Origin of the sequence: Streptomyces kanasensis (genome assembly GCF_043077165.1) — a bacterium.
GTDB lineage: Bacteria > Actinomycetota > Actinomycetes > Streptomycetales > Streptomycetaceae > Streptomyces > Streptomyces changanensis.
Genome location: NZ_JBIBSF010000005.1, coordinates 285,604 through 400,946, shown reverse-complemented (window position 1 = coordinate 400,946; position 115,343 = coordinate 285,604). Strand labels below are relative to the sequence as shown.

93 protein-coding genes and 2 tRNA genes (1 of these 95 running past the window's edge) are annotated in these 115,343 nt (G+C 74.4%); 44 read left to right on the top strand and 51 right to left on the bottom strand.

Annotated elements, in window-relative coordinates; genetic code table 11:
* On the top strand, positions 1-884 hold the 3' end of the coding sequence (locus ACF053_RS15795; RefSeq protein WP_391954409.1) for a S41 family peptidase. The gene continues 2,383 nt to the left of window position 1, outside the view; only the last 884 of its 3,267 coding nucleotides appear in the window; its start codon lies off the left edge, out of view; the stop codon is at positions 882-884.
* 406 nt (positions 885-1,290) lie between these two features.
* Here ACF053_RS15795 and ACF053_RS15790 read toward each other — a convergent pair whose 3' ends face one another.
* The 4 genes from ACF053_RS15790 to ACF053_RS15775 all read right to left on the bottom strand — a co-directional run bounded on the left by ACF053_RS15790 (position 1,291) and on the right by ACF053_RS15775 (position 4,968).
* Positions 1,291-1,533: a hypothetical protein gene (locus tag ACF053_RS15790; RefSeq protein ID WP_391954408.1), complete on the bottom strand. Its 243-nt coding sequence runs from the start codon at positions 1,531-1,533 to the stop codon at positions 1,291-1,293.
* A gap of 92 nt (positions 1,534-1,625) precedes the next feature.
* Entirely contained in the window at positions 1,626-2,507 is an 882-nt protein-coding gene (locus ACF053_RS15785) for an SDR family oxidoreductase (RefSeq protein ID WP_391954407.1), read from the bottom strand.
* Positions 2,504-3,406: an alpha/beta fold hydrolase gene (locus ACF053_RS15780; RefSeq protein ID WP_391954518.1), complete on the bottom strand. Its 903-nt coding sequence runs from the start codon at positions 3,404-3,406 to the stop codon at positions 2,504-2,506. Before ACF053_RS15780 ends, ACF053_RS15785 begins: the two co-directional genes overlap by 4 nt.
* 17 nt (positions 3,407-3,423) lie before the next feature.
* Entirely contained in the window at positions 3,424-4,968 is a 1,545-nt protein-coding gene (locus ACF053_RS15775; RefSeq protein WP_391954406.1) for a flavin-containing monooxygenase, read from the bottom strand.
* A gap of 155 nt (positions 4,969-5,123) precedes the next feature.
* Here ACF053_RS15775 and ACF053_RS15770 point away from each other — a divergent pair, with 155 nt between their 5' ends.
* Positions 5,124-5,753: a MerR family transcriptional regulator gene (locus ACF053_RS15770; protein ID WP_391954517.1), complete on the top strand. Its 630-nt coding sequence runs from the start codon at positions 5,124-5,126 to the stop codon at positions 5,751-5,753.
* A gap of 178 nt (positions 5,754-5,931) precedes the next feature.
* On the opposite strand, the gene ACF053_RS15765 is transcribed toward ACF053_RS15770, so the two are convergent.
* The 4 genes from ACF053_RS15765 to ACF053_RS15750 form a co-directional block, all read right to left on the bottom strand.
* Positions 5,932-7,035, bottom strand: a complete 1,104-nt coding sequence (locus ACF053_RS15765; protein WP_391954405.1) for a DUF6528 family protein — start codon at positions 7,033-7,035, stop codon at positions 5,932-5,934.
* Positions 7,036-7,205: 170 nt separating this feature from the next.
* Positions 7,206-8,123 (bottom strand): helix-turn-helix transcriptional regulator, encoded by a 918-nt coding sequence (locus ACF053_RS15760; RefSeq protein WP_391954404.1) that lies wholly within the window; start codon positions 8,121-8,123, stop codon positions 7,206-7,208.
* 91 nt (positions 8,124-8,214) lie between these two features.
* Positions 8,215-8,487, bottom strand: coding sequence for a hypothetical protein (locus ACF053_RS15755; protein ID WP_391954403.1), 273 nt, complete (start codon positions 8,485-8,487; stop codon positions 8,215-8,217).
* Positions 8,488-8,834: 347 nt separating this feature from the next.
* A complete protein-coding gene (locus ACF053_RS15750) occupies positions 8,835-9,632 on the bottom strand; it encodes an exodeoxyribonuclease III (RefSeq protein WP_391954402.1) in 798 nt (265 codons plus the stop codon).
* A gap of 69 nt (positions 9,633-9,701) precedes the next feature.
* Between ACF053_RS15750 and ACF053_RS15745 the strand changes: the two genes are divergently transcribed.
* Together ACF053_RS15745 and ACF053_RS15740 are read left to right on the top strand one after the other, a co-directional pair.
* Entirely contained in the window at positions 9,702-10,187 is a 486-nt protein-coding gene (locus ACF053_RS15745) for a GNAT family N-acetyltransferase (protein WP_391954401.1), read from the top strand.
* A gap of 158 nt (positions 10,188-10,345) precedes the next feature.
* Complete coding sequence (locus ACF053_RS15740) at positions 10,346-11,359, top strand: trypsin-like serine peptidase (protein ID WP_391954400.1); 1,014 nt, start codon at positions 10,346-10,348, stop codon at positions 11,357-11,359.
* A gap of 392 nt (positions 11,360-11,751) precedes the next feature.
* On the opposite strand, the gene ACF053_RS15735 is transcribed toward ACF053_RS15740, so the two are convergent.
* The 3 genes from ACF053_RS15735 to ACF053_RS15725 all read right to left on the bottom strand — a co-directional run bounded on the left by ACF053_RS15735 (position 11,752) and on the right by ACF053_RS15725 (position 16,522).
* On the bottom strand, positions 11,752-13,629 hold the full coding sequence (locus ACF053_RS15735) for a ricin-type beta-trefoil lectin domain protein (RefSeq protein WP_391954399.1): 1,878 nt from the start codon (positions 13,627-13,629) through the stop codon (positions 11,752-11,754).
* Positions 13,630-13,869: 240 nt separating this feature from the next.
* Complete coding sequence (gene aspA, locus ACF053_RS15730; RefSeq protein ID WP_391954398.1) at positions 13,870-15,327, bottom strand: aspartate ammonia-lyase; 1,458 nt, start codon at positions 15,325-15,327, stop codon at positions 13,870-13,872.
* A 190-nt stretch (positions 15,328-15,517) separates the two neighbouring features.
* A complete protein-coding gene (locus tag ACF053_RS15725) occupies positions 15,518-16,522 on the bottom strand; it encodes an asparaginase (protein WP_391954397.1) in 1,005 nt (334 codons plus the stop codon).
* A gap of 140 nt (positions 16,523-16,662) precedes the next feature.
* Here ACF053_RS15725 and ACF053_RS15720 point away from each other — a divergent pair, with 140 nt between their 5' ends.
* The 3 genes from ACF053_RS15720 (at position 16,663) to ACF053_RS15710 (ending at position 22,064) form a co-directional block, all read left to right on the top strand.
* The gene (locus ACF053_RS15720) at positions 16,663-17,118 is read left to right on the top strand and encodes an Lrp/AsnC family transcriptional regulator (RefSeq protein WP_058941754.1); all 456 of its coding nucleotides are present in this window, start codon (positions 16,663-16,665) and stop codon (positions 17,116-17,118) included.
* Positions 17,119-18,147: 1,029 nt separating this feature from the next.
* Positions 18,148-21,657: an ALF repeat-containing protein gene (locus tag ACF053_RS15715; RefSeq protein WP_391954396.1), complete on the top strand. Its 3,510-nt coding sequence runs from the start codon at positions 18,148-18,150 to the stop codon at positions 21,655-21,657.
* The gene (locus tag ACF053_RS15710; RefSeq protein ID WP_391954395.1) at positions 21,654-22,064 is read left to right on the top strand and encodes a hypothetical protein; all 411 of its coding nucleotides are present in this window, start codon (positions 21,654-21,656) and stop codon (positions 22,062-22,064) included. The genes ACF053_RS15715 and ACF053_RS15710 overlap by 4 nt, the downstream gene beginning before the upstream one ends.
* Before the next feature lie 338 nt (positions 22,065-22,402).
* Here the strand turns inward: ACF053_RS15710 and ACF053_RS15705 are convergent.
* The 7 genes from ACF053_RS15705 to galU all read right to left on the bottom strand — a co-directional run bounded on the left by ACF053_RS15705 (position 22,403) and on the right by galU (position 27,687).
* Positions 22,403-22,476: transfer RNA gene (locus ACF053_RS15705), tRNA-Ala, on the bottom strand.
* An 84-nt stretch (positions 22,477-22,560) separates the two neighbouring features.
* A complete protein-coding gene (sepX, locus tag ACF053_RS15700) occupies positions 22,561-23,646 on the bottom strand; it encodes a divisome protein SepX/GlpR (protein ID WP_391954394.1) in 1,086 nt (361 codons plus the stop codon).
* Between the two features lie 140 nt (positions 23,647-23,786).
* Positions 23,787-24,410, bottom strand: a complete 624-nt coding sequence (locus ACF053_RS15695; protein WP_391954393.1) for a GNAT family N-acetyltransferase — start codon at positions 24,408-24,410, stop codon at positions 23,787-23,789.
* A complete protein-coding gene (locus ACF053_RS15690; protein ID WP_058941760.1) occupies positions 24,407-24,895 on the bottom strand; it encodes a MogA/MoaB family molybdenum cofactor biosynthesis protein in 489 nt (162 codons plus the stop codon). Before ACF053_RS15690 ends, ACF053_RS15695 begins: the two co-directional genes overlap by 4 nt.
* On the bottom strand, positions 24,892-25,371 hold the full coding sequence (moaC, locus tag ACF053_RS15685) for a cyclic pyranopterin monophosphate synthase MoaC (protein WP_391954392.1): 480 nt from the start codon (positions 25,369-25,371) through the stop codon (positions 24,892-24,894). Before moaC ends, ACF053_RS15690 begins: the two co-directional genes overlap by 4 nt.
* 91 nt (positions 25,372-25,462) lie before the next feature.
* A complete protein-coding gene (gene glp / locus ACF053_RS15680; RefSeq protein ID WP_391954391.1) occupies positions 25,463-26,779 on the bottom strand; it encodes a molybdotransferase-like divisome protein Glp in 1,317 nt (438 codons plus the stop codon).
* Positions 26,776-27,687: a UTP--glucose-1-phosphate uridylyltransferase GalU gene (gene galU / locus ACF053_RS15675; RefSeq protein WP_391954390.1), complete on the bottom strand. Its 912-nt coding sequence runs from the start codon at positions 27,685-27,687 to the stop codon at positions 26,776-26,778. Before galU ends, glp begins: the two co-directional genes overlap by 4 nt.
* Before the next feature lie 201 nt (positions 27,688-27,888).
* On the opposite strand from galU, the gene ACF053_RS15670 reads away from it, so the two are divergent.
* A complete protein-coding gene (locus ACF053_RS15670) occupies positions 27,889-28,467 on the top strand; it encodes a 5-formyltetrahydrofolate cyclo-ligase (protein WP_391954516.1) in 579 nt (192 codons plus the stop codon).
* On the opposite strand, the gene ACF053_RS15665 is transcribed toward ACF053_RS15670, so the two are convergent.
* A complete protein-coding gene (locus tag ACF053_RS15665) occupies positions 28,468-31,254 on the bottom strand; it encodes a penicillin acylase family protein (RefSeq protein ID WP_391954389.1) in 2,787 nt (928 codons plus the stop codon).
* Positions 31,255-31,939: 685 nt separating this feature from the next.
* Here ACF053_RS15665 and ACF053_RS15660 point away from each other — a divergent pair.
* The 6 genes from ACF053_RS15660 to mscL all read left to right on the top strand — a co-directional run bounded on the left by ACF053_RS15660 (position 31,940) and on the right by mscL (position 38,536).
* Complete coding sequence (locus tag ACF053_RS15660; protein WP_391954388.1) at positions 31,940-33,391, top strand: potassium/proton antiporter; 1,452 nt, start codon at positions 31,940-31,942, stop codon at positions 33,389-33,391.
* Positions 33,392-33,866: 475 nt separating this feature from the next.
* Positions 33,867-35,150 carry an MFS transporter gene (locus ACF053_RS15655; RefSeq protein WP_391954387.1) on the top strand — a complete coding sequence of 428 codons (1,284 nt, stop codon included), beginning with the start codon at positions 33,867-33,869 and terminating at the stop codon, positions 35,148-35,150.
* Between the two features lie 68 nt (positions 35,151-35,218).
* A complete protein-coding gene (locus ACF053_RS15650; RefSeq protein ID WP_391954386.1) occupies positions 35,219-35,566 on the top strand; it encodes an FmdB family zinc ribbon protein in 348 nt (115 codons plus the stop codon).
* Between the two features lie 251 nt (positions 35,567-35,817).
* Complete coding sequence (locus ACF053_RS15645; protein WP_391954385.1) at positions 35,818-36,654, top strand: S-methyl-5'-thioadenosine phosphorylase; 837 nt, start codon at positions 35,818-35,820, stop codon at positions 36,652-36,654.
* Positions 36,655-37,274: 620 nt separating this feature from the next.
* Complete coding sequence (locus ACF053_RS15640) at positions 37,275-37,910, top strand: RcpC/CpaB family pilus assembly protein (RefSeq protein ID WP_391954384.1); 636 nt, start codon at positions 37,275-37,277, stop codon at positions 37,908-37,910.
* Between the two features lie 134 nt (positions 37,911-38,044).
* Positions 38,045-38,536 carry a large conductance mechanosensitive channel protein MscL gene (gene mscL / locus ACF053_RS15635; protein WP_391954383.1) on the top strand — a complete coding sequence of 164 codons (492 nt, stop codon included), beginning with the start codon at positions 38,045-38,047 and terminating at the stop codon, positions 38,534-38,536.
* Between the two features lie 19 nt (positions 38,537-38,555).
* Here mscL and ACF053_RS15630 read toward each other — a convergent pair whose 3' ends face one another.
* A complete protein-coding gene (locus ACF053_RS15630; RefSeq protein WP_391954382.1) occupies positions 38,556-38,762 on the bottom strand; it encodes a hypothetical protein in 207 nt (68 codons plus the stop codon).
* A 95-nt stretch (positions 38,763-38,857) separates the two neighbouring features.
* On the opposite strand from ACF053_RS15630, the gene ACF053_RS15625 reads away from it, so the two are divergent.
* The 3 genes from ACF053_RS15625 to ACF053_RS15615 all read left to right on the top strand — a co-directional run bounded on the left by ACF053_RS15625 (position 38,858) and on the right by ACF053_RS15615 (position 42,495).
* The gene (locus tag ACF053_RS15625; RefSeq protein ID WP_391954381.1) at positions 38,858-40,066 is read left to right on the top strand and encodes a low temperature requirement protein A; all 1,209 of its coding nucleotides are present in this window, start codon (positions 38,858-38,860) and stop codon (positions 40,064-40,066) included.
* Between the two features lie 367 nt (positions 40,067-40,433).
* Positions 40,434-41,585, top strand: coding sequence for a P1 family peptidase (locus ACF053_RS15620; RefSeq protein WP_391954380.1), 1,152 nt, complete (start codon positions 40,434-40,436; stop codon positions 41,583-41,585).
* Positions 41,586-41,718: 133 nt separating this feature from the next.
* The gene (locus ACF053_RS15615; protein ID WP_391954379.1) at positions 41,719-42,495 is read left to right on the top strand and encodes a DUF6227 family protein; all 777 of its coding nucleotides are present in this window, start codon (positions 41,719-41,721) and stop codon (positions 42,493-42,495) included.
* 135 nt (positions 42,496-42,630) lie between these two features.
* On the opposite strand, the gene ACF053_RS15610 is transcribed toward ACF053_RS15615, so the two are convergent.
* The 4 genes from ACF053_RS15610 to ACF053_RS15595 all read right to left on the bottom strand — a co-directional run bounded on the left by ACF053_RS15610 (position 42,631) and on the right by ACF053_RS15595 (position 48,612).
* Positions 42,631-44,988 (bottom strand): fructose-specific PTS transporter subunit EIIC, encoded by a 2,358-nt coding sequence (locus ACF053_RS15610; protein ID WP_391954378.1) that lies wholly within the window; start codon positions 44,986-44,988, stop codon positions 42,631-42,633.
* Between the two features lie 24 nt (positions 44,989-45,012).
* Positions 45,013-45,951 carry a 1-phosphofructokinase gene (gene pfkB / locus ACF053_RS15605; protein ID WP_391954377.1) on the bottom strand — a complete coding sequence of 313 codons (939 nt, stop codon included), beginning with the start codon at positions 45,949-45,951 and terminating at the stop codon, positions 45,013-45,015.
* Positions 45,948-46,709, bottom strand: a complete 762-nt coding sequence (locus ACF053_RS15600) for a DeoR/GlpR family DNA-binding transcription regulator (protein WP_391954376.1) — start codon at positions 46,707-46,709, stop codon at positions 45,948-45,950. Before ACF053_RS15600 ends, pfkB begins: the two co-directional genes overlap by 4 nt.
* Before the next feature lie 352 nt (positions 46,710-47,061).
* On the bottom strand, positions 47,062-48,612 hold the full coding sequence (locus ACF053_RS15595) for an MFS transporter (protein WP_391954375.1): 1,551 nt from the start codon (positions 48,610-48,612) through the stop codon (positions 47,062-47,064).
* A 63-nt stretch (positions 48,613-48,675) separates the two neighbouring features.
* On the opposite strand from ACF053_RS15595, the gene ACF053_RS15590 reads away from it, so the two are divergent.
* Positions 48,676-49,722 (top strand): helix-turn-helix transcriptional regulator, encoded by a 1,047-nt coding sequence (locus ACF053_RS15590; RefSeq protein WP_391954374.1) that lies wholly within the window; start codon positions 48,676-48,678, stop codon positions 49,720-49,722.
* Positions 49,723-50,068: 346 nt separating this feature from the next.
* Here ACF053_RS15590 and ACF053_RS15585 read toward each other — a convergent pair whose 3' ends face one another.
* Positions 50,069-51,067: a sigma-70 family RNA polymerase sigma factor gene (locus tag ACF053_RS15585; protein WP_391954373.1), complete on the bottom strand. Its 999-nt coding sequence runs from the start codon at positions 51,065-51,067 to the stop codon at positions 50,069-50,071.
* A 735-nt stretch (positions 51,068-51,802) separates the two neighbouring features.
* Between ACF053_RS15585 and ACF053_RS15580 the strand changes: the two genes are divergently transcribed.
* Together ACF053_RS15580 and ACF053_RS15575 are read left to right on the top strand one after the other, a co-directional pair.
* Positions 51,803-52,870 carry a questin oxidase family protein gene (locus ACF053_RS15580; RefSeq protein ID WP_391954372.1) on the top strand — a complete coding sequence of 356 codons (1,068 nt, stop codon included), beginning with the start codon at positions 51,803-51,805 and terminating at the stop codon, positions 52,868-52,870.
* A gap of 294 nt (positions 52,871-53,164) precedes the next feature.
* The gene (locus ACF053_RS15575) at positions 53,165-54,031 is read left to right on the top strand and encodes a helix-turn-helix domain-containing protein (RefSeq protein ID WP_391954371.1); all 867 of its coding nucleotides are present in this window, start codon (positions 53,165-53,167) and stop codon (positions 54,029-54,031) included.
* Between the two features lie 116 nt (positions 54,032-54,147).
* Here the strand turns inward: ACF053_RS15575 and ACF053_RS15570 are convergent, their stop codons facing one another.
* Entirely contained in the window at positions 54,148-54,921 is a 774-nt protein-coding gene (locus ACF053_RS15570; protein WP_391954370.1) for a dioxygenase family protein, read from the bottom strand.
* Between the two features lie 163 nt (positions 54,922-55,084).
* Here ACF053_RS15570 and ACF053_RS15565 point away from each other — a divergent pair, with 163 nt between their 5' ends.
* Positions 55,085-55,645 (top strand): MarR family winged helix-turn-helix transcriptional regulator, encoded by a 561-nt coding sequence (locus ACF053_RS15565; RefSeq protein ID WP_391954369.1) that lies wholly within the window; start codon positions 55,085-55,087, stop codon positions 55,643-55,645.
* Between the two features lie 114 nt (positions 55,646-55,759).
* On the opposite strand, the gene ACF053_RS15560 is transcribed toward ACF053_RS15565, so the two are convergent.
* Both ACF053_RS15560 and ACF053_RS15555 read right to left on the bottom strand, forming a co-directional pair.
* Positions 55,760-57,298 (bottom strand): MFS transporter, encoded by a 1,539-nt coding sequence (locus tag ACF053_RS15560; protein ID WP_391954368.1) that lies wholly within the window; start codon positions 57,296-57,298, stop codon positions 55,760-55,762.
* A 316-nt stretch (positions 57,299-57,614) separates the two neighbouring features.
* Positions 57,615-58,379 (bottom strand): TetR/AcrR family transcriptional regulator, encoded by a 765-nt coding sequence (locus ACF053_RS15555; protein WP_391954515.1) that lies wholly within the window; start codon positions 58,377-58,379, stop codon positions 57,615-57,617.
* Between the two features lie 302 nt (positions 58,380-58,681).
* Here ACF053_RS15555 and ACF053_RS15550 point away from each other — a divergent pair, with 302 nt between their 5' ends.
* Positions 58,682-59,992 carry a M6 family metalloprotease domain-containing protein gene (locus ACF053_RS15550; RefSeq protein ID WP_391954367.1) on the top strand — a complete coding sequence of 437 codons (1,311 nt, stop codon included), beginning with the start codon at positions 58,682-58,684 and terminating at the stop codon, positions 59,990-59,992.
* 122 nt (positions 59,993-60,114) lie between these two features.
* Here the strand turns inward: ACF053_RS15550 and ACF053_RS15545 are convergent, their stop codons facing one another.
* The gene (locus ACF053_RS15545; RefSeq protein ID WP_391954366.1) at positions 60,115-61,890 is read right to left on the bottom strand and encodes a class I adenylate-forming enzyme family protein; all 1,776 of its coding nucleotides are present in this window, start codon (positions 61,888-61,890) and stop codon (positions 60,115-60,117) included.
* Positions 61,891-62,017: 127 nt separating this feature from the next.
* Between ACF053_RS15545 and ACF053_RS15540 the strand changes: the two genes are divergently transcribed.
* Positions 62,018-62,093, top strand: a tRNA-Arg gene (locus tag ACF053_RS15540).
* A 69-nt stretch (positions 62,094-62,162) separates the two neighbouring features.
* Positions 62,163-62,375, top strand: a complete 213-nt coding sequence (locus tag ACF053_RS15535; protein ID WP_391954365.1) for a DUF7660 family protein — start codon at positions 62,163-62,165, stop codon at positions 62,373-62,375.
* A gap of 33 nt (positions 62,376-62,408) precedes the next feature.
* On the opposite strand, the gene ACF053_RS15530 is transcribed toward ACF053_RS15535, so the two are convergent.
* From ACF053_RS15530 to ACF053_RS15520, 3 genes are all read right to left on the bottom strand, one after another.
* Positions 62,409-63,215 carry a hypothetical protein gene (locus ACF053_RS15530; RefSeq protein WP_391954364.1) on the bottom strand — a complete coding sequence of 269 codons (807 nt, stop codon included), beginning with the start codon at positions 63,213-63,215 and terminating at the stop codon, positions 62,409-62,411.
* 476 nt (positions 63,216-63,691) lie between these two features.
* Entirely contained in the window at positions 63,692-66,085 is a 2,394-nt protein-coding gene (locus ACF053_RS15525) for a non-reducing end alpha-L-arabinofuranosidase family hydrolase (RefSeq protein ID WP_391954363.1), read from the bottom strand.
* A 762-nt stretch (positions 66,086-66,847) separates the two neighbouring features.
* Positions 66,848-68,401 (bottom strand): sigma-70 family RNA polymerase sigma factor, encoded by a 1,554-nt coding sequence (locus ACF053_RS15520; RefSeq protein ID WP_391954362.1) that lies wholly within the window; start codon positions 68,399-68,401, stop codon positions 66,848-66,850.
* Between the two features lie 521 nt (positions 68,402-68,922).
* On the opposite strand from ACF053_RS15520, the gene ACF053_RS15515 reads away from it, so the two are divergent.
* The 3 genes from ACF053_RS15515 to ACF053_RS15505 all read left to right on the top strand — a co-directional run bounded on the left by ACF053_RS15515 (position 68,923) and on the right by ACF053_RS15505 (position 73,307).
* On the top strand, positions 68,923-71,547 hold the full coding sequence (locus ACF053_RS15515) for an RICIN domain-containing protein (RefSeq protein WP_391954361.1): 2,625 nt from the start codon (positions 68,923-68,925) through the stop codon (positions 71,545-71,547).
* A gap of 247 nt (positions 71,548-71,794) precedes the next feature.
* Complete coding sequence (locus ACF053_RS15510) at positions 71,795-73,033, top strand: MFS transporter (RefSeq protein WP_391954360.1); 1,239 nt, start codon at positions 71,795-71,797, stop codon at positions 73,031-73,033.
* Between the two features lie 49 nt (positions 73,034-73,082).
* A complete protein-coding gene (locus ACF053_RS15505) occupies positions 73,083-73,307 on the top strand; it encodes a cold-shock protein (RefSeq protein ID WP_391954359.1) in 225 nt (74 codons plus the stop codon).
* On the opposite strand, the gene ACF053_RS15500 is transcribed toward ACF053_RS15505, so the two are convergent.
* From ACF053_RS15500 to ACF053_RS15490, 3 genes are read right to left on the bottom strand one after another with little or no spacing between them, the layout of a single operon-like run.
* On the bottom strand, positions 73,282-73,533 hold the full coding sequence (locus ACF053_RS15500) for a hypothetical protein (RefSeq protein WP_391954358.1): 252 nt from the start codon (positions 73,531-73,533) through the stop codon (positions 73,282-73,284). The genes ACF053_RS15505 and ACF053_RS15500 overlap by 26 nt on opposite strands.
* Positions 73,530-73,694 (bottom strand): hypothetical protein, encoded by a 165-nt coding sequence (locus ACF053_RS15495; protein WP_391954357.1) that lies wholly within the window; start codon positions 73,692-73,694, stop codon positions 73,530-73,532. The genes ACF053_RS15500 and ACF053_RS15495 overlap by 4 nt, the downstream gene beginning before the upstream one ends.
* The gene (locus tag ACF053_RS15490; protein ID WP_391954356.1) at positions 73,691-73,963 is read right to left on the bottom strand and encodes a hypothetical protein; all 273 of its coding nucleotides are present in this window, start codon (positions 73,961-73,963) and stop codon (positions 73,691-73,693) included. Before ACF053_RS15490 ends, ACF053_RS15495 begins: the two co-directional genes overlap by 4 nt.
* 146 nt (positions 73,964-74,109) lie before the next feature.
* On the opposite strand from ACF053_RS15490, the gene ACF053_RS15485 reads away from it, so the two are divergent.
* Both ACF053_RS15485 and cyaB read left to right on the top strand, forming a co-directional pair.
* Entirely contained in the window at positions 74,110-74,961 is an 852-nt protein-coding gene (locus ACF053_RS15485) for a helix-turn-helix domain-containing protein (protein ID WP_391954355.1), read from the top strand.
* 16 nt (positions 74,962-74,977) lie between these two features.
* The gene (gene cyaB / locus ACF053_RS15480; RefSeq protein WP_391954354.1) at positions 74,978-75,532 is read left to right on the top strand and encodes a class IV adenylate cyclase; all 555 of its coding nucleotides are present in this window, start codon (positions 74,978-74,980) and stop codon (positions 75,530-75,532) included.
* 342 nt (positions 75,533-75,874) lie between these two features.
* On the opposite strand, the gene ACF053_RS15475 is transcribed toward cyaB, so the two are convergent.
* The 3 genes from ACF053_RS15475 to ACF053_RS15465 all read right to left on the bottom strand — a co-directional run bounded on the left by ACF053_RS15475 (position 75,875) and on the right by ACF053_RS15465 (position 81,993).
* Complete coding sequence (locus tag ACF053_RS15475) at positions 75,875-76,666, bottom strand: DUF4232 domain-containing protein (protein WP_391954353.1); 792 nt, start codon at positions 76,664-76,666, stop codon at positions 75,875-75,877.
* 690 nt (positions 76,667-77,356) lie between these two features.
* Positions 77,357-78,967, bottom strand: coding sequence for an MFS transporter (locus ACF053_RS15470; RefSeq protein ID WP_391954352.1), 1,611 nt, complete (start codon positions 78,965-78,967; stop codon positions 77,357-77,359).
* A gap of 449 nt (positions 78,968-79,416) precedes the next feature.
* Positions 79,417-81,993, bottom strand: coding sequence for a D-alanyl-D-alanine carboxypeptidase (locus ACF053_RS15465; protein WP_391954351.1), 2,577 nt, complete (start codon positions 81,991-81,993; stop codon positions 79,417-79,419).
* Positions 81,994-82,293: 300 nt separating this feature from the next.
* Between ACF053_RS15465 and ACF053_RS15460 the strand changes: the two genes are divergently transcribed.
* The 4 genes from ACF053_RS15460 to ACF053_RS15445 all read left to right on the top strand — a co-directional run bounded on the left by ACF053_RS15460 (position 82,294) and on the right by ACF053_RS15445 (position 86,884).
* A complete protein-coding gene (locus tag ACF053_RS15460) occupies positions 82,294-83,028 on the top strand; it encodes a GOLPH3/VPS74 family protein (protein WP_391954350.1) in 735 nt (244 codons plus the stop codon).
* A gap of 324 nt (positions 83,029-83,352) precedes the next feature.
* Positions 83,353-84,213, top strand: coding sequence for a helix-turn-helix domain-containing protein (locus ACF053_RS15455; RefSeq protein ID WP_391954349.1), 861 nt, complete (start codon positions 83,353-83,355; stop codon positions 84,211-84,213).
* A 308-nt stretch (positions 84,214-84,521) separates the two neighbouring features.
* Positions 84,522-84,722, top strand: a complete 201-nt coding sequence (locus tag ACF053_RS15450) for a DUF397 domain-containing protein (RefSeq protein ID WP_391954348.1) — start codon at positions 84,522-84,524, stop codon at positions 84,720-84,722.
* A 605-nt stretch (positions 84,723-85,327) separates the two neighbouring features.
* Complete coding sequence (locus tag ACF053_RS15445; RefSeq protein WP_391954347.1) at positions 85,328-86,884, top strand: sodium:solute symporter family protein; 1,557 nt, start codon at positions 85,328-85,330, stop codon at positions 86,882-86,884.
* Here the strand turns inward: ACF053_RS15445 and ACF053_RS15440 are convergent.
* On the bottom strand, positions 86,869-88,014 hold the full coding sequence (locus tag ACF053_RS15440; RefSeq protein WP_391954346.1) for an ADP-ribosylglycohydrolase family protein: 1,146 nt from the start codon (positions 88,012-88,014) through the stop codon (positions 86,869-86,871). The two genes, ACF053_RS15445 and ACF053_RS15440, sit on opposite strands and share 16 nt — an antisense overlap.
* Positions 88,015-88,182: 168 nt before the next feature.
* On the opposite strand from ACF053_RS15440, the gene ACF053_RS15435 reads away from it, so the two are divergent.
* From ACF053_RS15435 to ACF053_RS15425, 3 genes are read left to right on the top strand one after another with little or no spacing between them, the layout of a single operon-like run.
* Complete coding sequence (locus tag ACF053_RS15435; RefSeq protein ID WP_391954345.1) at positions 88,183-89,256, top strand: ABC transporter substrate-binding protein; 1,074 nt, start codon at positions 88,183-88,185, stop codon at positions 89,254-89,256.
* Entirely contained in the window at positions 89,256-90,392 is a 1,137-nt protein-coding gene (locus tag ACF053_RS15430; protein ID WP_391954344.1) for a FecCD family ABC transporter permease, read from the top strand. Before ACF053_RS15435 ends, ACF053_RS15430 begins: the two co-directional genes overlap by 1 nt.
* Positions 90,389-91,273, top strand: coding sequence for an ABC transporter ATP-binding protein (locus ACF053_RS15425; RefSeq protein WP_391954343.1), 885 nt, complete (start codon positions 90,389-90,391; stop codon positions 91,271-91,273). The genes ACF053_RS15430 and ACF053_RS15425 overlap by 4 nt, the downstream gene beginning before the upstream one ends.
* Positions 91,274-91,365: 92 nt before the next feature.
* On the opposite strand, the gene ACF053_RS15420 is transcribed toward ACF053_RS15425, so the two are convergent.
* A complete protein-coding gene (locus ACF053_RS15420) occupies positions 91,366-92,163 on the bottom strand; it encodes a helix-turn-helix domain-containing protein (protein ID WP_391954342.1) in 798 nt (265 codons plus the stop codon).
* A 530-nt stretch (positions 92,164-92,693) separates the two neighbouring features.
* Between ACF053_RS15420 and ACF053_RS15415 the strand changes: the two genes are divergently transcribed.
* The 5 genes from ACF053_RS15415 to ACF053_RS15395 all read left to right on the top strand — a co-directional run bounded on the left by ACF053_RS15415 (position 92,694) and on the right by ACF053_RS15395 (position 98,832).
* On the top strand, positions 92,694-93,365 hold the full coding sequence (locus tag ACF053_RS15415; protein ID WP_391954341.1) for an HAD family hydrolase: 672 nt from the start codon (positions 92,694-92,696) through the stop codon (positions 93,363-93,365).
* Positions 93,366-93,396: 31 nt separating this feature from the next.
* Positions 93,397-94,371, top strand: a complete 975-nt coding sequence (locus tag ACF053_RS15410; protein WP_058941798.1) for an L-tyrosine/L-tryptophan isonitrile synthase family protein — start codon at positions 93,397-93,399, stop codon at positions 94,369-94,371.
* Positions 94,368-95,165 carry a TauD/TfdA dioxygenase family protein gene (locus ACF053_RS15405; protein WP_391954340.1) on the top strand — a complete coding sequence of 266 codons (798 nt, stop codon included), beginning with the start codon at positions 94,368-94,370 and terminating at the stop codon, positions 95,163-95,165. Before ACF053_RS15410 ends, ACF053_RS15405 begins: the two co-directional genes overlap by 4 nt.
* Positions 95,166-95,205: 40 nt before the next feature.
* Complete coding sequence (locus ACF053_RS15400; protein WP_391954339.1) at positions 95,206-96,978, top strand: NAD(P)/FAD-dependent oxidoreductase; 1,773 nt, start codon at positions 95,206-95,208, stop codon at positions 96,976-96,978.
* Between the two features lie 351 nt (positions 96,979-97,329).
* Complete coding sequence (locus tag ACF053_RS15395; RefSeq protein WP_391954338.1) at positions 97,330-98,832, top strand: FAD-binding oxidoreductase; 1,503 nt, start codon at positions 97,330-97,332, stop codon at positions 98,830-98,832.
* Positions 98,833-99,028: 196 nt separating this feature from the next.
* Here ACF053_RS15395 and ACF053_RS15390 read toward each other — a convergent pair whose 3' ends face one another.
* Entirely contained in the window at positions 99,029-100,528 is a 1,500-nt protein-coding gene (locus ACF053_RS15390) for an MFS transporter (RefSeq protein ID WP_391954337.1), read from the bottom strand.
* Positions 100,529-100,922: 394 nt separating this feature from the next.
* On the opposite strand from ACF053_RS15390, the gene ACF053_RS15385 reads away from it, so the two are divergent.
* From ACF053_RS15385 to ACF053_RS15375, 3 genes are read left to right on the top strand one after another with little or no spacing between them, the layout of a single operon-like run.
* A complete protein-coding gene (locus tag ACF053_RS15385; protein ID WP_391954336.1) occupies positions 100,923-101,234 on the top strand; it encodes a hypothetical protein in 312 nt (103 codons plus the stop codon).
* Positions 101,231-103,576, top strand: coding sequence for a heavy metal translocating P-type ATPase (locus ACF053_RS15380; RefSeq protein ID WP_391954335.1), 2,346 nt, complete (start codon positions 101,231-101,233; stop codon positions 103,574-103,576). The genes ACF053_RS15385 and ACF053_RS15380 overlap by 4 nt, the downstream gene beginning before the upstream one ends.
* A complete protein-coding gene (locus tag ACF053_RS15375; RefSeq protein WP_391954334.1) occupies positions 103,573-104,073 on the top strand; it encodes a copper chaperone PCu(A)C in 501 nt (166 codons plus the stop codon). Before ACF053_RS15380 ends, ACF053_RS15375 begins: the two co-directional genes overlap by 4 nt.
* 63 nt (positions 104,074-104,136) lie before the next feature.
* On the opposite strand, the gene ACF053_RS15370 is transcribed toward ACF053_RS15375, so the two are convergent.
* The 10 genes from ACF053_RS15370 to ACF053_RS15325 form a co-directional block, all read right to left on the bottom strand.
* Entirely contained in the window at positions 104,137-105,090 is a 954-nt protein-coding gene (locus ACF053_RS15370; RefSeq protein WP_391954333.1) for an alpha/beta hydrolase, read from the bottom strand.
* A 57-nt stretch (positions 105,091-105,147) separates the two neighbouring features.
* Complete coding sequence (locus tag ACF053_RS15365) at positions 105,148-106,536, bottom strand: NDP-hexose 2,3-dehydratase family protein (protein ID WP_391954332.1); 1,389 nt, start codon at positions 106,534-106,536, stop codon at positions 105,148-105,150.
* The gene (locus ACF053_RS15360) at positions 106,533-107,555 is read right to left on the bottom strand and encodes an NAD-dependent epimerase/dehydratase family protein (protein WP_079047238.1); all 1,023 of its coding nucleotides are present in this window, start codon (positions 107,553-107,555) and stop codon (positions 106,533-106,535) included. Before ACF053_RS15360 ends, ACF053_RS15365 begins: the two co-directional genes overlap by 4 nt.
* On the bottom strand, positions 107,546-108,148 hold the full coding sequence (locus tag ACF053_RS15355) for a dTDP-4-dehydrorhamnose 3,5-epimerase family protein (RefSeq protein ID WP_391954331.1): 603 nt from the start codon (positions 108,146-108,148) through the stop codon (positions 107,546-107,548). The genes ACF053_RS15360 and ACF053_RS15355 overlap by 10 nt, the downstream gene beginning before the upstream one ends.
* Positions 108,149-108,180: 32 nt before the next feature.
* A complete protein-coding gene (locus ACF053_RS15350) occupies positions 108,181-109,302 on the bottom strand; it encodes a DegT/DnrJ/EryC1/StrS family aminotransferase (protein WP_391954330.1) in 1,122 nt (373 codons plus the stop codon).
* Between the two features lie 24 nt (positions 109,303-109,326).
* On the bottom strand, positions 109,327-110,304 hold the full coding sequence (rfbB, locus tag ACF053_RS15345; RefSeq protein WP_391954329.1) for a dTDP-glucose 4,6-dehydratase: 978 nt from the start codon (positions 110,302-110,304) through the stop codon (positions 109,327-109,329).
* Positions 110,301-111,209, bottom strand: a complete 909-nt coding sequence (gene rfbA, locus ACF053_RS15340; RefSeq protein WP_391954328.1) for a glucose-1-phosphate thymidylyltransferase RfbA — start codon at positions 111,207-111,209, stop codon at positions 110,301-110,303. The genes rfbB and rfbA overlap by 4 nt, the downstream gene beginning before the upstream one ends.
* Before the next feature lie 49 nt (positions 111,210-111,258).
* Positions 111,259-112,611 (bottom strand): cation:proton antiporter, encoded by a 1,353-nt coding sequence (locus ACF053_RS15335; RefSeq protein WP_391954327.1) that lies wholly within the window; start codon positions 112,609-112,611, stop codon positions 111,259-111,261.
* 136 nt (positions 112,612-112,747) lie between these two features.
* A complete protein-coding gene (locus ACF053_RS15330; protein ID WP_391954326.1) occupies positions 112,748-113,752 on the bottom strand; it encodes an L-tyrosine/L-tryptophan isonitrile synthase family protein in 1,005 nt (334 codons plus the stop codon).
* Between the two features lie 107 nt (positions 113,753-113,859).
* Positions 113,860-115,167, bottom strand: a complete 1,308-nt coding sequence (locus ACF053_RS15325) for a cytochrome P450 family protein (RefSeq protein ID WP_391954325.1) — start codon at positions 115,165-115,167, stop codon at positions 113,860-113,862.
* Positions 115,168-115,343 lie beyond the last annotated feature (176 nt).

The following is a 115,343-nucleotide window of genomic DNA, read 5'->3' as shown; positions in this document are numbered from 1 at the left end:
GCATCCGGGAGGGCGCGGTCCTCACGCACGTGGACGGCCGGCCGGTGGACCCGGTGGCGGGCCCGTACCCGCTGCTCGCCGCCGCGGGCGGGACGACGGTGGAGCTGACGTTCGCCCCGCCGGAGAGCGCCGACGGGGACGCCGGCGGCGGCCGGCCGCGACGCGTCGCCGTGGTGCCGCTCGTCGACGAGCGTCCGCTGCGCTACCAGGACTGGGTGGCCAAGCGGCGGGAGGTCGTGCGCGAACTCAGCGACGGCCGCTGCGGCTACCTGCACATCCCCGACATGGGCGGCTCCGGCTGGGCGCAGTTCAACCGCGACCTGCGCCTGGAGGTGTCGCGCCCGGCGCTCATCGTCGACGTGCGCGGCAACGCCGGCGGCCACATCAGCGAGCTGGTCGTCGAGAAGCTGACCCGCCGCATCCTGGGCTGGGACCTCACGCGCGACGCGCAGCCGGTCTCCTACGCGTCCAACTCGCCGCGCGGTCCGGTCGTCGCGCTCGCCGACGAGGCGACCTCCTCGGACGGCGACATGATCACGGCGGTGTTCAAGCTCCAGGGTCTCGGCCCGGTCATCGGCCAGCGCACCTGGGGCGGCGTCGTCGGCATGACGGGGCGGCACCGCCTGGGTGACGGCACGGTCATCACCGTGCCGATGAACGCGGCGTGGTTCGAGGCGTACGGCTGGGGCGTGGAGAACCACGGCGTGGAGCCGGACATCGAGGTCGAACGGACGCCGCTGGACTGGGCGGAGGGCCGCCACCGGCAGCTGGCGGACGCGGTCGAGGTGGCGCTGGGCCTGCTCGCCGAGCACCCGGCGTCCCGCCCCCCGGACTACTCGGCCGTCCCCGACCTCCGCCGCCCGGCGCTGCCGCCCCGGGAGTGAGCCCCGGTCCGCGCCGGTGCCCCGGCTCCTCCGCCGGGGCACGGCCGTGCCGTACGGACGCCCCGGCACGGCGAGTTCCGGAGCCCGGCGCGGAGTCCCCCACCGACGACGGCCGACGGCCGGCACCCCACCCGGCGACCACCGGGAAACGCCGGCCCCCGACCACCCCCGGCCACCACAAGCGGCACCCCACCCGCCCCCCGGCCTCAACCTCACGACGGCCGACGACGCCCACCCCACCCCGCGACCACCGACGAACGCCGCCCCCCGACCGCCCCCGGCCCACCGCAAGCGCCGTCCCGCCCACCGCCCCCGGCCGCAGCCCCCACCGGCCTCGGCGCACGTCAGGCACGCCGAACCCCCTCGGACAGGCAGCCCTGTCCGAGGGGGTCACGTCAGGCGTCGGTCAGACGTCCCTGCTCTGGTCGAGGCGGTCGCGCTCACGCGCGGCGCGCGACATGACGTCCGCGTCCATGTCGCGGTCCTCGGGACGGCCGCGCTGCGGCTGCTGCGGCTGCTGGGGCTGCTGGGGCTGCTTGCCCTTGCGCTGCATGCGCTCCTGCGCCTCGTCCTTCATGCCCTGCGCGCGCTGCTTGCCCTGCTGCTGCAGCTGCTCGGCCTTGTCCTTGAACTGGTCAGAGATGCCCATCCGGGTCTCACTCCTACGAGGTGGGGGGAACGGGGTCTTCATCGGCCCCGCGCCGCCCAGCCTGGCACGCCCGGTCACCCTGCGCATGTCGATCAGTCACGCTCCGCACGCGCCCGTTCGTCCGCGGCGCCACCCGCTCCGACGAGCCCGGTGGGGACGTGTCCGAGCCGGGGTCCGAAGCGGCGCATCTCCCGCGGCCCGACGGTGGCGATGAGGCCCGGCAGGTAGCCGCGTACGGACTGCATGCCGCGCAGCCACCACTGGGCGTAGACGTGGGGGGCCCGCCGCTCGATGCCGGCGACGATCCGGTCGACGGCCGGGCCGAGCGGGTAGGTGCGGTTCGCCGGCCAGGGCAGGCGGCGGCGCAGCTCCCGCATGACGTCGTCCTGGTCGGCGCCGCGGACCATGTCGGTGTCCGTCCAGGAGAGGTAGCCGACGCCGACGCGGACGCCGCGGTGGGCGACTTCGGCGCGCAGGCTGTGCGCGAACGCCTCGACGCCGGACTTCGACGCGCAGTACGCCGTCATCATCGGGGCGGGGGCGATCGCGGCGAGCGAGGCGATCTGGAGGAAGTAGCCGCGGCTCTCGGTGAGTACGGGGAGGAACGCGCGACCGGTGACCGCGCCGCCGACGAGGTTGACCTCGATGACGCGCCGCCAGGCGACGGGGTCGGAGTCGGCGAACGGGCCGCCCGCCGCGACGCCCGCGTTGGCGACGACGACGTCGACCTTGCCGAAGCGTTCCTTCACCTCCCACGCGACGCGCCCCATCGCCTCGTGGTCGGTGACGTCCGCGTGCCACCAGTCGCTCTCGGTGTGGAGGCGTTCGGACACCCGCATCAGCTCGTCGGGTTCGAGCCCGACGAGCGCGACCCGCGCGCCGCGTGCGGAGAGTTTGCGCGCCAGCAGCTCGCCGACACCGCGCGCGGCGCCGGTGACGACCGCGACCTGCCCTTCGAGGCTGGTCCTGCTCATACGGCTTCCTCTTCCCTGTGGTCGTCTCGGTCCCGCGGTCCGGGCGCGGGGGTGCCGAGGTGGGCGGCGGCCAGGCCGCGTATCCGCGCGGTGACCGCCTCGGGCGCCTCGATGGGGGTCATGTGGCCGACGCCGGGCAGTTCGTCGAGGCCGGCGCACCGCGGGAGGGCGGCGGCGAGGCGGCGGGCGTGGACGGCCGGGGTGAGCCGGTCGGCGGTGCCGACGAGGACGGCGGTGGGCACGTCCAGTCCGCGTACGCCGGCCTCCACGTCGAGCCCGGCGAGCACGTGCGACCAGGCGACGCGCACGGCACGCGGGCAGGCGTGCACGATGCGGGCGCACTCGGCGACGCGGGCGGGGTCCGCGCCGGGGCCCATGGTGGCGTACTTGAGGAGGGCCTTCGACGCGGCGGTGACCGGTCCGAGCGGGAGGCGGGCGCCCAGGACGAGCCCGGTGAGCCAGGTGCGCGGACGCCCGGGGCGCAGCGGCAGGACGCGGGACTCGGCTGTCAGCCGGGAGGCGCCGGTGCTGCACAGCAGGGCGGCGGCGGCGTGGGCGCGGAAGGCGGGGCGGCCGGCGGCGGCCATGAGGGTCATGCCGCCCATGGAGTGGCCGGCGAGGACGGCCTTCTCGCCGGGGGCGAGGGCGGCGGTCAGCACCGCCTCCAGGTCGTCGGCGAGGGCGCGTACGGAGTGGCCGTCCCGGGCCGCGGGGGCGGTCCGGCCGTGTCCGCGCTGGTCGTAGACGACGACCCGGTGGTCGGTGGAGAGGTCGCGCACCTGGGCGGCCCAGAAGGCGGTGGAGCAGGTCCAGCCGTGGGCGAGGACGACGGCGGGCGCGCCGTCCGGGCCGTGCACCTCGACGTGGAGGCGGTGGCCGTCGGCGGAGAGGGCGGTCATGGTCCGCGGGGCCGTGGTCACGCCGCCGCCCCCTCGCGGCCGGCGCCGGCGGTGCCGGGGGTGCCGGCGGTCTCGCGGGGTGCCCGCACGACCTCGTACTCGGCGAGGTCGACGCTCCGCGTGGCGCGCCGGAACTCGGCGGTCGTGCCCGGCCACAGGGTGGTGTTGCGGCCGTTGGCGTCGAGGTACCAGCTGTCGCAGCCGCCGGACTTCCACACGGTGCGTTCCATGCGGGCCTGCAGGCGGCGGTTCCAGGCGGCGACGGCGGACGGCCGGGGGGTCAGGGCGCGGCCCTCGCCGAGGAGGTCGAGCCGGTGGAGGAAGTCGGCCATGTAGTTCAGCTGCGACTCGATCATGAGGATCATCGAGGAGTTCCCCAGACCGGTGTTCGGGCCGATGATCGTCATCCAGTTGGGGAAGCCGGCCGCGGTGGCGCCGCGCAGCGACTCCATGCCGTCCTTCCACGCCTCGGCGAGGGTGAGGCCGTCGGCGCCGACGACCCGGTCGGCTATCGGCATGTCGGTGACGTGGAAGCCGGTGCCGAAGACGATCGCGTCGACCTCGGCCTCGGTGCCGTCGGCGCCGACGGCGACGCGGCCGCGCACCTCGGCGAGGCCCGCGGCGACGACGTCGACGTTCGGGCGGGCGAGCGCCGGATAGTAGTCGTTGGAGAGCAGGATCCGCTTGCAGCCGATGCGGTAGGACGGGGTCAGCTTGGCGCGCAGCGCCGGGTCCTTCACGGCGCGGTGCATGTTGGCCTTCGCGACCGACTCGACCAGGCCCAGTTCGCCGGGGCGCTTGGTGAAGGCGCTGACCTGGAGCTCGCGGATGCCCCACAGGATGCCGCGACGGGCCTGGCCGGTGAAGGGCAGCTGCCGGTGCATCCAGCGTTCGACGCCGGTGATGGGGCGGTCGACGCGCGGCATGACCCAGGCGGGGGTGCGCTGGAAGAGGGTGAGGCGGCCGACGCGCGGCTGGACGGCGGGGACGATCTGGATGGCGGAGGCGCCGGTGCCGACCATGGCGACGCGCTTGCCGGTGAGGTCGTAGTCGTGGTCCCAGCGGGCGGAGTGGAAGACGGTGCCGCCCTCCTCGCGGAACCGGTCGAGGCCGGGGAGGTCCGGGACCTTCGGGTCGGAGAGCGGGCCGGTCGCGGAGACGACCACGTCGGCGGTGAGGGTGCCGCGGGACGTCTCGATCTCCCAGCGCAGCGCGTCCGCGTCCCAGCGCATCAGCAGCACCTCGTGCCCGAGGCGCAGGTGCGGGCGGAGCCCGAAGGTCTCGGTGACGCGCTCCAGGTAGGCGCGGATGTGCGGCTGCCCGGAGAAGGTGCGGGGCCAGTCCGGGTTGGGGGCGAAGGAGAAGGAGTACAGGTGGGACGGCACGTCGCAGGCGCAGCCCGGGTAGCTGTTGTCCCGCCAGGTGCCGCCGACGGAGTCGGACCGCTCCAGGACGACGAAGTCGGTGATCCCCTCGCGGCGCAGCCGGACCGCGGCGCCGAGGCCGCCGAAGCCGGATCCGATCACCGCCACCCGTACGTGTTCGCGCGCGTGCTCGCTCATGCCGCCTCCCGAAGACTCTGCCAGCAATCACTGGCACTGTCCGGGAGGGTAGAACAGCTCACTACCGAGCGGTAGGGGTCCGGTCGGGAAAGTTACCCCGGGTACGTCATAGGCTGGCGCACGTGTCGAACGAGGGCGAGGACCGTGAGTACCGCATGGAGGAGCTGGCCGAGGCGGCCGGTATCACCCCTCGTACGCTGCGGTTCTACCGCGAACGCGGGCTGATCCCGCCGCCCCGCCGCGAGGGCCGCATCGCCTGGTACGGCCCGCACCACCTGGCCCGGCTGCGCACCGTCGCCGCCCTGCTGGAGCGCGGCCACACCCTCAACGGCATCGCGGACCTGGCGTCCGCGTTCGAGAGCGGCCGCGACGTGGGCGAGGTCCTGGGGCTCGGCGAGCCGACGGAGGAGGAGCCGGTGCGGCTCACCCCCGAGCAGCTGGCCGACCACTTCGGCGACCAGGTCACCGCGGAGAACTTCGCCGCCGCGCTCGACCTCGGCTACCTCGCGACGGACGGCGAGGAGATCGTCCACGTCAGCCGCCGCCTGCTGGAGGTGTCGTCCGCGCTGGTCGACGAGGGGGTGCCGCTGGCGGCGGTCCTCGCGGCGGCCCGCCGGGTGCGCCACCACGCCGACGCCCTGGCGGAGCTGTTCACCGACCTCCTGCACGCCCACGCCCGCGACGGGGACGTCGACCGGCTGCGCCCGCTCGCGAAGAGCGTCGTGGAGGCCGAGCTGTCGATGGCCCTGGACCGCCGCCTGCGGGCCCGCGGCGCGGAGGCGTGAGCCACGGACCCGGGCGCCGAGGCGCGACCCGGCGTGCGGGGCACGGACCCCGGGGCGCCGAGGCGCGACCCGGCGTGCGAACCGGGGCGGGGGTGGACCCGGGGCTCCGAGGCGCCGCGAACCGGGGCGCGGACCCGGGGCGTCGAGACGCGAACCGGGGCGTGGAGGCGAGCGCGGCTCAGGGCCTCCGGCCGGTCGGCAGCAGCCACCAGCGGGCCTTGTAGATCCCGCCGCCCGCCAACCGGTACGCCCCGGTCGACTCCCCCGCGCCTACCGGGCCCCCCGGCGGCCGTCCGAGGCCCCCCGGCGGTGGCACCGCCGGACCCGCCGGACCCTCCGGTGCCGCCGGACCCGGCCGGTGCACGGTGACGCCGGTCGTCCACCAGTCCTCGGCGAGCCCCGGCTCGGGCACGGTCGACAGGACCTGCCCGGTGAGCGGGTCGTCGCCGACGGCCTTCACCCGCGCGCGGCTCACCGCGGGGGCACCCGGGTAGTCCCGCACGAAGGCGCGGCGGCTCTTCACGTACTGGTACACCGCCGTCCCGGTGCTCACCCACAGCCGGTCCGGGTCGCGCGCCACCTGCCCGAGGTCGTGCCCGCCCGGCTCCGGCAGCCGTACCTCGTCCACCGGGCGCAGCCGAGGCCGCCCGCCGACGGTGCCGGCCCGCAGCGCCACCAGTCGGTCGCCGCCCAGCGCCCACAGGACGCCGCGCCGACCGTCCCACTGCAGGCCGTGCGCGTCGGGCAGCGCGAAGTCGGCGGAGGCGTCGCCGGGCGGCGGCGCGTACAGCCGGACGAGGCCGCCGGTGCTGCCCGCGACGGCGACGGAGCCGTCCGGCAGCAGCTCGGCGCTGTGCGGGTTGACGCGCAGGGTGCCCGGGGCGAGGGCGCGCGCCCAGTACCGGTCGCCGGAGGGGTACGCGACGACTGCGGCGAACCCGTACGACGCGGTCGTCAGCACGTACGTGCGCCCGCGCCACCGGCGGACCTTGGCCTCGTCGGGGTGGACCCAGCTCCGCTCCGGCGCGAGGTCGGCGTAGCGCGGGTCGCCGAGCGGCGTGAACGCCCACCGCTCGGCCGCCGGGCCCCACACCCGCCGCCGCCCGTCGAACACGACGAGCCGCCGCGTGGCCTGCTCGGTGACGATCACGTCGGGCGTACCGGACGGCACGCCCACCCCCGGCGGGACGCCAGGGGTGGGCCGGACGGCCGCGGGGACGGACGGGACGGCGGTGGCGACGGTGGCGAGCGCGACGAGCGCCGCGAGGCGGACGGCCAACATCCGCCCCACGCTGCCACCGGCCCGCCCCGAGACGGGGACGGCACGCCAGGAACGCCGCCGCCGGAGCGACGGACGGGCAGCCGCGCCCGACCCCGTGCCAGGCCCTGGCAGCGGCCCCCGGACAGCGGCACCGACAGCGCCGGGCGCCGACGGCAAGGACGCCGGCGAGGTCAGGCCGCGATGGCCAGGCGGCGCTGGATGGGCGGGACGTCCTCCTCGGTCGTCTCCGACGGCTCCAGGGCGAATGCCGCCTGCGGATGCTCCTGCACCAGACGGAGCCAGTCGCCGACCGTGGACCCCCGGGGCACGATCACGGTCTCGGCCGGGCCGAGCGGCGCGCGCGTGGACAGCACCGTGGCCGTGAACTGGTCGGTCGCCGTGACGAGGATGACGTCGTGCCCGAAGCTCGACACGCGCTCCATCACCCCGCGGGCCGGTTCGTCCGGGTCCGCGACCACGACGACGTGTGCGCCCTGCGCGTCCGTGGTGTGGGCGTAGCGCGCGAGGTACTCCAGGAAGCCGGGGACGTGCTTGCCGTGCAGCTCGGCGAGGACCCGGTCGCGACCGGTCTGGTAGCCGGGCGTCTCGGCGGCGGTGAAGCTCAGGGTGAAGGAGACGGCACCGGCCAGGGCGACGTCGATCTCCGCCATCTCCGCGCGCGTGGGGTAGACCGCGCCGTCGTCGAGCCCGCGGGCGGCGAGCCACGCGTTGACCTCGCTCCACAGCCAGGCCCGCGACCTACCCACGGTCCCCTCGGGCGCGGGGAACGGCTCGCTCCCCGCCCGGCGGTCGCCGGTGATCCACTGGCTGACGTTCTGCCGGGTGCGCCCCGTCCGCTCCGCGATCTCGTGCACGCCCACGAGGTCGCGGTCCAGCCGGCGCACGCGCAGGTGGGGCACGACGGCGCGGGCGGCGGACACGGCGGTCAGCGCCGCCTCGACGGCCGAGCCGCCGGAGCCGGTGATGCTCAGGAGGTCCACGCCACCGGCCCGGGCCAACAGCGCGTCGCACCGCTCCAGCAGGGCGTCGACGGCGGCCTGGTCGTCCACGTCCGCGCCGGAGACGACAAAGGTGAAGTCGTAGTCCATGGTTGGCCCCCTAGTCCTTCACCACAGTCCCAGAGCTGTTGACATTCGTCAACAGAAGAATGGGGCGAAAGCAGGACATACGTTCCCCGGCCTACTCGCGCGGCCGACCCGTGAGACTGCGGCTCGGCGCGCTCTCGGGGAGGGGGCACCGGGACGCCATGCGGTCGATCCGACGCGCGTGCGTGCCGTCGTTCTGCGGCGATCCGGAGACGGGAATGGCGGTGCAGCCCGCCCCGCACGGGCAGTACAGCCTCCCCCAGTGACCCTCCTTGCGCAGGGCCCAGCCCAGGGCCGTCCACTTCTCCAGGACCCTGCGGACCTCCTTGCGGGGGTGGTCCGACGCCTTGAGGTCACGACCCGTCATCCGGTCACCGCCCCGGCCCGGCGGTGGCGGTCGCGCGGTATCCCCCGCCCCGGCGGCGACAGGCGTGCGGCCCGCTGCGGAGCGGTGCGGGGATGGGCAGGTACCACGGGAGATTGCGCTCCTCTAGTGCAGGCCGCGCGAGGACACGACTCTCCCGCGAGCAAGAACACCTACGTGTCGGAGTGGTGACACTCCGCCATCAGAACGATACTCCAGATGGCGGACATCCCGTCAGAAGCTTCACCGACACCGCTCGGTTTGTGCACCGGCCCGCTCAACTCCGGAAGCACCCCACCACCGGGCGGCCGGGACGCGCCCGCCGGCCGCACGGCCGGGCCGCCCGCCCCTCACGGCCCGTAGACCGCCGTCACGGGGGCGTGGTCCGACCAGCGGTCGGCGTGGGTCGCGGCGCGCTCGACGTGGGCCTTCAGGGCGCGGGCCGCGAGGCCGGGGGTGGCGACCTGGTAGTCGATGCGCCAGCCCGCGTCGTTGTCGAAGGCGCGGCCGCGGTAGGACCACCAGGTGTAGGGGCCCTCCTGGTCGGGATGGAGGGCGCGGACCACGTCGACGTACCCCACCTCGTCGAAGACGCGGCCGAGCCAGGCGCGCTCCTCGGGGAGGAAGCCGGCGTTCTTCCGGTTGGCCTTCCAGTTCTTCAGGTCGGCCTCCTGGTGGGCGATGTTCCAGTCGCCGCAGACCACGACCTCCCGGCCGTCGGCGGCCGCCCGCTCCCGCAGCTCCTTCAGATAGGGGAGGAAGGCGTCCATGAAGCGGACCTTCTCGTCCTGCCGCTCGGTGCCGACCTCGCCGGAGGGCAGGTAGAGGCTGGCGACGGTGACGCCCGGCAGGTCGGCCTCCAGGTAGCGGCCGGACGCGTCGAACTCGCTCACCCCGAAGCCGACCCGCACGGCGTCCGGCTCGCGCCGCGTGTAGAGGGACACGCCCGCGCGACCCTTGGCGGCGGCCGGCGCGTGCGCCGCGAACCAGCCCTCGGGCGCCCGGACCGCCTCGGGGAGCTGCGCCTCCTGGGCCCGCACCTCCTGCAGGCACACCACGTCGGCGGCCGTGTCGGCCAGCCACTCCACGAAGCCCTTCCCCGCGGCGGCGCGCAGGCCGTTGACATTGACGGTCGTCACAGTGAGCATCCCGGCACAATACGACAGGCACCCGGCCGTCCGACCGTCCGCCTCTCGCATAGAAGTACGATGCCCTGCATGAATATCCAACGTGTCCCCTTCGACCACCCCGACGCGGTCAAGCTGAACGACGAGGTCCAGTTGGAGTACTCCCGCCGCTACGGCGACGAGGGGGACCTCACGTACCTCGACCCGGACATGTTCCGGCCGCCGCGGGGCCTGTACCTGATCGCGTACGACGAGCGGGACCGGCCGGTCGCGACCGGCGGATGGCGCACCCAGGACGAGAACGACGAGGGGTACGCGGACGGCGACGCCGAGCTGAAGCGGATGTACGTGGTGCCGCAGGCGCGCGGCCGCGGCCTGGCACGGCACGTGCTCGGCCTGCTGGAGGAGGACGCCCGCGCCGCGGGGCGGCTGCGCATGGTCCTGGAGACCGGCGACCAGCAGCCGGAGGCGATAGCCCTGTACACCTCCAGCGGTTATGCGCCCTGTGCCAAGTTCGGCTACTACCGGACACACGAGAGCAGCCTCTGTTTCGCGAAACCGTTGACGGGTCAGTAATAAGGCAGTGACGCGCCCCTGACAATCGCACCGGGGCATGGCACCCTGCCTCACACAGCGATCCGGTACCGCGATCCGCACAGGCATCCCCCTTCGTCACCCCCCACTCCCCTGCCCGGACGGCCGACGGCCGCCGGGCACGGCAGAAGGAGACACGTGTGATGCGTCATCGCCCCTCCGCAGCCGCCCTGCTCCCCGCCGGAGCCCTGCTCGTGGCCGCGCTGACCGCGGCCCCTCCGGCGGGCGCGGCCCCCGCCCCCGACGGGCCCGCACCCGGCGCCGCGGCCCACGCGGTACCGGCGGCCGAGCAGCAGGGCGCGGCCGGGTTCTGGACCGCCGAACGGATGCGCGGGGCGGCGCCGTTCGACCTGGCCCCCACCCCGGCCCGGCTGGCGACGCTCAAGCCGCCGAAGCCCGGCGGCCCGACGACGACGGTCGCGCCGACCGCCCCGGCGGGGGCTCCCGCGGGCGCGGCGGCGGGCACCCTGGCCTTCCCGCAGGCCGGCGGCGCGTGGACCGGCGGCGGGGCGGTCGTGAAGACGTCGGGCCGGGTGTTCTTCACCCACCAGGGGCGCACGGCGTCCTGCTCCGGCAACGCCGTGACCAGCAAGAACCAGTCGACGGTCATCACCGCCGGGCACTGCGTGAAGTACCAGGGCAGCTGGCACACCAACTGGGTCTTCGTCCCGGCGTACGACAACGGCCAGGCGCCGTACGGGCAGTGGACGGCGACGAAGACGCTCACCACGCCGCAGTGGCAGGCCAACGAGGACATCAACCACGACGTCGGCGCCGCCGTCGTCGCCCCGCTGAACGGCCGGACCCTCACGTCGGTCACCGGCGCGCAGGGCGTCCAGTTCAACGGCGGCTACAACAAGGCGATGTACGCCTTCGGCTTCCCGGCGGCCTCCCCGTACGACGGCTCCAAACTCGTGTACTGCAGCGGGAACTCCTCCAAGGACTTCCTCTTCTCGCAGGACCACTCCCTCGGCTGCAACATGACGGGCGGGTCGAGCGGCGGGCCGTGGTTCACCGGCTTCAGCGAGGCGACGGGCACCGGGCTGCAGGTGTCGGTGAACAGCTTCGGCTACACCTTCCTGCCGAACCGCATGTTCGGGCCGTACTTCGGCAACGAGGCGCAGGCCCTGTACGACCAGGCCCAGGGGTCCTGACCCCGCCGCCCCCGACGCGCCCCGGTTGCTTCCCGCGCCTCCGGGACGCCACCGCACCACGACGGCCCGCCGGACCCACCCGGCGGGCCGTCGCCGTCGCCGTCCCCGTCGCCGTAGCCCTCGCGCCCCCGTTCGCCGCCCCCGTTCGCCGCGTTCGCCGCCGGGGTGTGGGGGCCCGTGCACCGGGGCGGGCCGGGCGCGCGAGTGCCGGGGTGGCCACCCGGGGCTCGTGCGACGGGGCGGGCGAGGGCGGGATGCCCGCCGGGCCCGTGCCACGGGGCACGCCGGCGGCGGTTGTCCACCGGGGGCCGTGCGGCGGCGCCGGGGTGTCCGCCCCGCCGGGGCCCCGTGCGGCGGGGCGCGCCGCCGCACGGGCTCCGCCGGACCGGCCGTCAGGCGGGGGCGGCTCCCGGCCCGGCCACCGCGCCGGCGCCCGGGGCCGGGCCCGTGCCGGGCGGGGTCGCCGGGGCCGAAGGCGGCGCGGCGGAGCGGGGCGCGGCGGGTGGGTGGGAGCCGGCGGGGCCGGACGGGGGTACGGCCCCGGGTGTGGCGGGCGGGGGCGCGGCGGAGTCGGCCGCGTCGGTCAGCCAGTGCTGGGCGGGCGTGCCGTCGCGCAGCCGCACCACCACGCTCGCCCCGGCGGCGGGCACGGCCGGGGCGAGGGCGAGGCGCGCGTCCCGGCGCGGGACCACCGTGCCCTGGACGGTGAGGTCGTACCGCACGTCCGGCGACCCCGGCGCGCACGCGCCGAGGACGACCGTGCCCTCGGGCCGCCCCGCGTCGGCGCACAGACCGGGCGCGGCGGCGTTGCGCAGCAGCCCGTCCGGCTCGTAGGACCACAGCTGCGTGGCCGCGCCCGAGCACTCCGCGACGACCAGTTCCGCCCCGGCGGCCGGGGTGCCGCCGCGGACGTCCAGGCACGCGCCGCCCGCCCCGGTGCCGCGCAGCCGGGTGCGCAGGGCGCCCGGCGCGGGGTGGCCGGCCTGCGCGGGCGGCGGCGGGGTCACGGCGGGCGGCGGCGGGGCGGTGCGGGGCGGGAGCGGGGTGGGCGCGCCGTCCGCGGTCGGGGTGGCGGTGCCGGCGGGCGGCCGCGCGGTCGGTGGGCCGGCGCCGTCCGGCCACAGGGCGGCGGCGACGGCCGCGACGGCCACCGCGGCGACGGTGGCGGCGACCGCGACTCCCGCCCCGGACGTCCGCAGGGCCGTCCCGCCGGAGCCCCGTCCCGGCACGGCGCCCCGCCACCGCAGTCCGGCGGCGACGCGGCCGCGCAGGGCGGCGGCGTGCCGCCCGGCCCGGTGCCCGCCGCCGGGGCCGCCGCGCGGCCGGCGGCGGGCGGGGCGCGAGTCGAGGTAGCGGGCGGCGCCCTCGCCGAGGACCGCCTCGGCGAGCAGCAGGGGCAGTCGGGCGTCGAAGTGGCGCAGCTGGTCGGCGGCGTACCGGCAGTGCGGGCAGCGCGCCAGGTGGCGCACGATGTCGGGGATGAGCGGGCCGGTGCGGCGCAGCGAGATGTCGAGGAGCCGCCCGTAGTGGCGGCACTCGGCGTCCGGGGCCAGTTCGTGGTGGGCGGCCACGCAGCCGGCGCGCAGGCGCTCCCGCGCCTCGGCGAGCGCCTCGGCCGCGCCGCACGGGTCGACGGCGAGGAGGGCGGCGGGGATGGACAGCCCCTCCGCCTCGACCTCGCGGTGCCACAGCAGCACTTGGGCCGGTACGGGCAGGGCGCGGAAGGCGCGGGCGGTCAGGAGGCGGTCGTCGCCCGGTTCCGCGGGGGCCTGGATGCCGGGCAGCGCCGCGGTGAGGGGGGTGCTGGCGGCCCAGGCGCGCAGCACCCGGCGGGCGGCGACCAGGAACAGGGGGCGCAGGGCGGTCGCGGCGCCGTCGGAGTTCCCACCGCCCGCGTTCCCCCGGCCCGCGTTCCCGAAGCCGGTGTTCCCGAGGCCCGCGTTCCCGAGGCCGGTGTTCCCTTCGCCGATGGTCCCGCCTGCGGAGGGTCCGCCGTCGGGAGTTCCGCTTCCGGAGGATCCGCCGCCGTTTGAGCCGCCTGTGGCGCGGAGGGTTTCCAGCGACCGGGAGAACGCCGTCGCCGCGACGATTTCCGCGGTCGCGCGCGAGGGGGTGAACAAGGACGCGTAGTCCAGTACCGGTTGCCAATGGCGGGCCATCAGCGCTGCCGCGGGGAAGGGGTCCGGGTCCCGCTCCGCGGCTCCGAGGTGCAGCGCCGCGGTCAGTCGGGCGTCGGAACTCCCGGATATCGGCCCGTGGGAATTCTGCATGGGCGTCTTTCCGTCCGGAAAAGAGTGGGGGGCGCCTCAATGGTTCGTACCTGCACGGACGGATCGTCGTGGGAAAGCGTCCGCTCGGTGGGAAAAGTCGCCTGGTGGGCCGTGAGGGGCCTCACTTTTACACAACTTCCCCGTACGGAACAAGAGTTCCCCGGAGTACGCCTGCCACCCCGGCGACGGGAATTCCGTACCGGGGTGGTGGCGGGATCGGCGGGGCGGGGCCGTGGCCCGTCAGCGGGCGTGCGGCCGGGCGACGTTGTCCGGGTGGAGGATCTCGCGCAGCCGGGCCTCCGTCAGCAGGCCGCGCTCCAAGACCAGTTCCTGGACGCTGCGGCCGGAGCCGAGGGCGTCCTGGGCGACGGCGGTGGCCTGCTCGTAGCCGATGTGCGGGTTGAGCGCGGTCACCAGGCCGATGGAGTGGGCGACGAGGTGGGCGAGGTGGTCGCGGTTGGCGGTGATGCCGGTGACGCACCGCTCGGCGAGCGTCAGACAGCCGGCCCGCAGATGGGTGAGGCTCTTGAGCAGGCTGTGCGCGATGAGCGGTTCGAAGGCGTTCAGCTGGAGCTGTCCCGCCTCCGCCGCCATGGTCACCGCCATGTCGTTGCCGATGACCTCGAACGCGATCTGGTTGACGACCTCCGGCACGACCGGGTTGACCTTGCCGGGCATGATGCTGGAACCGGCCTGCACGGGCGGCAGGTTGATCTCCCCGAACCCGGCGCGCGGCCCGCAGGACAGCAGGCGCAGGTCGTTGCAGGTCTTGGAGAGCTTGACGGCGATCCGCTTCAGGACGCCCGAGAGCTGGACGAACGCGCCGGCGTCCTGGGTGGCCTCGACGAGGTCGTCGGCGGTGGTCAGCGGCAGTCCGGTGAGGGCGCGCAGGTGGCGGGAGGCGAGCGCCGCGTACTCGGGGTGGGCGTTGAGGCCGGTGCCGATGGCGGTGCCGCCGAGGTTGATCTCACGGATCAGCGCGCAGGCCTCGGCGAGCCGCTTGCGGTCCTCCTCCAGCATGACCGCGTACGTCGCGAACTCCTGGCCGAGCGTCATCGGCACGGCGTCCTGGAGCTGGGTGCGGCCCATCTTCAGGACGTCGGCGAACTCCTCCGCCTTGGCGGCGAACGCGGCCCGCAGCACCTCCATGGCGTCGAGGAGGCGCTGCGCGGTGAAGTCCAGGGCGATCTTGACGGCCGTCGGGTAGACGTCGTTGGTGCTCTGCCCGGCGTTGACGTCCTCCAACGGGTGGAGCCGCCCGTAGTCGCCGCGGGCGTGGCCGAGGAGCTCCAGCGCCCGGTTGGCGACGACCTCGTTCGCGTTCATGTTGGTGGAGGTGCCGGCACCTCCCTGGATGACGTCGACGACGAAGGCGTCGTGGAGCTTCCCGGCGCGGATCTCCTCGCAGGCGGCGACGATCGCGTCGGCCTTGTGCGGCTCCAGCAGGCCGAGGTCGCGGTTGGCGAGCGCGGCGGCCTGCTTGACGCAGGCGAGGGCGGTGACCAGCTCCGGGTAGGCGGAGATCGGCGTGCCGGTGATCGGGAAGTTCTCGACGGCGCGCAGGGTGTGGACGCCGTAGTACGCGTCGGCGGGGACGTCGCGGTCGCCGAGCAGGTCGTGCTCCACGCGGAACGCGGCGGCGGCCGGGGCGGGGGCGCCGGTCGGGACGGGGGCGGGGGCGTCGGGCGTGGTGGCCATGGCGGCGGTACGGCTTCCTGTCGGCGGGTGGAGCGGCGGGGCGACCCGGTCGGCGCCGGGTACGGCGGGCGGGGCGGCCGGTGGGACGGCCACCCGGCGGGTACGGCGGGCGGGGCGGGCGGGGCGCCGGTGGGACGGCCCCCCGGCGGGTACGGCGGGCGGGGCGGCCGCCCCACTCGCCGCCGGTGGGTCAGACGCGGGCCGGTGCGGCGGGGACGGGCTCGCCCAGCGCGTGGCGCAGGACCCGTACGCGCTCGGCGGGGTCGGTGGTCGCGAGCACGGCGGCCAGGACGGCGATGCGCGCCTGCCCGGCGCGCAGGGTCCCGGTGGGTACGGCGCCCGCGGCGACGAGGTCGACGGCCCCGCCGTGGGTGTAGATCTGGGAGACCGGTCCGGCGTGGACCCGGGTGGTGAGGGCGACGAGGACGCCCCGCGCGGTGGCCTCGGCGACGGCCGCGACGACCTCGGGCGTGGCGTTGCCCGCGCCGGTGGCGACCAGCACGACGCCCTGCGCGCCGGCCGCGACGGCGGCCTCCAGCAGGACCGGGTCGCCGTCGGCGTGGTGCATGACCATGTCGACGCGGGGCCGGGCCTCCGGCATGCCGGGCAGCGGCAGCGGGGCGGGCCGTGCCGGGCGGCGCAGCACGGACACCTTGCCGAAGCCGATGTCGGCGATCCGCGCGCCGGACGGGTCGGCGAACGCGTCGGCGTCGAGGGTGTGCGTCTTCACCGTGCCGCGCGCGGCGTGCACCTTGCCGTCGAAGGCGACGAGCACCCCGAGGTCGCGGGCGCGGGCGGCGGTGAGGAGGGCGTCGTGGAGGTTGCGCGGGCCGTCGCCGTCCTCGGCGTCCAGCGGCAGCTGCGCGCCGGTGAAGACGACGGGACGCGGGTCGTGGTGGTACAGGTCGACGAGGAACGCCGACTCCTCCAGGGTGTCGGTGCCGTGCGTGACGACGACGCCGTCCACACCCGGGTCGGCGAGCACCTCGTGCACCGTGCGCACCAGGGTGAGCTGGTGGTCGGTGGTCAGGCGGGGGCTGTTGACGCTGAACAGGTCGACCACCTCGACCGTGATCCCCTCGGGTACGGCGGCGGTCGCCATGACCTCCCGGCCGTGCGCGTCCGCGGCGAAGCCGGAACCCTGCCAGCGGCTGGCTATGGTGCCGCCGGTGCTGATGACGACGATCCGTCCCACGGTTGCCCTGCCCTCTCCTCACCGCGCTCACCGCGGCCTCGACCGAACGGAATGTTCGAACGCAAGGATAGAAGAGCAGGCGCGCAATCGGATCGCCTTCTCCACCACGCCACCGCCGCACACTGGTGGATAATTGCGCCATGGATGAGATCGACCGCGCCATCTTGCGCGAGCTCCAGGAAGACGGCCGGTTGAGCAACCAGGAGCTGGCGGCCCGCGTGGGCCTGACCCCCTCCCCCTGCATGCGCCGGGTGCGGCAGCTGGAGCAGGACGGGGTGATCCGGGGCTACCGCGCGGTCATCGACCCGGAGGCGGTGGACCGGGGGTTCGAGGTCCTGGTCTCCATCGAGGTGAAGCGCGACCGCGAGGTCGTCGAGGCGTTCGAGGCGGCGCTGCGGGACATCCCGGACGTCGTGGAGGCGTACCGGCTCTTCGGCAGCCCGGGCTGCCTGCTGCGCATCGCGGTGGCGGACCTGCGCGCCTACGAGCGGCTGTGGATCGAGAAGCTGACCGCGCTGACGGGCGTCACCGAGGTCAACTCGCAGATCATCATGAAGCGCGTCAAGGAACCCCGCGGCCTGCCGGTCGACGGCTGACGCCCCCACCGGCCCGGCCGCCGCGGAACGTCCGGCTCCCCGTCCCGGCCGGTCGGGGCGGCTGCCGCGGCGGCGTCCGCCGCGCCGCGCCTCACGTCCGACGTGCCGGACGAAGGCGTTCACGCACCGCCCGAGCCGGGCGTTGACGCCTCCCCCGCCGCACCGGCCACGCACCCCGCACCCGCCCGCGTGCCGGACCCGCCCGCGTCCCCGCACCGGCCACCCGCCCCGGGCCCGCGCGCGGCCGCGGTCCCGTGCGGCCGGGACCGTGACCGCGCATCGACCCCTCCGTACGGGCCGCCGAACCCGGAGCCGTACCCTCCCTCCGCCGCCGAGCCCCCGCGCCCGCGGCGATCGGCCCCATGGAACGGAAGGGCGCTCCGGCGCCCCGCGCGCCCGCGGAGGACAGCCACACCCCTGAGGTACTACGGGGCCGCAACCGCCTCCAGCCCTGGCACCGCGTCAAAGCCGCCGCACGCCACGGCCTCTGACGCTGCCTCCATAAAGGCCCGCACCGACCGCCCGACCCGATGCTCCGCGAGCCGATCCCGCCCGTCACCGACTCCCACGACCCCCGGTTGTAGCGCAGGTCACACCCGAACCGTTTCTTTGCCAAGATCACTACAACCATTTGCGCGCGTGACGCACCTCACGACAGGCGCCTCGGCGTTGCCCCGTTCCTCCGTGTTTCCGCATTGGACGCACCCGCCGAGCCCCGGCTTCGATAAGGGGCGTCAACCCGCAGGGGCGGCCGGCGAGGAGCTTTTCCCCGACGACTGCCGGCGCCGAAGGCCGCAGCGAAGCCCCGCGGCGCGTCGGCGCGTGTCTCCGGGCAGCACCACCGCGATCGGCGCCCCTGGCATGGGCCGTGGCGGCGAGGGCCTCCGCCGGGAGGGCTTCGCGGGCCCGGGCCTCGACTCGGTGTGCCGACGTGGGGACGACCACGAGAGTCCGTCGACGGCCGGGGGCACGTCCCGGTCGACAGCAGTGGAGTAGAAGGGAGCCGTGATGTCACGGCCTTCAGGACAGGTGTTCAGCAGACGTCAGATGCTGGGCATCTTCACCGCGGTAGGGGCCGGGTGCGCGCTGCCCGCCTGCGCGATCGGGGCGCACCCGGCGTACGCGGCGAGCGGGACGGGCGCCACGGCGGTGCCCGAGGGGACGGGCCTTCCGGACACCGACCGCGGCAAGGTGGTCTGGGCCTACAAGTCGGGCGGTCGGGCCGTCCGCGCCGCGGCGGCCGCGGCGCTGGTGGGCAGCGCGGCGGACGTGACGGCATTCCTCGACCAGAAGCTGCCCGTCGCCCGGGCCGAGGACAACAGGTTCACGCTCCTGAAGTCCCTGTCCACGGCGGGCAAGGCGACTCGCGCAGGTGCCGACGGCGCGTTGTCCGGTGGAGACGCGGCGGTCGAGACCTTCCTGAAGGGCGGCTTCCGGGCCGCGGTGCACGAGGATCTCAGGGTGGCCGTCACCACGGTCATGGCCCACGGCGGCCGTTCCGTGAAGCGTGGGGCATCCGCCGCCCTGGACGCCGGTTCGGACTTCGCGTTGCGCGCCTTCCTCAGCGGCGGGCAGTTCACCGCCCACGAGGAGGACGACCGGGTGCAGGTCCTCTCCATCCTCGTGACGGCGTCACCGCAGGTGCGTGAGTACGCGGAGCGGGCACTGAACGACGGGTCGCCGAGGGCGATCCGGTGGTTCCTGGAGACGGGCCAGCACATCGCCCGGGCCCGTGACGAGGAAACGGCGACGATCGAGCAGTTGGTCAAGGTCGTCGAGACGGAGGGGCGCCGCGCCAGCCAGAAGACCGACGAGGCCGTGGAACTCTCCGCCCAAGCGGTCGCTGCCGCCGAGAAGGCGAAGCAGGCGGCGCTGGAGGCCAAGGCCGAGGCCGAGGCCGCCGAGCGGGACGTCCAGCGCTCGGCCGTCGCGGCGAACAAGGCGGCGGAGGCGGCCAGGGGCGCCGCCGCGGCCGCGTCGACCGCCGTGTCGGCCTCGCGGACCGCGCAGGCCGCCTCGCGGCGCGCGGTGGCTGCCGCGCAGGCCGCTGCCGCGGCCGCCGCGGCGGCGGGGCGCGCCGCGGCACGCGCGTACCGTGCCGCGATCGCCGCCTCCAAGGACGCGACGATGGCGTCCGCCGCCAGGACGGCGGCGGAGATCGCCCGGAAGATGGTCGGCTTCGTCCGCTCCGTGGCCTTGAAGGCCGACATCGCGGCGATGGCTGCCCAGGCGGCCGACCAGGCCGGCGCGGCTGCCGCCGGATCGGCGATCAACGCGGCCGCCGCCGCCCGCGCTTCGGCCGACGCGGCCGTCGCCTCCGGCGCCGCGAGGGCCGAGTCCGCCGCCGCGCAGCAGGCCGCCGCCGAGGCGGAGGCCGCCGCGAACAGGGCGACGCAGGCCGCGGGCAGGGCGCGGAGCCTGGCCGGGCAGTCTGCTGCCGCCGCCCGCGCGGCGCGTGACGCGGCCAACAGCGCTGCCGACCACGCCGAGAAGGCGGCCGCCGCCGCCGAGGAAGCGGCCACCCACGCCGGCAAGGCGGTCGACTACGCCAACCGGTCGACGGCCGCCGCCAACGCCGCCGTCGACGCGGCGAACAAGGCCGCCGGCGCCGTCGCCAAGGCACGCGAGGTCGAGCAGGCGGCGCGTGAGGCCGAACTCGCCAGGCTGGCCGAGGAGACCGAGGAGGCGATCGAGCGGGCGCGGCTCGAAGCGGTCGCGGAGACGAACCTGCTCGAACGGTCCAACCGGCAGCGGACACAGGAAGCGCGCCTGTCCGAGGAGGTCCTCGGACTCATCGGCTCCGCGGAGTCCGCGCTGCGGAACGGGAACACCGCCGAGGCCGTGGCGGCCGGACGCAGGGCGGCGGTCCAGCTCATCGACCGGTCGGGGACCTGGACCCGGGAGGCCGCGGAGTTCGCGCTCGCCGGCTCGGACGAGGACGTCGTCCACTGGATCGAGGCCGACCGTGTCATCGCCCTGAACCAGGACAACGCCGAGAACGTCGCGGCGATCTCCGCGGTGTCGACGAAGAACGTGGCCACGGCGGCCCATGAGGCCCTGAAGACCGAGGACGCCGCCCGGATCCGAGGGTTCCTCGAGAGCGGGGCGGTCGCCGCGGCCAGGGACGACAACCAGGTCGAGATCTTCAAGCTCCTGGCCGACGACTCCACCGGCAGGGCGGTGCGCAGCGCGGCCCAGGCCGCGCTCGACGCGGGAACCGCCGAGGCCCTGCACACCTTCCTGCACGTCGACCGTGCCACGGCGGTCCGCGAGGACGACCGGGTCGCGGCCGCCACCCTCCTGGCGAACGGGGGCCCCTACGTCAAGGCGGCAGCCCGGATCGCGCTCGAGGGCGACACGCACATGCTCCGCCAGTTCGTCGGGACGACGCAGTACGACTTCGCGCGGCTCGACCACGATCACGCGACGCACATCAGCGCGATCCGCGCGGCGATCGCGCGCGCGGCCAAGATCGCGTCGGACGCCCTGGAGGACGCGGCACGCGCCTCCGAGGCGGCGGCCCGCGCGCGCAACGCCGCCTCCGAGGCGACCACCTGGGCCAACCGCGCGCAGGGCTACGCGAACGACGCCAAGCTGTCCGCCGAGGAAGCGCGCAAGAACGCCGCGGCCGCCGAAGGGTCCGCGGCCGCCGCCGCCCAGTCCGCCGAGACCGCACGTCAGGCGGCCGCCGCGGCGCGCCAGGCGAGCAGCGTGGCGAGGCACGCGGCGACGCGGGCCGTGCGGTCCGCCACCGTCGCCGCGTCCTACGCCGCGGACGCCGCGGTGTCGGCGGCGGCTGCCCGGAAGGCGTCCCTCGCGGCGGGCAAGGACGCCAACGCCGCCGCCCGGGCCGCGTTCGAGGCCAAGGTCCTCGTCATCCAGGCCGCGATACGCGAGGCGATCGAGAACGCGCGGGACAACGCGACCGTCCCCATCGACCCGCAGAAGAACGGCCTCCCCCAGGGCGCCGAGAGCTGCCTGACACCGTTCGGCAGCCCCATCCCGTCCGGCAACGCCACCAATCCGTGGGAGCTGGGGTGGAGCTGGCTCACCGGAGACGGTTCGCGGTCGCAGTGCTTCGGCCCGGACGACGAGTTCACCGGCATCTACCGTGATCACGAGTACACGAAGGAGGTCCTCGCCTTCTTCGCCTCCCGCACGCAGGCCGGCAACTACGAGCTCGGCCACACCTACATGTACGACTACCAGCTCGGCGGCTTCGACGGTGTCGGGAAGTACCTCACCGACTACGGGACGCTCACCACGGCGGGGCTCACCGGAAACCTGGCGTACACGTTCCTGGGCTCGCACTACGTCAGGATGACCCCCATCCGCGAGAACGCGGACGGCTCCGTGGTGTGGCGGTACACGGCGTTCAACGAGTCGGACATCGAGTCCGCGACGCACCCTCCGGTCATCGGGTACACGGACTGGTGGAGCGACACCGTCGGTTCGTTCGTCGACAAGGTCGTCGGCGACTCGGGGCCCATGTCGCCCAAGACCCAGGTCATCGAGTTCGACGTTACGCTGGGGCCGTGACACGCAAGAGGGCTGGTGGGCGGTGGCTGGCCACCGCCCTGACCGCCTCCGCCGCACTCCTCTCGGGGTGTACGGGCGCCGGCTCGGTCGACCCCGACGGACTGCCCGGGGTGTACCGCGACGACGCGAGCGGCAGCGAGATCGTGCTCGGGTCCGACGGGACGTTCTCCGCCACCGACGTGGCGGGGAAGGCCCTGGGGGGTGGCGGTGACCCCGTCGACTTCAGCGGCCGATGGGAGTTCGTCCGCAGCAGCGGGTCCGGCGACTTCGTCTACCTGACGGTCGACGCCGGTGAGCTCGGCAAGGCCGGCGGCATGAAGCTCCACCCGAGCGGCCGGGCGGTGGAGTTCCATGCCGATCCGGACGGGCCGCCGTCCCTGGTACTCACCAGAGCGACCGCACCGTAACCCCTGCGTCGCCCGGTCCGGCGCGTGGTGGCGCCACGCCTGCCGCGGCGGCCGGGCCGCGGAACACGTTCCGCGGCCCGGCCCCCGTCTTGCGGGCGCCGGGCCGCGCGTCCGTTCCGGCTCCCCCGGCCACGTCGATCACCGGCCCGGTCCACCGGGACCGGTGCGCACCCCCGGCACGGGCCACCCGCCCACCCGGCGACCCACCGGACCCGACGCACCGCCCACCACCACCCGAACAGACAGCGAAGCCCCCGAAACGACGAAGATCCCGCCCGATCTTGCGATCGGACGGGATCCCGTCACTGCTCTTGAGTGACCTCGCGAACAGTTGTCTGTGGACCTGAGGGGATTTGAACCCCTGACCCCCTCGATGCGAACGAGGTGCGCTACCAGTCTGCGCCACAGGCCCTTGCGACGTGTGAAACATTAGCATCCCGATCGGGGTGCTCGGAAATCCGTTGTCCGGCGGGTGGCCCGGGGCGGTGGGTCGGGGTCACTCGTTGGCCGCGCGGGGGCGGTCGTCGTCCGCGTACTGGTCGAAGAGCGGGGTGCGGCCGTGGTCGCGGGGGCGGCGGGGGGCCGTCGGGGACGGGTTGGGGTTCTGGCGGGTGGGCGGGGGCGGGGTGGGCTCCGCCGGGGAGGAGCGGGCGGCGCTCCAGGTCTCCGGGTCGGTGACGTCGACGCCGCCCGTGGCGCGCGGGGCGACCGGGGCGGTGACGTACGTGGGGAGGGGCACCGGGACGGGGTCCCAGCTGTCGCCGCGGGCCGGGCCGCGCTCGCGCTGCTGGTCGACCCACTCGGCGTGGTCGGTCTGCTCGACGAGCGCGCGGCGGCCGGCTTCCGCCGGGGAGACCGACGGGGTGGGCTCGGGGTGCGCGGGGGCCTCGTCGTCCTGGTGCGGCGCGGCGGGCCGGCCGCGGCGGGGGCGGTTCTCGCGCAGCCGCTGGGCGGCGGCCTCGGCGCGGCGCCGGTCCATCACGTAGACGAAGCGGCGGCGCTCCTGGCGGCGCAGGTAGGCGATGTAGCCGCTGAGCAGGGCGGCGGGGGCGGCGGGCGCCCAGAGGAAGGCGAGGCCGCCGACGGCCGCGGCGACGGTGCCGACCGTGAAGGCGAGGAAGAGGAGGACCGTCGTGCGGCGCCGGCGGGCGAGGACGCGGGAGCGGCGGGCGCGTTCGGCGGCGGCCCGGCTCACGGCGGGGCCGGCCGGCCGGCGGGCACCCGCGGGCGCGCCCGCGGACGGCGCGGCCGGGGCTGCCGCGGCGGCGCCCGGGAGTTCGAGGCGGGCCTCGGTGTGGTCCGGGGGCGCGGCGAAGGCCCGGACGTCGACCGAGTCGATCTGCTCGGTCTCGGCGTCCGGGTCCACGTCGGGCACCCGCCGGTCCTCGTCGGCGCGCGCGCGCAGCTCCTTGGCGTACCGGCGCTCCATCGCCGCCCGTCCGGACAGGAGCCGGATGGCGGTGCTGAAGCGTTCCGTCGGTCGAGCCTCGTTCAGCTCGTCCTGCCTGCGGAGCCACATCGGCACCAGGTAGGCGGCCCAGGCTCCGACGATGACTGCGTAGATGAGGCCGCTGCTGCTCACATCTCACACGGTAGAGGTCTTCGCGCGGGGGCATCCGCCAATTGGGCCGGTGTGTCGCACGATCTGGCTGATATCACTGACATTTTTTGTGATTGATCAGACCGATTCTGCTCGACCGGCTTGGTATTCGAACAAATGAATTATTTCTTCTGGTGTTCGCGCCGTGACCTGTGCCAGCGCCGCACCAGCCCTTCGGGGACTTCCTCGGCGGTGAGGGCGAAGACGAGGTGGTCACGCCACGCGCCGTCGATGTGCAGGTAGCGCGGGCGCACGCCCTCCTCGCGGAATCCGAGTTTCTCCACGACGCGCCGGCTGGGCCCGTTCTCGGGGCGGATGCACACCTCGATCCGGTGCAGTCCGACGGAGCGGAAGCAGTGGTCGACGGCGAGGGCGACCGCCGTCGGCATCACCCCGCGGCCGGCCACCTCCTGGTCGACCCAGTAGCCGACGTGCCCGGAGCACATGGAACCCCAGGTGATGCCGGCGACGGTCAGCTGGCCGACGAGCCGGCCCCGGTACTCGATGACGAACGGCAGCATCCGGCCGGCGTTGGCCTCGGCCCGCAGGTGGCGGACCATCTGCCGGTAGGTGGGGCGCTGGACGGGGGGCGAGCCCGGCGCGGGCGGCGGGACGGTGGCCTCCCAGGGGCGCAGCCAGTCGCGGTTGCGCCGGTTGACCTCGCGCCACGCCTTCTGGTCGCGGGCCCTTATCGGGCGGAGCACCACGTCGCCGTCGGCGAGCGACGCGGGCCAGGCGGGGTTCATGACGCGGGTCTCGGGTGGTCGCCGCCGCGCAGCTGGTCCACGGCGTGGACGAGGAGGTCCCCGAGGACCGCGAGCCCGTCCCGGACGCCGCCGGTGGAGCCCGGCAGGTTGACGACGAGGGTGCGGCCCGCGACGCCCGCCAGACCACGGGAGAGCGCCGCCGTGGGGACCTTGGCGCGGCCGTGGGCGCGGATGGCCTCGGGGATGCCGGGCACCTCGTGGTCGATGACGCGACGGGTGGCCTCGGGGGTGGCGTCGGTGGGCGACAGACCGGTGCCGCCGGTCGTGAGGATCACGTCGTACCCGGCGCCGATCCCGTCGCGCAGGGCCGCCTCGACGGGGTCGCCGTCGGGGACGACCCGCGGGCCGTCGACGGCGAAGCCGAGAGCGGCGAGGCCCTCGACGAGGATGGGCCCGCCCCGGTCCTCGTACACCCCGGCGGAGGCGCGGTTGGACGCGGTGATCACCAGGGCCCGGTACGTCACGCCCGGCTCCAGTCCCCGGACTTGCCGCCCGTCTTCTCCTCCACCCGCACATCGGTGATGACGGCCGACTTGTCGACCGCCTTGACCATGTCGACGACGGTGAGGGCCGCCACGGACACCGCGGTGAGGGCCTCCATCTCGACGCCGGTGCGGTCGGTGGTGCGGACGGTCGCGGCGATCTCCACGGCGTCGTCGGCGACGGACAGGTCGACCGTGACGCCGGAGACGGCGAGCGGGTGGCACAGCGGGATCAGGTCGGGGGTGCGCTTGGCGCCCATGATCCCGGCGATGCGGGCCGTCGCGAGGGCGTCGCCCTTCGGCACGCCCCCGCCGCGCAGCAGTTCCACCACCCGCGGGGAGACCAGGACGCGACCGGTGGCGCGGGCGGTGCGCGTCGTGACGTCCTTCCCGGAGACGTCCACCATGCGGGCCGCGCCCGCCTCGTCGATGTGGGTCAGGCTGCCTTGCGTACTCACTGCACTCCGCCTCGCGATCCTGGCGCCGGTTGTCTTGTCGGCACGGCGGCAGACACCGTACCGCCACGGCCGCGGCCGGTGGGCCGCCGGCTCAGCCGATGAGCACCACCTCCAGCTCCGCGCCGGGCTCCACGCTCGTGGCGTCCTCGGGGACGACGAGGAGCGCGTCGGCCCGCGCGAGGGCGGCGACCAGGTGCGACCCGGCACCTCCCACAGGAGTGACGGTACCCGCCGCGGCGTCGTACGTCCCGCGCAGGAACTGGCGCTTGCCGGCCGGGGACGTCAGCGGTCCGTCCGCGCTGAGGGCGGCGCGCACGCGCGGGCGGTGCAGGTCCGGCAGGCCCATGAGGGCGCGGATGGCGGGCCGGACGAACAGCTCGAAGGAGACGTACGAGGAGACCGGGTTCCCCGGGAGGGCGAGGAGCGGGGTGTGGTCGGGGCCGACGGTGCCGAACCCCTGGGGCTTGCCCGGCTGCATGGCGAGCTTGCGGAACTCGACGCCGCTGCCCGGCTCGTCCGCGTCGGACGCCGCCGACAGGGCCTCCTTGACCACGTCGTACGCACCGACGCTGACGCCGCCCGTGGTCACCAGGAGGTCGGCGCGGACCAGCTGGTCCTCGATCGTCGCGCGGAGGGTGTCGGCGTCGTCGGTGACGGCTCCCACGCGGTAGGTGATGGCGCCGGCGTCGCGGGCGGCGGCGGCCAGGGCGAAGCTGTTGGAGTCGTAGATCCGGCCGGGGCCGAGCTCCTCGCCGGGCTGGACCAGCTCGCTGCCCGTGGACAGCACGACCACGCGCGGGCGGGGCCGGACGCGGACCGTGGCGCGGCCGATGGCGGCGAGCAGGCCGATCTGGGGCGGGCCGAGGACCGTGCCGGCGGGGAGGGCGAGAGCACCGGCGGCGGCGTCGCTGCCGCGCGCGCGGACGTGGGCACGCGGCCCGGCGGGGCGGTGGACGCGGACCTCGCCGCTCGCGCCCTCGGGGGCGGCGCTCGCCGCGCGCATGGTGGTGGCGGCGCCGGCGCCGGCACCGCCGTCGGTCCACTCGACCGGGACGACCGCCTCGGCGCCGGGCGGGAGCGGGGCGCCCGTCATGATGCGGGCCGCCTGGCCGGGGCCGACGGGGGGCGGCTCCTCGCCGCCGGCCGCGACGTCCCCGACGACCGTGAGCACCGCGGGGTACTCCTCGCTGGCCCCGGCGACGTCGGCGACGCGCACCGCGTAGCCGTCCATGGAGCTGTTGTCGAAGGGCGGCAGGGCGACGGGCACCGTGACGTCCTCGACGAGCACACATCCCTGGGCGTCGGGCAGCCGCAACTCGATGGGGTCGAGCGGACGCACGGCGGCGAGCACGTCCTCCAGGTGCTCGTCCACCGACCAGACGGTCCTCTCCGCGCTCTGTGGGCTCACGGGGTCTGCATCTCCTCGGTGACGTAGCGGCGGAGCCAGGATCGGAACTCCGGTCCCAGATCCTCACGTTCGCACGCGAGTCTGACAATGGCCCTCAGGTAATCGGCGCGGTCCCCGGTGTCGTACCGACGGCCCTTGAAGACCACCCCGTGGACGGGGCCGCCCGGGCCCTGGTCGACGGCGAGCTTGTGCAGGGCGTCCGTCAGCTGGATCTCGCCGCCGCGGCCGGGGCGGGTCTCGCGCAGTATCCCGAAGACGGCCGGGTCCAGGACGTACCGGCCGATGATCGCGTAGTTGCTGGGGGCGTCCGCCCGGTCGGGCTTCTCCACGAGGTCCGTCACCCGGACCACGTCGGCCTCGTTGGTGGGCTCGACGGCGGCGCAGCCGTAGAGGTGGATCTGCGCGGGGTCGACCTCCATGAGGGCGACGACACTGCCGCCCTCGCGCTCCCGGACCTCGATCATGCGGGAGAGCAGCGCGTCCCGGGGGTCGATGAGGTCGTCGCCGAGGAGCACGGCGAACGGCTGGTCGCCCACGTGCGGGGCGGCGCACAGCACGGCGTGGCCGAGGCCGCGCGGGTCGCCCTGCCGGACGTAGTGCATGGTCGCGAGGTCGTTCGAGGCCCTGACCCGGTCCAGGCGCTCGTCGTCGCCCTTGCGGTACAGCGCCTCCTCCAGCTCGTAGTTCCGGTCGAAGTGGTCCTCCAGGGGACGCTTGTTGCGGCCCGTGACCATCAGCACGTCGTGCAGCCCCGCGCCCACCGCCTCCTCCACCACGTACTGGATGGCGGGCTTGTCGACGACGGGCAGCATCTCCTTGGGAGTGGCCTTCGTGGCAGGCAGGAACCGGGTGCCGAGTCCCGCGGCGGGGATGACAGCCTTGCTGATCCCGGGGTGCGACTGAGTCATGCCGAGCACCATATCCGGTTGGTATGGGAGGAAGATGAGCCTTGGATTACCTTCCTCCTCATATGGGGCTTTACAGGACTTTTGAGAGGTTGGTGGGGCGACGTGGTGGCGGAGGAGCGGGCGACGGCGACCGGTGGCGGGGCGCGGTGGGCCGGGGAACCGGAGGCGGCCGGACCGGGGCCGGCGCCGGACAAGGCGGGGCTGCGGCGGCAACTGCTCGCCGCGCGGACGCTGCTGACGACCGAGGACGTCCGCCGGGCCGCCGCCGAGCTGGCCGACGCCGCGCTGGAGCTGCCCGAGCTGGCGCGGGCCGGGACCGTGGCCGCGTACGTCTCCGTCGGGCGCGAACCCGGCACCCGCGCGCTGCTCGACGCACTGCGCGCGCGGGGGGTGCGGGTGCTGCTGCCCGTACTGATGGCCGACAACGACCTGGACTGGGCCGTGTACGAGGGCCCCGACGGCCTCGTACGGGCCCGCCTGGGGCTGCTGGAGCCCTCGGGGCCCCGCCTCGGCCCGGACGCCGTCGTGGCGGCCGACACGGTGCTGCTCCCCGGCCTCGCCGTGGACGCCCGGGGCATGCGGCTGGGCCGGGGCGGCGGCTCGTACGACCGGGTGCTGGCCCGCCTGGCGGGCGCGGGCGCGGATCCGGCGCTCGTCGTCCTCCTCTACGCGCACGAGGTGGTCGCCCGGGTCCCGGAGGAACCGCACGACCACCCCGTGCACGCGGTGGTGACCCCCGGGGGCGTACGGCGCCTCAGCGGCCCGCCCCGGGGTGCCTGATCACGGCTTGAGGACCAGGTGGTCGGCCTTCCGCGCGTCGACCGCCGCGTCGCTGAACGGCCAGTCGAGGAGCTCGCCCCTCGCCCACAGGTCGGTCTGGTCCGTGTAGTGCGGGTGGTAGGCGTGACCGGAGGCGCCGGTGAGGTTGATCCAGCGGGACTTGTCCCACTCGCCGACGTTCACGACCATCCGCATGGACGGCACCCAGACGACCTCGTAGCCGCCCGCGGCGTTCCAGCCCGTGGCGTTGACGGCCGCCTCGCCGCCCGCGAGGTTCCACGGGCCGCGGTTCAGCATGAACTTCACGACCCCGGGACCGCCGGTGCCGAGCGTCTGGTTGCGCAGGTTCAGCTGGTGCAGCCGGCCCCAGCTCCAGGTGGAGACGTCCTTGCCGAGCTCGGCGGTCAGCTCCCACCGGGCGTCCTTCATGGCACGGGCCAGCAGCTGGTCACGGGTCTGCGTCGCGGCGTCCAGACGGTTGGCCGGGGTGTGCCACCACGGGTTCGCCTCGTCCTTCAGGAGCGGGCGGACCACCTCGTACCAGCGGTCGCCGCCGTCGGGCTGCGCCTGGTCCGCGTCCCGCTGGCCGCACTCGCGCACGAGCCGGTCGCGCTGGTCCTCCGGGACGTTCGGGTCGGCCGGCGCCACGTTGAGGCACTCGCCCTTGACGCGCAGCTCCTTGGGGAGCTTGTCGCCGAAGGCCAGCTTGAGGACGTTGCGCCAGACGGCGTTGAAGTAGGCGGCGGCCGCGGAGTCCGCCTCCTGCGTGTAGTCCCAGCCCTCCAGCAGCTTCTGCGCCTCGCGGACGTACGGGTCCGAGACGTCGATCTTCAGCAGGAGCGGCGTCAGCAGCTTGGCGATCTCGCTGCTGTTGTCCATCTGCATGGTGCGCATGTCGTCGGTCGAGATCTTCCCGCCGTCCTTGGTCTTCGACTCGATGAGGTCGTTGATCCGCTGGCTGCGGGAGCCGTAGCCCCAGTCCTCGGTGAGGCGGTGCGGGTAGTCCCCGGCGTTCACGACGGCCTGGTTCGCGGTGACGATGTAGCCGCGCGCCGGGTCCTGCTCGTACGGCAGCTCGTCGAAGGGGACGAAGTCCTTCTTCCAGTCGTACGCGGCGTCCCAGCCGGGGGCCGGGAGGGTGCCGTCGTGCTTCTCGGAGCGGACGGGGATCCTGCCCGGGGCCTGGTAGCCGATGTGGCCCTCGGCGCCCTTGGCGTCGGCGTAGATCAGGTTCTGGGACGGCACCTCGAAGTCGCGGGCGGCGTCGCGGAACTCCTTGAAGTCGCGGGCGCGGTTCAGCTTGAACACCGCGTCCATCGAGCGACCCGGGTCGAGGGCCGTCCAGCGCAGGGCCACCGCGTAGCCGTCGCCGCGGTCGGGCGCGGAGTTGGTGACGGGGGCCTTCTGACCGACCTTCTCCGCCTCGCCGCTGCGGTCGGAGATGAGGGGGCCGTTGTTGGTGGTGCGCACGGTGATGGTGCGGCTGCTGCCGCCCGCGACCCGGATGACCTCCTCACGGGTCTCGAACGGCACCTCCTTGGTGCCGCGCAGGTACCCGCGGTCGGTGACCTTCTGGAGGTACAGGTCGGTGACGTCGGCGCCGAGGTTGGTGAAGCCCCAGGCGATGTCCTGGTTGTGGCCGATGATCACGCCGGGCATGCCGGCGAAGGTGTAGCCGGCGACGTCGTAGCGGCACTTGTCGGACACGGCGCGGCAGTGCAGGCCCATCTGGTACCAGAGGGACGGCAGCTGCGGGGCCAGGTGCGGGTCGTTCGCGAGGAGCGGCTTGCCGGTGGTCGTGTACTTGCCGGAGACGACCCAGGAGTTCGAGCCGATCCCGTGGCCGTTCGGGCCGAGGAGGGCGGGGACCTCCGCCAGGGCGTCGGAGACGGCCGCGAGCTGGCTCTGGAAGCCGCTCAGCGCGCCCGCCCCGGTGCCCGCGGAGCCGGAGCCGGAGCCCTGGCCGCCCTGGGCGCCGGAGCCGCCCTGGGCGCCGGAGCCGTCGGAGCCGGTGCCGTCGCCGCCGCTCTCGCCCTCGCCGTCACCGGACGCCTTGAAGCCCTCGACGATCGGACGGTGCAGCGCGTACGGGTAGTCCGGGTACAGCTGCTCGATCTGCTGCGGGCTGAGGCGGCTCGTCATCAGCGAGCGGTCGATCTCGTCCTGCATGTTGCCGCGCAGGTCCCAGGCCATGGCCTTGAGCCAGGCGATCGAGTCGACCGGCGTCCACGGCTCGATGGCGTAGTCGTGCGAGAACGCGAGGGCGGAGTACTCGACGGAGACGTCTCCGGGCTCCTTGCCCTTGAGGTAGGCGTTGACGCCCTCCGCGTACGCCTGGAGGTTCTTCTTGGTCTCGGCCGACAGCACCGTGTCGTACTCCTGCTGCGCCACGCGGTGCCAGCCGAGGGTGCGGAGGAAGGCGTCCGAGTCGACCAGGTCCTTGCCGAGCATCTCGGAGAGGCGGCCCGCGGTCATGTGCCGGCGGACGTCCATCTCGTAGAACCGGTCCTGCGCCTGGACGTACCCCTGCGCCCGGAAGAGGTCGGCGTCGGTCGACGCGTAGATCTGCGGGACGCCGTAGCCGTCGCGCTTCACGTCGACCGGCCCGGAGAGCCCGGCGAGCTGCAGTGTGCCGGTGGTCTGCGGGAAGGGCGCGCGTACGGTGCTGACGCCCCAGTAGGCGCCGTAACCGACGCCCGCGACGAGCGCCAGCACCAGGGCGATCACGAGCAGGCGGGCACGCCGCCCCTTCTTCTTGGGGGAAGAGACGGTGGTGTTGGCGGGCATCGCTGTCCTTCGAGGCGCAGGCTTGGTCCTGGAGTGCTGGGAGCAACCATAGGCGCAGCGCTCGGCCGGTCCGGACGCGGTGTCAGTGAGGAGGCCGCCCACGGGTGTCGACGGAGGCGTCAGGGAAACGTTAAAGATTAGGTAAGGTAACGAAGTACTGGCCGTCGTGCACCCGTCGAACAGCCGGACATGCCGGGCATGTCGCCACGGAGTCGACGGTCCGGCGGACCGGGGCGCCGGCAGGGCGGTCCGACCGGCGCGTTCCGGTGGTCACCGGCCCGCGGCACCCGGTGCCGGTATCGGCGGCCGGAACCAGCCCTCGTGGCCGGTTTCCGGTACCCGCCGCGACCCGGCCCCGTGACCGCTGCCGGCACCCCGGCGGACCGGCTCTCCGGTGGACCGGCATCCCGGTGCACGGTTCGCCGGGCGGCACCACGCGCGCGGGGGCGGGTCCCCCGCGGGCCTCGGCGCGACCACGCGCGCGGGGGCGGTGATCCCGCCCGGCGCACGGGGTGCGGGACTCCGGCACCCGGGCCCGACAGCCGTGCCGGGCCGGACAGCCGGGCCCGGCCCGCACACAACTGCATCCGCGCACAACTGAAGACGACCGCGCACGCACACTCTCCGGAAGGTTCGGCCCCTGACTGTCCACCAGCTCAACGAACTCCTGCTCATCGGCTCGCTCGTGCTGCTCGTCGCCGTCGTCGCGGTGCGCGTCTCCTCACGCAGCGGCCTCCCCAGCCTGCTGCTGTACCTCGGCATCGGTGTCGCCATGGGCCAGGACGGCATCGGCAACATCACCTTCGACAACGCCGAGCTCACCCAGGTCATCGGCTACGGCGCGCTCGTCGTGATCCTCGCCGAGGGCGGCCTGGGGACGAAATGGGAGCAGATCAGACCCGCGCTGCCCGCGGCGACCGCGCTGTCGACCGTCGGCGTCGCGGTGAGCGTGGGCATCACGGCCTCCGCCGCGCACTACCTCGTCGGCCTGGACTGGCGGCAGTCGCTGCTCATCGGCGCCGTCGTCTCCTCGACGGACGCCGCGGCCGTCTTCTCGGTCCTGCGCAAGGTCCCCCTGCCGAGCCGGGTGACCGGCACGCTGGAGGCCGAGTCGGGCTTCAACGACGCCCCCGTCGTCATCCTCGTCGTCGCCTTCTCCACGACGGGCCCGGTCGACAGCTGGTACGTCCTCGTCGGGAAGATCGCGCTGGAACTCGCCATAGGCGCGGCGATCGGTCTCGCGGTCGGCCTCCTCGGCGCGTACGGCCTGAAGAGCGTCGCCCTGCCCGCCTCCGGCCTGTACCCGATCGCGGTGATGGCCATCGCCGTCACCGCGTACGCGGCCGGCGCGCTCGCCCACGGCAGCGGCTTCCTCGCCGTCTACCTGGCCTCCGTGGTCCTCGGCAACGCGAAGCTGCCGCACCAGCCGGCCAACCGCGGCTTCGCCGAAGGACTCGGCTGGATCGCCCAGATCGGGATGTTCGTCCTCCTGGGACTGCTGGTGACCCCGCACGAGCTCATCCACGACTTCTGGCCCGCGGTCGCCATCGGACTCGTCCTGACGGCCGTGGCCCGCCCGGTGTCCGTGCTGCTGAGCCTGGTGCCGTTCCGCATCCCCTGGCAGGAGCAGGCTCTGATGTCGTGGGCCGGGCTGCGCGGCGCGGTGCCCATCATCCTGGCGACCATCCCCATGGTGTCGGGGATCGAAGGCAGCCGGAAGGTCTTCAACATCGTCTTCGTGCTGGTCGTCGTCTACACCCTCGTGCAGGGGCCGACGCTGCCCTGGCTGGCCAGGACGCTGCGCCTCGGCGACCAGGACGGGGCCACCGACCTGGGCGTGGAGTCCGCCCCCCTGGAGCGGCTGCGCGGCCACCTGCTGTCGCTGTCCATCCCGGAGCGCTCCCGGATGCACGGCGTGGAGGTCGCGGAGCTGCGGCTGCCACCGGGCGCCGCGGTCACCCTCGTCGTACGGGAGGGGCGCAGCTTCGTCCCGTCCCCGGCGACGGTGCTCCGGCGCGGCGACGACCTGCTGGTCGTGGCGACGGACCAGGTACGGGACGCGACGGAACGGCGGCTGCGGGCCGTCGGCCGCGGCGGCAAGCTCGCGGGCTGGCTCGGCACGGGCGGGACCCCGTAGGGCGGGGCCGCTGCCGCAGGAACGGGACACCGGGAGGGCGGGCGCCGGAAGGCGGGCGCCCGTGGAGGCGGGCCTCTCGGGGCGGGTGCCCGTAAGGGTGGGCGCCCGTCGGGGTGGGCGCCCGTCGGGGTGGGGCGGGGCGTGGGAAGGGCGGCCGGTCCGGTCGGGTGGCGGGCGGCGTCTCGCCGGCGGCCCGCCGCCCGTCCGGCGGCGGGTGCGGTCCGAGCGTCCCGCCGAATCACAGGGGCCGCTCCACCGCGTCGCACATTTCACAGGTGCCGCACCAGCACCGCCCTGTACCATGAAGGCACACTGATCGACCAACTCTGCCTGACGCAGGGCTGGCGCGACCGTATGGCGGCCGGGTCCCCCTCAGCGGGACCCAGGTATCTACCGCGCTTCCGCGCAAGAGGACAGCCCTCGGCGGCTCCCGTCACCCAGGGGAGCGCTACCAGGCGGCAGAAAGGCACGGGCCGTGGCATCCACGGTCACCTCCGACGACGCCGTGAAGCGTCCCGGATACGGGCAGCTCCTGCGCACACCCGGCGCGTGGACGTACCTGCTGCCCGGTTTCGCGGCACGCCAGCCCTTCGCGATGCTCACCATCGGCATCGTCCTGCTGGTCCAGCACACCACCGGCTCGTACGGCACCGCCGGTGCCGTCGCCGCGGTCACCGGCGTGTCCATGGCGCTGTTCGCGCCCCAGAGCGGCAAGCTCGCGGACCGCTTCGGCCAGCGCGCCGTCCTCCTCCCCGGTGTCCTGGCGCACGCCGCGTCGGTCTCCCTCCTGACGGCCCTCGCGCTGGCGGACGCGCCCCTGTGGGCCCTGTTCGCGGCGGCCGTGCCCAGCGGCGCGTCCGTCCCGCAGATCGGCCCCATGGTGCGGGCCCGCTGGGCCGCCCGGCTCGAGGGTTCGCCGCTGATGTCGACGGCGGCGGCGTTCGAGTCCGTCACCGACGAGTTCACCTTCGTCGTCGGCCCGGTCCTGGCGACGGCGCTGTGCACCGGCGTGCACCCGGCGGCCGGCCTGGTCGCCGAGGCCGGCCTCACCCTGGTCGGCGGTCTGCTCTTCGCCGCGCAGAAGCGCACCCAGCCCGCGCACGGGACGCACTCCTCGCAGGCCGGCTCCCCGGCGCGCGTGTCGGCGCTGTCCGTGCCCGGCGTACGGGTGCTCGCCGTGGCGTTCCTCGGCATCGGCTCCGTCTTCGGCGGCATGCAGGTCTCCCTGACCGCCTTCTCCGAGGAGATCGGCAACCCGGGCGCCAACGGCCTGCTGTACGGGCTCTTCGCCGCCGGCAACATGCTGGCCGGCGTGGCCGTCGGCGCCATCGCCTGGAAGGCCGGCCCGCGCCGCCGCCTCATCGTCGGCTACACCGCCCTGACCCTGACCGCCGCCCTGCTGTGGACCGCCCACTCCGTGGTGCTGCTGGGTCTGCTGGGCCTCGTCGTGGGCCTGTGCATCGCGCCCGCCCTGATCACCGGCTACACGCTCGTCGAGTCGCTGGTGCCCGCCACCGCCCGTACGGAGGCGTTCACCTGGCTGACCGGCGCCGTGGCGCTGGGCCAGGCCGCCGCCGTGACGGTCGCGGGACAGCTCGCCGACGCGTACGGCTCGACCGCCGGCTTCCTGGTGCCGCTGGGCGGTACGGCCCTGGCCCTCGTCACCCTGGTGGCGCTGCGCTCGCGGCTCGTCGCCCGGCCCGCCGGCCGGACCGTCGCGCGTGGTATGGGTCACCGCGTGCCCGTGGCGGTGGACTGACGCGACGGAATGCGTCACTATTGTTCGTCGTTAGCACTCATCGAGTGAGAGTGCCAGGAGGAAGACAAGTGCCGACCTACCAGTACCAGTGCACCGAGTGCGGCGAGGGCCTCGAGGCGGTGCAGAAGTTCACCGATGACGCCCTGACCGAGTGCCCGAGCTGCCAGGGACGCCTGAAGAAGGTGTTCTCGGCCGTCGGCATCGTCTTCAAGGGCTCCGGGTTCTACCGCAACGACAGCCGTGGCGCGTCGTCGAGCAGCTCGCCCGCGTCCTCTTCCTCGTCGTCCTCCGCGGCGTCGACCTCGTCGTCCGATTCGTCGTCGTCCTCGTCCTCGTCGTCCTCGTCCTCGTCGTCCTCGGGCGCCAAGCCGGCGGCGTCGAGCACGGGCGGCGGCAGCAGCACCTCCGCGGCCTGACCACGTCCCGAGGCCCCGCCGTCCCGTACGGCGGGGCCTTCGGCGTACCCGGGGCGGGCGACCGGAACGGGGCCCGGCCGCCGGGCTCGCCCCGAGGTGCTTCCGAGCCGTCCGCAGGGCGTGCGTCGTGGGGGTCCCGCTTCGGGGTGGGCCGGGGCGCCTTGGAGGGCTTCGGGGGGCGGGCAGGGGTGTCCTGCAGCGTGCCGGGGGTGGCTCCGGGGCGCTCGGGGGCCGCGTCTAGGGTGAGCCGCATGGCGACGAACGCAGAGATCGGCGTGATCGGCGGGTCCGGCTTCTACTCCTTCCTGGAGGACGTGACGGAGGTCGAGCTCAGCACCCCGTACGGCAGCCCCAGCGACTCCCTGTTCCTCGGCGAGGTGGCCGGCCGCCGGGTCGCGTTCCTGCCCCGGCACGGCCGCGACCACCGGCTGCCGCCGCACCGCATCAACTACCGGGCCAACCTGTGGGCGCTCCGCTCCGTCGGCGTGCGCCAGGTCCTGGGGCCGTGCGCGGTCGGCGGACTGCGCGCCGAGTACGGGCCCGGCACCCTGCTTGTCCCCGACCAGCTGGTCGACCGCACGAAGGCACGCGTCCAGACGTACTTCGACGGCGAGCCGCTGCCGGACGGCACCGTGCCGAACGTCGTCCACATGACCTTCGCCGACCCCTACTGCCCCGACGGGCGCGAGGCCGCGCTGACGGCCGCGCGGGGCCGGGAGTGGGCGGCGGTGGACGGCGGCACGATGGTCGTCGTGGAGGGCCCGCGCTTCTCGACCCGCGCCGAGTCGCGGTGGCACGCAGCCATGGGCTGGTCCGTCGTCGGCATGACCGGCCACCCGGAGGCGGTGCTCGCCCGCGAGCTGGGCCTCTGCTACACGTCGATGGCCCTGGTGACGGACCTCGACGCGGGCGCCGAGACGGGGGACGGCGTGTCGCACACGGACGTCCTGCGGGTGTTCGGGGAGAACGTCGAGCGTCTGCGGGCCGTCCTGTTCGACGCGGTCGGGGCGTTGCCGGCGACCGAGGACCGCAGGTGCCTGTGCACGCACGCCCACGACGGCTGGAACCTGGGCATCACCCTGCCGTGACGGCTCGGGGGGACCGGGAGGTGCCCGGAGCCCCGGGCGGCGCCCGGGCGTGCGGGTGACGTCCGAACGGGGCAGGTGATGCCCCGGGTGAGGCTGGTGGTGCCGGGCTGGGCGGGTGATGCGCCGGGCATCACGGTTGTTGCCCGGGCCGGGCCGGGCGCGCCGACGAGCGCGTGCGGGCGTGCGGGCGGTGGGCGGTGGGCGGTGGGTAACGCGGTTCCACCCGTGGAGTGAGCGAGTTTTCCCCAGGTAGGGCGCCTGTCCACAGGCCCGAGCGGGGCAGACGGAAACGCGGCAGGGTGAGGGCGTCGGTGATCCGCCGACAGTCCCCCGCACGACAGGTGGTGTCCGCCATGACGTCCTCCCGTCCCCGCTCGCATCCGCCCACGCCGCCCCGGCCGCAGGAGCAGCCCCCGGCCGAACGTCAGGCCCAGCCGCCGGCACACCGTCCCGGGATGTCCTGCGCCCCAGGGGGGACGCCGCCGGCCCGCGGGCCTTCCGACCGTGCCCCAGCCACTCCTCCCCCGCGCCTCCCCGGCCTTCCTCCCCCGCTGCCCCCGCTCCCCCCTGCTCCTCCCGCGTCTCCTCCCGTCTCTCCGCCGCCTCCGACGGTCGCGTCGGTGCCGGAGACGTCCGCGGTGCCGCCCTTCGCCCCGGTGCGGGTGCGCGGCGGGCGGTACGGGGTGCGGCGCAGACGGCGGGCACTGGCCGCCGGGCTCGCCATGACGGCCGCCGCGCTGGCCGCCTCGGGGCTCCGGGAGCCGGCTGCGGCGGGACGGCCGACGCCGGAGAGCACCCACACGGTCGCGGTCACGGCTCCGCCCCCCGACCGGCCGCCACTCGCGGCGGACCGCCGGCGGGCCGGCTCCGTCCGCGTCGCGGCACGACCCGGCCCGCGCGGGCGCGCACCGGGCAGGGCGGCGCTGGTGTCCGCGCCGGTACGGATCGCGGACGCGGAGACGGTGCGGCTGCTGCGCCCGGGCGACCGGGTGGACGTGATCGCCGCGCCCGTCACCGCCGCGGGCACGGCGGCGGAGGACGGCGGCCCCCCGGCCCGGGTGGTGGCGTCGGGCGTCCGCGTGACGGAGGTACCGCGCCCGGAGGGCGCGCCGGCGCACGGGGCGGGGGCGGCAGGCGAGTGGGCCGACGGCGGGACGGCCGGCGGCGCGCTGGTCGTCGTGGCCGTGCCGCGCCCGACCGCGACCGCGCTGGCGGCCGCGGCCGCCACGTCCCGGCTGACGGTGACCCTGTGCTGACCGCTCCGCCGCCCCGAGGTCCCTCCCGTACGGTCGGCCCGCCGTGTCACCGGTCCGTGTGTACGGATTGGACGGGCACGCTCCGGTCGCGGCGTAATGGCTCCGCCACACGACACGCGACGAAAGGCACCGGAGTGAGCCAGGAGAACAGGACCAGCCTGCTGGAGGGGTTCAAGGCGTTCCTGATGAGGGGGAACGTCGTCGATCTCGCGGTGGCCGTCGTCATCGGTGCCGCGTTCACCAACATCGTGAACACCATCGTGAAGGGGGTCATCAGCCCCATCGTCGGCGCCTTCGGCACCCAGAACCTGGAGAGCTACCAGTTCTGTCTGAAGGGTCCCTGCTCCGTGCGGGGCGGCGAGGTCACCGACGGTGTCGCCATCCTGTGGGGCTCGGTGCTCAGCGCGACGCTCAGCTTCCTGATCACGGCCGCGGTGGTCTACTTCCTGATGGTGCTGCCCATGGCCAAGTACCTGGCGCGCAAGGCCGCGCGGGAGAAGGAGCTGCACGGCGCGCAGGACGCCGTGGACGTGACGGAGCTGGACGTCCTCAAGGACATCCGCGAGCTGCTCGTCGCCCAGCGCGGCGGCGAGACGGCCGGCCGGTCGGGGGTCCACGCCCCGTAACGGCGGTCGGCGCGGTGGCTCAGAGGTGGTGCGGCGGCTTCTCGTCGAGGAAGCGCGCCAGGTCGGCGGCCCCGCCGTCACCACCCGGAGCCCGCTCGCCCCACCCACGGTCCGTATCGTCCGCGGACTGCTGGTCCAACGGATCGTCGAAGATCAGGGCCGGCGTCTTCCTCGGCGCGGGCTGGTTCTCCGCATCACGCGGTCCGGGGGCGGGGGCGGTACTCATACGTTCAGCCTACGCCCGGCGCCACCGGCCGCGTCGCCCACCGAGCAGCGCGTCACAGCCGTCGTGGGCGTCCACCCTCTGCTGTGCTGTCCCCCATGACGCACGAGCCCGCCCCCGCCACCCGCCCCTCGCGACCCCTGCGGCCACTGGTCGCACGCGACCGCGACCAGGAACACCGCGCCGCCACCCCCTTGGAACTCTTCTTCGACCTGTGCTTCGTCGTCGCGGTGGCGCAGGCCGGCATGCAACTGGTGCACGCGGTCGCCGAGGGACACGCGGGCGCGGGACTCCGGGACTACGCCATGGTGTTCTTCGCCATCTGGTGGGCGTGGATGAACTTCACCTGGTTCGCCTCGGCCTACGACAACGACGACGCCCTCTACCGGATCATGACGCTCCTGCAGATCGCGGGCGTCCTGATCCTCGCGGCCGGGATCTCCGACGCGTTCGCCGACCACGACTTCTTCCTGGTGTGGCTGGGGTACGCGGTGATGCGCGTCGCGCTCGCCTCACAGTGGCTGCGCGCCGCCCGGCACGCGTCCGGCCCCGAGCGGACCACCGCCCTGCGGTACGCCGGCGGGGTGCTGGTCTGCCAGGCCGGGTGGAGTGCGCTGCTCTTCGCACCGGGCGCGGCCAAGCCCTGGGTGTTCCTGGTGATGGCGTGCGCCGAGATGGCGGTGCCGCTGCTCGCCGAGCGCGGACGCGGACGGAGCACCGCCTGGCACGCCCACCACATCGCGGAGCGGTACGGACTGTTCACGATCATCGTGCTCGGCGAGAGCATCGCGGCGGCGACCGTCGCCGTGAAGGAGGGCGCGGCGGAGAACGACGCGCTGGACGATCTGCTGCCGATCGCGGTGGGCGGGCTGCTGCTGGTCTTCGCCGCCTGGTGGGTCTACTTCGTCGTCCCCGCGCACGCACGGCTGCGGACCACCGGGCGGGGCTTCCTGTGGGGGTACGGGCACTACCTGATCTTCGCTACGGCGGCTGCTGTCGGCGCCGGCATCGAGGTGGCGGTGGAGCAGGCCGTCGGCGAGGCCCACATCTCGGTCACCGCGGCGGCCGCGGCGGTGACCATCCCGGCGGCCCTGTACCTGCTGCTGGTGTGGGTGCTGCACGCCCGGTACTTCAAGTTCGGCATCGCGCAGCAGCTGGTCCTGCCGACCGCGGCACTGGGAGTGCTGCTCTGCACGTTCGCCGGTGACTGGGCGGTACTCGCCGCGGGCCTCGTGGCGACCGCCGCGGTCGCCACCGGCGTGGCCCTGACGGCCCGCACGGCCACACACCGGACGGGCGTGGTCTGACGGCCGGCGGCGGCACGCGCGGGAAAGGAGGGACGTGGGCGGACGGGGGAAGGGGCGGGGCGGGAGGGGGCAGGGGGGCCGGGGGGGGAGGCCCCCTCCCGGGTGTGCTTCGACGTGATCCGTGCAGGCGTGGTGCCGCTCATGGATCCGCGCGTGCTAGGCAGAGGGCATGGACGACGCGAGGGTGACGGGGCACGGGGCGGACGGCGCGGACGGGCCTGGGGGAGAGTTGGCGGACGGGCCCGCGGGAGGGTCTCCGGACGGGCCTGAGGGAGGGTCCGTGGACCGGGGTGCGGGGAGGGCGGACGGGCCCGCGGCGAGGCCCGTGGGGCCGGTGGGCGGGCCCGCCGAGGAGGCCGCGGATCCGGTGGCCGGGTCCGCGGGGACGGCTGCGGGCCGGACGGACGGGCTGACCGACGTGGCCGGGCTGCGGGTCGGGCACGCACGGGTGCCGGGTGACGGGGCGCTGAGCGGGACGACGGTCGTGCTGGCGCCGGAGGGCGGCGCCGTCGCCGCCGTCGACGTGCGCGGCGGCGGGCCGGGGACGCGGGAGACGGACGCGTTGGACCCGCGCAACCTGGTGCAGCGGGTCGAGGCCGTGGTCCTCACCGGCGGCAGCGCCTTCGGGCTGGAGGCGGCCTCGGGGGTGATGGCGTGGCTGGAGGAGCGGGGGCGGGGCGTGCGGGTGGGGCTCGGGCCCACGCACGTGGTGCCGGTGGTGCCGGCGGCGTGTCTGTTCGACCTGGGGCGGGGTGGCGACTGGGGGGCGCGGCCGGATGCGACGACCGGTCGGGCGGCGGTGGAGGCGGCCGCGGCGACCGAGCCGGGGGCGCCGGTGGTGTGCGGGTGTGTGGGGGCCGGTACGGGTGCGGTGGTCGGTGGGTTCCGGGGTGGGGTGGGCTCGGCGAGCGTGGTGCTGGAGGGGTCCGGGGTGACGGTGGGGGCGCTGGTGGTGGCGAACGGTGTGGGGTCGCCGGTTGATCCGGGGACCGGGGTGTTGTACGGGGCGTACGGTGATCCGTCCTTCGCGGCGGGGGGCGCACATGGTGGCGCGCCCGCGTACCCTTCGCCCGAGGTGTGCGCGGCGGCGGCGCTGCGGCTCGCGGAGGCGCGTGAGCGCAGTGGCATGCCGCCGATGAACACGACGCTGGTCGTGGTGGGTACGGACGCGGAGCTGACCCGGGCTCAGGCGCAGAAGGTCGCGGGCACGGCGCACGACGGCATCGCGCGCGCCGTGCGGCCGGTGCACCTGCTGAACGACGGGGACACGGTGTTCGCCCTGGCGACCGGCGTGCGCCCGCTCACCGAGGGGCGCGATCCGCTGGCGTTGAACGGGGTGCTGGCGGCGGCCGCGGACGTGGTGGCCCGGGCGATCGTCCGGGCGGTGCTGGCGGCACGGGGTACGGCGGGCCCGGGCGGGGAATTCCCCTCGTACGGGGAGCTGTACGGCGCTCTGCCGGGACTGGTCCGGGCGGATGGCCGCGGCGGGTCGAACGGGCCCGTGGGACCGGGTCGTTGATGTGTGCGGCGGGGGGCGCGCGGGAACTCGCTTCGTGCGCCCTTCGTTTTGTGGAAGCCGGACGCGTTGTCGTACCGAGGCACTACCTTGAGCAAGCATCGAGTAACACGCGGCGACGGCCTGGAGACCCATCTTGAACGATCCGATCGAGCGGAACGATCCGTACGAGACCACGGAGACGCACGTCGAGCGACTCCTGGGGCGGGCGCTCAACTCCTTCGACCTGCCCGATGCCCTGGTCGAGCGGCTGCAGTCGGCGCTGGCCCACGCGAGCGCGCTGCACGCCTCGCACCACAGCGCGGCACTGCACCGTGTGACGTACCGGCACACGTACCTGCTGGCCGACGGTTCGTCGCTGACGCTGTGGGAGCTGGTCCACCACGTCGGCGCGGACGGTGAGGACCACCACGAGCTGTACGTGGACGAGGCGGAGGTGCGGGTGGCCGCGGCGCACCTGTCGGAGGCGCTTGGTTTCCCCGAGGTGGCGGCCGTCGCCGATCCGCTGGACGACGACCTCGACGCGGACCTGGAACTGCTGAGCGCGCTTCTGGTCCGCCCGCCGGCGCCCGCGCCGCGCACGTACGTGCCGGACGAGTCGGCGGACCACGCGCGCCGGGTGCTGCGCCGCGCGGAGAACGCCGACCGGCCGGGTGAGGCGGTCGCGGCGCGGCTGCGCGGGGCGTTCGCCCACCACATCCAGCAGGTGTTCGGCCGGCAGTGCGGTGTGGCGGGTGGCAGGGACGCGGGGTTCTCGCTGTACGAGCACGCGTTCCTGCTGCTGGACGGGAGCGAGATGAGCGTGTGGGAGGTCGAGCACACGGCGACGCCGGACGGCCGTCACATGTGCGAGGTGTACGAGGACGAGCGGACGGCGCGCACGGCGATGGAGTCACGCGCCCGGGTGCGCTGAGGGTCGGGGGCGGCCCCGGCGCGCTGGGGCTCCGCGGCGTGGCCGGACCGCGGGTTCGGCCGGGGCTCGGGGGCCGGAGCGCGGGGCTTGGCCGGGGCCCGCGGTGGGTGCGGGTCCCGGCTCGCGCGAGGGCGGTCAGCTCGCCGCCGCCTCCTGCCCCGCCCCGGCCGTCCCGCCCGTCGGCTCGGCGGACGTACCGGTCGCCGGGGTCCTGCGGGCGCTCTTGAGGAGGATGACCAGAGCCGCGCCGACGGCCGTGCCCGCGACGATCGCCAGGAGGTACGGGAAGGCGTTGCCGATCAGCGGGACGACGAAGACGCCGCCGTGCGGGGCGCGCAGGGTGGCGCCGAAGGCCATGGACAGGGCGCCCGTGACGGCGCCGCCCGCCATCACCGACGGGATGACCCGCAGCGGGTCGGCCGCCGCGAACGGGATCGCGCCCTCGGAGACGAACGACGCGCCCAGCACCCACGCGGCCTTGCCGTTCTCGCGCTCCGTCTTCGTGAAGAGCCGTCCGCGCACGGTGGTGGACAGCGCCAGCGCGAGCGGCGGCACCATGCCGGCGGCCATCACCGCGGCCATGACCTTCAGGGAGCCGTCGTTCGGGGTGGCGAGGCCGCCCACGGCGAAGGCGTACGCGACCTTGTTGACCGGGCCGCCCAGGTCGAAGCACATCATCAGGCCGAGCAGCGCGCCGAGGAGGACGGCGTTCGCGCCGGACAGGCCGGACAGCCACTCCGTGAGGGCCTTCTGGAGCGTGGCGATCGGCTTGCCCACCACCAGGAACATCAGGAAGCCGACCACCGCCGACCCCAGCAGCGGGATGATCACCACGGGCATGACGCCCCGCAGCGCGGGCGGGACGCGCAGCCGTTGGACGGCCAGGACGACGGCGCCCGCGAGGAGGCCGGCCGCCAGGCCGCCGAGGAACCCCGCCTCGACGGTGAGGGCGACGGCCCCGCCGACGAAGCCCGGCACCAGTCCGGGGCGGTCCGCCATGCCGTACGCGATGTACCCGGCCAGGACCGGGACGAGGAAGCCGAACGCCAGGCCGCCCGTCTGGAACATGAGGGCCGCCCAGCTGTCCGTCTGCCCCCAGGCGAAGTGTTCGGCGACGGACGGCGCCTTGTCGATGTCCCAGCCGCCGAGGGCGAAGCCCAGGGCGATGAGCAGGCCGCCCGCGGCGACGAAGGGGACCATGTAGCTGACCCCGGACATGAGCCACGTGCGGAGCTTGGTGCCGTAGCCGTCGCCGGGCTCGCCGGCCCGGCCGACCGGCGTACCGGCCGAGGCGGCGCGCGGGGTGCCGTGGGGGGTGGGCGTTCCGCCGTGTTCCGCCAGGGCGCGGAGCTCCGCGACCAGTTCGGCGGCGCGGTTGACGCCGGCCTTCACGCCGACGTCGACGGTCGGCTTGCCGGCGAAGCGTTCCCGGTCGCGTACCGGCACGTCGTGGGCGAGGATCACGCCGTCGGCCGCGGCGATGACGGCCGGGTCGATGCGGGTGAAGCCGGCCGAGCCCTGCGTCTCGACGGTCACCTCCACCCCGGCGTCCCGTCCGGCCCGTTCCAGGGCCTCCGCCGCCATGTAGGTGTGCGCGATGCCGGTGGGGCAGGAGGTGACGGCGACGATACGGAAGGGGGCACCGGCCCCGCCGGGGGCTCCGGCGACGGAGCCGGGGGCTGCCGCGCCACCCGGGACGTGTGGGTCACCTGGGCCTTCCACGCCACCCGATCCGTCCACGGGGGTGGAGGCGTCCACCGGGGTGGTGCCGTCCACGGGGGCGTTGCCGTCCACCGCAGCGGTGCCGTCCGCCGCGCCCGTACGGTCGCCCGCATCCGTGCGGTCGGACCCGTCCGTACGGCCGCCCGCATCCGTGCGGTCGGACCCGTCCGTACGGTCGCCCTCGTCGGACCCGTCCGTGCGGTCGGACCCGTTCGTAGCGTCGCCCTCGTCGTGCCCGACCGTGCCGGCGGACCCGTCGGTGCCGCCCGTGCCCGGGGCGTCCGCGCCTTCCCGGTGGTCGGTCGCCGCGGTGGCGCCCGCCGGGGGCGGTTCCTCGCCGCGTATGCGTGCCGCCGCCCGCTCCGGGTCCGTCTCCGCGCGCAGCGCCGTCGTGAACCGCTCGTCCATCAGACGGCGGGCCAGGGACGACAGGATCGTCAGGTGGGCGTCGTCGGCGCCGGCGGGTGCCGCGATCAGGAAGATCAGGTCCGCGGGCCCGTCGGGGGCGCCGAAGTCGATGCCGTGGGGGGCGCGGCCGAACGCGAGGGTCGGCTCGGTCACGTGGGTGCTGCGGCAGTGCGGGATGCCGATGCCGCCGTCGAGGCCGGTCGGCATCTGGGCCTCGCGGGCCGCCACGTCGGCGAGGAAGCCGTCCACGTCGGTGACGCGCCCCAGGGCCGCCATGCGCGCGGCCAGCGAACGGGCCGCTTCCTCCTTGGTGTGCGCGGCCAGGTCGAGGTCGACCAGGCTGCCGGTGATCATGTCGCTCATCGCGGGCTCCTCTCGCTCAGCTCGTCACGCGGAGAGCGCGCGGTCGAGGGGGACGTCGGTGGTCACGGTGACGGCCGACGGGTCCAGGTCGGCGGGGGTGGGCATCTGGCTGCCGGGGAGGCGCACGGCGGCGGCGCCGTGGGCGACGGCGGCCGCGAGGGCCTCCGGCCCCCGGCCGCCCGCCGCGAGGAAGCCGGCCAGGGAGGCGTCCCCGGCGCCGACGTCGCTGCGGACGACGCTGACCGGGGCGTGCCCGTACCAGGTACCGGTGTCGCAGACGAGGAGCTGGCCGTCGGCGCCGAGGCTGGCCAGGACGGCGCCCGCGCCGGCCGCGCGCAGTTCGTCGGCGGCCTTCAGCGCGTCGCCGACGGTGGCGAGGGGGCGGCCGACGGCCTCGGCGAGCTCCTGGGCGTTGGGCTTGACGACGTCGGGGCGGCCGCGCAGGGCCGCCGGCAGCGAGGGGCCGGACGTGTCGAGGGCGGTGCGGGAGCCGTGTCCGTGGACGCGGGTGACCAGGTCGGCGTACCAGGCGGGGGCGAGGCCCTGGGGGAGGCTGCCGCAGCAGGCGACCCAGTCGGCGTCGGGGGCGTGGGTGCCGACGGCGGCGAGGAGCGCCTCGGACTCGCCGGGGGTGAGGCGCGGCCCCGGTGCGTTGATCTTGGTGAGCGTGCCGTCGGGTTCGGCGACGGCGATGTTGGAGCGGGTGTGGCCGCCGAGGCGCACGGGGGCGACGGGGATCTCCTGCCGGGCGAGGAGTTCCGCGACGAGGGCGCCGGGGGCGCCGCCGAGGGGGACGATCGCGAGGGTGCGGTGTCCGGCGGCGGCGACGGCGCGGGAGACGTTGACGCCCTTGCCGCCGGGGTCGACGCGTTCCCCGGTGGCGCGCAGCACCTCGCCGCGCTCCAGGGCCGGGACCTCGTAGGTCCGGTCGAGGGAGGGGTTGGGGGTGACGGTGAGGATCATGCGCGGACGACTTCCGTTCCCGCGGCCTCGATGGCGGCCGCGTCCTGGGGGGCGAGCCCCTCGTCGGTGATGAGCAGGTCGACGTCGGTCAGGTCGCCGAAGCGGGCGAAGTGGTCCTGGCCGTGCTTGGCGGAGTCGGCGAGGAGGACGACGCGGCGGGCGGCGCCGGTGGCGGCGCGCTTCACGGCGGCCTCGGCGAGGTCGGGGGTGGTGAGGCCGTGGGCGAGGGAGAAGCCGTTGGTGCCGAGGAAGACGACGTCGGCGCGGATCTCCTCGTACGCGCGCAGGGCCCAGGCGTCGACGGCGGCGCGGGTGCGGTGCCGGACGCGGCCGCCGACGAGGTGGAGGGCGATGCCCGGGTGGTCGGCGAGGCGGGCGGCGGTCGTCAGCGCGTGGGTGACGACGGTGAGGGGCCGGTCCAGGGGCAGGGCGGCCGCGATCCGCCCGACGGTGGACCCGGCGTCGAGGATGACGCTGCCCTCCTCGGGGAGTGCGGCGAGGGCCGCGCGGGCGATGCGGTCCTTCTGGTCGGCGGCGGTCGACTCGCGTTCGGCGAGGTCGGGTTCGAAGTCGAGACGGCCCGCCGGGATGGCGCCGCCGTGCACGCGGCGTACGAGGCCGGCCCGGTCGAGGGCCTTGAGGTCGCGCCGGATGGTCTCGGCGGTGACCTGGAACTCCTCGGCCAGGGAGGGCACGTCGACGCGGCCGCCCTCGCGGGCGAGGCGGAGGATCTCCTGTTGGCGCTCGGGTGCGTACATGTCCGTTGACTTCCGTTCTTGACCGAACCTGTGGTTCTGCAGGCAGGCTACGTGCCGACGCCGGGGAAGTAAACAGATTCGGGCACCACTCGGGCAGACTCGGACATCCGCGGAGTGGCGGCCTCCGCTACGCGCCGCCCGACACCGGCGGGTAGGAGCGGGGGCCGGTACGCGGTGTGCGGGCCGGTACACGGTGCGCCGGGACGGGGCCGGGTGCGTACGCGGCTCGTGCGGCGGGGCGGCCGAGCCGGGGTGTGGGCGGGGCGGCCGGGGGTGCGGGGCGCGCGGAGGCCCCGCCGGGTGTCGCCCGGCGGGGCCTCGACAGGTGGTGCGTACCGTAACGGTCGCGGGGTCAGCGGGCGGCGAGCGCCGGCTCCGCGCCGGCGCCGGCGTCCGCGTGGGCTGCTCCGGCGGGGGCCGGTACGGTCGCGCCCGGCTCGTCGGCGTCCCCGCCCTCCGTGTGCTGCCGCGGTCGGGCCGGCAGCGCGAACATCACCAGGAACACCACGGCCAGTACCGCCGCGACCCAGCCCAAGGCGCCGGTGAAGGCGTCCGCCACCGCCCGTCCGAACCCGTCGGGGACGAAGACGACCGAGACGAGGCCGAGGCCGAGGGCGTTGCCGAGCTGCATCACCGAGTTGACGATCCCGGACGCCGATCCGGCGTGCTCCCGCGGCACGTCCGACAGGACCGCGTCCGTCAGCGGCGCGACCACGAGGCCCATGCCGAGGCCCATCACGACCAGCGGCAGCGCCATCTGCCAGGACGTTATGCCCATGCCGTACCGCTCGGCCTCCCATACGTACAGACCGATACCGGCCACCATCGTCAGGGCGCCCGCCTGGAGCACCCGGCGGCCGAAGCGGGGGACGAGCTTCTGCACGGACAGCCCGGCCGCGACCGACACGGCGATCGAGAACGGCACGCCCGTCAGTCCGGCGCGCAGCGCGCTCCAGCCGAGGCCGAGCTGCATGTACAGCGTCCAGACCAGGAAGAAGATGCCGAGCGCGATACCGAAGGTCAGCTGCACGGCGACGCCCGCCGCGAAGCTCTTGACCCGGAAGAGGGAGAGCTCGACGAGCGGCGAGCCGTCCCGCCGCGCCTTGTGCCGCTCGTAGGCCACGAAGGCGGCGAAGACGGGGACGGCGGCGGCCATCATGACGAAGCACCAGGCCGGCCAGTCCAGCTCGGCGCCCCGCGTCAGCGGGTACATGACCAGCAGCATCGCGGCGATGGCGACGACGACACCCGGCAGGTCCAGGCGCAGGGCGCGCGGCGCCCGCGACTCGGTGATGTAGGCGCGGCCCAGGAGCAGCGCGGCCAGGCCGACGGGGAGGTTGATCAGGAAGATCGGCCGCCAGCCGAGGCCGAACAGGTCCCACTGGGTGAGCAGCGCGCCCAGCAGCGGACCGGACACGGCGCCGAGGCCGACGATCGCGCCGAACAGGCCGAAGACCTTGCCGCGCTCGTGCGCGGGGAAGGTGGCGTGCACGATCGACAGGACCTGCGGGACCATCAGCGCCGCCGTGCCGCCCTGCAGGATGCGCGAGGCGACCAGCATGTCCGGGCCGGTGGCGAACCCACAGAGCGCGGAGGCGAGGGTGAAGCCGCCGACGCCGATCAGGAACAGGCGCTTGCGTCCGTGGATGTCGCCGAGCCGGCCGCCCGTGATGAGGCCCGCCGCGAAGGCGAGCGCGTACCCGGCGGTGATCCACTGGATCGCGCCGAAGGTCGCGCCGAGGTCCCGTTGGATCGCCGGGATGGCGATGTTGACGATCGTCACGTCCACGAGGTCCATGAAGGCCGCGGTCATGACGATGGCCAGGGCGAACCAGCGGCGGCGGTCCGCACCGGGGGCCGCCGGCGCGGTACTGGGAGTGGGGGTCGGCTTCTGCGAGGTCATGGCGGGAAACCTACGGGGCCTCTAGGACAGAACACGTCCTAGATGACGGGGATGCTGGACGGCATGACGGACACACCGGCACGTCTCCTGAAACTGCTGTCCCTCCTGCAGACCCCGCGCGAGTGGCCGGGCAGCGAGCTCGCCGCCCGCCTCGACGTCAGCGCCCGCACCATCCGGCGGGACGTCGACCGGCTGCGGGAGCTCGGCTACCCCGTCGAGGCGTCGAAGGGCGCCGTCGGCGGCTACCGGCTGGTCGCGGGGGCCGCGATGCCCCCGCTGCTCCTGGACGACGAGGAGGCCGTCGCCATCGCGGTGGGCCTGCGCGCCGGGGCGGGCCACGCCATCGAGGGCGTGGAGGAGGCGTCCGTGCGGGCGCTGGCCAAACTGGAGCAGGTCCTCCCGTCGCGGCTGCGGCACCGGGTCTCCACCCTGCAGAGCGCGACGATCCCGCTGACACGGGGGGACGGGGCGACGGTCGCCCCGCGCACCCTCACCGCGCTCGCGGCGGCGGTCACCGGGCGGGAGCGGCTGCGGTTCGGGTACCGGGCGGGGGACGGCACGCGGACGCGGCGGCAGGTGGAGCCGTACCGGCTCGTGTCCACCGGGTACCGCTGGTACCTGGTCGCCTACGACCTGACGCGGGAGGACTGGCGGACGTTCCGGGTGGACCGGGTCGACGAGCCGTTCCCCACGGGGGCGCGGTTCACGCCGCGCGAGCTGCCCGGCGGGGACGCGGCGGAGCTGCTGGGGCGTTCGCTGCGCGGGCGGCAGGAGGGGCTGGAGCTGGACGTGTCGTTCGACGCGCCCGCCGCCTTCGTGGCGGCACGCCTGCCGGGGTACCTGGCGCCGGAGCCGACGGGCGGGACGACGTGCCGGCTCCGGGCGCGGGCGGTCGACTCGGTGGAGTGGCTCGCCGTGCGGCTGGCGACGGTGGACTGCGAGTTCCGGGTGCACGGCCCGCGCGAGCTGGCGTCGTACGTCGCCGAACTGGGCGCCCGCCTGGGCCGCGCCGGCGGCGGGGACGACGGGCCGGGCGGCCCGGGTGTACCCGGCGGTCCGGGCGGTCCGGGGGACGTGAGCGGCGGGGACGGCCCGGGCACCGCGCGCTGACCCGGGCGGCGTGCGCGGTGGGGCGGGCGTCACGGTGCGCATGGGTCCCGGGGCGCGTCACTCGGCAGTGCGCCCCACCGCGGGCGTGCCATGCCCCAGGCGTGTCACCGGGCAGTGCGCCCCGCCGCAGGCGTGCCGCTCGGCTGGTACGCCACACCGCAGGCGCGCCCGTCCTGGCCGCACCACGCCGCAGGCCCCGCCGGCCCGGTGGGAGCCGACGCGCCCCGACGGACGGGCCGCAGCCCCCCGCCGGGGGGAGGCGGAGGGCTGCGGGTCGGCCACCGCCCCGCCCCTTGGGGGGATCCGGGCGGGACGGTGGGTTCGTGGGGGGGCTCGACCGACGCCGTCAGGCGGCGGCGTCGAAGCCGGTGTCCCTGGCCATGCGCTTCAGCTCCAGCAGGGCGTGCTTCTCTATCTGGCGGATCCGCTCGCGGGTCAGGCCGTGCTGCTTGCCGACCTCGGTGAGCGTCCGCTCGCGGCCGTCCTCGATGCCGTACCGCATGCGGATGATGGAGGCGGTGCGGTTGTCGAGCCGGCCGATCAGGTCCTCCAGCTCCTCGCTGCGCAGCAGCGTGAGCACGGACTGCTCCGGCGAGACCGCGGAGGTGTCCTCCAGCAGGTCGCCGAACTGCGTCTCACCCGCGTCGTCCACGGACATGTTCAGCGACACCGGGTCGCGGGCCCAGTCCAGGACGTCGGAGACGCGCTCCGGGGTCGAGCCGAGCTCGGTGGCGATCTCGGTGGGCTCGGGGTCCCGGCCGTTCTCGCGGTTGAACTCGCGCTGCACGCGGCGGATGCGGCCGAGCTCCTCCACGAGGTGGACGGGGAGGCGAATCGTGCGCGACTGGTCGGCGATGGAGCGCGTGATGGCCTGGCGGATCCACCACGTCGCGTACGTGGAGAACTTGAAGCCCTTGGTGTAGTCGAACTTCTCCACCGCGCGGACCAGGCCGGCGTTGCCCTCCTGGATCAGGTCGAGCAGGGGCAGCCCGCTGCGCGGGTAGCGCCGGGCCACGGCGACCACCAGGCGGAGGTTGGAGCGGATGAAGACGTCCTTGGCGCGCTCGCCCTCGTCGACCAGGCGCTCCAGCTCCTCGCGGGTCGCGCCGTCGGCGTCGCTCTCCACCTCGCCGTCGAGGATCTGCTGCGCGTACACGCCGGCCTCGATGATCTGGGAGAGCTCGACCTCCTTGGCGGCGTCGAGCAGCGGCGTGCGGGCGATCTCGTCGAGGTACATGCCGACCAGGTCGCGGTCGGCGATCTCCCCGCCCACGGCGCGAACGCTGTTGGCCCGAGCGGTCCCGGTGGCGGCGGACTCCGGACGGGCGACGGCACGGGTTGCCATGCGAGCTCCCTTACTGAGTAGGTCGCGACACCCTCCCGGGTGCCCTGCATCCGATGGAAACAACGACTGGAATCCGGACAGAATTCCCCAGCCGACCCTCGATTTAGCCGATCATGCAGTACCCTGTCCCGCCGCACGGGCGGTCATGCACGGCTCGACCGAGCAGAAGTGCAGGTCGGAGCGGGGAGACCGCCCGCTTCTTCGGCGGCCCCGCCACGCGGCGACCTGGTCACCCGTGACGGCGATCACATGCGACACGGTGTCCTCACCCCCGAACGGCGTCCTCGTACCCTGCGGTCGCCCTCCCACCCGGAAGACGACCCCCACCCCCTCCTGGTTGCCCGCACAACGGTTGCCATGCCCGAATTGTTCCAAGACGAACAAAGAAGCCCCCGGCCCACGCCCCTCACCCTCACCCCCGTCCCCACGCTCACCCCCCGTCCCTCGCCCCCGCCCGCCCGAGCCGGAACGGTCGCCGGCCCGGCGGCACGCGCCCTGTCGGCCCGGTCGACCCGGGGCGCCGGGGTGCGTCGCGGTGCGTCGGGGTGCGTCGGGGTGCGTCGGGGTGCGTCGGGGTGCGCCGGGGTGCGTCGCGGTGCGCCGGGGTGCGCCGGCCTAGGTCCTACGGGCCGTAGGACCTAGGCCCGACGGCCGTGGGCCCGGAGCGGCGGGGCCGCGGGGACTACGTCGGCGGCCGGTTCCGCCGGCGCGGGGACGTGCCTAGGGTCGGCGGACATGGACCACACCGACACGGCCCCCTCTCCCGCCCCCTCCCCCTACACCGGCGACCCGACCGGCGTCCTCGACGAAGCGCTCGAACGCCTCCACGTGTGCGGCCCCGAACGCGACGGCTGGCTCAGCAACCACGCCCCGATGGCGGTCGAGGCGCTCGCCCGGCACGGGCACGCGCCACGGGTGCACCGCTGGATCGACCGGTACCGGGCGAAGCTGGAGGACATGCCGAGCCCGTACGAGCGGGTGACGCGGGAGAACTGGCGGGAGGCGCTGGGCGACCCGCTCCGGATGGCCGACTGGACCGCCCACTTCGAGCGGGAGACCGCCGAGCGGCCCTGGCGGGAGGTGCTCACCGAGTGGTGGCCGCGTCTGCTGCCGGGCATCGCGGGCGGCGCGACCCATCCGGTGATCCGCGTCGGTCATGCCGTACGCACCCTGCTGGCCGCGGGCGACAACGCGCCGCGCGTCACCGAGCTCGCGCACGCCCTCGGCTACTGGGCCGCCCGCCACCAGCCCCTGCCCGTCGTGACCGGGCTCCGGACGGTGCCGACGGCCGCCGCCGCCCTCGACGCCGTACCGGCCGTGCCGGAGCAGTCGGGCGGCATCCGGGAGCGGTTGGCGCAGCTCTCCGCGCTGCCGCGGTGGGGCACGGCGCCCGACCCGGAGGCCGCCCGCGCGCACCTGGCCGAGCTGGTCACCGCGGCGACCCACCGGTACGCCACGCACGGGCACGGCTCGCCGGTCATGCTGGTGCACGCCGCCACCGCGCCGAACGCCGTCCTGCGCACCCTGCCCGTCCTGCCGCGCGACCTGTGGGCGCCGAGCCTCGGCGCGGCGTGGGCGGCGAGCGCGGCGGTCACCGCGGCGTACGGCCCTGCCGCCCCGGACCCGGCCCCGCCGGGCCTCCCTGGGGCCGCCCGGCTCACCCCGCAGGAGGTGTTCGAGCGGGCGGCGGCGCACGGCGACGACCACGCCATCAAGTTCGCCGACACGGCGCTCGACGTCGGCGACCCGCTCGCGCTGGCCGCGACCGTCCGGTCCGTGGAGCAGATCCCGCCCCTGTTCTGACCCGCACCGGCCGCGTGGACGACGCCCCGCTCCGACGGCCCGGCCGGCCGCGGGCGGCGGCGTCCCGTTCCGGCCCGCACGGCACACTCCTTCGGCTCCGTCCCTGCGGTCGCCGGCCCCGCCCCCGCCCCGCGGGCCACTGCTCCGTTCGGGGCATCGCCGGGCGGCACATTACATGGTCACAATCCGTTTTCACCTCCGTCGGCCCCGGCGGCACGGCGCATGATCAACAGCTGGCGCCCCGTGCCACCATGCCGGTGGACAGAGTGGTGTGGAGCCGGAGGTACACCGCCCGTGGCGGCGAACGACAACCCCACCGTCAGGGGACGACGACTGGGGGCGGAGCTGCGCCGGCTCCGCCTGGCCAGCGGCCTGACCGGTACGCAGGTGGCGGCGCGACTGTTGATCTCCCAGGCCAAGGTCAGTCACATGGAGACCGGTCGCCGCGCCGTCAGCCCCCGTGACGTGCGCGACCTGTGCACGCTCTACGGGGTCACCGACCAGCACGTCGTCGACTCCCTGATGGGACTGGCCAGGGAGTCGAGGAAGCAGGGGTGGTGGCACGCCTACGGCGACATCCCCCACGGCGTCTACGTCGGCCTGGAGACCGAGGCCGCCTCCCTCCACACCTACGAGCCCATGGTGATCCCCGGTCTGCTGCAGACCCCCGCCTACGCGGCCGCGGTCATCGAGGAAACGATCCCGCTGGCCACCGTCGAGCAGGCCGCCGCACGGCTGAAGGTGCGGCTCCGCCGGCAGCACCGGATCTACGACCCCGCCCGCCGCCTCCGCCTGTGGGCCGTCCTGGACGAGTCGACCCTGCGGCGCGTCGTCGGCAGCCGGGAGATCATGCGCGAGCAGCTGGAGCACCTGCACGCGCTGAGCACCGAGCCGCACGTCACCGTGCAGGTCCTCCCCCACGCGGCGGGCGCCCACCCCGGCCTCTCGGGGCAGTTCTCCCTCCTCCGGTTCCCCGGCAGCCGCCGGGCCGTGGTGTACCTGGAGAGGTTCACCAGCGACCTCTACCTGGAGAAGCCGCACGACGTGCGGCACCACGAGCTGATGTACGCGCACCTGCAGACCCAGGCCCTCTGCCCGGACCGCAGCCGGCTGCTCATCAGGGAGACCGTCAGGCTCCACGCCTCGCCCCCGACGGGGTGAGGGGCCGGGCCGGCCGGCCGGCGACGAGCACCGTCCGGCGCCCGCCCCCGCACCCCCGCGCGCACCCCCGCCTGGCACCGGCGTCGGCGCCGAACCGACCGCCGGACGCCCACGGCTCAGCCGAACTGCACGGACCGCTTCGCGAGCCCCAGCCAGAAGCCGTCGACGACGCTGCGGGCCGTGTCGAGGTCACCCGCCGCGTCCGAGGCTCCGAGCGTCACGAACAGCGGGGCGAAGTGCTCGGTACGCGGGTGGGCGAGCTCACCGGCGGGTGACGCGTGCCGGAAGTCGAGCAGCGCGTCGACGTCCCGCGCGGCGAGGGCGCGGCTGCCCCACTCGTCGAACTCCGCCGACCAGCCGGGCACGCCGCCCTGGCGCAGCGCGGCGAGGTTGTGGGTGAAGAAGCCGCTGCCGACGATGAGGACGCCCTCGTCGCGCAGCGGCGCCAGCCGGCGCCCCAGCTCCATCAGCCGGCCCGGGTCGAGGGTCGGCAGGGACACCTGGAGGACCGGGACGTCGGCGTCCGGGTACATCTCGACCAGCGGGACGTAGGCGCCGTGGTCCAGTCCGCGGTCGGGCATGTCCTGGACGGGGGTGCCGGGGGCGCGCAGCAGTTTGCGGACCGCCTCGGCGAGCTCCGGTGCGCCGGGTGCGGGGTAGCGGACGCGGTAGTAGTGCTCGGGGAAGCCCCAGAAGTCGTACACGAGGGGCACGGTCCGGGTGGCGCCCAGGGCGAGGGGGGCCGCCTCCCAGTGGGCGGACACCATGAGGACGGCGGTCGGGCGGGGCAGGTCGGCGGACCAGGCGGCCAGTTCGCCGGGCCACACGGGGTCGTCGGCGAGCGGCGGGGCGCCGTGGGAGAGGTAGAGGGCGGGCATGCGGGTGCTCATGGCGGGTTCCCCTCGGCGTTGCCGCACGGCATGGCCGCGCGGGGAGCGGGAGATGGAGGTGGGGGTGGAGTGAGGGAGAGAACAGCTTGAAAGTTCAAGCTCCTAGCTGGCCACCACGGTAACGCCATCTAGTTTAATCTTCAAGAAGAAGTAGAGTGGATATATGAACACTGCATCCATCGACGGGGATGGCGCACCGGGTGACGACGCGGCCCGGGGCCCGGGGGGCGTGGCCACGGACGGGCCGCGCTGGCTGACCGACCGCGAACAGCGCGTGTGGCGGTCGTACGTGCACGCCACCATGCTCCTGGAGGACCACCTCGACCGGCAGCTCCAGCGCGACGCGGGGATGCCGCACATCTACTACGGGCTGCTCGTGCAGCTCTCCCAGGCGCCCCGCCGCCGGATGCGGATGACCGAGCTGGCGAAGGGCGCGAAGATCACCCGGTCGCGACTCTCGCACGCCGTCGCCCGCCTGGAGCGGAGCGGCTGGGTCCGCCGCGAGGACTGCCCGTCGGACAAGCGCGGGCAGAACGCCTTCCTGACGGACGAGGGCTTCGCGGTGCTGCAGCGCAGCGCGCCGGGCCACGTCGAGGCGGTGCGGCAGGCGATGTTCGACCGGCTCACGCCCGAACAGGTCGACCAGCTCGGCGCCATCATGCGGGCCGTCGCCGACGGCCTGGAGCCGTCGGACCCGAACGCGGACCTGCCCTGGCTCCGCTGACGCGGACACCAGGGCAGGTGACGGATGGGGCGGAGGGGAGTGCGGCTGGCACGGGCCGCCGGCCGGGAGCCGTGACGGGCCCGGACGCGGGCCCGGGGGTCGCGCCCGGTGCCGTCAGTGCGCCAGGACCGGCACCGGGACCGCGTCCCCGTCGCCCGGCGCGCCGTCCCCGCCGCCCTTCGGCGGTGCGAGGTCCGGCCGGCCCGTCGTGACGAGGGTCAGCGCGATGGCCGCGGCGACGACGAGGATGCCGACCGCCCACCAGATGGCGGCCGTGTACCCCTCCACCATCGACTCCAGCAGGACGAGCCGCTGCGCCTGCGGCGACGTCGCGGACGCGGCGTGGGCCGCGACGTACGCGGTGGTCGCGGAGGCGGCGATCGTGTTGAGCAGCGCCGTGCCGATGGCCCCGCCGACCTGCTGCGAGGTGTTCACCATCGCCGAGGCCACCCCGGCGTCACGCGGCTCGACGCCGTGCGTGGAGAGCGACATGGCCGGCATGAACGCCGTGCCCATGCCCAGGCCGAGGAGCAGCTGCGCGGGGAGGATCAGCCCCGCGTACGAGGAATCGATCTCCAACCGGGTCAGCAGCAGCATGCCGACGGCGGCCACGAGGAAGCCCGGCCCCATCAGCAACCGCGGCGGGACGCGGGTCATCAGACGCGTGCCGATCTGCGTCGAGCCGGTGATCATGCCGACGACCATCGGCAGGAACGCGAAGCCGGTCTTCAGCGGCGAGTAGCCCTTCACCACCTGGAGGTAGTAGGTGAGGAAGAGGAACAGGCCGAACATCGCGATCACCGCGAGGCCCAGGGAGAGGTAGACGCCGCCGCGGTTGCGCTCGGTCATCACGCGCAGCGGCAGCAGCGGGTTGCGGACCTTCGCCTCGACCGCGACGAACGAGAGCAGCAGCAGCACCGACGCGGCGAACACCAGCAGCGTCCCGGTCTCGGTCCAGCCGTGCGACTCGGCGCGCGTGAACCCGTACACGAGGGCGACCAGGCCGAACGTGGACAGGAGGACGCCGGGGACGTCGAGCGGCGAGCGGTTGCGGCTGCCGGCCGGCTCACGGATCACGAAGTAGGCGCCCAGCGCGGCGACGACCGCGAAGGGGATGTTGACGTAGAACGTCCAGCGCCAGTCCAGGTACTCGGTGAGGAAACCGCCCAGGATCAGGCCGACCGCGCCCCCGCCGCCGGCGATGGCGCCGTAGATGCCGAACGCCTTGGCGCGCTCGCGGGCGTCGGTGAACATCACGGCGAGCAGCGACAGGGCGGCGGGCGCGAGGAGCGCGCCGAACACGCCCTGCAGGGCGCGCGAGCCGAGCATCATGGCCTCGCCGGTGGCGGCACCGCCGAGCGCGGACGCGGCGGCGAAGCCGAGGAGGCCCACCACGAAGGTCCGCTTGCGCCCCCACAGGTCGGCGATCCGGCCGCCGAACAGCAGCAGTCCGCCGAAGGCGAGGGCGTACGCGGTGATGACCCACTGGCGGTTGCCGTCGGAGATGCCCAGGTCCTGCTGGGCGGAGGGCAGCGCGATGTTCACGATGGTCGCGTCGAGCACCACCATGAGCTGGGCCAGGGCTATGAAGACGAGCGCCTTCCAGCGGCTCGGATCGGGCAGCACGCCGGCTGCTTCGGGGGTTCTCGACATGGGTGTGGCCACCTAATGGGTCGTCAGCACGGAAAGAGGAAGGAGGTGGGGCGGGCGGAGCACGGCGGTACGGATGCGTCCGGTGGTGCCTGTGGTGCCAGTGCGGGTGGTACTGGTGTGGGCGGTACGGGTGGTGCCGGTGTGGGTCCGTACGTCTCGCGGGCCGTACGTCGTGCGCGGTCGGGCGCGCGTCGTACGGCGTGCGGGGCGCACGGGGGCCTGCGGGCGTGCGGATCGTGCGGTAGGTCCTGCGGGTCGTGCGTGGGCGTACGCCGCGTACGGGGTCGTGCGTGGCGGTACGGGATCGTGGTGGGCGTCAGCGGTCGTGCCGGCGCAGGCCCTCCAGGGTCGCGGGGGTCCCGGGCAGCGGGGAGCGGCCGGGGGCCTCCAGGCCGTCGAGGAGGAGCTGCAGGTGGCGGTGGACGAACTGGTCGTTGTCCGGGCAGGCGGTGCCCGGCAGGGGGCGGGTGAGCTGGGACAGCGCGACGAGCAGGTCGCCGACGGCGACGTCGGCGCGGAGCCGGCCGGCCGCCTGCGCCCGCCGGAAGAGCCCCTGGACGGCCTCCTCCAGCCGGCCGCGCGCGGCGGCGATCCCCGGCTCGTCGTGGTCGAAGGTGCCGGAGAGCATCGGGCACAGGGCACCGAACCGCTCGTCGGCCGCCTCGTGCGCGAAGCGCCGGACCGCGTGGAACGTGTCGGCCTCCTCCGCCGCGGCCCGCTCGGCGCTGTGCGTGATGCGGGCCATGACGGAGACGACGACCTCGTGGGCGAGGGCGGTGCGGTCCGGGAAGTGCCGGTAGAGCGTGGCGTTGCCGACGCCGGCCCGGCGGGCGATCTCGTCGAGCGGCGCGTCCGCGCCGGACTCGACGAACATCTCACGGGCGGCCGTGACGATCCGCTCGCGGTTGCGCAGGGCGTCCGCCCGCGGCCGCGGCGCCCGCCGCCCGGCCCCGACACCGCACCCGGCGGAAGTGGAATCCGCGGCAGGCGCGGAAGCCGTGCCGGACGCGGAAGCCGCGCCGGTCGGGGAAGAGGAGGTGGTCCCCGTCGCGGGCCCGGTCGCCGGGGTGGCGGACGTCATGGCGGTCACGGTCGGACTCCCTCTCCTCGTACGGTCTCGTGCGGTCTCTTGCGGGCCGCGGCTCGGCCTCGGCTCGGCTGCGACTCGGCTCCGTCGTGCCTCCCGATGCCTGGTGGTGGCCCGTTCGGCGGAGCCGTGGCAACCGGGGAGGAGCTCCCCGCTTACCGGCGGCACCCATGCAAACGGGGAGGCCGTCCCCGGTTATTTCCCGCCCGCCTGTGACCCGCGTCACCCGAATGCCCGGGTACCACGATCGGGCCACCCGGCGGGCGCCCCCCGAGCACCCGGCAGACGCTGTGGACATGCAGCAGCCGACCAGCCGACGACGGCGAATACGCAGGACTGCCGCGATCGGAACCGTCACCGCCCTCTCCGTGGCGGCCCTCGCCACGGCGAGTTCCACCCAGGGCCCCGTCCCCGCGACGGCGGGCCCCTCCGCCGCCGAGCCCGCCTCGGACGCCCTCACCCCCCGCGCGTCCGGTACGGCCGAGCTCGCCGCGTGCCGCATCGGCCCGGCCCCGGACGTGCAGATGTCCGAGGGCGTCCCCACCCCGGCCGGCTACGCCCGCTCCACCGGCGTGGTCCGCGCCCTCAACCTGATGATCGACTTCCCGGACGCGGTCGGCGACGGCCCGGCGATGCGGCGGTTCGCGGAGTTCTTCCCGCAGACCTCCGACTGGTTCCGCACCAGCTCCTACGGGCGGCTGCGCTACGTCCCGTACGCGCCGCTGACGGGTTGGCTGCGCATGCCGCTGCCGTTCGAGGCGTACGGGATCGACCGCGGCGCGCCGTACGAGCCCGGGTACCGCAAGCTGGTCGAGCACATCGTGGAGGCCGCCGACGAGCGGGTCGACTTCAGCGCCTACGACCTGGTCAACGTCCTGGTCACGCCCAACGCCGGCCCGTCGGCCCTCGACACCGTCCTGTCCGTCACCTTCTCCGGCAACACGGAGGCGCCCCGCGCGGACGGGGTGGCGCTGTCCAACACGTCCTTCGTGTACAGCCGCCAGGACGACGGGTCCGGCTCCTTCGAGGAGACCGGCTTCCGGGTGCTGCCGCACGAGAACGGCCACGTGTTCGGCCTGCCCGACCTGTACACGCCCGAGGGCGGGGCGGCCGTCGGCCACTGGGACATCATGTCCGAGGACTGGGGGGCCAACAACGACCTGCTGGGCTGGCACAAGTGGAAGCTGGGCTGGCTCGACGCCGGGCAGGTGCGCTGCGTCGAGGCGCCCGGCACCCACGAGTTCGCCCTCACGCCGCTGGCCCGGTCGGGGCGCGGCGCGAAACTGCTGGTCGTACCGACGGGCCGCCGCTCCGGGTACGCGGTCGAGGTCCGCGTCCGGGAGGGCAACGACGAGGCGGTGTGCGAGCCGGGCGTGCTCGTCTACCGGGTACGGACGGACGTCGACACCGGTCAGGGCCCGGTGACCGTCGCGGACAGCGAGGGCGGCAGCGGCGGGTGCACGCGCCGGCCCAACGTGCACGCGGAGCTGTCCGACGCGCCGTACGGGCCGGGTGAGACGTTCCAGGACCGGACGGGCCGGATCGCGGTGACCGTGGTCGCGAAGGAGCGGGACGGCTCGTACCGCGTCCGCGTCACGCGCGGCTGAGCCCGGGCGGCACGCGGCGGTGCACACCAGGTCACGGCAGGACACGGCAGGACACGGCAGGACGCGGCAGGTCAGCAGGTCAGCAGGTCAGCAGGTCAGCAGGTCACGGCAGGTACCGCGGGTCACACCCCGCCGAAGCGCTCCCGCAGCACGTCCTTGAGGACCTTGCCCGCGGCGTTGCGGGGCAGCGGGTCCGCCACGAAGTGGACGTGCGCCGGCACCTTGAACGCCGCCAGCCCCCGCCCCACGTGCGCCCGCAGCGCGTCGGCGGTGACCGCGTCGCCGCCCGGGACGTCCCGGAGCCGGACGACCGCGGCGACCTCCTCGCCCAGCACCGGGTGCGGGACGCCCAGCACGGCGGCGTCGGCGACCCGGGGGTGCGCGTGCAGCGCGGCCTCCACCTCGACGCAGTACACGTTCTCACCGCCGCGGATCACCACGTCCTTGAGGCGGTCCACGATGTCGACCCGCCCGTCCTCCCGCACCACGGCGAGGTCCCCGGTCCGCAGCCACCCGTCGGCCGTGAACGCCTCCGCGGTCGCCGCCTCGTCGCGCCAGTATCCGCGCACCAGGCTCTGCCCGCGCAGCAGCAGCTCGCCGACCTCCCCGTCCGGCAGCGGCACGCCGTCGGGCCCGGCGACCCGGACCTCCGTGACGGGGGTCGGCCGGCCCGCGCTGCCGGGGCGGCGGCGGTACGCCTCGCCGTAGTGCGCGAGGACCCCGCCGCAGGTCTCGGTGAGGCCGTAGCCGTTGCGGGGCTCGATGCGCGTGCCGTACTCCTCCGTGAGGCGGCGGACGATCTCGGGCGGCGCTGCCGCCCCGCCGGTACCGAAGTTGGTGAGCGTGTCGAGTCCCGCGCCGCCCGCCGCGTCGAGCAGCTGCAGGGCGGTCGCGGGAACGCCGGCGTAGTGGGTGACGCGGTGGCGGGCGATGAGCTCCAGCGCCCGGTCGGGGTCCCACCGGCGCATGGACAGCAGCGTGCCGCCCGCGGCCATGACGGCGTACACGGAGGTGAAGGCGGCGGCGTGGAAGTAGGGGAACGTCGTCAGCGACACCGGCGGCCTCCCCCGCCCCGGTACGTCCCCGCGCTCCAGGGCCGCGGCGGCCGCCTGGTAGCGCGGGTTCAGCGCGGCGGCGACCTGGGCCCGGTGCGTGGCGACGGCGCCCTTGGGGCGGCCGGTGGTGCCGGAGGTGTACAGGATGGTGGCGTCGTCGTCGGGCCGGACGTCCACGGCGGGCGGCGCGGCGCTCCCCGCCCCGACCCCGCGCCCGGTGTCACCCCCGCCGCCGTACCCGACACCCTGCCCGGCGGCGTACCCCGGGGCCGGTCCAGCGGCGTGGTCGGCGACGTCCCCGGAGACGTCACGGGCGGTCGGTACCTCGTCGAAGCCGACGCGGGGCACGTCGTTGCGCCGCGCCCAGTCCGCCACCCGCCCGGCCCGCTCGCCGTCCGCGAGGATCACCCGCGGCGCGCAGTCGTCCAGGGCGTACGCGCACTCGTCCGCCGTCCACCAGGCGTTCAGCGGTACGGCGACGAGTCCGGCGAGCTGCGCCGCCCAGAAGGCGACCTGCCATTGGGGCTGGTTGCACCCCGCGATGACCGCCCGGTCCCCGGGCCGCAGACCGAACGCGTCGGTGAGGCGCGTCGCGAGCCGGCAGGCGGCGAGCAGGAACTCCCGGTACGTGTAGGACGTCCCCGCCCGGTCACCGGCACCGTCATGGTCGTCGAGGAGGAACACCGCGTCGCCGAACGCCCACGTCGCCTCCGCGAACTCCCGCAACGTCCGCGGCCCGGCGACGTACTCCAGCCGCCCGTCCGCCCCCCGCCGCACGGCGAACGGCGCCCCGGGCGCGGTCAGCAGGGCCTCGGCCCGCGAAGAACTCTCGACGTACGACACGCCGGGACGCTACAGGAACCCCGCCCGCGGGCACCGTGACGGCCACCACGGCGGCCCCGCATCCGCGCCGACGCCCGACACCCCCACCCGCTACACTGTCGGCGGCGGCCCGGCCCGCCATGATCACGCCTCAGTAGCTCAGGGGATAGAGCACCGCTCTCCTAAAGCGGGTGTCGCAGGTTCGAATCCTGCCTGGGGCACCAGGGAAAAGACCTCCCCTTGACGTTGAGGGGAGGTCTTTGACATCCAGGACCGACATCAACAGCGCTGTCATGACGAACCCTCTGGCAGCCGCCGACCGCGTTGACGACCGAGAAGCCTTCATCGCCTTTCCGGCGCGCCTTCGGACGGACCATGCGGAGCACGGCGACGCTTGGGAGAACGGAACGCTGGACGCCTTTCTGGACGGTCTGGAAGTCCGGGTCTCGGACGCGCCCGGGTGGTACGGCAGCCACGGGCACGATCTACCTGCACGCGGCGCTTGACCGGGTCATCAGAGAATCCACCGACCTCAGCTGTCAGTGGCAGTCGAAGCGCCAGTCCCATGGGAGCCCGGGGCACTGGTGGCAGTGGAAGAAGTAGACACCGCCGCAGTCGCCCAACTGCATGTCGCCGGTGATGGTCAGGAGGTGCTCCATGCGGTGTCCGCTCTCGCAGTCCGGCCAGTCGGCAGGCTGCGTCCAGGCGGGCCAGCCGCCGACCTTCGTCCCGATGATGTTGGAGTCGGCCGGCCACATGGAGCCGCCCGTCGGCGACCGGAGACGAGGTTCCCATGTCTCCCACATGTCCTTGGGCAGATCGAGCCACCTCGGACAGTCCTCCGCAGTGATCGGGGACAACGTGGACGGCTCTGGCATGTGGTCCTCGTCGTACTCCCCCTCGCTCACCCCGGGGATCTCGGACAGCAGCCCTCCAGCCACGACCTCCGCCTCGTTGCGCCAGTACAGCTGCGGCATCACCGGCCCGGGATCCTGCTCATGTATCAGCGCGCACCACACCAGCTGTAGCAGATCCTTGCCCTCCGGGAATCCCGAACCCGGCACATCCCGGGCGAACAGCTGGAGGATCGGCACCATGGGCACCGCGCCCGGGACAATCCGGGTGCGGTTGCGCCAGTCGGACCCGTACGTCCAGTGGTCTTCCTGCGCGCAGTACGGCCACGGCTCGTCCGCCGGCCACAGCAACGCGCCTCCCAGCGAGCTCTCCCGCACTCCAGGGTCACCGGGTTGTGGGTTGAGGAGGGTGGTCTCCCGGGCAAGGCCCGCGTACTCCGGTATCAGGGTGCGCAGGTCCTTCGCGGGCAGCTCGGGTGTGTCTCCGGGCATCGTGGCTCCTCATGGCGTACGGACATCGGCGGAACGCTGCGGGCACGTTAGTACGTGCCACCGACAACCCCACCTGCAGACCTCGCCGCTCGAGGACAGCCGTTTCAGCAGGTCACAGCCCCAAGTGGAAGTGGGCGGACCGTCCGGACGACCCGCTGGAGCCCTGTCCGCACCCCCAGCTCTTCCGGTCCTGACATCCACGGCTGACATCAACGAAGGCGCACAGCCGCATCCGCCAGCGACTCCACGCAGCGGTCGGGTGCCCCGTCGGACGCGGGGCGCACCGCCCTTGATCGAACGCCTGAAGCGGGTGTCGCAGGTTCGAATCCTGCCTGGGGCACAGAGCGTAAGGCCCCGGACCGGTCACGGTCCGGGGCCTTCGGCGTCGTCAGCGGATGGGATCGCCCGTGCCGGGGGCCGCTCGTCGCCGTTGCGGCGGGTCGCCCGGCATCGCGGTCACGGTCGGACCGGGCCGGTCAGCGCCGCAGGGTGAGGACGCCCGGCCGGTAGGGCAGCGCGTCGTAGGGGCCGCCCGCGGTGGGGGACTTGCCCTGGTAGAGGAACTGCAGGTTGCAGGGGTCGATGGTCATCGTCTGGTCGGGGTTGGTGCGGACCAGGTCACCGTGGCTGATGTCGTTGGTCCAGGTGGCACCGCTGTTGGCCTTGCCCGCGAAGGGGTTGCTCTCGCTGGCGGCCTGCGGGGTCCACGCGCCGTCCAGGCTGGAGGCCGTGAACGAGCGGAAGTAGCGCCCCTTCGCACCCCTCGCCTCGACGATCATGAGGTACTGGTTCCGGCCCTGGACCTTGTAGACCTGCACCGCCTCGAACAGGTTGTCCGCCGTGTCGCTCATGACCGTCGTGTACGACGAGCCGAAGGAGCCGGGGAAGTTCCCGATCGGCATGCTCGCCCGGTAGATCTTGCCGTTGTCACCGGCGAAGAACAGGTACATGTTCCGGTCGTCGGCGATCAGCGTCTGGTCGATCGGCCCGGTGGGCGAGCCGGGGATGCTGCCCGTGAACAGCGGCTTCGGCGCGGACCAGCCGTTGGGGTTGGTGGGGTCGCTCGACGTGCGGTAGATGAAGGGCCACGAGCCCCACTGGTACGCCATCACCCAGATGCTCCTGGGCGCGAAGTGGAACAGCGTGGGCGCCACCGTGGGCTGGCCCATGCCGGTCTGGCGGGCCGACGCCATGTCCGACCAGTTCGCGAAGGGACTGAACATCATCGAGCCGTACGACGATCCCGTCGCGCTCGACGCGTAGACCAGGTGCTTGCCGTTGTGCACCACGTGGGTGAAGTCCTTCACCGCGGCCCAGCCGTGCGCCGGCTGCGCCAGTGGGCCCGTCGACGTCCACCGGTACGAGGACGGAAGGGCACACGGACCGCCCGAGGACGGCGTCGTCCGGGTCGGCGTCGGGGTCGGCGTCCCGGACGGGCCGGTCCACTTCTGGTTGCCGCCGCCGGACCAGCAGGCGTGCAGCTGGATCCTGGTGCGGTTGGCGGTGCCCGCCCCGACGGCGTCGAGGCACAGCCCGGACTTGACGCCCGTGATCGTGCCGTCGGTGTTGACGTTCCACTGCTGGCCGGCGCCGCCGTCGCAGTCCCCGATGACCACCGCGGTGCCGTTGCCGGTGCCGTTGGCCCGGGCGCCCAGGCACTTGTTGCCGTAGATCATCAACTGCTTGCCGGGGGTGTGCGTCCAGCGCTGGTTGGCCTGTCCGTTGCAGTCCCACAGCTGCGCCTGGGTGCCGTTGGCGGTGGTGGAGCCGTCGATGTCGATGCACCGACCGGAGGCCACGCCCTTGATCTCCCCGGTACCGGTCCTGCCGGTGGAGGTACCGGGAGCGTTGCCGGGCGCGTTCTTGAAGGCGTTCACGACCGCGGTGTGGGCCGGCTTGGGGTTGCCGCCGGCGTCGAACAGCAGGGGCCTCTCGTCGCTGCGCCAGGAGTCGCTGTCCCGGATTCCCCATACCGTGATGCCGGTGCACCGGGCCACGGCCAGGCAGGCCCTGACCGTGTCGGCGTAGTGGGTGGGCGACGCCCCGGCGATGTCCAGCTCGGTGATCTGCACGTCGACGCCCAGGGCGGCGAAGTTCGCCAAGGTGGTCCGGAAGCCGGACGGCGGGCCGCCGGTGCCGAAGTGGCTCTGGAACCCGACGCAGTCGATCGGCACGCCGCGGGACCTGAAGTCCTTCACCATCCTGTAGACGCCCTGGGTCTTGGCGTCCGACCAGTTCTCGATGTTGTAGTCGTTGTAGCAGAGCTTGGCCGAGGGGTCGGCCGCCCGGGCGGTGCGGAACGCCTCCTCGATGAAGCCGCCGCCCAGCACGTCCCGGAACACCGAGCTGCGGTGCTGGGTGGAGCCGTCGGCGAACGCCTCGTTGACCACGTCCCAGGCGTAGACCTTGCCCTTGTAGCGGGTCATCAAGGTGGTGATGTGGTGGTTCATCACGCCGCGCAGGGTGTTCGCGTCGCGGATGGAGTCGACCCAGGACGGCAGCTGCCGGTGCCAGACCGGGGTGTGGCCGCGCAGGCGCTGGCCGCGGGCCAGGGCACGGTCGACGATCTTGTCGGCGGGGCCGAAGGTGAACTTGCCGCGGGACGGCTGGATGGCGTCCCACTTCATCTCGTTCTCCGGGGTGATCATGTTGAACTCCCGGTCCGCCATCGCGGCGTACGTCGGGTCGCCGAGCCTGCCGGCGGCCACGGCGGTGCCGAAGTACCTGCCCGAGGGGGCCGCCTGCGTGCTCAGGTTCGCGGCTCCGGCCGAGTTGGGGAGGAACGTCACGACACCGGCCACCATCGCCGCGGCCGTCAGTCCTGTCGCCAGGGTCCGGCGACGCCGGCCGAGCCGGTGCAGGCCCTTCATGATTCTCCTCGGTGGTCGCGGGTCACCCCGGGCTCCGTGAACGTGGGCGCGGCGGCCGATACGGCCTGCTCCACCGTGGGGCGGGCGCGGTGGTGCGGGACGGGTGGCCGTTCCTGCGTCCCGGTCGCCCGGGGTTCGTGGGTGCGTGGCGTCATGGGTGGGGCCTTCTTCAGGGGATACGTCAACGGGCTGGTTCGGAGCGCCCGCCCCGCCGGCACGATGGTGAGCGGCGGGAAGGGCGCCCCACGTATGGGAGGCCCCCGGGTCCGCGCTCCCGTAACGGAAAATCCGCGCCGCCCGGGGGATCGCCCGGTGATGCATCTCGCAGGAGGAAAGCGTTATGCCGGGCCCTTCCGTCCGGCCGTCCCGGTGGAGGGGGCGCGCGCGTTGATCACCGATGGACGTGGCAGGGGTGCCGGTGCCGGTGCCGGCGAGCGACCTTCGGCCCGGCAGCGGCAGCGGCAGCGGCAGCGGCAGCGGCAGCGGCAGCGGCAGCGGCAGCGGTCGATGATTCCGGAGCGGAGCCGAGTCCGGCGCGGAGCCGAGTCCGGCGCGGGACTCGGCCCCCTGCCTGTGCCGGGCCGTACCGGTGCGGGTGCCGGGCCGGGCCGTACCGGTGCAGGTGCGGGTGCCGTGCCGCTGCCGGTACCGGCACGGGTGCCGTGCCGCTGCCGGCGTGAAGCGGCGTGGTGCGCGGGGTCGTGGTGCCGGGGCACCTGCTGTCACCGCGCGACGCGGGCCGACGTGTTCAGGGAGCGGTTCTCACGCCCGGGCCCCGCGCACGATGAAGGACGCCTGGCCGGCGAAGGCCCGGGTGCCGTCGGAACCGTCGAGCCAGACGCCACCGTCGCGGTGGCGGACGACCGATCCGGGGTAGTTGTGCGCGTGCAGGGTCACCGACCCGGTGACCGCCCCGGGCCGCGGACAGAAGGTGGCGTCCTCACGGAACAGTTCGCTGCCGTCGTCGGAGCTCAGCCGTAGCCGCAGGTAGTGATGGCGCAGGTAGCGGCCGTCCGCGGCGCGTAAGGTGACGCACCGCGTGTCGGCCAGCCCCCGGATGACCGTGAAGGTGACCCGCTGCCGGGTCCGCGCGCTGTCGGCCGCCGAGACCCGGCCGAGCGTCGCGAACTCGCCGGCATACGTGAGGTACAGGCCGGGTTCGTCCACGGACTCCAGCGACTGTGGGCCCAGCGGAACGGTGCCCGCGGCGGCGGACGGGCTCTCCGGGGACGGTCCGGCCGGTGGGGTGGCGCGCGACGGGGTCGGCGTGGGACCGCCGACCGTGGGAGCGGCGGTGACCCCGGGCACCCGATGCGTCGGTTCGGGCCAGGACGCGTAGGTGGCGGTCCCGGCGATGAGCACCGCGCCGGTGGCGAGGCCCACCAGCGGATGAGCGGTCACCGCGTGGAGTTTGCCGATCAGCGAACCGTGGAGGCCGCCTCCCCCCGTCGCCGTGCCGACGGCGACGTGCGCCGTGGTCAGCCCGGCGGCGCTCGCGGCCGTACCCGACACCAGGCCCTTGGCGGCCAGCGCCGCAATGAGGCCGGTCGGGACGGCCAGTGGCGCGATGCTGAGGAGCAGCCGTTCGGCCGGAACCCGTTCGGTCGTCGTCGCCAGGCAGAGCGGGCAGTCGCGGGTGTGCCGCGCGATCCGCTTGCGCCACACCGATGAACGCAGACCGTCCCAGCCGACGACCGTCTCGTCCAACTGCGGGCAGCGCGGGTCCGCCTCCAGCGCGGCGACGATCGTCCGGCTCAGTTCCAGCTGCTCGCGCATGCGCTGCAGGCGTACCCCGGCGTGGGCGACGCTCAGCCCCATCGCGGCGGCGACCTCGTTGCGACTCAGCGAACCGGCGCACTCCTGCCACCACAGCGACAGCAGCACCCGATGGTCCGGGTCGAGCCACCGGCCGGCTTCGACGACCCGACGGCGCTCGTCCGACAGGTGCAGACGCAGGATCGTCGCGTCCTCGAGTTCGGCGCCGGCGTCCGGCGTCCGGTGCGCCTCGTCGATGATCGTGGTCCGGTCGGCGGCGGTGCGCTGCCGGTGCCAGTGGGTGTTGATCTGGCGGAGCGTGATCGCCACGAGCCAGGACCGGAAGCTCTCCGGGGCGCGCAGGGCGGGCAGGTCGCGCACCGCGCGCAGGAGGGTCTCCTGGACGACGTCGTCGACGTCGGCATGTCCTCTCAGCGCCCGCCCGACGATGTTGTAGAGCAACGGCAGGTACGCGGCGATCAGCTCCTCGCGCGCCCGAGCGTCCCCGGCCTGCGCCGCGACGACCAGTTCCGCGTGGTGTTCCGCGTCCATGAGCCCCATCCCACCTCCCTCAAGGGAAGATCCGCCGAGTACGGCGCCACACCCTAGCGGCGGCGGGAGAACGCGGCCAAAGCCGCGCCCCGGGTCGGCGGACCGGCCGGCGCGCCGACGCGGAGCGCCCGGTACCGCGCGTGGCGGGCCTGGCGGTGGCGATCCCGGGCCGGCCGTCTCCCGGCTCAGGGCGACCGGCCCCCGGGCCGCCGCCGTCCCGACCGGCGCCGTCCCGACCGGTGCGTACCGACCGGCGCCGTCCCGGCCGGCGCGTACCGACCGGTGCGTACCGACCGGCGCCGTCCCGGCCGGCGCGTACCGACGCGGTGTCAGCCGGCCGGCCCGCACGGCGAGACGGTCAGGTGCGGGGCTGACGTCCGTCCCGCACGGCTCACCGGCATCCCCCGAGCCACCGTGGTTGCCGGCCCAGGGCAACCCTTCGCGGGGTCGGTGACCACAAGGAGTCGGATCCGGCCGTTCCCGGTGGTCGGTTCCCCTTTCCTCCGGCGCATGCAAGGAGCACACCCCCCATGAGAGAACCCACGAAGAGCGGGCGCCGCGGGCGTCACCGCCGCCGCTGGACCGCGACCGGTCTTCTGCTCGGCGTCCCCGCCCTCGTCGTGCCGTATCTGCTGTTCGTGCAGGACGACTCGCGGGCCGCGACGGTCGACGGCGACGCCTACTACCGGCTGGTCTCCGTGCACAGCGGCAAGGTGCTGGACGTCAACGGGTTCTCCACCGCCGACGGCACCCGTGTCCAGCAGTGGACCGACCAGAACACCGCCAACCAGCAGTGGCGGCTGAGGCCCACCGGGGACGGCTACCACGAGCTGGTGAACCGCAACAGCGGCAAGGTGCTGGGCATCGCCGGTGACTCGACCGCCGACAGGGCCGCCGCCGAGCAGCAGACCGACAGCTCCTCCACCGCCCAGGAGTGGCGGATCGACGGGGTGGGCGGTTCCGACGCCGTCACCTTCACCTCCCGCAGGAGCGGCCGGGTCCTGGACGTCTCCGGAAGCTCCACGGCCGACGGCGCGGCAGTCGTCCAGTACCACGGCAAGGGCAGCACCAACCAGCAGTGGAAGCTGGTGAAGACGGCCGAGCCCCGGGCGGCCGGGACCGGACCGTACGTGTGGCGCAACGCTCAGGTGGTGGGCGGCGGTTACGTCACCGGGCTGGTGTTCAACCCGCGTGAGAAGGGCCTGCTGTACGCGCGCACCGACATGGGCGGTGCCTACCGCTGGGACACCGCGGCCGAGCAGTGGATCCCGCTGACCGACTGGGTCGGCGAGAAGGACTGGAACCTGCTGGGCATCGACTCGGTGGCCACCGACCCCGTCGACCCCAAGCGGCTCTACCTCGGGGCGGGCACCTACACCAACGATTGGGCGGGCAACGGCGCGATCCTGCGTTCCACGGACCGGGGCCGCACCTTCCAGCGCACCGATCTGCCCTTCAAGCTGGGCGCCAACGAGGACGGCCGCGGAGCGGGCGAACGGCTGGCGATCGATCCCGCGAACAACGGCACGCTGCTGCTGGGCACCCGCAAGAACGGCCTGTGGCGCAGCACCGACCACGGCGCGACGTGGCGACAGGTCTCCTCGTTCCCCGTCAAGGACGGGGCGGGCAGCGGCGCGGGCATCGCCTTCGTGACGTACGGCCCGGCCGGCAGCCGGACCGTCTACGTCGGCGTCGCCGACAAGTCCACCTCCCTGTACCGCTCCACCGACGGCGGCAGCACCTGGCGGGCCGTACCCGGGCAGCCCACCGGTCAGATGCCGCAGCACGGCGTGCTCTCCGGTGACGGCTCGCTGTACCTGACGTACGCCGACTCCGTCGGACCCAACGGCGCGAAGGCCGGTTCGGTGTGGAAGTACGCCCCGGCCGGCGGGGCGTGGAAGAACGTCTCCCCGTCCCGCGGCAGCTACGGGTTCTCCGGTCTGGCCGTCGACCCGCGGAAGCCGTCCACCGTGATGGTCACCACCCTCGACCGCTGGTGGCCCGAGGACGAGGTGTACCGGACCACCGACGGCGGCACGACCTGGAAGGCACTGGCCGCGACGTCGGTGCGGGACGCCTCCGCCGCTCCCTACGTCGGTACCGGCGTCGGGCACTGGATGACCGCCCTGGCCATCGATCCCTTCGACTCCGGGCACGTGCTCTACGGCACCGGCAGCGGCATCTGGCGCAGCAAGGACGCCACCGCCACCGACAGCGGCCGTACCAGCCACTGGACCGTGGGGGCGCGGGGGCTGGAGGAGACCGCGCTGTTCGACGCGATCGCCCCGCCCGGCGGCGCCGCCGTCGTCACCGCCATGGGCGACCTGGGCGGTTTCCGCCACGACTCCCTGACCAAGGTGCCCGCGGGGCGGCTGGACAACCCGATGATGATCACCAGCACCGACCTCGACTTCGCCCAGGCGAACCCCTCGGTGATGGTCCGCGTCGGCCGTGGCGGCAAGCAGGACGGCGCCTACTCCACCGACGGCGGCAACAGCTGGCACGGCTTCAGGACGGAGCCGGTGGGCAGCGCCGACAGCGGCCACGTCGCCCTCGCGGCGGACGGCTCCGCCATCGTGTGGACCCAGGCCGGCCAGGTCCCGTACCGCTCGACCGACAGGGGGGCGAGCTGGTCGAAGGTCAGCGGCCTGGGCACCGGCGCCGTGGTCGTCGCCGACCGCGCCTCGGCCAGGACCTTCTACGCGCTGTCCGGCGGCACGCTCCACGCCAGCACCGATGGCGGCGCGACCTTCACGGCCCGCGCCACGAACCTGCCCGCCGGCAAGCTCACGGCCGTCCCCGGCGTCGCCGGGGACCTGTGGATCGCCGGCGGCGGCACGGGGCTGCTGCACTCCACCGACGGCGGCCGCACCTTCACCCCGCTGAACACCGTGCGGTCCGCCTCCGCCGTCGGCTTCGGCAAGGCCGCGCCCGGCGCGGACTACCAGGCCCTGTACCTGATCGGTACCGTCAAGGACGTCACCGGCGTCTTCCGCTCCACCGACAGGGGCGCCACCTGGTTCCGCGTGAACGACGACGCCCACCAGTGGGGCAGCATCGGCGGTACCGGCGTCATCACCGGCGACCCCGACACCTACGGGCGCGTCTACGTCGGCACCAACGGACGCGGCCTCCAGTACGGCGACCCGTCCTGACCCCGACGCCCGAGCGGGGCCGCGGGCACTGCCCGCGGCCCCGCGAGCTCCGCCCACGTGTCCCGAGCGCGCCCGCACGACAGGGGGGCGGCCTCGACCTCTCCGCCCGGCAGGATGGTGGCGTCCTGGACACGGCCGGTGCCGTGCCGGCGGTGGTCCCCGGGGGGAGGCGGCCCGGTACGCCGCCGGCGGACCGGATCGCCACCGCGTTGGTCGACCGGCCCGTACGGGCCGTGGGGAGGTGACGGTGTTCTCCGTTCTGCGGGTACCCAAGCTCGGGCGGGTGTGGGCGGGGCAGTTCGTCAGCATGGTCGGCGACGGCGTGTACACCGTCACCGTCTCCCTGTACCTGTTGCACCGGGACGACGCGCCGCGGGCGCTGGGCACGCTGCTCGCGGCGACCGCGCTCGGCGGCATCGTCACGCTCGTCCTCGGCGGCGCCGTGGCGGACCGGGCGCGTCGCTCGCTGGTGATCTGTGCGGCCGACCTGCTGCGGATCCTCGGCGTCGCCTCCCTGCTCCTCGCGGGCCCGGATGCCTCGATCGGGCTCCTGGCCGTCCTGGGGCTCGTCTTCGGCTGCGGGGCCGGTGTCCACCGCCCCGCGTACACCGCGCTCATCGCCCAGCTGGCCGGGCGGGACCGGCGGCGTGAGGCATCGGCGCTGCGCGCGGCCACCAGCCGCTTCACGGGCGTCATCGGACCCGTCACCGGCGGAGCGGTCGCCGCCGCCTCGTCACCGGGGGCGGGGCTGCTGATCAACATGGTCACCTTCGTGTTCAGCATGGCGACGCTGGTGCGCCTGGACGAACCGCCCCCCGGCCCACCCGCCGACGGCTCCGCGAGGGCCGGGCTGGTACGGGAGGCGCTGGACGGCGTCGCGTACGTCCGCGGTCGTGGCTGGATGCTCGCCGTCATGCTGCAGGGCACGGCACAGGCCGCGCTGGTCATCGCCCCCATGGCGGTGGTGGTGCCGCTCGTCATGGGCGGCCGCGGGCCGGCGGCGCTCGGCCTCGTCACCAGCGCGACGGCGTGCGGCGCGCTGGTGGCCACGCTCGCCGCCCCGCGCATCCGTTCCCGCCGGGCCGGAAACGTCGCCATGCTCGGCCTGCTGTGCGAGCTGCCGCAGATCGTCACCGTGTGGGCGGGGGCACCCACCGCGTGGGTGGTCCTGTGCGGCGCCTTCGCCGGGGCGGGTGCTTCCGTGTTCGCGGTCCTGTGGGGCGCCGCTCTCCAGGAGAGGACCCCGGACGGCATGCTCGGCCGGGTGTACGCCCTCGACGCCCTCCTCACCCAGGCCCTCGTGCCGGTGTGCGTGGCGGCGGCGGGCTTCCTGCTGGGCGTGCTGTCCCCCGCCGCGCTCACCGCTTTCGCCGGGTGCGCCCTGATCCTCACCGTGGTCGCCGTCCTGCCCGTCCCGGGCGTCTCCACCCTCGGCTCGCCGACGGAGCGGGAGCCGGCGGTGACGCGGTCCGGGACGGCGCCGTGACGGTGGGGCGGCCCCCGGCGCGGGGGCGGGGGCGTCGTAGGGTCGCCCCATGGTGAACGCGACGGTCCGTGAGTGGCGGGACGAGGAGGGGTGGGGGGTGCTCGACTCCCCTGAGACGCCCGGGGGTTGCTTCGGGCACTACTCCGCCATCGAGAAGCCGGGCTTCCGCACCCTGGCGCCGGGGCAGCGGGTCGAGCTGACCTGGGAGGCGCCCGGCTTCCGGCAGGACGGCTACGACTACCGCGCGCTCACCATCGTCCCCCTGACCTCCTGACGCCGCGGGTCTCGTGGCAGGTCGGGCAGGAGCGCGGCCACCAGGCGATGAGCGGGCCGCCCCACGGCGGGCGGTAGTGCTGTTCGCCGAGGCCGACGGCGGCGTCCCCGGTCAGCGGCGCCCCGCAGTACACGCAGTCGCGGCCACGGCGGCGGCCCGCGGTGAGCGCCTCCACGTCGGGTACGCCGTCCAGCGTCGACGCGGGCCAGTACTGGCTCTCGATCACTGCCGCGTCCTCCCTTCCGCGCACCGCGCGCAGGAGCACGGCGGGTAGGCGAGTCCGTCGGGGGGTGGCGGGGCGTCGGGCTCGTACTCGCGCCGGTCCCTGACGGTGGTCGTCGTACCGTCCGAGTGGACGAGGTACACCCGCAGGGAGATCCCGCTCACCGGGCGGCCCCCTCGCAGAGGACGTAGGGGCGTACCGGGGAACCCGTCTCGATCAGGACGTGCGGCCGGGCGGCCGCCCTGGGGAGGTGCACCGCGACGGGTGTGGCCGGAGGGGCGGTGTGGGGGCGTCGGAGTCCCGCGCCCGCCTGCGGGTGGGGACGGGTGATCGACGTCGTCGTGCGCCGGAACGCGGGCGGCACGGGGGCGGGGCGGCGCCGGATCGTCAGGGCGGCCCTCAGGCGGCGGAGTGTCTGGCGTAAAGCGGTCATGGAGGTTCCTCGTGATCGACCGGACCGTAGCGTGTGACGGTTCCACCTCAGGATCCGGTGACACAGTGTGTCGCCCCAATACCCCACCGGTAATCTCACGGTGGGATGACCTGCCATCCCGTTCGGGCATATCCGGGGGCTTCACCATGTCGACCGCACTGGAACCGATCGAGCTGCCGGACTGGGCCTGGGAGCGCGCCGACGTCCGTCGGGCCTTACAGGCGCGCGACATGGGGGCGGTGTTCAGATACGTCCAGCAGTATGCCGGAGCCAGCCAGGCACGCATCGCCACAGCTGCGGGCATGACTCAGGCGCGCGTCAACGAGATCATCAACGGACGCCGCGAGGTGTCCCGGCTCGATGTGTACGAGCGGATCGCGGACGGCCTGCGGATGCCCGACGGTGCACGCCACCTGCTCGGTCTCGCTGCCGGCAAGGAACAGCGCACCGGTGAAGCCGCGTGTGACCTTGCGGCCTTCCCCGAGGTCGTGCGCGTGTACGGGGCTCAGAGCTCCGCGGCTCCGGAGATCCGGCAGCAGGCGCGGGAGGCGCGGGAGTTGGACGTGCTGGCTGTCCGTGGTCTCGGGCTGATCGGGTTGAACGACTCGCTCCTGCGGACATGCCTGGCTCGGGAGCAGGGGGGCAAGGGCCTCTCCGTCCGGGTGGCCCTGCTCGATCCGGATTCGCCGGCGCTCGCACGGCGTGCGGCCGAGATCGGCGAGTCCGCCGAGTCCCTGGCCGGTGGCGTGCGCCTGGCCGAGTCACGTCTACGAGAACTCGCCAACGTCTGCGACGTGAGCGTGTACCGGTATCGGACGCTGCCCACTTGGCGCGTGATCCGCACGGGCGCCACGATGTTCGTCGGCGCCTTCGACACCGGTTGGGAGGGTCACGAGTCGGCCACTTACAAGGTCATGGAAACGCCGCACGGCCCCCTGTTCCGGGGGTTCCGGCGCATGTTCGAGACGGTCATCGGCGAGGCTCGGCGCACGGTCTGAAAGGGATGGGGACAGCGTGATCGAGGCGGAGTTGAAGGCTCGGGTGCACGCACCCGAGTCGGTACAGCAGCAGCTCGACGAGTGGGCGACGGCTCGGGTCGAGACCTACCGCGACACGTACTACGACCGACCCGAAGGCTTACTGGAGAAAGCCGATCAGGAGCTGAGGGTGCGGACGGTACACGGCACCGAGAGTTCCCGAACCGTGGTCACGTTCAAGGACGCCGCGGTCGACCAGGAGTCCGGGTCCAAGCCTGAGCACGAGACGGTCGTGGCGGACGCCGACGCGGCGCACGCGATCCTCCGGGGCCTGGGGCACGTCGAGGTGATCGCCTTCGAGAAGCAGTGTCGCAACTACGAGTTCCGGGCACGCGGTCGGCAGGTACTCGCGACGCTCGTCGTCGTGCCGGAGATCGACGGGACGTTCCTGGAGGTCGAGACGCTCGTCGACGCGGACGAAGTGGCCGCCGCGCTGGCCGACATTCGTACGATCCTGGCCGATTTGGGCATCGGGCCGGAGGACCTGACACGCGAGACCTACACCGGCGCTGTAGCGGCCCAGCGCCACTGACATCCGGCCGCGTACCCCCCGGCCTCCGCGGATGGCGAAACTCCCGGCCGAACGTCCGTGGTCCCCGAGTGGTCACGGCGGCTCGGTATCGGGTACGACGAGCACCCCCGCGGGCCGGGGCTCGCGGGGGGCGGGGCGGGTGGCCGGGGGGCGCCCAGCGGTGAAGGGTGGCCGGTCCGGCCGACGGTGGGGGTCTTCGGGTGGACGAACGGTATCCCCGGCGGGGGACGGCGGACTCCCGGGTCGAGGACCGGGTGTCGATGCGGGACGGGCCGCCGTACACGGGGTGTCCGGCACGCGCCGGACGTCCTCCGAGTGGCGGCTCGGTCCCGCTGTCGGAGGTCAGTAGGACGTGGCGTCCTCGAAGCTCTCCGTCCAGTGCATGACCCGGGCGTCGTCGGTGAGGTACGTGCCGGACGGGAGGGTCAGCTGCACGGACGGGCCGGTGGAGCCCGCGCCGTTAGCGGACGCGAAGTGGACGCCGAGGCGGGACGCGGTGCGGCCGTTGACCTCGCCGCCGGTGCGCTCGCCCATCAACACGACGGAGGCGTACGCGGACCCACCCGGGGCGAGCCGGATGACGCTCTGCTGGCGGGTCGAGTCGTCGACGGCGGTCGGGGCGTGCGCCTGGTCGAAGCGCAGGTACGGCGCGGCGTGGAGGTCGCAGGGCGCCGAGCCCTTGTTGGTGGCGGTGAGCAGCAGGTGGTTGATGGGGCGGACGGGGCGCTGTACGACGACGCGGGTGTTGGCGCCGGTGCAGGTGGCGACGGCCGCGGCGGCGGTCTTGCCGCCGTTCGGCCGGTGGGCGGTGGGCATGCCGCCGGTGGCCTGCCGGTCAGCGGCGGCGCTGCCCGCCGCGGGGGCGGAGGGCGCGGCCGTACCGGGCGTACCGGAGCCGTCCGTGGAGGAACCACCGGGGACCCGGGGGGTGCCGGTGGTGTCCCCGCCGGGCGACACGGGCGCGGTGGACGGTGCCGGGGCGGTCACGGCGGTGCCGGCCGGCACGGCGGACGCCGGGTCCTTCGACACCTCGGTGATACCGCAGGCGGACGTCGAGAGGGCCGCCGTCAGCAGGGCGGCGGCGATGGTGGTGCGGCGGATGCGGCTGGTGTGGGTGGTGATGGAAGTGCGCATGGTGAACAAGCCCCCGTTGGATGGTGCGTGTGTGATGGTGGTCGCGGCAGTGGCGCCGTCCGAGCGCGCCGGTTCCTGGCGGCCGTGGGGCCTCACGGCCCCGGTCGAGCCGGGGCGTCCGTCCGCCTCCGGTCGAGCGGCCCACCCGGTCCGGGCGGCGCTGCCCTCACTCTGCGGGGCCGCGCGCCGTTCCCGCCAGCCACCGGCGGGAACGGGGGACGCTGGAACGCCCGCACCCGCCCTGACCTGCGGAAAGGCGCAGTGCCTGGAACGCCTGCCTGGAACGGGGAAGCGGCGTGCCGACCGGGTACGGGCCGGGCACGGCCATGGGCCGGGCACGCCCATGGGCCGGGCACGCCCATGGGCCGGGCACGCCCACGGGTGCGGGCCGGCTACGGGCACGACGGTGGGATCGGCCCGGGTGCCGGGTGCCGCCGGGGCACGGGTGCGGGCCGGACACGGCGGCGGGAGCGGCCCGGCTGACGGGCGCGGGCGCGGGCCGGGCACGGCGGCGGGAGCGGCCCCGGTGCGGCCGGGGTGGGCCGGGTGCGGGCACGCGTCGGTGACGGGCCGCCGGGCCGTGGCACGCGGCTGGTGGCTGGTGGCCGTGGCGGGTCTGCGTCGGCGACGACCCGCGACCGGCGACGGTACGCCGGTACGCCGGTACGCCGGCGGGGCGGGGACGCGGCGTCAGTCGGCCGGGGCGGCGCAGGGGGTGCCGCGGGGGAAGAGGCCGTACGGCGACGCCAGCCGGTACACGCCCGGCGCGGGGGCCTCCAGCTCGGTCCACTCGTCCCCCTCCGCCGTCCGCGCGGACTTCCGCAGGCACGCGCGGCCCTCGGCGGGCAGCCGCTCGCCCCGCTCGTCCACCAGGGACAACCACGGCGAGTACGGGACCTTCACGCGTATCCGGCCGGGCCGGTCGACCCGCAGGGTGAGGGCGTCCGCCGCCGCCGCGTCGACCGTCGCCGACGGGCCGGCCAGGGGGCTCGCGCCGCGGACGGCGAACAGGCGCCAGTGGCCGTCGGACCACACCGGGTCCAGATAGGGCAGGCCGCGTTCGATCAGGACGGTCTCCTCCTCGGCGCCCGTGTCGGGCCTGCCGGTGGGGAGGACGACGTACCGCACGGCCCACCGGTCCAGCCAGGCTCGGTAGGTGCCGGCGTTCAGGGTGCCGTCGTAGAAGAGCGGGTTCCGCTCGATGTCGGCCTGGCGGTTCCAGCCGCGCGCGAGGCTCACGTGCGGGGCGAGCGCGCTGGACTCACGGTGGCTGCGGGCCGGGACGACCTCGACGCGGGTCCGCTCCGCGCCCCGGCGCTCCAGCTCGTCCAGGAGCGGCGCCGTCCGGCTCTCCCACGACGCGTGCGGCGTGGTCAGCCGCACGTCGTCGACGCTCTTGAAGCCGATCCACGCGTGGAACACCAGCAGGGCGGCGAGCAGCGCGTACCGGCCGCGCCGCGTCGCGTGCGGCAGCGCGGCGAGCAGCACCACGCCCGCGAACAGCATGGGCAACCGCGTGACGTTGGAACCGATCTGCGAGTCGACCAGCCACGTCAGCAGCGTCCCGGCCACGTACAGGCCCGCCGCGACGCGCACGGTCCGCCACGACGCCGGCACGAGCGCCAGGCACAGCGCGCCGAACACCACCGGCAGCAGCACCGTCCCGAACCCCATCGGCTGCGTACCGGAGAACGGGAACAGCAGCGCCGTCGCCGCGACGACCAGCACGGGCGGCACGCCCAGCGCGTACGCGGCGGGCCGCCGGCCGCGCAGGAACAGGGCGCCGGCCACCACCCCGAGGAACAGGCCCGCCACCGGGCTCGCGGCGGTCGCCGTACCGGCCAGGAGCGCGGCGGCGGCCGCCCGCGCGGCGCGGTGGCGGTGCCACCGGCGCGGCCAGGCGAAGACCGCGGCCGCCGCGCCGAGCGCGCACATCAGCCCGAGGCCGAAGGTGACCCGCCCGGACACGGCGTTGCACAGCAGCGCGAACACCGCGGCGAGCGCGCAGGCGAGGGGGTTGCGGACGGCGCGGGTCCGCACCAGGAGGAGGGCGGTGAGCGCCGCCGAGACCGTCCCGGCGGCCATCATCGTCGCCCGCACGCCGACCAGCGACATCACGTACGGCGACAGCACGCTGTACGACATCGTGTGCATGCCGCCGTACCAGGAGAGGTTGTACGCGGAGCCGGGGTGGCGGGTCGCGAAGTCCGCCCACGCGTCCTGCGCCGCGAGGTCGCCGCCGCTGTTGGCGACGGCGAGGAACCACAGGACGTGCAGCACGGCGGCCAGGGCGGTCGCCACCGCGACGGGGTGGGTGCGCAGCCGTCGCGGGTCCGCCGGCGCGGGGCGCTCGGATCCCGGACGCGCGGGCCCGCGGCGTGCGGACGGCACACGTGCGGCCGGCACCCGTGTGGGCGGCACGTGTATGCGGGCCACATGGGTGGGCGGCACGTGGGTGGGCGACGGGTGCGCGGACCGCACGTCCGGGCCCGGGCCTTCCGCGGTGGTCACTCCTCGGCTCCCTGGTCCGACCTTCTTCGACTGCTTCGACCTGCTCGGGCCCGGTCCATCCGCTCCCGACCTGCTCCGGTCGCTCCGTACCTGCTCCGGACCGGATTGACCCTGCTCCGGACCCGGTGCGGGCCGCTCCTGATCGGGGTTCGGCCCGCTCCTGGCCGGGGGTTCGACCTCCCGGGCGGGACGCGCTCAGGGCGCCCCGGTGGTCCGGGACGCCCTGGCCGCGTGGTGCGTCAGCCGATCCGGGTGAGCTTGGCGCCGAAGCCGGGTTCCGCCAGGTCCTCCCGGAGCGCGACCGGGACGCTGACCCGGCCCTCGCCGGAGCCGACGGCCAGCTCGCCGACGACCGTCCCCCCGGCCGCCGTGTGCGGGACGGCCTTGCCGCCGTCCGTGAGGATCAGGTCGACCTCCAGCCCGGCCCAGCCGACCGGCTTCAGGTCCTTCGTGGCGACGACCGGCGTACGTCCGCCGAGGCCGTCGTCGACGTACCCGACGACGTCGCCCTTCTTCACGACCGCCGCGGACGTGACGCCCTCCTTCGCGGCGTCGATGAGGCCGCGGCTGAACGTCTCGACGGCCAGCTTCGTCTTCTCGGAGAGCAGCGCGGGCGACTTCACGTTCATGACGATGCCGAGGACGCGCCGCACCTTGCCGTCGACCACCGTGTTCGCGGACCACAGGAGGTTGCCGCCGGCCGGGGTGGACGTGCCGGTCTTGACGCCGGAGATGCCGGGCTGCAGCAGGAGGGTGTTGCCGTTCTCCAACTGCCGGCCGATCTGCGGCAGGGTCACGTTCGGCATGTCGACGATCTCGCGGAACGCCGGGTCCTTCATCGCCGCCTTGGCCAGCTTCAGCTGGTCGACCGGGGTGGAGACCGTGCCCTTGTCGAAGCCGCTCGCGTCCGTGTACGTCGTGTTCGTCATGCCGAGGTCCTTGGCGGTGGTGTTCATCTTCTTGATGAACGCCTCCTCGGACCCCGCGTCCCAGCGCGCCAGCAGGTGGGCGACGTTGTTCGCGGACCGGATCATCAGCAGCTGGAGCAGTTCGCCCTGCGTGTAGACCTGCCCCTTCTTGACGGGGGCGACGGACCAGTCGGGGTTGCTCGCCTGCTCCTCCGTCAGCTGGTCGATCTCGATCTTCGGACCGGCGCTCTTGCTCTTGATCGGGTGGTCGCGCAGGAGCACGTACGCCGTCATCGTCTTGGCGACGCTCGCCATCGGCGCGGGCTTCTGCGGGCCGTACGTGCCGATCAGGCCGACGCCCTCGACCTCGACCGCGCCCTGGCCCTCGGTGGGCCACGGCATGGCCAGCTTCCCGCCACCGAAGGTGTACGTGGGCTCGGCGGAGAGGCTCAGCGACGGGGCGGGCAGCGGCCGCAGCATCTGTACGACCGCAAAGACGATCACCAGCAGGAGGACGAGCGGGGACCAGATCTTGACCCGGCGCACGAGCGTCCGCACCGGCGTCTCCGGCGGGGGCGGCGTGTTCGTCAGCTCCGCCAGGAGGTCCAGCGGCGGGAGCGGCGGCATGGGCTGCTGCTTGGTGCGCTCGGCCTCGGCGAGGGACGCGGGCGGCGCGGGCGTCTCGGCGGTGATCTCGTTCGGGGCGGCGGCACGCGGCGGCACGGTGGACGCCGCCCCGGCGGACGCCGTCGCCTTGCCGGACGTGGCCGTGTCGGAGGCCGTCGTGTCGGAGGCCGTCGCCCCGGCGGACGCGGTCGCCTTGTCGGAGCCCGTCGACTTGCCGGACGTCGCCTTGTCGGACGCGGTCGCCGTGTCGGAGCCCGTCGCCTTGTCGGACGCGGTCGTCTTGTCGGGCGTCGGCCCGGCGGACGTCGCCGTGGCGCGGGCCGGCGTCTCGGGGGTGGCGCGCTTGGGCGCGGCGGGGCGTACGTCGTCGGTGCGCAGCGGCACGAACGTGCTCGGCCGCCCGTCGGACTCGTCGTCGGCGTCGACACCGGCGGTGTCCGTGCCGGTGTCGACCTCACCGTCGGCGTCGGCGGTGTCGCGGGTGCCGCCGGTGGCCCACTTGGGGGCGGTCCTGCCGGCGGGGGCCTCGTCCGCGTCCTCGCCCGCCGGGGCCTCGCCGTTGCCCTGCGCGGGGGCCGTCGTGGCCGTCGCGGCGGCGGGCTCGTCGTCCGACGGGGTCTTCCCCGGGGACGCCGGGGACCTCGGCGTGAGCGCCTTGAGCGCGGTCGTGGGCTGGTCGACCCGCGCGGCGGGCTTCCGGACGGTGCTGAAGACCGCGGTGGGCTGGTCGACACCGCGCTCGGCTGTCGCCGCCGGGGCGGGTTCCTCCCGCTCGTCGTCGTCGCGGTCACCGTCGCCGTCGCGGTCATCTCCGTCGCCGTCACCGCCGGCGCGCGCGTCCGGAGCGGCCTCGGTGGCCCCGGCCTCCGCAGCGGCCGCGTCGGCCTCGGACTCGGCCTCGTCGTCGGCGGTGTCCGCGGCGGTCGGCTCCGCCGCCGTCTCCGGGGTGTCGGCACCGGCGTCGGCACCGGCGTCGGTGTCGGCCGGGGTCCTGGAGTCGGCGGCTTCGGCGGTGTCGGCGGTGTCGGCGTCCGACGACTCCCGCGCCTCGGGCACGGTCGCGCCCCCGGCGGCGGTGGAGCGCCCGGCGGCAGCCGTACGCTCCCCGGCGGACCCCTCCGGCGCGTCCGACGCGGCAGCCACGCCCGAGGGCTCCGCCCGGTCGGCCGCCGCCTTCGCCGTGTCGGACGATCCCGCCCCGTCCCGTGCCGGCTCCCGCGACGGCCCCGGCTCCGGCTCCGTCGGCTTCGGCGCCTTGAACACCGCGGTCGGCTGGTCCACCCCAGCCGGCCTCGCGCCGGTCCGCGCGTCACCGAAGGCGGCGAGCCGCGGATCGCGACCGCCCGCAGCCGTCTCCCCCGGAGACTTCCGCTGCTCCGACTTGTCGGGGGACTCGCCCGCCACCGTGCCTCCAACCAACGCGTTGTCCGAACCGTGTACCAGTGTCCTGTGTGAGCCCCTGGGCCCCCGTGCTAGACGAGAACGACATACCTGCCGGTTCCCGCACGAAGCACCCAGGCGCTCTCGACAGATGAATGTGAGAGGGGTCACCCTGTCATTCATCCACGCGGGGAGGCATGGATGGGCAGGAGCCGCAGAACACTTCCGGAGGAGCTTCTGTTGCTCGCTCTGGACCCGGCCACGGGTACCACAGCGCAGCCGCAGTCGCTCGACCTCGGCCTCGCCGGAGCACAGCTAGTGGAGCTGGCTCTGGCAGGACGGATAGCCCCTGACGGGGATCGTATCGCCGTGGTGATGCCACGGCCGACAGGAGATCCGACGCTGGACTCCGCACTGGAACTGCTGCGCAGACGCGGCAGCCCGGTACGGGCGGTCCACTGGATAGGCGGACCCCGACTGGGGTTGCGTCAGACGTACCTCTCGCACCTGGAGCGCTGCGGCATGGTCCACGCCGTGGAGAGCCAGATGTGCGGGGTGCTGCCGACGACGCGCTACCAGGCGACGGACACCGCCATCAGCCGGGAGATAAGGTCCCGGCTGGACAGCGCGATCCGCACCGGCGTACCGCCGGACCCGCGGACCGCCGCCCTGGCCGCGCTCGCGCACGCGGTCGGCCTGGGCAAGCACCTCTACCCCGGCAACGAGGGGCGTTCGTCGCGCTCCCGCCTCCGGGACCTGATCCGGCACGACCCGATGGGCGGCCTCGTGGCGCACGCCGTGATGGACGTCCAGAACGGCGTCGGCGCTCCGCCGCGCCGCCCGCCCGCCCCGGGGGGTCCAGGCCGGCCGGCCGACGCCGTCCCGATGCGGACGGCGTCGCACCCCGGGCCCATGGCCCGCGTCGCCGCGCGCTGAACCACCGGCACCACACGCACCACCCGCACGCACCACCCGCGCCACCGCCCGTACGCGGCACCACCGCCCGTACGCGGCGCCCCGGCCCGGGAGCGACACCACGTACGCCCGCACCACCGCACGTCCACCGCACCGGCGTCCCACACGGCCCGGTCGGGAGTCGCACGGGTGCGCGGGGCGGCCCGCACGGCCGTCCCGCGCGTTCGCGTTCGCTCACCCGTGTGGCAATTCTCCAGCGCCGCACGCCCTTTGGTGGCAGTCTGCTGAGCAGTAGATACGCAGAGCAACGCCAGCTACAGCCAGGCAGCCGGAGGTGCAGTTCCCGTGGCGTCCAATGTCAACCCCACCGTCAGGCGACGCAGACTGGGCATGGAGCTCCGCCGGCTGCGCGAGCAGAAGGGCATGACGGCGGAGGAGGTCGCCGAGCGGCTGCTCGTCTCCCAGTCGAAGATCAGCCGGCTGGAGAACGGCCGCCGCTCGATCAGCCAGCGCGACGTGCGGGACCTGTGCGGGGTGTACGAGGTCGAGGACCGGCGGATCGTCGACTCGCTCATGCAGATGGCGAAGGACTCGCGGCAGCAGGGCTGGTGGCACGCGTTCGGCGACATCCCGTACAGCGTGTACATCGGTCTGGAGACCGACGCCGCGTCGCTGCGCGTCTACGAGCCGCAGATCGTGCCGGGGTTGCTCCAGACCCGGGCGTACGCGGAGGCCGTCATCAACGGCGCGCTGCCGGAGGCGCCGGTGTCGGAGATCGACAAGCGGGTCAACGTCCGCACGCGCCGCCAGGACCGCGTCCACGACGTGGAGAAGCCGCTGCGCCTGTGGGCGGTGATCGACGAGTCGGCGCTGCGCCGGGTCGTCGGCGGCCGGGACGTGATGGTGGAGCAGCTGGAGTCGCTGATCGAGCTGTCGCACCTGCCGCACGTGACGGTGCAGGTGCTGCCGTTCGACATGGGCGCGCACCCCGGCATCAGCGGGCACTACGCGATCCTGGAGTTCCCCGACGCGACGGACTCGTCGGTCGTCTACATCGAGGGCGTCACCAGCGACCTGTACCTGGAGAAGCCGAACGACGTGCAGCGGTACAGCGTCATGTACGAGCACCTGCGCGCGCAGGCGCTGGGGGTGGAGCAGACCCGGCAGTTCGTCGCGGGGGTGGCCAAGGACCACGCCGAGAGCTGAGCCGGGGGGCCGGGGCCGCGTCGCGGTGCCACGGAGCCGCGCGGCCCTGCGGCCCGACTGCCCGCAGGCGCCGGGCTCCCCGGGCCGAATGTCGGGGTTCGTCCGGAAACAACCGATCCGACAGTACGAGGATCGGCACGGTACACCTCCACCGACTGCCGGCGGTAGACCGGACGGGAACATGCCATCCGGATGAGTGAACGGCCGCCCCGGACCGGGAGGGTGGGCGAGTAGCGTCGATCACGCCAGCCTGACGGTTGGCGCGACTCCTGCCAGCCAGCACCAGCCAGAACCGGAGTGAACACATCATGGCCATTATTCAGGGCGCCACGGACACCTGGACGAAGTCCTCCTACTCCGGCGGGAACGGCGCGTGCGTCGAGGTCAAGTCCCCCGCCGTCGCCTCGATCGCGGTCCGCGACTCCAAGGTGCCCGCGGGCCCCTCGATCGCCTTCGTGCCGGGCGCGTGGAACGCCTTCGTCCGCGAGGTGGGCACCGGCTCGCTCTGAGCCGCATCCCTTCCCGCCCCCCACGTCGCGGCGGAGCCCTCTCGACTGGTCCGCCGTCCCCGGCCGAGAGGGATCGGGCCCACCCGCGACGACGCCCCCCCACTCCGCGCCCCCGCTTCTTGCCGGTCCCTTTTCCGGACCTTTCTGTGAACTTGGTCGACATACCGGTCAGTACCCGGCAGTGTGACCTCCGAGCACGAGCCGCCGGTCCCCGCCTCCCCGCCACGGACCACGGCGTACGAGCCTGCCCTCCTCCTCTCCACGGCCGCACGGGACCCGCATCCCGCGCGGCCGTCGCCATGCGCGCACGCTGCCGCGGCGCGGGCGCGCCGGCCCGCGCGCACGGGCGCCGACGGCCCTGACGAAGCGTCCGGTCATCGTCCGACGCCCCCCGCGCCGCCGACAACGGGCCCGAAGGTCAAGAACCGGCCAAGACGTTCCAGGCAGTGACCGCCGTTCATGTCCGTGACCCGGAAGGGTCTTGACCGCTTGCCCGCACGGACGGTTCAATCCCCGAAAGCCCCGCTCCCGCACGGGGTGCCGCTGGTCCGCACCGTACTGACGAAGTGCCGTGGCGTTCACAAGGCGGACCCCTGGAGGGGGCAATGAACAGTCTCGACTGGGCCGTGCTCATCGGCTACTTCGGCGTGATGGTGGCGATCGGGCTCTGGTCCCACAAACGCATCGACGACGTCGGGGACTTCTTCACCGCGGGCGGCCGCATGCCCTGGTGGCTCTCCGGCATCTCCCACCACATGTCCGGCTACAGCGCCGTCATGTTCACCGGGTACGCGGGCATCGCCTACACCTACGGCGTCACCTCGTACGTCACCTGGTCCTTCCCGATCGCCGTCGGCATCGCCATCGGCGCGCGGCTCTTCGCGCCCCGGCTCAACCGGCTCCGCTCCCGGCTGCGCGTCGCGTCGCCGCTGGAGTACCTGAAGAACCGGTACGACCTGCGCACCCAGCAGGCCCTCGCCTGGTCCGGGGTGCTGCTGAAGATCGTCGACGTCGGCGCGAAATGGGCCGCCATCGCCACCCTGCTCTCCGTCTTCACCGGCATCTCCCTCAACCAGGGCATCCTCATCACCGGTGTCGTCACGGGCGTCTACTGCACCGTGGGCGGGCTGTGGGCCGACGCGCTCACCGAACTCGGCCAGTTCGTCATCCAGTTCCTCGCCGGGATCGCCATGCTCGTCGCCGTCCTCGCCGAACTCGGCGGCCTCAGCGCGCTGTGGACGGTGTGGGACCGGCCCGAGCTCCAGGGCCACGCGGAACCCACCGCCGGGCCGTACACGATGACCTTCCTGCTCGCGTACCTCTTCATCAAGACCTTCGAGTACAACGGCGGCATGTGGAACCAGGCGCAGCGCTACATGGCGACGCCCAGCGCCCGGGAGGCCACCCGCTCCGCGTGGCTGTCGGCGGCGCTGTGGCTCGTCTGGCCGCTCGTCCTCTTCTTCCCCATGTGGTGCGCGCCCCTGCTGGTCACGCCGGAGAAGGCCGACGCCTCCGACGCGTACGCGCTGATGACCGGCGAGCTGCTGCCGCACGGCCTGCTCGGACTGGTCGTCGTCGGCTTCTTCTCCCACACGATGGCGATGTGCTCCTCCGACGCCAACGCCATCGCGGCCGTCTTCACCCGGGACATCGCCCCCGTCCTGTCGAAGGCCGCGCGCGGCTGGTCCCACCGGGCGGCGCTGCTCGCCGCCCGGTGGTCGACCGTCGCGTTCCTCGCGCTGTCGATGGGCATCGCCACCCAGGTCGACTCGCCCGCCTTCAAGGACATCATCACCGTCGTCATCAAGTGGGTGGCCGGGCTGATGGGGCCCATCGCCATCCCGTTCATGCTGGGTCTGCTGCGGCCCTTCCGCCGCTCCGGCCCGACCGCCGCGCTGGTCTCCTGGGCCGCCGGCCTCTTCGCCTTCTGGCTCACCAACTACGGCCTCGACGGCGTCGAACTGCAGATCCAGATCGTGTCGCCGGTCGCCACGTCCCTCGTCCTGTTCGTCCTGCTCGGCCACTTGAAGCCCGAGGACACTCCCGAACGGGACGCCGTGCTCGACCGGATCAACACCGAGGCCGACGGCTCCGACACCGGTCGTCCCGACACCGGGACCCCCGGCGCGGGCTCGCCGGCCGCCGCTCAGCCGCGCGGGTAGCGGGCCAGCCAGCCCGGCGACGCCGCCGACGGGCCGTGCAGCGCCGGGCCCTGCGTCATCTCCAGGGCGAAGTCGTCGGCCAGCTCCAGCAGCGTGGACCGCCCCTCCAGCTCGGCCAGCCAGGCCGGCGGCAGGGCGGTCTCGCCGTGCAGCGCCCCCAGCAGGGCGCCCGCGAGCGCGCCCGTCACCTCCGACGGGCCGTCGTGGTTCACCGCCAGGCGCAGCCCGTGCGGTACGTCCTCGGCGACCAGCGCGCAGTACACGGCGATCCCCAGGGCGTCCTGCGCGGTCTCCCCGTCCGTGTCGCCCAGCGACGCGATCCGGTCCGGGGTCGGCACGCCCTCGCGCACCGCGGCGACCGCCCGCTCCAGTGCGGCGGCCACCGGCTCGTGGCCGGGCCGCTCCGGCAGCTGCGCCAGCGCGCCGCGCACCGCCGACTCCACGTCCAGGCCGCGCGCCACCCCGTGCACCACCACCGCGTACGCGCCGGCGGCCAGGTACGCCGCGGGGTGGCCGTGCGTCTGCGTGGCGCACTCCACCGCCAACTGGCACACCAGGTGCGGCTCCCAGCCCACCAGCAGCCCGAACGGCGCCGACCGGACCAGGGCGCCCGCGTCCCGGGCCGCCGGGTTCTTCGGCGCGGCCAGCGTGCCGAGGACCTCGTCGCCCAGCCCCGTCAGACAGGCGCGCGGCGGATCGCGGCGGGTGTACAGCCACTCCTGCGCGGCGAGCCAGCCGTTGTCCTTGCGCCGCTCGTCCGGGCCCCAGTCGCGCTGGGTCGCCGCCCACCGCAGGTAGGCGCGGTGCAGGTCGGTCGGCGGGTGCCAGGCGCCGGTGTCCCGGCGCACCTGGGCGCGGATCAGCCCGTCGACGGTGAACAGGCCGAGCTGGGTGGCGTACGTGACGGCGCCGCGCCGGCCGTGGGCGGGCGCCAGGTCCGTGAGCCCGTCCGCGCCGTGCAGCTCGCGGATCGCCTCGACGGGCAGGCGCGCCACGCCCGCGCCGAGGGCGTCCCCGATCGCGCCGCCCAGCAGGCAGCCCCGCACCCGGGCGCGGAAGTCCTGCTGTTCGGCCCGGCCCCAGACGGTCGCCGCTGTGGTACTCACCGACAGGCCCCTCCCCCGCGACATGGCTCCGGCGCAGCACTGTAATCGAACGGGTGCCGGCCGCCGAGGGCCGTCCGCGCAGCAGGACGACGGTTATTCGCCGCGCGCCGGGAACTCGCACGGGCGATCCTCCGACTACCTGTCCGGGGTCGTTTTCGGCCCGCCTCGGAAAGACGGAGTCAGGAGTTCTTCATGCAGCGTCGTTTGTGGTGCGGTACCGCCGCCCTCCTGGCGTTCGCCGCGGTCGGCTGCGGGGCCGCCGACGACGTGTCGAAGAAGCCGGCCGCGGCCGGCGGCGCGGGCGGGGCCGGCTACCCCGTCGAGGTGACCGACTGCGAGGGCGGGAAGACGACGTTCACGGCGGCCCCGGAGAAGATCGTCACGAGCAACGCCTCCAGCCTGGAGCTGCTGCTGCGCCTGGGCGTGGGCGACAAGGTCGTCGGTACCGGCTTCCCGCCCGCCAAGGGCGCCCTCCCCGCCGAGCTGGACGCCCCGGCGCAGCGGGTGAAGGTCCTCAGCGACAGCGTCATCCCCAAGGAGAAGCTGCTCGGCTCCGGCGCCGACCTCTACATCGACACCTTCGCCTCGGTGAACCGCGGCGGCCACGGCATGGGCGACGTGCCGACGGAGAAGGAGTTCGAGGCCGTCGGCATCAGGCACGTGTACCTGAAGTCGACCGCCTGCGCGGGCTCCGCGAAGGGGCCCGTCACCGACCTCGGCAAGGTGACGGAGGACATCCGGACGCTCGGCGCCGTCACGGGTACGTCCGCGAAGGCGACCGCACTCGTCGACGGGATGAACCGGAAGGTCGACGCCGTCCGGAAGGCCGTCGGCGAAACGCCCGAGAAGGACCGGCCCACCTACTTCCTCTTCGACTACGACGCCGGCACCAAGCAGCCCATCGCGGTCTGCAACCGGCAGATCGCCAACGCGGTGATCTCCCTGGCCGGGGCGCGGAACGTCTTCGCCGACTGCGACGCCACGTTCAAGCCGGTCGGCTGGGAGGACGTCGTCGCGGCGGACCCGGACTGGATCCAGCTCGCCGTCCGCAACCGCGGCAGCGCCGCCGCGACGGAGAAGGCGTACGACGAGGCCCGCGCCTGGCTGCGGGGCAACGCCGCGACCAGCGGGCTGAAGGCCGTCAAGGAGGACAGGTTCCTGAGGATCGGGTCCGAGGTCACGACCATCGCGGGTGTGCGGAACGCCGACACCGTGCACCGCATCGCCGCGACCCTGTACCCCGGCAAGGTGAAGGCCGACCGCTGATGCCCACGAAGGAGGCCACGGCCGGGCCCCCGCCCGCAGCCGGGGAGCCGGCGCCCGGGCGCCCCCCGGGGAAGGACACCGCGCAGACCGCGGAGAAGGCGACCGGCGTACGCCACGTGCCCGCCGGGCTGCTCGCGGCCGTCCTCGGCGCGGCGCTGATCGCCGCGCTGACGTTCGCCGTGGCGTGGGGGTCGACGGACATCGCGCCCCGCGAGGTGTGGTCCGTGGTGCTGCGGCGGCTCACCGGCGAGGCGCCCCGGCCCGGCACCTCCGACCTGATCGTCTGGCAGCTGCGGCTGCCGCGCGCCCTGCTGGCGGCCGTGGTCGGCGCGGGTCTGGGCCTGATCGGGACGGCGGTGCAGGCGCTCGTGCGCAACCCGCTCGCCGACCCGTACCTGCTGGGCATCTCCAGCGGCGCGTCGCTGGGCGCGGTGGGCGCGCTGGTGCTCGGTCTGGGCGCGGGCGGCGCGCTGGGCCTCGGGGTGTCGGGGGCGGCGTTCGCCGGGGCCCTCGGCACGTTCGCGCTCGTCTGGCTGATCGCCCGGCGCGGAGGGAGCTTCTCGCCCCTGCGGCTGGTGCTCGCCGGGGTGGGCATCGGGCAGTTCCTCACCGGGTTCACCAGCTACCTGGTGCTGCGGGCCGGCGACGAACAGGAGACGCAGGGCGTGCTGTTCTGGCTCATGGGCAGCCTCGGCGGGGCGAGCTGGGACACGCTGGCCGTGCCGGCGCTGGCCGTGCCGGTGGCGCTGCTGCTGCTCCAGGCGCGGTCCCGGCCGCTGAACACGATGATGATGGGTGACGAGACGGCCGCGGGCCTCGGCGTGAGCCCGGCCCGGCTGCGGCGCGAGCTGTTCGTGGTGACGAGCGTCCTGACCGGGATCCTGGTCGCCGTGTCCGGGGCGATCGCCTTCGTCGGCCTGATGGTGCCGCACGCGTGCCGCCTCCTCGTGGGCGCCGACCACCGCCGGCTGCTGCCGGTGTCGGCGCTGTTCGGCGCGGTGCTGCTGGTGGTCGTCGACCTGGTGTGCCGCGTCGCCCTGGACGGGGAGGAACTGCCGGTGGGCGTCGTCACCTCGCTGATCGGCGCGCCCGCGCTGCTCTACCTGCTCGACCGGCGGCTCGGGAGGACATCGTGAACGTCTCCGTCGAGGAGTTGAGCGTCGCCTACGCGGGCCGGGCCGTCGTGTCCGGTGTGCACCTCGTCGCGGGCGAGGGCGAGATCGCGGGCCTCGTCGGCCCGAACGGCAGCGGCAAGTCCAGCGTCCTGCGGACCGTGTACCGGCACCTGAAGCCGGCGGCGGGCCGGGTGCTGGTCGGCGGCCGCGACGTGTGGGACCTGTCGCCGGTGCAGGCGGCGCGGCAGGTGGCCGCGCTGCCGCAGGAGCGGACGAGCGACTTCGAGCTGACGGTCGGCGACATCGTCATGATGGGCCGCACCCCCTACAAGGGGCCGTTCGCCGGGGACAGCGCCACCGACCGGGCGGTGGTGGCGCGGGCGCTGGCGCAGGTCGGCATGGCGGAGGCGCGGGGCCGGTCGTTCTCGGCGCTGTCCGGCGGCGAGCGCCAGCGGGTGCTGCTGGCGCGGGCGTTGGCGCAGGACCCGGACGTGCTGGTCCTGGACGAGCCGACGAACCACCTCGACGTGCTGCACCAGGTGGAGCTCCTGGCGCTCCTGCGCGAGCAGCGCCGCACGACGCTGGTGTCGCTGCACGACCTGAACGCCGCGGCGTCGGTCTGCGACCGGCTGCACGTGCTGCACCGGGGGCGGGTGGTGGCGTCGGGGACACCCCACGAGGTGCTGACGCCGGAGCTGCTCGCCGAGGTGTTCGGGGTGCGGGCCGCCGTGGTGGAACACCCGCTGACGGGCGATCCGTTGATCGCTTTCGACCACCGTTCACCGGCCGGGGCAGCGGCCGGGACGGTGGCCGGGGACGTCTCCGCGCCGGCGGCCCGGCCGGCGGCGGCGCCCCCGGCCGGTCCCCCTCCGGGAGTGACGGAACCGGAGAGGGTGCCCTGACGGGCGGCGAGGGGCCGCCCTTGGCAGAGGGCGGCCCCCCGGGGACCGACGGAGAGAGGGAGGAGGTGGACGGGGTGAACGGTGACGCGGAGCTACGCGGTGTGCCCGGTGGGCGCCCCGTCCAGCGCGCCCGCGGCGCGCGCCCTCATGGTGGCCAGGACGTCGTCGCGGTGGTAGAAGACGCGGCGGCCGTTCTTGTGGCGGCGCCAGCGGTGGGTGTTGGCCAGCCAGTACACCGTGCCGGAGGCGATGCGCCAGCCGGCGGAGATGTCCTGGGCGGTCAGCCCGACGGGTCCGCGGCCGGGGCGCGTGGGCGCCTCGTGCAGGGTGTGCCACAGGTCCGGCGTCCAGGTGTGCCCGCGCTCGACGGAGCACGTGATGGCCGCCCGGCCCGACGGGGCGCCGGAGCCGAGGTGCGCGACGAGCGTGCCGTGGCAGCCGGGCCGTACGCACGGGCCGATCACCATGTGCCGGTCGCTGCGACCGGACAGCTCCGACCAGGCGGACTTGACCAGTTCGTCGGTCTCGGTCACGAGGTCCCCCGCCGCCTCGTGCCCGGCCAGCCAGCCCGCGTGGTGGCTGAGGAAGGCGAGGAGCGCCACGGTGTTGCGGGTCGGGGCCTGCACCCCCCGTTCCTCCCGGACCACCGCCGCCCAACTCGCGAGCACGCCGCGTATTCGGTCTCTGAGGTCCACGGCGTGGGTGTTGAGCGGGATGCCGGGTGCGCCGCGTTCCCTCACCCGCTCGACCACCCCCCGCGAGGACCTCGACGAGGTGAGGGAGTGCGTCAGCTCGTTGTACAGCTCCCCGAGCGCGACCAGGTTCCTGGTGATCCGCCGGGGGGTCACCCGGGTGCTCGGGCTATAGGCGGGAATAGCGGCACATGGCATGGGGCATCCTCTGCAGGCGTATGACGACGGCATCAATGAGCCTGAGGGTCCCCACTACCAGGTCGATACCATTCCGTTCCCGCCCGCCGGCGGCGCCGGTCGGCCCTTGACAAAAACCCCCGCACGCCAAGAAGATGGGCTCCAGGTTGGTGTTTCATGCCCGCTTCGGGCAGCACCTCCGGGGGGCTTCGCGTTTTCCGCGTAAACACCGCGTAAAGCGATGATGAACCGCGCTCCTCTGAAATGCAATGCGCTCATCCGCCCAGCTCAGCTGGGTTGTTCGGCATGCCCAGGGGCACCCTCGGCACCTTTCGCCCTTCCCCGGCACGACGCCCCCCACGGTCCCACCCGGCGGCACCACGTCATCGGCGCGCCCCTTTGACGTGCACCCGCGGGGCGGTTCGATCTCCGTGGCCGGAAACAGCCGTACGAGCGGTATTGGTAATTCCGCCGCCACCCCGCACCCCCATCGAGGAATTGAGGCCGACATCACTACGCGCACGGAAACCACGGAAACCGGCCTGCGATCCGTGGACACGGTCCTTTTCGATCTCGACGGCACCCTGGTCGACACGCTCGACGACATCGTCCGCGCGGTCAACGCCGCGCTGCGCGCCCACGGCCTGCCCGTCCTGACCCACCCGGAGGTCCGCAGCCGCGTGGGCGAGGGCGGCACGGCGCTCGTCGACGCCTCCGTCCGCGCGTCGGGGCGCGACGTGGGGCCGGCGGTCGTGGCGCGGGCGCAGGAGGCGTACCTCACGGGGTACGCCGCCTCCCCCGCCGAGGAGTCCCGGCCGTACCCGGGGGCGGTGGAGCTGCTGTCCCGGCTGCGGACCGCGGGGATCCGCACCGCGCTGTGCACCAACAAGGCCGGCGGCGTCACGCACGCCCTGCTTGGGGCGCTCGGCCTCGACGGCGCGTTCGACGCCGTGGTGACGGGGGACGACCCGGTCGGCCGCAAGCCGTCGCCGGAGCCGTTGCACCACGCGCTGAAACTGGCCGGCGGCTCGGCCGGCCTGATGGTCGGCGACAGCAGGCACGACCTCGCCGCCGCGGCGTCCGCCGGGATGCCCGCGGCATGGGTCGACTTCGGGTACGGCCGACCCGACCCCGGGCAGGCGCCCGACTTCGAACTGCCCAGTCTCGACGCGCTGGAGGCCGCGGCAGGCGCCGCCGGCATCCGACTGCGCGCCACCCGATGACCGCACCCACCCATCCCTCAAGGAGGGAACGATGTCCGGTTCACCCGCGGATGAGATACTCCGTCTGGTCTTCTCTTTCCGCCGTCTCGCCCACGGTGCCGCGGCCGACTGCGCCGCCGGAGGCTGCGAGCAGTGCTTCGCGCTGCACCGGCCCAAGGTCGAGCACTTCATCGAACAGGGCGTTCCCGTCCACTTCGTGATCCCGGCGTTCCCGGCCAAGTCGCCGAACCCGGAGAAGGTCCTCGGCACCCTGCCGGACATGGCCGAGCGCGTCTCGTTGGAGTTCCTCCAGGAGCTGTGCGACTACACCCGCCACTACTACGAGCCGGGCGCCCGCATCACCATCTGCTCCGACGGCCACGTCTTCAGCGACCTCGTCGGCGTCGGCGACGCGGACGTGGCGACGTACGGCGTCGAGCTGGAGACGCTGCTGCAGGCGATCGGCGCCGACGCGATCAACACCTACGGGCTGCAGGACGCCTTCCCGGGCTTCCCCTTCGACGAGCAGCGCGCCATGCTCACCAGCCAGTACGCGGTCCCCGTCGAGGACGTCCGCGCCCGCGCCCTGAAGGAGCCGGCCGCGCGGAACATCTTCGGCGGCATCCACCGCTTCCTCTTCGAGGACCGGATGGCCACGACCACCGGCCGCAGCCGCAACAGCGTCCGCGAGGAGACCAAGTCCCTCGCCTACCACGTCATCCAGCGCAGCGACGCGTGGAGCAACCTCGTCGAGGACTTCTTCCCCGAGGCGCTCCGCCTCTCCATCCACCCGCAGGTCAGCCACTCCCAGAAGATCGGCATCCACATGATGCGGACCCGGGACAACTGGCTGACCCCCTGGCACGGCGTGGCGCTCGACGACGGCGAGGGCGTGCGCCTGGTCAAGCGCAGCGAGGCCGAGCAGCTCGGCGCGACGCTCGTCCGCCGCGGCGGCCGGGACAGCCACTACATCGCACCGGACGTCTCGTCGTCCCTCAAGCCGCTCATCGAGGAGGTCGCTTCATGACCGCGTACACCGTCACCGCCCTCAAGCCCTTCGGCGCCGTCGTGGAGGCCCGGGAGCCGGGCACCGACCTGGGCGACGTAGACCCGGCGGCCGTCCGGGCCCTGGTCGGCGAGCACCGCGTCGTCGTGCTGCGCCGGTTCCGCACCTGGACGCACAAGGACGACCTGGTCGCCTACGCCCGGCGCTGGGGCGACCTGCTGTCGTGGAACTTCGGCGAGGTGCTGGACCTGGAGGTGCACGCCGACCCGAAGGACTACGTCTTCACCCCCGGCGAGGTGCCCTACCACTGGGACGGCGCCTTCGCCGAGATGACGCCCACGCACCAGATCTTCCAGTGCGTCCGCGCCCCCGCCAAGGGCACCGGCGGCCGCACCACCTTCTGCGACACCACCATGGTCCTCGACGCGCTCCCCGCCGAGCTGCGGGCCCGGTGGGAGGCGCTGGAGATCACGTACCGCAAGGAGAAGACGGCGCACTACGGGGGCCACATCACGGCCCCGCTGGTCCAGCGCCACCCGCACACCGGCGAGCCGGTCGTGCGGTACGCGGAACCGCTGGACCCCGAGAAGTTCCTCAGTCCGCTCTTCCTCGACGTCGAGGGACTGCCGGAGGGGACCGACGCGGAGGACTTCTTCGCGGACATCCGGGAGCGCCTGTACTCCCCGGACGTCATGTACGAGCACGCGTGGGAGGACGGCGACTTCGTCGTCACGGACAACCACGCGCTGCTGCACGGCCGTACCCCGTTCACCCAGGGCTCGCCGCGCCACCTCCGGCGCGTGCACGTCCTGTGAGCGCGACACGCACCACCAGGCTGACGAGAGGCGAGTCTTGATGCGACCGTACTACGACGTTGTGATCATGGGTGGCGGACCGGGCGGTGCGACGCTCGCCGCGCTGCTCATGCGACAGGGCGGGCTCAGCGTCGCCGTGTTCGAGAAGGAGGAGTTCCCCCGCGAGCACATCGGGGAGTCCTTCGCGCACCCCCTGATACCGGTGCTGGAGGAGAGCGGGGCCCTGGAGAAGGTCCTGGCCAGCGACTGTTGGGTGAAGAAGTTCGGCGGGATCTTCCAGTGGCGGGGCGAGGACCCGCACGTGGCGTTCTTCGACCACGACAACACCGTCCGGGACGGGGCGCACCGCTGGGCGGTGCACGCCAACCGCTCGGAGTTCGACGCGATCCTGCTGGACCACGCGCGGGACTGCGGCGCCGAGGTCTTCGAGGGCGTCTCGGTCTCCGACTGCTCGCCCCTGGCCGACGGCCCGGGCCAGGAGGTGACGCTGAAGGACGGCCGCACGGTGCGCGCCGGCTACTTCGTCGACGCCTCGGGCCGACGCAACAGCGTCGTCACGAAGAAGAAGCGCGAGTGGCTCTCCGGCTACCGCAACATCGCCATCTGGCAGCACTACCTCGGCGGGAAGCCGACCCAGTCGCTGGAAGGCGACTGGAACATCTTCCGCGAGCACGACATGTCCCCGATCGGCTGCTTCGCCTTCCGCGACGGCTGGTGCTGGTACATCCCCGTACCGAAGATCATCGACGGGGAGCGGGTGGTCACCCACTCGATCGGCATCGTCACGGACCCGGGGATCCTCAAGCAGCCGGGCACCGACTTCACCGACGCGGAGGTGTTCCTCCGCACGATCAAGGAGGTGCCGAAGCTCAAGGAGCTGATCGGGGACATCCGCCCGGTCGGCGACAAGATGCTGACGGCGACCAACTACTCGATGATCAACGACCGGTTCGCGGACTTCGACGGGCGCTGGATCCTGCTCGGCGACGCCTCGTACTTCGTCGACCCGCTCTTCTCCTCCGGCGTCGCCTTCGCCACCAACCAGGCGCGCGCCGCCGCCGCCCTCATCCGCCACTCCAGCGGCTCGCAGATGAGCGAGGAGGAGCTGCGCGGGCTGTGGGAGGACTACGACACCGAGTGGCACGGCATGGCGTCGTCGTTCGCGCTCTCCATCGACCAGTGGTACCACGCCATCGGCAAGGACAACCCGGAGAGCGTCTACTGGAACAGCCGCGGCACCGAGGGCCCGGCGGGTCCGAGCCACGAGAAGACGTTCCAGGCGCTGCTGAACACGGCGTTCACGCCGGACCTCCTCCAGGTGCTGGCGCAGGGCGAGGGCCTGGCCGGGCTGCGCGTGGACGGGCCGTTCATGACCGCCTTCGCGAAGGCCAACGCGCTGGAGCTCACGGCCGACACGAAGGTCTCCCTCAAGGAGGGCGTGGCCGTCCTCCAGGGCCCGGCGCTGGACATCCCCGGCTTCAAGGCCGCCATCCCGCCGAACCCGGACCTCGTGTCGGAGGAGGAGCAGCAGGCCATCAAGGCGTACTGGGAGGACCCGGTCCGCAACGGCCACCTCGTCGAGTCGCCGCTCGACCGGCCGCTGGACTGCCACCGGTTCCACATCCCCGGTGACCCCGAGGCGGTGCAGGTGCGCGGCCTGGACGAGCGGGACGGGGCGGCGGACCTCTGGGCGCGGCTCCGCGGGGGGCCCGTGCTCTGGAGCGAGCTGGTGCAGGACCTGCACGAGGGCCAGGAGCGGCTCCTCAAGCGGCTGCTGCACGCCGGGATGCTGGAGCTGGGCGACCACGCCTGACCCGGCCCTTCCCGGCACGGCCCGTACCCGTGCCGGCGCACCGCACAGGCGCCGGCACGGGTACGGGCGCGGGGCGCGGGCGCGCGCTGCGGGTGCGGCGCGGGTACGGGCGCGGGTCGCTCCCGCTGGCACCGGCCGCTCCACCCGCACCGCGTACGCCCCGCGCCACCAGAACCGCCTGCACCAACCGCAGCACCACCTGCACCACCCGCGGCCCCGGCCGCGGTGAGGAAGACACGGCACCATCCGCGCCACCGTCGCCCGTCCCGCCCCGGGGGCCTTCCGCCCGCCGCGGGCGGGGCGGGCGGCGGCGCGCGGCCATCCAGACGTTCCAGCAGAGGTGAGGGTCGCATGGGCCAGAACAGCACGGCGGGCGAGGACAGAGCGGTCGCGCGGTGGCGCGACGTCCTCGGGCCCGATGCCATCGCGTACGACGAGGACGCCCTCGCGGCGGCCTCCCGCAACACGTCGGCGTTCACGCCGCGCCGCGTGGTGGCCGTGCTCCGGCCCTCCGAACCCGACCAGGTCGAGCGCGTCGTGCGGATCGCCCGCGAGGAGAAGGTGCCGCTCCACCCGTACAGCACCGGCCGCAACTGGGGCCTGGGCTCCCGACTGCCGGTGCGGGACGGCTGCGCGCTGCTCGACCTGTCCGCCATGAACCGCATCCGCGCGGTGGACAGCGCCGGACGGTACGCGGTCGTGGAGCCCGGCGTCACCCAGCTGCAGCTCGCCGACCACCTCGCCGAGCACGCCCCGGACCTGGTGGCCAACGTGACGGGCTCGTCGCCCGACTCCTCCGTGCTCGGCAACCTCCTGGAGCGCGGCACGGGCTTCCGCCGGCACCGCGCGGAGGAGGTGCGCGGCCTGGAGGTCGTCCTCGGCACCGGCGACCGCATCCGCACCGGCCTGTGGGCGGGCGAGGGCACGCGGCAGCTGCACCACTACCCGTACGGGATCGGGCCCTCGCTCGACGGGCTGTTCGTCCAGTCCAACCTGGGCGTCGTGACCGCCGCGGTCGTGGACCTGCTGCCCCGTCAGGAGCAGCTGCGGCTGCTGATGTTCACCTGCTCCGAGACGGCGCTGCCGGGCGTGGTCGACGCGGTGCGCGGGCTGTTCCTGCGCGGCACCGTCCGGTCCATCGTGCACGTCTTCAACGACAAGCGGATCCTCGCCATGACGCGCAGCGACCGCGTGCCGACCTGGACCGGCGCCGTGGCCGTCGACGGCACCGCCGCGCAGGTGGACCTGGCCGTCGACGACATCACGACCACCCTCGGCGCCGAGGGCGCGGCCGTACGGGTGGTGGGCGCGCAGGACGCCGCGGCCCCGGACGCCGACCCGATGGTCGCCGCCATGTACGACGTGCACTCCGGACGGCCGACGACGGCCTTCCTCCAGGGGCTCTACCAGTCCGTGCCCGGCGCGGCGGTCCCGACCGACCTCGACGTCCTCGACGACACGACGGTCGGCTACCTGGCCTGCATGCCGGTGGCCGCGGTCGACGGACGGACGGTCGCCGACCTCGTGGCCCTGGTCGAGAAGACCTGCGCGGACCACGGCCTCGTGCCCGCCATCGCCGTCAACCCGACGGGCCCGGACTACCTCGAGTCGGTCGTCAACCTGTACTTCGACCGCACCGACCCGGCGCAGGAGGAGGCGGCCCGGGCCTGCAACACCGAGCTGCACGAGCGGCTGTACGCCGACGGCTTCCGCTTCTACCGCGTCGGCGTGGAGACGATGGCGACCCTCACCGCATGGGACACCGCGCCCTGGGACGCCGTGGCCCTGCTGAAGGACGCCCTCGACCCCGACGGCATCCTCTCCCCCGGCCGCTACGCGCCCCTGCGCCCGTGACGCCCACCGGCCCGCGCCGCCGGGAGGTGACGCGGGCCGGGACACCGGCGCGGGCCGGGGAGGCGGCGCGGGCCCGCGCGTCCGGGCGGGTCGTACGGCGGGGGTGGCGCCCCGCCGGAGCGCCCACCGCCGGACGCCCGACCGGACGCCCGACCGGCGTCCGCCGCCCGGCGTCCGGCGCCCGCCCGGCGTCCGCTCAGCGTCCGGCCGGCACGCGGTCCGGCGCCGGGGCCGCTGCGGCCCGCCCTCCGGGGCCGCCGCCGGACGGCCCGGCGGCCCGGCGGCGGGTGGCGAGGAGCAGCACGCACACCCAGGCCGCGCCCGCCGAGACGGCCAGCGCGTACCGGGCGCCGTGCGCGGAGCCCGCGAGGCCCCACGTGGCGCCGGCGAGCGCCGGGCCCATGGCGAAGCCGAGGCTGCGGGAGAGCTGCACGAGGGAACCGGCGATGCCGACGGCCCGCGGCGGCGCCGCCGTCATCACCAGCGTCTGCGTCGGCCCGCCGTACAGGCCCATGCCCGCGCCGGCGAGCGCCAGCCGCCAGGCGACGTCCACCTGGGTCCAGTGGTCGCCGCTGAGCGCGAGCAGGGTCAGGCCGACCGCCGTGACCGAGGCGCCGGCGAGGGCCGTGGGCCGGGGCCCGAAGCGGTCGGCGAGGCGCCCGCCGACGGGGCCCATGAGCCCCATGGCGAGGGGGAAGGCGAGGACGGTGAGCCCGGTGGCGGTGGCGGACAGGCCGCTGTCGTCCTGGAGCCGCAGCGCCACCACGTAGTGCATGGCCGCGAAGCCGGCGGCCAGGGAGAACACCGCCCCGTACACCCCGCCCACGCCGGAGGCGCGCACCACGTCGAGGACGGGGCGGGCGGCGGGCCGGCGCGTCCACCACACGATCGGCGGCACCGCGGCGAGGCCCAGCAGCAGCCAGGCGGGGACCGCCGGCGCGAGGGTGAGGCCGAGGAGGAGCGCGGCGACGGCGCTGCCGACGAGCGCGGCGTCGACGAGGGGCTGGCGGCCGGGGGCGGTCAGTCCGCCGCGCCTCGGCAGGACGCGGACCACGACGAGCAGGGCCACCACGCACACGGGGATCTTGACGAGCAGGACCGCCCGCCAGCCGAACGCGTCCAGCAGGACACCGCCGACGGCGGGTCCGGTGACGGCGCCCAGCGGGCCGAGCGTGGCGGGCACGCTCATCGCGCGGCCGCGCACCGACGGCGGCACCGCGCGCATCACCAGGACGGGCATGAGGACGAACAGCAGGGCCCCGAAGGTGCCCTGGGCGATCCGGGCGACGGCCAGCCACGCCATCCAGGGGGCCAGCGCCGCGAGCATCCCGCAGAGGGTGAACCCGGATATCGCCAGGAGCAGCGCGGACCGGAGCCCGACCCCGCCGCCGCCCTTCCCCGCGCCGTCGCCGCCGCGTGCGCCGCCGTCCAGCCAGCGGCCCGCCGGCAGCAGCATCGACACGACGGCGAGCTGGTAGCCGAGGACCGCCCACTGCGCCATCGACGGGGAGACGTCCAGGTCGGTGGATATGGTGGCGAGGGCGATGTTCACGACGTTCATATCGAGCATTGCCGTGAAGGACAGGGCGCCCGCGATGGCGACGAGGATCCACGGACTGCGGTCACCCGTTAAGGGGTTCCCCGGCTTGTCGGGCGGCTGCTGGTCCGGGGCGGGTTCCTGTCCGTGGTGCGGCATTGCTGGGTCCTTTCACGCCCGCCGTGCGCCGGGCTACACCCTTATGGTCGCAGGTGGTTGGGGGTGGGTTCCCGGGCGGCGGGCGCGGGCGTACCGGAAGCGGACGGCCCGCCTTCGCGGTGCGGCCGAAAAACGGCGGAGGCTTTCTCCAGGTAGTCGGCCCGCGGCCCGCGTGGGTTCCCGGGGCGGAACGGGAGAATGCTCACGTGTGGCATTGCCGCCGAGCCGGGTGGATTCGGCGCGCATTCGTGCCAGCATGGATTCCCGGGCCGCGGGAAATCGCCACTCTCCCAGGCGCGGCCCGTCCCTTGTCGGCCCGTCAGCCGCGTGTCCGGGCCATCCCCCGTACCGGGATTCGCGGCTGGCGGGCGCTTCTGTGCAGGAGCGGAACACCATGAAGGATGCCCAGCCCGAACAGGCCGCGGCCGACCGCCCCACCGACGCCGACCACCCCGGGGCCGGCCGCCCCGCCGACGCCGTGGCCGACCGCCCCGGGGCCTCGCGGCCGCGCGGTCCGCTGCTGGGCCTGAGCGGGTTCCTGGCGCTGCTGGTCGCCCTGCTGGCGGTGTCGTACACCGTCGGGTCGTTCGCCGGGCCCGTCGCCCCCGGCCTCCACCCCGGCGACAGCCGGCCCGCCGACATGCCCGGCGGCGGGGACGGCGGCGGGATGGACATGGGCGGCATGGACATGGAGGAGAGCCGATGACCGCGCCCGGACCCGTGGCCGACGCCACGACCACCACCGACCTCGTCATCGGCGGCATGACGTGCGGTGCGTGCGTCGCCCGCGTCGAGAAGGGGCTCGCGAAGCTGGAGGGCGTCGTCGCGTCGGTCAACCTCGCCACGCACACCGCCCGGGTCACGCACCCGCCCGCCTACACCGTCCCCGACCTCGTCGCCGCCGTCGAGCGGTCCGGCTTCACCGCCGAACTGCCGGAGCCGCCGAAGCCCGAGGACGGGACCGGGGCCGACCGGCAGGAGCGGCGCGACCAGGAGGCCGCCGCCGAGGACGCCGAACAGCGCCGGCGGCTGATCGTGACGGCGTTCCTCGCGGTGCCCGTCCTCGCCCTCTCCATGATCCCCGCCCTGCAGTTCAGCAACTGGCAGTGGCTGTGCTTCGCGCTGGCCGCGCCGGTCGCGTTCTGGAGCACCTGGCCCTGCCACGTGAAGGCGGTCCGGGGGCTGCAGCACGGGGCGTCCACGATGGACACGCTCGTCTCCCTCGGCACCGTGGCGGCCTTCGCCTGGTCGACGTACGCGCTGTTCTTCGGCGGCGCCGGGCAGCCGGGCATGACGATGCCGTTCACGCTGCTGCCGTCGGCGTCCGCGGGCGTCGCCCACATCTACCTGGAGGCGGCGGTCGCCGTCCCGCTGTTCGTGCTGACCGGGCGGTACCTGGAGGCCCGGGCCAAGCGCGGCACCGGCGCCGCGCTGCGGTCACTGGCCGAGCTGGCCGCCAAGGAGGTCTCCGTACGCTGCCAGAAGTCGGGGCGCGAGCGCCGCGTCCCGATCGACCAGCTGCGCGTGGGTCAGGTCTTCGTCGTGCGGCCCGGTGAGAAGGTCGCCACCGACGGCGTGGTCGTGGAGGGCAGTTCGGCCCTCGACCTGTCGCTGGTGACCGGGGAGAGCGACCCCGTCGAGGTCGGCCCCGGCTCCCCCGCCGTGGGCGCCGCCGTCAACGCCGGCGGTCTGCTGCTGGTCCGGGCGACCGCGGTCGGCGAGGACACGCAGCTGGCCCGCATCACCAAGCTCGTCACCAACGCCCTGGCGGGCAAGGCCCGGGCGCAGCGCGTCGCCGACCAGGTGGCCGGGGTGTTCGTCCCGGTGGTGCTGGCACTGGCCGTGACCGTGCTGGGCTTCTGGCTCGGCGCCGGCGCGGACGCCCAGGCGGCCGTGACGGTCGCCGTGTCCGTGCTGGTCGTCGCCTGCCCGTGCGCCCTGGGCCTCGCCACCCCGACGGCGCTGCTCGCGGCGACCGGGCGCGGCGCCCAGCTGGGCATCCTCGTCAAGGGTCCGCGCGCGCTGGAGTCACTGCGCGCCGTCGACACCGTGGTCCTGGACAAGACCGGCACGCTCACCACCGGCAAGCTGCACGTCATCGCGGTCACCCCCGTCGACGACGCGGACGGCGGCGAGGGCGCGGGCCCGTCGCCCGTCCACGCGGTGCTCCGGCTGGCCGGCGCGGTCGAGCAGGGCTCGGACCACCCCCTGGGCCGCGCCATCGCCGGGTACGCGCGGCGCACCCTCGGCGAGGACGCGCTGCCCCCGGTCGCCGACTTCGCCTCCACCACCGGTGTGGGCGTAGCCGGCCGGGTCGACGGCGTACGGGTGGAGGTGTGCGCCCCGGGGGACGAGGTGCTGCCCGAGCCGCTCGCCGCCGCGCTCGCCAAGGCCGAGAGCGGTGCGCACACCCCGGTCCTGGTCAAGGTGGACGGCTCCGCCCGGGCGCTGATCGCGCTGGGCGACACGCTGCGGCCGGGCGCGTACCGCGCCGTGGAGCGGCTGCGGCGGCTCGGGCTGCGTCCGGTGCTCGCCACCGGTGACCGCGAGGCCACGGCCCACGCCGTCGCCAAGGAGCTCGGCATCCCCGCGGCGGACGTGCACGCCCGGTGCACGCCGGAGGACAAGGCCGCGCTGGTGGCCGGGATGAAGGGCGAGGGCCGCCGGGTCGCCGTCATCGGCGACGGCGTCAACGACACCGTCGCCCTGGCCGGCGCCGACCTGGGCATCGCCATGGGCAGCGGTACGGACGCGGCGATCGGCGCGGCCGACGTGACGCTGGTCCGGGAGGACATCGAGGCCGTCGCCGACTCCGTCCTGCTGGCCCGCCGCACGCTCGGCACGATCCGGACCAACCTGGTGTGGGCGTTCGGGTACAACGCCGTCCTCATCCCCCTCGCGGCGACCGGCTGGCTCAACCCGATGGTGGCGTCCGCCGCCATGTCGGTCAGCTCGGTGATCGTCGTGACCAACAGCCTGCGGCTGCGCGGGTGGCAGCCCCGCCGCCCGGCCGCGGCCGCGCGCAGGACGACGGAGGCACCCGCATGAGGGCCCTGGTACGCCGGGTCGAGAACGTCCTGCCCGCGGTGGCCGCGGCCGTGGCGAGCGCGATCGCGATGGGCGGGCTCACCGCCTGGACGGCGGCCGGCGCCGCCGGCACGCCCGCGGAGCCGGAGGTGACGCACGCGCGGCTGCTCCAGCCGTTCCCCGGCCGGGAGTCGACCGCCGTGGTGTTCACCATCACGAACGGGGGCAACGCCACCGACCGGCTGACGGGCGTCAGCTCCCCGGCCGTGACCGAGGCGATGCTCGCGCAGGACGCGGACGCGGGCGAGGCGGCCGCCAAGATGCAGATGATCGCCTCCGTGGAGGTCCCCGCCGCAGGGACGCTGGAGATGACCCCGTACGGCACGGACGTGATGGTGAAGCTGCGCGAGCCGGTCCGGCTCGGCCAGCGGATCCCCTTCACGCTCCACTTCGAGCAGAGCGGCGACGTCCGCACCGAGGCGCTCGTGGTGCGCCACTCGGAGTGGTCCTACCGCTGACCGGTCGCGCCGCGCGAAGGGCCGCCCACCCCCCCGGGAGGAGGTGGGCGGCCCCTTCCGCTCTCACGCCGGGCTGGCCGAGCGGACGCCGTCCAGGCGGTGGGCGGGGCCCCCGCAGCACAGCAGTTCCTCGAAGAAGGCGAAGACCCGGCGGTGGTAGGCGCCGGCGGCCCAGCCGAGGCTGATGTTGTGCCCGGCGGCGGTCTGGCGGGCCACCTGCACCCGCTCCGCCGCCGTGAAGTACGCGGTCAGCTCCGCCAGCGCCTCGGCGTCGTGCCGCCACCACGCCTCGTGCTCGGCGAACGTCAGGCGCACCGGCACCGTCGTGCGCGCCGCCACCCGCGGGAAGTCCCGCGGCCAGCGCGCCGCCTGCGCCACCTCGCGGGCCGGCGGCTCGCACACCAGCTCGGCGCCGGCCGTGAAGGTGCCGGGCGGGTAGAGGCTCGGCGGGCCCCAGTTCCACCGCGCCGAGCCGGTCCGGCGGCGCCCGTCCGGGCCGGCGGCCGGGCTGGGGATCCCGCCGGGGCCCGGCATCGCGCCGGGGCCCGCGCCGGGCAGGGCGTGGCGGTGGCCGCACCCGGAGATGTCCAACCCGACCAGGCCCTCGTGGAGCCCCTGGGCGGCGGCGGTCAGCGCCACCTGGCCGCCGAAGGAGTGGCCGAGGACGAGCAGGCCCCCGCCGAGCCGGTACCGGGCGGCGAAGTCGGCGATCGCCGCCCGGAGCAGTTCGGCCTGGTCGGCGACGCCGAGCCCGTCCGGCAGGTGGGGTGCGGAGGCGCCGTACCCGGGGCGGTCGACGGCCAGGACGGTGTAGCCCAGGCGGGCCCCGAGGGCCAGCAGGGACACGCTCGGGTGTGCCCGGCCGTCGAAGTACCCGGCGGTCATGCCCCCGCCGTGCAGGGCGAGCACGGTTCCCCTCGGCTCCCCGGCCGGCTCGGCGAGCAGACCGGAGAGCGTCAGCCCGCCGGCGTCCAGCGCGACGCGGACGGCCGCGCCGGACGGGGGTGTGCCGGGCATGGCTCCTCCATTCCTCGTGGACGAAACGGTGGTCGGTGGCGCCTGGGGGCGCGCTCCTCAGAGCCGGACGGCACCGGAGTTGAGGCAGGCCAGCAGGGTGCGGGCCTGCACGTTCACGTAGTGGCCGTGCGCGGTCAGCGAGTTGAGCTGGCCGACCGTCACCCAGCGGTAGCCCGGCGGCGGGTCGACGGGCGCGGCGTCCTCGTCGGCGCTGACGAAGAGGTACCGGATGCGGGCCTCCAGGAACCGGCCGCCCTCCTCGGAGTGCTCCGCGGCGTAGTGGGCGGTGCCCCGCTCGTCGGCGGCGCGGACCAGGTCCAGGAAGGGCGGCCGGTCCTCGGTGCGCACCGGGTCCCAGTTGCCGGGGGTGCACTGCACGGTGGGGGCGAGTTCGATCGTGTCGAGGTACCCGGCCTCCACCTTGGCGTGGACGAGCACGTGCGGGACCCCGCCCAGGCGGCGGAAGACGAACGCGGCGATCCCCGTGCCGCACGGTTCGAGCAACGGCTGGGACCAGCCGGTGACCTCGCGGTTCCCGGCCTCGACGGTGACGCCGGTGATGCGGAAGAAGCGCCCGTCGGGGCGGCCTATGCCCTCGGCGTCCCGCGCCCAGTCGGCGACGCCGGCGAGGGGGACGAGCCGCACGTCGACGTCGTGGCGGGCCCGCTCGGCGGTGAACCACGACAGCAGCTCGGTGTCGGAGTGGAGGGCGCCCGGCTCGGGGACCGCCATCGGGAAGCAGGCGAGGACCGTGCGGGCGTCCATGTTGACGAGGTGGTCGTGGCGGAGCAGCTCGCCGATCTGGCCGAGGGTCAGCCAGCGGAAGTCCGGGTCCTCGGGGACCTCGGCGTCCGTCTCCACGAGCATGTTCCGGTTCGACTTGCGGAAGAACCACGAGCCGTGTTCGGACTGGAGGGAGTCGGCGAGCACCCGGCCGCGGGCGGCGTCCGTGAAGTGTTCGAGGTACTTCACCCCGGCGCCCTCGTGGACCCGCTGGTAGTTGCTGCGGGTGGCCTGCACGGTCGGGGAGAGCTGCAGGAGCCCGGGGTTGCCCGGTTCCATCTTGGCCTGGAGCAGGAAGTGCAGGACCCCGTCGAACTCCTTGGCGAGGATGCCGAGGATGCCGACCTCGGGCTGGTGGATGATCGGCTGCTGCCAGCTGCCGAACGGCCCCTCGTCGACGGTGGCGGCCAGACCGCGCACGGCGAAGAACCGGCCGCTGCGGTGCACGAGGTCCCCCTCGTCCGGGGTGAAGGACCAGCCGTCGAGCCGGTCCAGCGGCACCCGGCGCACGGCGAACCGGTGGGCGCGGGAGCGGGCGGCGAGCCAGCCCGGGACGTCCTCGGTGCGCACGTGGTCGCCGTGGCCGACGGCGGCGGCGGAGCGGGCGAGCCGCGCGGCGAGGTCCTGGGCGGCCCGGGGCCGCAGGAGCGCGGCGGCGGTCACGGCCGGCCCCCCGGGGCGCGCCGCTCGCGTTCCGCCTCGTCGGCGAGGTGCGCGACGGTGCGGCGCAGCGCCTCGGGGAACGGGGTGGTGGGCGCCCAGCCGGTGGCGGCGCGGAACGCGGAGGCGTCGATGGTGACGCTCGCGAAGTCGCCGGCCTCCGCGTGCGCGGGCGGCTCCACGGAGACGACGGGGACGGGCGGTTTGCCGGTGCGGTCCGAGACGAGGACGGCGACCTGCTGGAAGACGGGCCCGAGCGGCCTGCCCTCGCCGGTGCCGAGCAGCCAGTGCCGGCCCGCGAGGGCGTCGGTGTGGTCGACGCCGGCGACGACGGCCCGCGCCAGGTCCTCCACGTAGAGCAGGTCGCGGCGGACGCTGCCGTCGTGCCACATGGTGATGGGGTCGCCCGCCAGCGCGCGGCGGGTCATCGCCGAGACGATGCCGCGGTCGCGGGCGGTGGAGCCGGGGCCGTACCCGAAGACGGTGGGCAGCCGCAGGGAGGTGCCGCGGAGCACGCCGCGGGCGCTCGCGTCGAGCAGGAGCCGCTCGGCGGCGAGCTTCTGCCGGTCGTACTCGCCGGCCGGGCGGTCCTCCTCGGTGCCGTCGAGGACCTCCTTGTCGGTGGGTCCGACCTGGGAGGCGGCGCCCGTGAAGACGACCTTCGGCAGGGGCCCGGCGCCGCGGGCGGCGAGGGCGTCGACGAGGTCGCGGGCGAGCCCGACGTTGACGCGTTCGGCGGAGGAGTCGCCGTCCTCGATGCGCCAGGTGGAGGTGGCCGCGCTGTACAGGGTGGCGAGGACGACGACGTCCGCGTCGGCGACGGCGGCGGCCATCTCGCCGGGCTCGGTGAGGTCGGCGGCGCGCACCTCGACGTCGGCGCGGGCGCCGTCCGGGATCCGGGCCGGTCGGCGGGAGACCGCACGGATCCGGACGGGTCGGGCGGCCAGCTCGCGCAGGACGGCGGAGCCGACGAAACCGGTCGCGCCGAGCAGGGCGACGCGCGGGGCGGGGGTCACTGCCACAGCGCCGCCTCCACCTTCAGGCAGGTGTCGTACTCGGGCAGCAGACCGCGTTCCCGCGCCTCGGCGAGGGTGGGCGCGGCGGTGTCCCGCTCGGACTGGGCCAGGTCGTACCCGTCGGGGATCGGCAGCGCCAGTGCGGGGTCGAGGGGGGAGACGGCCAGCTCGTTCGCGGCGGTGTACCCCTCGGACATCACGTAGACGACCATGGAGTCGTCCTCCAGGGAGAGGAAGGCGTGGCCGACGCCGACCGGGATGTACAGGGCCTGGCAGGTGTCGCCGCCGAGTTCCGCGGTCTCGTGGCGGCCGAAGGTCGGGGAGCCGACGCGCAGGTCGACGAGGTAGTCCCGGACCCGGCCGTAGGGGCAGTAGACGTACTTGGCCCGGCCGGGCGGCGTGGTCGTGTAGTGGATGCCGCGCAGCACGCCGCGGGCGGAGAGGTTGTGGCTGATGTCGCGGACGGGGAAGAGGGTCCGGCCGCGGGCCCCGCTGAAGGGGGCCTCCTGGTAGGGCGAGGTGAACAGGCCGCGGTCGTCCCGGTAGACGGGCGGCGTGAAGGCGAACGCGCCCTCGATGCCCAGTTTCTGCACCTGCACGGTGGTGGCTCCCTGGTCGGTGGGGACGGCGGTCACAGCGCGGCGAGGACGGAGCGCAGGGCGGTGATGACGCGCTCCTGGACGTCCTCGGGCAGCGAGGGGTACATGGGCAGCGAGAAGATCTCGCCGGCGAGCCGTTCGGTGACGGGCAGCGACCCGGGCTCCACGCCGAGGTGGGCGAAGCCGGACATGGTGTGCACGGGCCACGGGTAGCTGATGTTGAGGGAGATGTCGTGGGCCTTGAGGGCCTCGATGATCTCGTCGCGGCGCGGGTGGCGGACGACGTACACGTAGTAGACGTGGCTGTTGCCGGGGTTGGTGGCGGGAAGCAGGAGCCCGCCGGGGCCGGTGAGGTCGCCGAGGCCCTGCTCGTAGCGGCGGGCTACGGCGTTCCGGCCCTCGACGTAGGTGTCGAGGCGGGTGAGCTTGCGGCGCAGGATCTCGGCCTGGACCTCGTCGAGGCGGGCGTTGTGCCCGGGGGTGCGGACGACGTAGTAGACCTTGTCCATGCCGTAGTAGCGCAGCTGGCGCATGGCCCGGTCGGTCTCCTCGTCGGCGGTGAGGACGGCGCCGCCGTCGCCGTACGCGCCGAGGACCTTCGTCGGGTAGAAGGAGAACGCCGCGGCGTCGCCCATGGTCCCGGCGAGGCGGCCGTGGTGGCGGGCGCCGTGGGCCTGGGCGCAGTCCTCCAGGATCTTCAGCCCGTGCCGGTCGGCGATGCGGCGCAGCGGCTCCATGTCGGCGCACTGGCCGTAGAGGTGGACGGGGAGGAGGACCTTGGTGCGGTCGGTGACGGCCGCCTCGACCTTCTCGGGGTCGATGAGGAAGTCCTCCTCGCGGACGTCGACGAAGACGGGCGTGGCGCCGGTCGAGACGATCGCGACGACGGTCGGCGCGGCCGTGTTCGAGACGGTGATCACTTCGTCGCCGGGGCCGACGCCGAGCGCCTCCAGGGCGAGCTTCAACGCGTTGGTGCCGTTGTCGACGCCGGTGCACCGGCCGCCGCCGTGGTAGGCGGCGAACTCCTCCTCGAAGCCGGAGACGCTGTCGCCGAGCACGAGGCGGCCGGACGCGAAGACCGTGGCCACCGCGTCGAGGATGTCGTCCTTCTCCTTCTCGTACTCGGGCAGGTAGTCCCAGACGTACGTGGTCATGGCTCTCCTCGGGTGCGTGACGGATCAGGGGTGGTGCGGGGTGCGCGCGGCCTTCCACCGGTCGGGGTTGTCGCGGTACCAGGCGACGGTGGCGGCGAGGCCCTCGGCGAGGGTGTGGCGGGGCGCGTAGCCGAGCTCCTCACGGATCTTGCGGTCGCTGAGCGCGTAGCGCAGGTCGTGGCCCTTGCGGTCGGGCACGTGGCGGATCATCGACGCGTCCGCGCCGCACAGGTCGAGGATCCGCTCGGTGAGTTCGCGGTTGGACAGGTCGTCGCCGCCGCCGACGTTGTAGACCTCCCCGGGCCGGCCGCGGGTGAGGACGAGGTGCAGGGCGCGGCAGTGGTCGTCGACGTGGAGCCACTCGCGGCGGTTGCGGCCGTCGCCGTACAGGGGGACGGGTTCGCCCTCCAGGAGGTTCGTGACGAAGCGCGGGATGACCTTCTCGGGGTGCTGGCGGGGGCCGTAGTTGTTGGAGCAGCGGGTCACGCTGACGGGCAGGCCGTGGGTGCGCCAGTACGCGCGGGCGATCAGGTCGGAGCCGGCCTTGGAGGCGGCGTAGGGCGAGTTGGGCAGCAGGGGCGAGTCCTCCGTCCACGACCCGGTCTCGATCGACCCGTACACCTCGTCGGTCGAGACGTGGACGACGCGGCCCACGCCGGCGTCGACGGCGGCCTGGAGGAGGGTCTGCGTGCCGAGGACGTTGGTGCGGACGAAGTCGGCGCCGCCGTCGATGGAGCGGTCGACGTGCGACTCGGCGGCGAAGTGGACGACGGCGTCGTGTCCGGGGAGCAGGTCGGCGAGGAGCGCCGCGTCGCAGACGTCGCCGTGGACGAAGGCGAGGCGGTCGTGGGCGGCGGGCAGGTTGGCGCGGTCGCCGGCGTAGGTGAGCGCGTCGAGGACGGTCACGGTGTGCGCGGCGCCCGGTTCGTAGGTGTCGTCGAGGAGGGCGCGGGTGTAGTGCGAGCCGATGAAGCCGGCGCCGCCGGTCACCAGGATCCTCATGCGGGCTCCTCGTCTCTCCTGGCCGGCTCGGCGTGCCGGTCGTCGGTGGTGATCTCCATCAGGTACTGCCCGTAGGGCGACTTGGCGAGGGCGAGGCCGAGGCGGTGGCAGGCGTCGCGGTCGATGTACCCCATGCGCCAGGCGATCTCCTCGACGCAGCCGATGCGGACCCCCTGCCGGTGGGAGAGGATCTGCACGTACTGGCCGGCCTCGGTGAGGGCGTCGTGGGTGCCCGTGTCGAGCCAGACGAAGCCGCGGCCCAGCTGGACGAAGGTGGCCTTGCCGCGCTCCAGGTAGGTGCGGTTGACGTCGGTGATCTCCAGTTCGCCGCGGTTCGAGGGGCGCAGCGAGCGGGCGATGTCGACGACGTCGTTGTCGTAGAAGTACAGGCCCGTGATGGCCAGGTTGGAGCGGGGCCGGGCCGGCTTCTCCTCCAGGCCGATCAGCCGGCCGTCGGCGTCGACCTCGCCGACGCCGTACCGCTCGGGGTCGCCGACGGGGTAGCCGAACAGCACGCAGCCGTCGACGTCCCGGGCGCTGGTGCGGAGGATCTCGCCGAAGCCGGGCCCGTGGAAGAGGTTGTCGCCGAGGATGAGGGCGACGGAGTCGTCGCCGATGTGCTCGGCGCCGAGGACGAACGCGTCGGCGAGGCCGCGCGGCTTGTCCTGCTCGGCGTAGGTGAGCGTGAGGCCCAGGGTCGAGCCGTCGCCGAGGAGCCGCTGGAAGCCCGGGACGTCGCCGGGGGCCGCGATGATGTGGATGTCGGTGACGCCGGCGAGCATCAGGACGGAGAGCGGATAGTAGATCATCGGCTTGTCGTAGACCGGCAGCAGCTGCTTGGAGACGCCCAGGGTGATGGGGTGCAGCCGGGTGCCGTGGCCGCCGGCCAGGATGATTCCCTTCATCCCGCGGTCCCTTCCGGAAGTGGTGGGTGCGCCGGCGCGGCCGTCCCGGTCACGAGTCGGCGGTGGTGCTCGTCGCGGGCGTCTTGGGTGACGGTGGCGGCGCCAGGAAGCGGTCACCGCGCAGTTCCTCCTCGGCGGTCTGCTCGACGCGGTTCATGGCCATCCGGAGCAGCGGCGGGGCCATCAGCGAGGTGAGGACGGCGACGAGGACGACGATGGAGTACATCTCCACGGTGAGGAGCCCGAGGCGGACGCCGATGAGGGCGATGATGACCTCGATGACGCCGCGGGCGTTGATCCCGGCCCCCAGGGCGAGGCACTCCCAGCGGTTCATCCGGGTGGCCGCCCCGCCGATGAACGCGCCGAGGAACTTACCGGCCACGGCGACGGCGAAGACGGCGAGCCCCCACAGCGCGACCACCGGGTCGGCGAGGGAGGTGAGGTCCATGCGCAGTCCGGCGGTGGCGAAGAACAGCGGCGCGAGGACCACCATCACGGTGGTGTTGAGCGGGGACAGCGCCGACGCGTCGAAGTCCTTGGTGCCGCCGACGAGGATGCCGCAGAGGAACGCCCCCAGGGCGGCCTCCAGGCCGAGCGCGTGCGTTCCGGCGGCCGACAGGGTCATCAGGACGACGGCGGTGACCACCGACAGGCCCGGTACGGAGGACCGCGCGGCGGCACGCATGGCGGCGCCGACGACGAGCCGGCCGACGGTCATGGTGGCGGCGAGGAGCAGGCCGACCTCACCGAGGGTGGTGACCACCTCGCCGGCGTACAGGCCCGTGGTGGCCATGGCGGCGATCAGGGACAGGAGCACCCAGCCGACGGCGTCGTCGATGGTGCCCGCGACCAGGATCATCTGGCCGATGTCCCGGTGGATGAGCTTCATGTCGATGAGGGTCCGCGCGATGACGGGGATGGCGCTGACGCACATCACCACACCGACGAAGAGCGCGAACACGGTCTGGTCGGCGCCCGGGGCGCGCAGCTGCGCGGGCAGGACGAAGCCCAGCCAGGCGCCGAGGGCGAGCGGCACCAGCAGTCCGGCGGCGCCGACGCCCGCCGCGCGGACCCCCTGCCTCCGGACGAGCTTGAGGTCGAGGTGGATGCCGGTGAAGCCGACGAGCAGGATGACGCCCAGTTGTCCGACCGCGTCGAGCAGGTGCATGTGCTCGGCGGTCTGCGGGAACAGCCAGTTCCCCACGCCGGGCGCGACGTGGAACAGCAACGACGGTCCGAGGAGCACCCCGGCCGTCAGCTCCCCGACCACCGCCGGCATGCCCAGTCGCTCGGCGAGGCGGCCGAGGACCAGCGCGGCCAGCAGCAGCACGCCCACCTGGAGCAGCAGGATCAGCAGTGCGTGGCTGGGGAGGGGCTCGACCACCGAGGCGGCCACGGTCATGAAGGGCACTCCTTTCCGTACGACGTCTCGGGCCGGGTGGCCCGGAGGGTCCGGTCCGCCGCGGCGGGGACCCTGCGGTCCGGGCGCGCCCGGCCGGCGGGACCGCGGGGGTCGCGCCGGCCGGGCGGGGCGGACGTCACGCCGCCGCGGGCCGGTCCTCGGCGTCGGAGCCGGTGCCGGTGCCGATCGCCTCGAAGTGGCTGGGGCGGCCGTCGACGTAGACCTCCCGGCCGATCTTCTGGGCGTCGCGGCGGTGCATCAGCTCCCAGGTGCCGTCCGCGCGGTGCAGCAGGGTGGAGTGCCACGGGGTGGTCCACGCGTCGGCGGCGCCCAGCAGGCGGATGCCGAACTTGATGGAGCCGCGGTTCTGCGGGTGGATGGAGAGGCGGACGTTGCGCGGATAGCTCTCGGCGATCAGCTCGCTCCAGGCGCGGCTGCGGAGGATGACCTCGTAGGCGCGGCGGCGGCAGTCGCGCTGGAGCGCCGACCGGGTGCCCTCCCAGTTCGCGGTGTCCTCCACCAGGAAGCGGGTGATGCCGCGGTACATGCGCAGGGACGACTCGTCCTCGCGCACCTCGGCGCGCAGCTCCTCCAGCGAGGGGCCCAGGGTCACGGCGGCGCGCTGGCGCTTCTCGTCGTACGTGAGGTCGGGCCCGTACACGTCGCGCAGGTCGAAGGTGTCGAGGTGGTCGGCGAGGCCCTCGGCGCGGATCATGTCGGCGATGGCGTCGTTGTACGCGTCGATGTGCGCGTCCGGCACGTGGATGACGTCACCGAAGATGTGGCCGTCGGAGCAGATGAGGACCTTGGCTCCGGGCGCGTAGACCTTCTCGATCTCGGCGCACAGGGAGTCGAGGAAGCGCAGCGCGAGCCGCTCGCCGTGGTCGGGGAGGTGGCTGAAGACCTTGTCCAGGTTGGGCGACTTGCACGGGAAGCCGGGCAGGCTGAAGATCACCTGCTCGTTGTTGGCGACGAAGTCGCGTATCTGGGCCAGCTGCTCCGGGAAGTCGTCCGTCTTGTCCAGATGGGTGTCGGGCTCGACGGTGCGCCGGTGCGGGATGAGCAGCCGCACGATCTCGTGGCTGATGCGCTCGACCTCGGGCGTCAGGGCGTGGCTCGTCGTGGTGGCGGACTCGGACATGGCTGATCGGCTCGCTTCCGTGAGTCGTGGTGCGGGGAGGTGTGGTCCGGGGGCGGTCCCGGCGTGCCCGGCCGGGTGCGGTGCGGTGGGCACGCGACCGGGCCGGTTCAGTGCCGTACGGGGCAGCCACCGCGCGGGGTGGCGTCCGAGGGGCCGTAGGCGACGGGCAGTTCGTTGAGGCCGCGGGCGAGGACGGCGCCGACCCAGACGAGCTCCTCGTCCGGCACGGCGAGGCGGATCTGCGGCAGCCGGTTGAGCAGTTCGCGGACGGCTATCTGGAGCTCGACGCGGGCGAGGGCCGCGCCGGGGCAGAAGTGGATGCCGTGCCCGAACGCCATGTGCGGGTTGGGCGAGCGGTCGAGGTCGAGCGTGTCCGCGTCGGGGAAGCGCTCGGGGTCGCGGTTGGCGGCGCAGAGCGACACGATGACGGAGTCGCCGGCGGGGACGGTGGTGCCGTAGAGGTCGGAGTCCTCGGCGAAGAACCGCCACGTGGTGAGCTCGAAGGCGCTGTCGTAGCGCAGGAGTTCCTCGACGGCGCGGACGAGGAACGCCTTGTCCGCGTCGCTCATCTCGCCGCCGACGGCCTCCTGGAGGCGCCGCAGCTGGGCGGGGTGGCGCAGGAGGGCGACGAGCGCGGTGGTGATCTGGTTGGTCACCGGCTCCTGTCCGGCGACGAGGAGCTGGAAGACGATGGAGTCCTGCTCCTCCTTGGTGATCTCACCGGCCTCGCAGGCCCGGACGAGCTTGGTGAGCAGGTCGTCACCGGGGTGGGCGCGCTTGTGCTCGACGACCTCGGCGATGTAGTTCTGCAGGCCGCGCAGGCGCCCCTCGTACACGGGCCGCAGCGGGTCGCTGGGGCCGACGGGCTGGACGACCTTGCCCCAGTCCCGGTCGAAGCCGGCGGCGATGGCCTCGGGCAGGCCGATGACCTCGGCGAGGACGCGGAAGGGGTAGTGGGCGGCGAAGGCGCCGACGACGTCGACGACGCCGCTGCCGTCCTCGGCGTCGGACGCGCCGAGCGCGGCGTCGAGCAGCTCCGTGGCGATCTCCTCGAAGCGCGCCCGCTTCCGCTCGACGTTGCGGGGCGTGAACGCCTCGGTGACGAGCTTGCGCATGACCGTGTGCTTCGGCGGGTCCTGGTGGAGCAGGTGCACCTGCAGCTGGGAGTGCTGCGGCTCCGGCATGATCGCCGCCCGGTCGCGCCACGCCTTGTTGCCGAGGTCGTGGTTCTTGCCGAGGCGGTCGTCGTTGAGGGCGCCGTGCGCCGCCTCGTACCCGGTGACCAGCCACGCGTTGACGCCGCTGGGGAAGTTGACCCGGTGGACCGGGCCCTCCTCGCGGAGCTTCCGGTACAGCGGGTACGGGTCGGCCTTGTACTCCTTGCCGTAGAGCGGCAGCGGTTCGGAACGCGGCATGGCGTGGTGCTTCCTTCCTGAGGGGCGGTCCGGTCCCGGGGCGGGAGCGGTGGGGTTCGCGGATCGCTGCACGCGCGGTCGATCGGGCGCGGGCGCGCCGAAGTGGCGCGGGGCGTGGAGCGGTGGGGGTGGTGGTACGCGGTGGGGCGTGAGGTGCCGTCGTGCGTGGGGTGGTT

Bases quoted from the DNA above. Each gene is read 5' to 3' on its own strand.
- ACF053_RS15400 (WP_391954339.1), top strand. From the start codon at position 95,206: ATGCGACCGTACTACGACGTTGTGATCATGGGTGGCGGACCGGGCGGT.
- ACF053_RS15580 (WP_391954372.1), top strand. From the start codon at position 51,803: ATGGACCACACCGACACGGCCCCCTCTCCCGCCCCCTCCCCCTACACC.
- ACF053_RS15570 (WP_391954370.1), bottom strand. From the start codon at position 54,921: ATGAGCACCCGCATGCCCGCCCTCTACCTCTCCCACGGCGCCCCGCCG.
- ACF053_RS15735 (WP_391954399.1), bottom strand. From the start codon at position 13,629: ATGCAGAATTCCCACGGGCCGATATCCGGGAGTTCCGACGCCCGACTG.
- ACF053_RS15420 (WP_391954342.1), bottom strand. From the start codon at position 92,163: ATGCCATGTGCCGCTATTCCCGCCTATAGCCCGAGCACCCGGGTGACC.
- ACF053_RS15535 (WP_391954365.1), top strand. From the start codon at position 62,163: ATGACGAACCCTCTGGCAGCCGCCGACCGCGTTGACGACCGAGAAGCC.
- ACF053_RS15435 (WP_391954345.1), top strand. From the start codon at position 88,183: ATGCAGCGTCGTTTGTGGTGCGGTACCGCCGCCCTCCTGGCGTTCGCC.
- ACF053_RS15770 (WP_391954517.1), top strand. From the start codon at position 5,124: ATGGAGGAGCTGGCCGAGGCGGCCGGTATCACCCCTCGTACGCTGCGG.
- galU (WP_391954390.1), bottom strand. From the start codon at position 27,687: ATGACTCAGTCGCACCCCGGGATCAGCAAGGCTGTCATCCCCGCCGCG.
- ACF053_RS15525 (WP_391954363.1), bottom strand. From the start codon at position 66,085: ATGAAGGGCCTGCACCGGCTCGGCCGGCGTCGCCGGACCCTGGCGACA.
- ACF053_RS15760 (WP_391954404.1), bottom strand. From the start codon at position 8,123: ATGGACTACGACTTCACCTTTGTCGTCTCCGGCGCGGACGTGGACGAC.
- ACF053_RS15645 (WP_391954385.1), top strand. From the start codon at position 35,818: ATGGCGACGAACGCAGAGATCGGCGTGATCGGCGGGTCCGGCTTCTAC.
- ACF053_RS15330 (WP_391954326.1), bottom strand. From the start codon at position 113,752: ATGTCCGAGTCCGCCACCACGACGAGCCACGCCCTGACGCCCGAGGTC.
- ACF053_RS15755 (WP_391954403.1), bottom strand. From the start codon at position 8,487: ATGACGGGTCGTGACCTCAAGGCGTCGGACCACCCCCGCAAGGAGGTC.
- ACF053_RS15325 (WP_391954325.1), bottom strand. From the start codon at position 115,167: ATGCCGCGTTCCGAACCGCTGCCGCTCTACGGCAAGGAGTACAAGGCC.
- ACF053_RS15380 (WP_391954335.1), top strand. From the start codon at position 101,231: ATGACCGCGCCCGGACCCGTGGCCGACGCCACGACCACCACCGACCTC.
- ACF053_RS15370 (WP_391954333.1), bottom strand. From the start codon at position 105,090: ATGCCCGGCACACCCCCGTCCGGCGCGGCCGTCCGCGTCGCGCTGGAC.
- ACF053_RS15385 (WP_391954336.1), top strand. From the start codon at position 100,923: ATGAAGGATGCCCAGCCCGAACAGGCCGCGGCCGACCGCCCCACCGAC.
- ACF053_RS15775 (WP_391954406.1), bottom strand. From the start codon at position 4,968: ATGAGCGAGCACGCGCGCGAACACGTACGGGTGGCGGTGATCGGATCC.
- ACF053_RS15590 (WP_391954374.1), top strand. From the start codon at position 48,676: ATGACGGACACACCGGCACGTCTCCTGAAACTGCTGTCCCTCCTGCAG.
- ACF053_RS15750 (WP_391954402.1), bottom strand. From the start codon at position 9,632: ATGCTCACTGTGACGACCGTCAATGTCAACGGCCTGCGCGCCGCCGCG.
- ACF053_RS15450 (WP_391954348.1), top strand. From the start codon at position 84,522: ATGGCCATTATTCAGGGCGCCACGGACACCTGGACGAAGTCCTCCTAC.
- ACF053_RS15375 (WP_391954334.1), top strand. From the start codon at position 103,573: ATGAGGGCCCTGGTACGCCGGGTCGAGAACGTCCTGCCCGCGGTGGCC.
- ACF053_RS15585 (WP_391954373.1), bottom strand. From the start codon at position 51,067: ATGGCAACCCGTGCCGTCGCCCGTCCGGAGTCCGCCGCCACCGGGACC.
- ACF053_RS15665 (WP_391954389.1), bottom strand. From the start codon at position 31,254: ATGCCCGCCAACACCACCGTCTCTTCCCCCAAGAAGAAGGGGCGGCGT.
- ACF053_RS15565 (WP_391954369.1), top strand. From the start codon at position 55,085: ATGAACACTGCATCCATCGACGGGGATGGCGCACCGGGTGACGACGCG.
- ACF053_RS15765 (WP_391954405.1), bottom strand. From the start codon at position 7,035: ATGTTGGCCGTCCGCCTCGCGGCGCTCGTCGCGCTCGCCACCGTCGCC.
- ACF053_RS15600 (WP_391954376.1), bottom strand. From the start codon at position 46,709: ATGTACGCACCCGAGCGCCAACAGGAGATCCTCCGCCTCGCCCGCGAG.
- ACF053_RS15530 (WP_391954364.1), bottom strand. From the start codon at position 63,215: ATGCCCGGAGACACACCCGAGCTGCCCGCGAAGGACCTGCGCACCCTG.
- ACF053_RS15430 (WP_391954344.1), top strand. From the start codon at position 89,256: ATGCCCACGAAGGAGGCCACGGCCGGGCCCCCGCCCGCAGCCGGGGAG.
- ACF053_RS15515 (WP_391954361.1), top strand. From the start codon at position 68,923: ATGAGAGAACCCACGAAGAGCGGGCGCCGCGGGCGTCACCGCCGCCGC.
- ACF053_RS15720 (WP_058941754.1), top strand. From the start codon at position 16,663: ATGGATGAGATCGACCGCGCCATCTTGCGCGAGCTCCAGGAAGACGGC.
- ACF053_RS15410 (WP_058941798.1), top strand. From the start codon at position 93,397: ATGTCCGGTTCACCCGCGGATGAGATACTCCGTCTGGTCTTCTCTTTC.
- ACF053_RS15550 (WP_391954367.1), top strand. From the start codon at position 58,682: ATGCAGCAGCCGACCAGCCGACGACGGCGAATACGCAGGACTGCCGCG.
- ACF053_RS15395 (WP_391954338.1), top strand. From the start codon at position 97,330: ATGGGCCAGAACAGCACGGCGGGCGAGGACAGAGCGGTCGCGCGGTGG.
- ACF053_RS15625 (WP_391954381.1), top strand. From the start codon at position 38,858: ATGACGCACGAGCCCGCCCCCGCCACCCGCCCCTCGCGACCCCTGCGG.
- ACF053_RS15475 (WP_391954353.1), bottom strand. From the start codon at position 76,666: ATGCGCACTTCCATCACCACCCACACCAGCCGCATCCGCCGCACCACC.
- ACF053_RS15745 (WP_391954401.1), top strand. From the start codon at position 9,702: ATGAATATCCAACGTGTCCCCTTCGACCACCCCGACGCGGTCAAGCTG.
- rfbB (WP_391954329.1), bottom strand. From the start codon at position 110,304: ATGAGGATCCTGGTGACCGGCGGCGCCGGCTTCATCGGCTCGCACTAC.
- ACF053_RS15445 (WP_391954347.1), top strand. From the start codon at position 85,328: ATGAACAGTCTCGACTGGGCCGTGCTCATCGGCTACTTCGGCGTGATG.
- aspA (WP_391954398.1), bottom strand. From the start codon at position 15,327: ATGGCCACCACGCCCGACGCCCCCGCCCCCGTCCCGACCGGCGCCCCC.
- ACF053_RS15595 (WP_391954375.1), bottom strand. From the start codon at position 48,612: ATGACCTCGCAGAAGCCGACCCCCACTCCCAGTACCGCGCCGGCGGCC.
- ACF053_RS15780 (WP_391954518.1), bottom strand. From the start codon at position 3,406: ATGACCGCCCTCTCCGCCGACGGCCACCGCCTCCACGTCGAGGTGCAC.
- ACF053_RS15485 (WP_391954355.1), top strand. From the start codon at position 74,110: ATGTCGACCGCACTGGAACCGATCGAGCTGCCGGACTGGGCCTGGGAG.
- ACF053_RS15630 (WP_391954382.1), bottom strand. From the start codon at position 38,762: ATGAGTACCGCCCCCGCCCCCGGACCGCGTGATGCGGAGAACCAGCCC.
- ACF053_RS15520 (WP_391954362.1), bottom strand. From the start codon at position 68,401: ATGGGGCTCATGGACGCGGAACACCACGCGGAACTGGTCGTCGCGGCG.
- ACF053_RS15785 (WP_391954407.1), bottom strand. From the start codon at position 2,507: ATGAGCAGGACCAGCCTCGAAGGGCAGGTCGCGGTCGTCACCGGCGCC.
- ACF053_RS15555 (WP_391954515.1), bottom strand. From the start codon at position 58,379: ATGACGTCCGCCACCCCGGCGACCGGGCCCGCGACGGGGACCACCTCC.
- ACF053_RS15695 (WP_391954393.1), bottom strand. From the start codon at position 24,410: ATGAACCCCGCCTGGCCCGCGTCGCTCGCCGACGGCGACGTGGTGCTC.
- ACF053_RS15440 (WP_391954346.1), bottom strand. From the start codon at position 88,014: ATGTCGCGGGGGAGGGGCCTGTCGGTGAGTACCACAGCGGCGACCGTC.
- ACF053_RS15790 (WP_391954408.1), bottom strand. From the start codon at position 1,533: ATGGGCATCTCTGACCAGTTCAAGGACAAGGCCGAGCAGCTGCAGCAG.
- ACF053_RS15335 (WP_391954327.1), bottom strand. From the start codon at position 112,611: ATGACCGTGGCCGCCTCGGTGGTCGAGCCCCTCCCCAGCCACGCACTG.
- ACF053_RS15610 (WP_391954378.1), bottom strand. From the start codon at position 44,988: ATGAGCGACATGATCACCGGCAGCCTGGTCGACCTCGACCTGGCCGCG.
- ACF053_RS15350 (WP_391954330.1), bottom strand. From the start codon at position 109,302: ATGACCACGTACGTCTGGGACTACCTGCCCGAGTACGAGAAGGAGAAG.
- pfkB (WP_391954377.1), bottom strand. From the start codon at position 45,951: ATGATCCTCACCGTCACCCCCAACCCCTCCCTCGACCGGACCTACGAG.
- ACF053_RS15490 (WP_391954356.1), bottom strand. From the start codon at position 73,963: ATGACCGCTTTACGCCAGACACTCCGCCGCCTGAGGGCCGCCCTGACG.
- ACF053_RS15405 (WP_391954340.1), top strand. From the start codon at position 94,368: ATGACCGCGTACACCGTCACCGCCCTCAAGCCCTTCGGCGCCGTCGTG.
- ACF053_RS15460 (WP_391954350.1), top strand. From the start codon at position 82,294: ATGGGCAGGAGCCGCAGAACACTTCCGGAGGAGCTTCTGTTGCTCGCT.
- ACF053_RS15560 (WP_391954368.1), bottom strand. From the start codon at position 57,298: ATGTCGAGAACCCCCGAAGCAGCCGGCGTGCTGCCCGATCCGAGCCGC.
- ACF053_RS15390 (WP_391954337.1), bottom strand. From the start codon at position 100,528: ATGCCGCACCACGGACAGGAACCCGCCCCGGACCAGCAGCCGCCCGAC.
- rfbA (WP_391954328.1), bottom strand. From the start codon at position 111,209: ATGAAGGGAATCATCCTGGCCGGCGGCCACGGCACCCGGCTGCACCCC.
- ACF053_RS15505 (WP_391954359.1), top strand. From the start codon at position 73,083: ATGGTGAACGCGACGGTCCGTGAGTGGCGGGACGAGGAGGGGTGGGGG.